Here is a 115,343-nt window from a genome sequence, read left to right as displayed (position 1 = left end):
AGCGAGTATAACGTTTGTTCCGCAAAAAACCATGACTTTTGTAATAAAATCATGACAATGCAATATTTTTATAATTACTTACTGCATTTTACAAATACAGTTATACCTGTAAATTAATACGTAAAATTCTATTATTAGGTTTAATACAGGAGTTAATATTCGTCAGATTTATCGATTATTCATATAAATCTTTTATAGACTCATTTTATATCCCTGCAGAATCCTTAACTCCGGGCCGGAGTTCCTTTGAATCAGAAAAAGACATACTTGTATCAGAGGATCTGATGATAAAATTAAAATGTTTTAGTAGATGGCGAACAAGGGAAATGTTCATGCTGGATGCAGCATAAGATCCTATGGATTAGATTGCGCTAAACCAGGATGTTTGTCTTACAGATGGGCTGTAAGACAGAAAAAATCATGCAGGACAAATACATTTATATTTGTCCTGCATGAGCAAAGCTAACCTATTCGATTAAACAAGTTTTACGTTTACTGCATTCAGGCCTTTTTTGCCTTCTTGTTCTTCGTATTCTACTTCATCATTTTCGCGAATCTCGTCGATAAGACCAGAAACGTGAACAAAGATTTCTTTTCCGTTTTCGTCTTTAATAAAGCCAAAGCCTTTTTCAGTGTTAAAAAATTTTACTGTACCGTTTTTCATTGTAATAAATTGTTTGAAATAATGGCTCAATATAGTTATTATACTTGTGGAACCAAACTATGTTTGCAAGAACTCAGTAAAAATCTGAAATAATAATTGCACAATGAACTTTAAAGCATTTAATCTTTTTATTTAAATAATTTCTTAGTTTTCACGAACAATAAAAAAATGAGTATTATTGCTTTCTTCATGAAGCTGTACCACACGTTGGAACATCATTGAAGCTCATACATGAAAAACTGAGATAGATTACAGATTCTTAAACTATTACATGATAAAGTGTTTTCTTGCTGTTATAATCTTTAATTATATTCTTAGTTTTGAAGTACAAATTAGATTCAACAGCACAAATATTAAAGTTTATTAGTAATCAATAATGGTTAAATTATTTATAGGGGGCTTTCCGCTCGATTATACAGAACTTGAACTGGTACAATTAGTTGCCTTACATGGAACCGTTAATACTGTTAAAATAGTCAGGGACAAAAAAACGGGTATTTGTAAAGGTTATGCATTCCTGGAGATGAAAAGCCTTGCCGATGCAAACAATGCAGTAGAAGTATTGAATGGCAGAAGTTTAGCAGGACAAACATTAACATTAAAAGTTAATGATGAAGCTGCTCCTGCCCCGCCTGCAAAGAAGCCATATCGTCCGGCACCTGCAAAACCTGCAACCTATATTAAGGTAGACAAACCAACTGGAACAGTAAGACCAAAACGTCCCAGAAAGGCATAACACCATAGGCGATTGTGTAATTCATTTCCCAATTCGCGAAACCAGTACATTGGAGAGCTGGCGCTTCTGACCCTGATCATGAAGAGCCGGCCCTTTATTACAAGGTATTGATACGTAAAATGTATGATTTTCCATACATTTTCTCACATCAGCCTACATTTCCATGTAAATAATACAAGATCCTGAATTGGCAAAGAAATTGCAATATGACCTGTAAAATGGTGATTATGTATAATTCAGAAAGAGAAGTTGAACAGCTTTGTTTTTCAATCAGACAAAATTTGAAAGCTAGTATAGACAGGATGGTACCTTTTACCCACCTGGCCGGATCTTACCATATCTCACTCGAATTTATCAGTAACAATGATCTTATTCTTCAGGCTACCAGTACTGGTAACGGAGATTATTACCGCAAGGCATTGAGCAAAGCAATCAGTGATTACTATGACATCGAAAAAAGCGTAGCCTCATTAATACTTCAGTATAACACTGAAGTAGCTTGCTAATTTATTTTAGCATCAATTTCTCTTAATATCGTTAAACGAAGATATGAATCGGTATATTGTACGGATTCCTGCTTCGTATGAAAAAAACCATTCCAAAGTCTGCGTATTTCATTCTCCTCTTTTTAACCTTCCTTTTTTCTAAAGGCGCTGCTCAAAGTGCCAAAGGTATACTGATTAAGGGCCTGATCAGGAATTCCAATAACGAAGGAATAGATGCTTCAACCATTTTCCTGAAGGACGGTTCTACCGGACAAGTTTTAAAACAGACGCTCAGCGATCCGACCGGATCTTTTTCCTTTGCTGCAAGCTCCGGAAGTTATGTGATTAGCGTAAGTTATACAGGTACATTAGTCTATCAGTCTGAAGTGCTCCATGTAACAGACAATATGGATCTGGGGATAATTAAAGTTGACAATAATCCCCGCAGCTTAAAGGAGGTGGTTATTCAAAGCTCAGCCAATAAGCCACTCATCAGGATTGAGGGACGGAAAATGATATATGATATTCAAAAAAGTATCACTACCCAGGGCAATACAGCACTGGAAGCATTGAGGAAAACTCCGGGTGTAATTGTCAATCAGGATAATACGGTGACGCTGAATGGATCCAGTGGCGCACTGGTACTCATTAATGGCCGCCAGACTTATCTGCAGGCCGAAGAACTGGCATCCTTACTCAAATCTCTTCCGGCATCCGATTTAAAGACCATTGAAGTGATCAGAAACCCCTCTGCCGAATATGACGCCGCCGGCACCGGAGGAATCATCAATCTCGTCCTGCAGAAGTCAATAGCCGAAGGCTTTAACGGGAGCATCAACAACGGGCTTGCATATGGTAAAACCATCAAGCAGAATACCAATATGAACCTCAACTACAGGAAGGGGAACTTAAACTTGTTCGGTAATTACAACCACCGGTTTGGTCATTATGCGATGGATTATGATAACGACCGTACCACAAATGGAATGATCTACCTTAACAATAGCCATGATGTGGACAAACAGTACAATATCGGCTCTACCATAGGTGCGGATTATGCCATAGATACGACCAGGACAATTGGAATTGTGGTGAACGGCAACCTGTCAAGCGGTGGAGGTGTAATAACACCGGTTACGCAAATCTACGACCAGGCAAGCGGGCAACTGCTACGTACGCTTAGAAGTGAAAGCACTTACCCGGAACAGATCGCCAAAAGGTACAATGCCAATATCAGCTATCGTTATAAGGGCAGCAATAAAACAACTTTCGATCTGGATGCAGATTATGGAGTATTTGATGCTGCTACAGATAACCTGAGCACCAACAGTTATTACTCGCCAGGCGGCGACTTTCAGTCTTCCAACAATTTCCTGGTGTCTAATAGCAGGGATATTAAACTCTATGCGCTGAAAGGTGACTATGGCTTTCCCCTCGGTAAAGGCAAAATGACGACCGGGGCCAAATACTCTGATGTGAGTGCTGACAATGTTTTTAATCAGTTTGATGCCAATGGCAGCGTCAATATCATTGATGTGAACCTGTCCAACACCTTCAACTTTCATGAACAGATCAGTGCCGGATATGTGAAGTATGAAACCATATTGACCGGTCATCTTAATCTTGATGCCGGACTGCGACTGGAAAACACGCATTCTACCGGAGAGCTGCAACCACGCTCAGGCAGTAATCAGGATCCCACTTCAGTTGTCAGAAATTACCTCAATTTCTTTCCTACAGTTGGCATCACTTACAAAACCGAGCACTCAGAAACCTACAACCTTAGCTTTGCGCGTCGTATCGACCGGCCGGCATACAATAATCTTAACCCCTTCTCCTATCCCGTTGATGAGCTCTCTTCCTGGAGGGGCAACCCATTTTTGCAGCCTCAGTATGCCAATACGCTTGCGCTGCAATACAGCCATAAAAACACCACCCTCCTGGCCAGCTACACACATACCAGCAACCTGAATGGTACCATCACGGAGATCACCGGAGAAAATAACACCTATACTATTCCGAGGAATATAGGTCTGCGCAACAATATCAGCCTCACACTCACACAACAACTGACCCTGGCCAACTGGTGGAATATGAGCCTGACAGGAATCGGATACCGTATTCAGAACAAAGTTGGCACTCCTGACTTCGGAAATTTTAACAGGAGTCGCTTTGCCGGCACGTTAAATGTTCAGCAGGGCTTTAAACTACCCGCCCGTATCACTGCCGAAGTTGCAGCGGTAGTCAACTCCAAAAATATCAGTGGGCTGAATACTTATGTCAAAAGCAACTCGCAAATTGATCTGGGCTTACAAAAGAACGTCATGAAAGATAAGGGTACGCTGAAGCTGGCGGTGACGGATCTGTTGTGGACGAACAGAATCAACACGGATGCACAGCTAAACAATCTGCTGCTTCACACTACCTTCAGAGGGGAAAGCCGTCAGCTGCGTCTGAACTTTACCTACCGTTTTGGAAATAACAAGATCAAGGATAAAGCCAGTCGTGAAACAGGTTTACAAAATGAGTCAGAAAGGTTTTAAATTGCGCCATGAACCATATCCCCATTCACGTTCTGCAGGATAGAACGACCAAAGGTTTACAGATCAAATACCTCAGCAGCGACAGCCTGAAAGAAGACCCCTCTGTGCTTGGGGCACACCGCGATGACCATTATATTTTCTTTCTGCTGGAGGATGGTCTGGGCTCGATGATGGTTGATTTCAGCGAGGTGGAGCTCTGTGCAAAATCCATGTATTATCTTTTGCCCGGACAGGTGCACTACCGCATCCGTGGGGACATAGCTTCGGGATGGTTTATTGCCGTGGATACCGGTCTGGTTCCACAGGAATGCAGAAACGTGTTTGAAGGGCAGCTCCTGATTCAGCAACCTTATGTGCTCGATGATTCAGGACTGGAACAATGTAAAGTGCTTCTGAAGTTGCTCCATGACAAGTTCGATCAGGAAGATGCCAATTCATTCCAGATGAACGTCGTCCATGCGCTATTGCAGTCATTTATATGCATTACCGCAGGATACTACAATCAGTCTGCAGGTCAAAGCCTCAAAATGTCGAGACCTGCCCAACTCAGCAGTCAGTTCAAACAGTTGCTCAACAAGGAACTGAAGAACAGTAAAAGTCCGGCTGATTACGCTGCTAAGCTGAACATCACAGAATCTTACCTGAGCGAAGCGCTGAAGAAACAAACCGGCTTTCCAGCCAGCTACTGGATCCTGCAGGAAGTAGTAACAGAGGCAAAACGCTTGTTGTATTATAGCCAGCTCAGTGTAAAAGAGATCGCCCATGCACTTGGGTATGAGGATCATTCCTATTTCTCACGTTTATTCCGCAAGGCGACGGGCACTTCTGCAATCAGCTTCAGACAGCAATACCGTAAATAGTCCTATCATTGCTGCGAATATGCTATTTCCATGGTCCTGAAAACGCGGTTCCTTTGTAGTATCAAATTAGAACTACATGGAAATATCATTTATCAAACAACTCAAAAATAAAGCCGGAAGGCTGATCGAAAACCAGTTGCTCAAAACTGGCCGGGTCAATGATGTTCGCAACCTGGAGTCATCGGGGCTCATTGAACTGGAGGTCCATTTACCCCATATCAATATGCACAACTGGAATCAGGTGCCCTACATCAAATTCCGTGTCGACGATCTGAGCTTCCGCGATTATACCCCTTTTGGATGGGATGCAGAAACCTCTACCTGTTCTGTAATCATTGATTCTGATCACCAGGGACCGGGGAGCCAATGGGCGAAAAATCTGCAGACGGGTGACACCATTTACTACATCGGAACAGATAGCACCCGCCAGTCGCCCCACCCTACCGACTTCGTCGTTGGCCTCGGAGATGCCAGTGGAATCGGGCACTTGCTGGCACTTCAACAGCTGACAGTACCTGTTAGCCGTTTTGAAAGTGCCGTAGTGATCGACAGCAGCGAAACCGGGCAGCTGCTCCAGGAGAACTACTCTCCGGCCTTAAATATCATGTCGTCGATTGAAGAACTCGCGGGATGGCTGGTTAAGCAAGGCTACTGTACCGCCCACACTTGGTTTTACCTGATCGGAAATAACCAGATGGTAGTAGCGCTGCGCAAACAATTGAAGAGCATGGGACACAGCCACATCCAGGTTAAGGGTTTCTGGAATTAGGGCTGCGCCAGGAGCATCTGCCTATTCAACCTTACATTCAGATAGCAAAGATTGCGTTTGTATTGCCGTCCTTTGCAGCAGAAATGGAAAAAAATGTAGTTAAAGGCGCCCTGCTGGTAGGTTTGGGTGCTGCAAGTTATGGCGCTCTGGCCACGGTAGTAAAATTGGCCTATCAGCATGGTTTCAATACAGCAGAGGTGAGTACCTCACAGTTTTCTGTGGGATTGGCAGGGATGATCCTTCTCAATTTACTTTTCAAAAGCAAGGAAGCCGGCACTGTTAAACAGCGGACACCTCTTAAGAGTAAACTCAATCTGATGCTCGGTGGTACCTCCCTCGGGCTTACCAGCGTATTTTACTATTTTTCCGTTAAATACATTCCCGTTTCTGTTGCTATTGTATTACTCATGCAATCGGTATGGATGGGATTGCTGCTGGAAGCAGTTCTTGAACGTAAATGGCCCTCAGCGAAAAAACTGATAGCCACCGTGATTGTACTTTTGGGTACAGCCCTGGCAACAAACATTGTTTCAGGCATTGGCAGGCTCAACTGGCAGGGAATAGCCTGGGGGATGGCGGCAGGCTTGTCCTACACACTTTCCCTTTACTCATCAAACAGCATCGCCACAAATTTACCACCCATCAAAAGAAGTTTGTGGCTGCTGGCTGGTGGTTTAGTGATGATTATTCTGATCTTCTTCAGCACATCATTCCAGAATTTCAACTTCCATATCTTCTGGCCCTGGGGAATATTTCTGGCCTTCTTTGGCACTATTCTTCCGCCACTACTCTTTACCAGTGGAATGCCACATACAGGCATAGGTCTGGGAACAATCGTGGCCTCCATTGAATTACCCATATCGGTGATCTGCGCCTATATACTGTTGCAGGAACCTGTAGCATTGATCCAGTGGTGTGGTATCCTCCTGATCATCAGCGCCATCGTACTGATGAACAGAAAAACCCAAACTTCAGTTTTATAGGGGATTGATGTAAAGAACAATTTGTCCTTTTATTTTCCCTGCTCAATCTCTTTCAGGCTGTTCATTTTCTTGTATGCCAGGAAACCCTTGATATCTTCAAAGTGCTCGCGTACGCGTTTGTTTCCAAACTCAAAAACCTTTTGTGCAAGACCATCGAGGAAATCCCTGTCGTGGGATACCAAAATCAATGTGCCATCAAACTCCTGCAGCGCTTCTTTGATAATGTCCTTCGTTTTCATATCCAAATGGTTTGTCGGCTCATCCAGGATCAATACGTTTACGGGCTCCAGTAAAAGTTTGATCATGGCCAGACGGGTTTTCTCACCACCCGACAGCACCTTCACCTTCTTGGTCGTATCGTCGCCGCTGAACATAAATGCCCCCAGCAGGTCTTTGATTTTGATGCTGCCATCAGTCAGCGGAATTTGATCGATAGTTTCAAAAACAGTTAAATTCTCATCCAGCAATGCAGCCTGGTTCTGTGCAAAATAGCCGATTTTCGCATTGTGACCCACTTTCAAACTTCCCTGGAAATCAATCTCATCCATAATTGCTTTGATCATGGTCGACTTACCTTCACCGTTTTTACCCACAAAAGCAACTTTCTCTCCCCTCTCGATCACCATGGAAGCTTTTTCGAATACCACATGATCTCCATAAGCTTTGGTCAGCTCTTCTACAATTACCGGATACTGCCCTGAGCGCGGTGATGGCGGAAACTTCAAACGCAATGCCGAAGTATCTACTTCATCGATCTCTATGACTTCGAGTTTCTCCAGCATTTTTACCCTCGACTGCACTTGCAGTGTTTTGGAATACGTACCCCTGAAACGGTCGATAAACTCCTGGTTATCCGCAATAAAGCGCTGTTGCTCTTCATAAGCTTTGAGCTGATGCACACGGCGATCGGCACGCAACTGCAGGTAATGTGTATATTTTGCTTTATAATCATAAATCCTTCCCATTGTGACTTCAATGGTACGGTTGGTAATGTTATCTACAAAAGTACGGTCGTGTGAGATCACCATCACCGCTTTTGCAGAATTCATCAGGAAGTCCTCCAGCCATTGGATACTTTCGATATCCATGTGGTTTGTAGGCTCATCCAGGAGGATCAGATCCGGCTTTTTTAATAAAATCTTCGCCAGCTCGATACGCATGCGCCATCCTCCCGAAAACTCAGAAGTCTGACGTGTAAAATCTTTACGCTCAAAGCCCAGGCCTTTCAATACCTTCTCCACCTCAGCATCATAATTCACCTCTTCCACAGAGTAAAACTGCTCACTCAACTCAGATACGCGCTCAATCAGCTTCATGTAATCATCACTTTCGTAATCAGTTCTGATCGTGAGCTGCTCATTCAGCTCGTCCAGCTCCTTTTGCATATGCTGCATATCCTGGAAAGCCTTGGAGGTTTCTTCAAATACTGTCACATTGTCCTGCGTCAGCAAATGTTGTGGCAAATAAGCAATGACCGCCTCTTTAGGACCTGTTACACTGCCCGAAGTAGGTTTGGTAGCGCCGGCAATAATCTTCAGAATAGTTGATTTTCCTGCACCGTTTTTGCCCATAAGGGCTATTTTGTCGTTCTCATTGATTGAAAAAGTTACATCACTAAACAATGTAGTTCCACCAAATGAAACGGAGATATTATTTACATTAATCACAAAGAGGGATATTAAAATTCAGCCGCAAAGATAATGGAATTGAACAGAATATTCACTAGAAATGCGGCGAGGATATAATTTGCAGCATTAGGGTCAAACATGTAAAATCGTTGATACATCTCTCAAAATATTGTGATTTCTTACAGAGTTCTTCATATTACAAATCCAAAACAAAAACCAGACTAACCAGCAATGAGTATTACCTTATACCAAAACTATTATCAGCTTTTTGAAGAAACTACCGTGGCCGCAGGGATCCTGGATGCAACAAATTTTAAATTAGAAATGGCCAACAAATCAATGCTTAACCTATGGCACAGACCGGCATCCATCATGGGTTCAAACCTTCTGGATTTTATGCCCGAGCTGGAAGATCAGGAATATCCGGAGCTATTAAAAAGAGTGATTATCAGTGGCAAGGGGCATCAGGAGAAAGGCGCCATGGTCTTACTGGACAGACATTCAAAAAAGGAAACAGTCTATATGGATTACAGTTACACGCCAATTTCTACCGATGGCCGCCGTACAACCGCAGTCCTCGTGGTGGCTACCGACGTATGTGAGCGTGAAATGACACGGCTGAACAGGCAGCAGTCTAAACTGGACCTGCGCGCGATGGTAATGTCTGCACCGGTACCAATGTGTATCTACAGAGGCCCTGGATTTAAGCTTGAGACTGCTAATGATCTGATGTATGATTTGTGGCAGGATACACGACAGATCAATCTTGCCCCACTGCAACATGTGTTTCATAATGGCGTACCCTACACCTGTACTATGGAAGGTATCACCTACAGTTATACACCCTTAAAAACCGGGACAATCGCTGAAAATGCGATTTGCGTCATCGCAGTCCGTAATTAACTTTCCTCCATATGAGGTAATACTTCGATTATCGCCTTTGGCATGTATTTAGGGTCCAGAATTGCATTGACAAAACCGGCTTCTATAACGCTTTCCGGCATACTTTGATGACCAGCCGTGTGGGGGGTCTGTGCTATAATATAGGCCCCCGATTTGGCCATTGCCCTAACTCCGGTTGTGCCGTCATCCCCCATTCCGGAGAAGATGATGGCAATTTTTTTGAACGCAGTATCTTTTGCCAGAGAGACAAAAAAAATGTCAATGGCTTTATTGGTTTTAACAGATAAGTCTCTGTCTCTCAAAATCAGCCTTTCCCCAAATAAGGTCATGGTTTTATTCTCGGGCATCACATAAACCATATTCGTCCTGATCTGCATTCGATCTTCAACAGTACAAACCTTTATAGGACTGTGTCTCTGAATAATTTCAGTGAGCAGGCTAGTCTGGTGGGGATATAAATGTGTAGTAATGATATAAGAGACACCATCGGGCATCGTATTCTCAAAAAATTCAGCAAGGGCAGACAATCCTCCGGCGGATGCGCCTAATGCCACGATATATCTATTCTTCATCATACCCACAAATGTTTAATCAGTATAGCATTGTACTGGCCTTGTAAGATAGTCTTTGATTTTCACTAAACCTATTTAAAACAGAACGCCCTGCGATTTACAGATGCGTAAACCACAGGGCGTTTATTGAAAATTTTTACAAATAGAAATTAAGGATTTCCGCTTCCGCCGGCAGCGCCATAAACCTGACCGGTGGTATAACTGGACTCGCTATCCGCCAGCTGCACAAAGATGGAAGCAAGCTCCGCAGGTTGTCCGGGACGACCAAGCGGGGTTTTCTGTCCAAACTCTACTATGGCATCCTGAGGCTGTCCTCCGCTGGTCTGCAATGGCGTCCATACTGGTCCGGGAGCAACCCCATTTACGCGTATGCCTTTTGGTCCCAGCTGCTTTGCCAAAGATTTGACAAAGGCAACATTGGCAGCTTTGGTCTGGGCGTAATCAAAAAGATTTTCTGAAGGATCATAGGCCTGGACTGAAGTCGTGGCTATAATTACGGAGCCTTCCGGCAGGTGTGGTAATGCCGCTTTCGTGATCCAGAATGGTGCATAGATGTTTGTTTTTATCGTTGCATCAAAACCTTCTGATGACAGATCTGATAGCGAATCTACGGCTTGCTGGCGACCGGCATTATTGATCAGGATATCTATTCCCCCAAGTTTTTCGGCTGCTTCCGCAACCAGCGACTCACAGAATTTTTCATTGGTAATATCCCCCGGGATAGCATATCCCTTACGTCCTGCAGCGGTAATCAGCTCCACCACCTCATCCGCATCCGACTGTTCTTCCGGCAGATAGTTGATCACTACATCCGCACCTTCTCTTGCATATGCAATCGCAGCGGCGCGCCCGATCCCGGAATCTCCTCCGGTAATCAGTGCCTTACGGCCGTTAAGTTTGCCTGAGCCCTTATAACTTTCTTCGCCGTGATCTGGCACCGGCTGCATTTTAGAAGCCAGGCCAGGTGCTTCCTGTGGTTGTTTCTCAAATGGAGGCTGAGCGTATCTTGTTGCTGGATTTACGAGAGGTTTTTGATTTTGTTCATTCATAATTATAGATTTTGATAGGTAATGTTGTAACTCTAAACATGCCTAACCTATCATTGTTTACAAAAATGTCAATGAACATTTGCGAGATCAAAGGGCAACTTCCTGATACGTTTTCCTGTTAAATCGAAAATAGCATTCGTTAAGGCTGGTGCAAAAGCCGGCAAACCAGGCTCACCCATGCCCCCGGCATTTTCATCATTTTCCATTATATGTACCTCTATCGGTGGTATATCCGTTATCCTCGGCATTTTGTAATCATAAAAATTGCGTTGCTCAACCATGCCATTTTTAAAGGTGATCTCATGAATTGTCGCAGCACCCAGGGCCATCACCACGCTTCCTTCAACCTGTGCAGTAATGATATCCGGATTCACATACCAGCCGCAATCCACCACTACCCAAACCTTGTCTATACGGATTCCTTTATCTCCATTTTTGGATACTTTTACGATGTGCCCTACCGTACTGGCAAAACATTCCGTAATGGCTACGCCATAACCCTCGTTCTTTTTCCTGTTCTTCCAGCCGGAAACCTCCTCCATTTTATCAATCAGCAGCTGACTTCTCTCATCCTTCAGGTATTGTCTCCGGAGATCCATTGGATCTTTCTGTGCCTGATGCGCCAATTCATCGAGAAAGCTTTCGTAGGCAAAACCATTAGTAGAAGCATATACCGAACGCCAGAAACTGGTGGGTATCGGTGTCTTGAAAGGTACATCGGCAAAGCTGATATGTTTGATGCTCTCGTAATAAGGCTTTAAAAATCCTTCTGAAGTACTCCGGTTGGCCTTGCCACTGTCGCCACGCATCCAGTGATCGTTATTCTGACCAGCCATCCTGAACTTCAGCGCTGCAATGCCGCCATTCTCTACTGCACCTTCACAGCGATAGGAAATACCCGGACGATATGGTCCCTGGGTGGCGTCATCTTCTCTTGTCCATACTACCTGTACAGGAGCGCCGATCTCTTTGGAAACCATTACCGCCTCATAGGGATAATCCGGCATTGCTTTGCGGCCAAAACCACCACCCAGGAAAGTCATATTCACGATGACCTTCTCCCTGTCCATACCCAATTTCTTGCTGACATAATCCTGTATCCAGTTTGGCGCCTGTACCGGGCCCCAGATTTCAACCTTATCGGCCTGATAATGTGCGATACAGTTCACCGGTTCCATACAGCTGTGCGACTGGTAGGGAGTTTCGTAAACTACATCCAGCTTATCTTTTGCCCTGGCGATAATACCCGTAGGATCGCCCTGCGTTGATAAAGATAAACCTTCACTATTTTGTAGCAGTTCCTGCTGACGACGGAAGATCTCCGGACTGCTCACATGTTCGAATCCGGAATCATCCCATTCTACTTTCAGCACTTTCCTGCCCTGCATCGCTGCCCAGGTAGAAGTAGCTACAACGGCCACACCTTCGCGATCGGTATCCCAAACCCCCATAACCACCTTAAATACACGGGTAACCCCAGGAACTTTCAGTGCTGCCGAAGCATCAAAACTCCTGACCTTGCCGCGCAGTCGCGGGTTACGCTCCACCGTTGCAAACTGCAATCCCGGAATCCTCTTATCGATACCAAAAACAGCTTGTCCATTGGTTTTCAATGGCGAATCACGACGGAGAGAGCCCTTGCCAATCACCTTGTAATCAGCGCGTGTTTTCAGCTTAACCTCTTTGGGAGGAGTTAGCTTTGCTGCATCTGCAACCAGCTCTCCATAGTGCAGTTTTTTCCCGGAAGACTTTTGGATCACATGTCCTGAAGCAGCATAACAGCCGGATGGATCTACTCCCCATCGTGCAGCAGCAGCCATGATCAGCACTTCGCGTGCAGTGGCACTCAGCTTCAGCAGGTTTTTATAACTCCCCCTGATGGTGGAACTGCCTCCGGTAAGCTGGCTTCCGTATTTTTTCTCGTCACCCTGCGTAAGCTGGATGTCTACTCCATAGAGATCTACCTCAAGTTCTTCAGCAATAATCTGTGCAATGGAATGGTACACCCCCTGCCCCATTTCGGCACGGTGACAAATCAGGGTCACCTTACCACTGGTATGAATAATGATCCAGGCCGCAAGGGCAATACCTGCGTCTGCGAGACTGGCTTCTGATTCATTTACTACTTTTGCCCCGGCTTTTTCCGAAACATACAATCCCAGGCAAAGGGCTGCACTACCTATCCCTGCAATCCTCAGGAAACTCCTCCTGGAAAGATGCTCAATTTCTTCTGATACTGACATATGTTATTCTTTGAGAATAAATGAATGTTATTTTTTGGGCGCATATGCACCGGTACTCAACCAGGTGATCCAGGCTTTTTTAAATTCAGCATGGCTCATTGGAGGCAAAGAACGTCCCTCGCCCGGGTTCCATCCTGCTTTTACCAGTCCGTCATCGGCATGTTCAACCAGTTTCTGCATGTCTTTGTGTCCGTTCAGCTGAGGATCTACCAATTGCTTTGCGAGCTGACGCGGAGTTTTGCCCTGGAAAACCATTTTCATGTCTGCGGGTGGCAAATGCCAGTTGGGGTTTCCGGGAGGCGTATTCAAACCCGGTGTATTGGTTGGCTGGTGGCAATTGGCACACTTCATCGCCAGTACACCCTTCCCTTCGAGCCCTCTTTTCGGAAACATGGTATGTAAATGGCTATCATCTCCCTGCAAGGGGATATCTCCCTGAGGATGACAATTCATACAACGCGGACTCATCAATACCTTATATACTGCGGTAAAGGCTTTTACAGAGGCGACGCTATCTTTCCTGATGACCACATGTGGGGGCAACTCCTTTTTAAGCTCGGTTTTGTGGTTCATGGCAAATGCCATCAGACCGACAAAATAGAGTAACAGCCCCATGATGAGAACTGTTCTGGAAGGCATAAATCTTTGCCATGGTTTTACGAGATTGTTCATGTGGTGCCTCCTTCTTTCTTTTGCAGTTCTGCGGCAAGGTGGATGGCTTTCCGTATACGGAGATACGTACCACAGCGGCAGATATTTCCTGCCATGGCATCATCTATATCCTGATCTGTAGGGTTTGGCTTTTCTCTGAGCAGTACCGCGGCAGACATGATCTGACCGGAATGGCAATATCCGCACTGCGGCACACTCTCTTCGTTCCAGGCGACCTGGGCAGGGTGGTTATTATTTGCAGACAAACCTTCGATGGTGATGATCTCCTGCCCGGCACCACGACTAAGCTTGGTAACACAGGAACGCACCGCTTCACCATTCAGATGGATCACACAGGCGCCGCATTGTGCCACGCCGCAGCCATACTTGGTACCAGTAAGCCCGATAATATCTCTGATCACCCAGAGTAATGGCATATCAGGGTCGGCATCAATCCGATATTTTTTGTGATTTACATTAAGATTGATCATACAAGAGCATGTTTTGTAAAATATTCAATGATAGGTTAAGGCCGGTTCTCCGGCCCTGGATCTAATATACCTAATCCTCGTCCCGATTCTTCTATATCAGTGAAAATGGTAGCAAATACCGTTGCAGTTTGTATCGCCATCACGTTTTTTAGTTCCCTACTCTTTTTTGCAGGTGTTCAGGATAGCGTGCCCCTTCAATCACAATTTTTGATGCAGCCTCCTCAATTTCAGAAAGTTCAGCAGCGCTCAGTGTGATATCTGCCGCAGCCAGGTTTTCTTCCAGGCGATGTATTTTGGTTGTTCCCGGAATAGGCACAATCCAGGGCTTCTGTGCGAGTAACCAGGCCAGCGCTATTTGTGCCGGACTTGCTGCCTTCTCCTGCGCAATGTTTGACAGCAACTCAACCATAGCCTGGTTGGCTTCGCGCGCCGCTGCAGAAAATCGAGGTACAATATTTCGGAAGTCGCTGCTCTCAAATTGGGTATCTTTATTTATCGCTCCGGTAAGGAAACCTTTTCCAAGCGGACTAAAGGGAACAAATCCAATCCCAAGTTCTTCCAGTGTGGGAATAATCTCAGTTTCAGGCTCCCGCCACCATAATGAATATTCACTCTGCAGTGCTGCAACAGGCTGCTCCGCATGTGCTTTACGTATGGATGTTACGCCTGCTTCGGAGAGACCGAAATGTTTCACCTTTCCTTCCCAGATCAGTTCCTTTACGGCTCCGGCGACATCTTCCATGGGCACCTTCGGATCTACCCTGTGCTGATAAAACAAATCGATACGGTCTGTCCTTAATCTTTTCAATGCTGCCTCGGCAACTTCCCTGATGCGTTTAGGACTACTGTCCAATCCTGCTTTGGAGTCGCCCCCTGCAAAACCAAATTTGGTGGCAATTACCACCTGGTCGCGTACGGGTTCAAGCGCTTCACCCAATAGTTCTTCATTATCAAAGGGGCCATAAGCCTCTGCCGTGTCAAAAAAAGTCACGCCGAGATCAACTGCCTTTCTTAACAAATGCAGGGCATCTTTATGAGCAGTTGCCGGTCCGTAGCCAAAACTCAAACCCATACAACCCAATCCAAGGCTGGATACTTCCAATCCGCTGTTACCTAATTTTCTATATTTCATTGTCTTTGAATTATATGACAAAGTTCCGGCCTCTGCCTCAGAAAACTAGTATACTATTTACTGTAATGTCTACCATTTTCACTGTTTGGCCTCCAATAATTCTAATATATTTGCACAAAAGGTTAGCATCATATCATCATGGAATATAGTTTCAGAAAAGCAACGGAGAAGGATCAGGATCAGATCTGGCAGATTTTACAACAAGGCATACTACGCAGAAAAAACGACGGCAGTAACCAGTGGCAGGACGGCTATCCCAATCCTGATGTGGTAAAAAAAGATATTGAACAGGGGCATGGTTTTGTGTTAGCTGACGCTGATACCATTGTGGGATACGCAGCGATACTGATCAATGATGAACCTGCCTATCTGGATATCCAGGGCCAGTGGCAGACCGATGGCGACTTTGTCGTTTACCACCGTGTAGCTATCTCTGAAGATTACGTAGGAAAAGGTTTGTCAAAAAAAATCCTCTCATCGATTGATGAATTTGCACTGGCCAACAACATATACAGCGTAAGGGCAGATACCAATCATGATAACGCCGCAATGCTTGGTGTTTTCGAAAAAATGGGATATATCTATTGCGGAGAGGTGTTTTTCAGGGGTAGCCCAAGAAAAGCCTTTGAGAAAGTATTAAAATAAATACTTTCTCAAAGACCTGTTATTACTTCATAAAAGCATCCAGCGCCTTTGTTGGCTTTCCATTTTCTCCCCAGGCACTCAAGTCGTAATGGCTCCAGCTTCTGGCACCTTCCGGTTCCCAGTATAGTACCCCAAGCCCCTTATTTTCCGGCACTTCTTTTACTTTTTGTATAACAGCAAGCAGCATGTCATAAGTATTATCTGATTTGGTATCCTCGTTGCCAACCTCTACAATCATCACCTCCTTATTGTACCTTTTGGCGATGTCATTCAGGTTATTACCTAAATCATTGATGGAAAGTTTATAGTCCGGTTTGCCATCCAGCCAGTAAGGATAGTATGATAAGCCAATGACATCATATTTTGCTCCATGTGTAGTGGCATTATCAAACCAGGTGCGGAAGCGCTGATTGTTGTTTCCCTGATCAACGTGCAGGATCACTTTGGTTTCAGGGCTTACTGTTTTGATTGCATCGTAGCCTTTATTAATGAGCTGTGCCAGTGTTCCCCAGTTTTTGGTATGGCCTTCAGGGTATATCATCCCTTCAGCGGTTTCATTACCCACTTGCACCCATTCCGGGTATACGCCCGCAGTTTTCAGCGCAGTCATCACACCCAAAGTATAGTCGTAAACGTCTGTCATCAGGGTAGGAAAATCATGCTCCTCCCAGGCCTGTGGTTTCTTCTGTTTGCTTGGATCTGCCCAGCTATCACTGTAATGCAGATCAATCATCACCCGCATGCCCCATTTTTTTGCCCGCAGCGCCATCGCAACAGTTTCCTCAGTACTGCAGTGCCCGTTGATTTTATCGTCAGAAGGATTTACCCAGGCGCGCAGTCTGATGGTGTTGATACCGTGGTCTTTCAGGATCTTGAAGCAATCTTCTTCTTTGCCCCCGTCATTGTAAAATTTATATCCTGTAGCTTCCATCTGTGGCAGCCATCCGATATCGGCGCCTTTGACAAAAGCAGAGGATTTATTGGTGATCACAGATTTTTTAGCCGTGCAGCCCGATAGGCCTAGTATTGCCAGCAGAAGTAGGGAGATTCTCATTTTGGTTGATTTGCCACAATGATAGTCATTTTTCTTTTTTCATCAGCCTATTCCTTTATTATCGGTTTAACTTGCTCATTTCCGCTGCACAAAGAATAAAAGCACCCATTCCTTTTGCATCATCCGTAATCACAGGTTCACTCAGATAATAAGGAACAGTACCATCGCGGTAAGGCGTTCCACCAAGGCCAGACACCTGTACAGTACCGTTTAAATGTATATGTGATTCGCTGTCATAGGTCAGGAATTGCTTTTGAATACCCAGGAAACCATTATTAACAACTGAGAGATACGCGCTATCCACATAATTCTGATTTAAAGCTTTCGCCATTGTATATACAAACATAGATGACGCAGATGCTTCGGGATAGTTCCCTTTCACTTCTGCCTGGTCAAGCACCTGATACCATAAGCCATTCGCCGGATGCTGCACCTTTGCTACTGCCGCAACATAACGCTGCAAAATCGCAATAAGCACCGGGCGCTGAGGATGATTCTTCGGGATAAAATCCAGCACATCTACGAGCGCCATGCCATACCAGCCCATGGCCCTTCCCCAGAAATTTGGCGAGTGGCCAGTGGTTTTATCTGCCCATCGCTGTTCTCCGGACTCATCCCAGCCATGATAAAGCAGACCCGTTCTGTCGTCACGTGCGTGTTTCTCCAGAATGACAAACTGTTTGGCAATATCATCATAGTTGTTCTCTTTGAATCTGGACGACCATTCTGCATAAAACGGCTGACCCATATATATTCCATCCAGCCACATCTGATGGGGGTATACCTTTTTATGCCAGAAGCCCCCTTCCCGGGTTCTGGGATGCGTCAGCAGTTGTTTCCTCAGCAATAAGGCCGCTTTCCTGTATTTCTGCTCCCCCGTCATTTTGTACAGGAACAGTAGCGTGCGCCCATTTTTGATGTAATCAATATTATAATCTGTAGCCCTGTACCGCCTGATGGTTCCATCGTCAGCCACAAAGAGATCCATGATATGTCTCATATAGCTGATGTAGGTGCTGTCCTTTTCCTGCTCATATATTCTTGCCATGCCATCAAAGAAAACCCCCAGATCGTATGACCATACCGCCGGAACACCCGGCTTGTGGATCAGTGAATCGGGCCATTTGTGCATAATCGTTGCCGCCATTGCCTTGCCGAGAGACAAAGCTGCAGAACTTTTCTTTTTTTGGATATTCAGCTCTACATGGTCAAAGCTGATTCCTTCAGCATCTGTGATGCTCAGACCTTCCATAGCTGTAAATCTGGAATTGGAAATCGCGATATTCTGCACCTTCATTTCCGGAAGGCCCCTGATGAAAACGGCTATTTTAGCACCCTCACAGCTGATATTCTCAAATTTCATGTTGCGGAAAACCGGAGTTCCTTCATTCACTACGGGCCTTTCGTCACGTTTGCCATCAGTGGCAAATTTCACGAAATAGTACATATCAAAAAAGATGGCTTCAGCACCGATATCCTTCATCACAATATTTCTCGCATAAATATGCTCCACTACACCTCCTCTTCCTCGTGTAGACTTAAACCGCAGACCTTTATCGGTACCTATAAAGCTGCAGTTCTCTACGAAAATATAGTTTGCCCCGCCACTCATTTCACTACCGATCACTACACCACCATGACCACTGTAAACGGTATTACCCCGGATGATACCCTCAGCCGTAGGTTTACCGCGTTTACGTCCTTCTTCATCCTTACCTGATTTGATACAGATCGCATCATCGCCCACATCAAGCACACTGTTTTCCACGAGGAATCTTTTGCAGGACTCGATATCAATACCATCGCCATTCTGTGCATACTCCGGGTTTTTCACCCTGATATTTGAAATTGTCAGATCTTCACATAAGATTGGATGCAGGCACCATGCCGCAGAATTTTGAAAGGTTACCCCTTCAAGTAATACCTTCTTACAATTTTTGAGCACCAGCAGGTTAGGCCGGAGAAAATCTTTCATCCCTGCAAAACTTTTCAAATCCTGTCCCGGGGCAATCAACATGCTTTTGTTATTCTGATGGCTTTCCTTAAACTGAATACTGGGGTACCAGGTTTTACCATTGTCGCTCAGCACACCGCCGGAAGCGATTTTTTTCTTCCATTGCTCTGCTGTCAGCTGCGACTCGTTAACGGCACGCCATACATCACCGTTCCCGTCAATAATACCTTCGCCCGTGATCGCAATATTTTCCAGATTGCTGCCATTGATCGGCGATTCGTTTCTGGCTGCACTTTTTCCCTCATATTCTCCCTTAACAAGCTTATACTGGTCTTTATCAGTTGTAAAAACCAGTATCGCACCTCTGTTCAGATGCAGGTTGACATTACTTTTGAGATAGAGAGGACCCGAAGTCCAGATGCCTTCCGGGATAAGTACTGTTCCACCACCCTTCCTGTTACAGGCGTCGATTGCCTTCTGAATAGATTTGCTGTTCATATCTACCTTGAATGTATCTTTTTTGAAGACGGGTCTGCTGATTACAGGTAAGTTATCCCAGGAATAGGCTTGATTTGTTTGCTGGGCTTGCACAGTTAAGCTGGCTGTAAATGCAAACAGGACTGCTAGTATTTTCATCATTTTTTAAGTTCTTGTGGTATAATTGACATTTCTATCATCCAGTTTTCTGCCAGTGCCGTCCAGAGGTTTGCAGAACCGGGATTGTTGCGCAGGGCGATAGCGTGACCACCCTGGGGGAAGACATGCAGGCTGCTCTGCACCTTATTCTCCAGCAGGGCCTGATAGAACAGCAGACTATTATGAGGATCCACCGTCTTGTCATCAAATGCATCGGCGATAAAACAAACGGGAGTTTTTGGCGTAACCCTGAGCTGAGTTGAATACTCTTTTTGCAAATCAGTGTTTACCTGCTCCCCAAGCAGGTTTTTACGGCTCCCTTTGTGTGCATACATGCCCATATCAATGACCGGAGAAACCAATATCATGAAATCTGGTCGTGGAGACACAGTATCCAGCGAATCTCCGATCTTGACGATATCACTGGGAGTTGTTCCGGTAAGACTTACCAGGTGTCCCCCGGCCGAAGAACCCTGCATCCCAATTTTATCGGGTTTAATTCCCCAGCGGGCAGCATTTGCACGAACCACCTTTATCGCACGCTGTGCATCCTGCAGCGGAGCTTTCGCTCGCTCTGTGAGATCCGTATCATTGGGCAACCTGTAATTGAGCACGAAGGCAGATATTCCCAGTGTATTAAACCATTTCGCCAGCTGCGTACCACTGATCACATAGGCCAGGCGTTCATATCCTCCCCCCGGACAGATAATTACTGCCGCAGCTTTATTTTCCTGCGCAGAGGGCAAATAAGCATACATTCCAGGTGTGGCAACGCGGTACACTCTTTCATTTGCAATACTGTCCCGATGTACAGTGCCTTTGGAGTTGGGGATTTTCCCCTGCGGATAGAGCGGAATAAATTCCTGGGCCCTGGCCACCGATCCCAGCAGTGATAAGATGATGATGATTTTCTTCATAGGGCTGAGCTAGATGGCGGACGGAAATGAAGGCTGCCATGAGCCGAAGATATTTTTCAAAGTATATTTTTTTGCCTCCTTTTTGGAAAGCTGTCTGGCCCATGACACCCGTTTTGCAGTGGACGCTCCTTCACCGGAGTTCTGGAATTCTGCGTAATAGGCAGTTTTGTCCTTATCGGCAAACAGAGGATCTCCGGGCCATGCATTCCAACCTTCCGGAACAATATGCGCAGCCATAGACGTACGGATGAAGACCGTTTTTGCGAAAGGACGCCATGGCCTTCCAAGATAAACTTTTGTCGCAGCCGGGCCGGCACTGAGCACGCAGTCGAAGAAAACATAGCCATACTCCTGCTCCTTTGTAGTGGATGCTGCAGTGATATAGGAATTGCTGATACTCTGGATGGTACAGCCCTGAAAGATTACGGTGGCTTCGCCAAAGATAAAGTCTGTAGTGCCGGTGATCAAGCAGGATTCAAAGTAATTGCGCCCGTCTTTCGAGGTATACAGCGTATCCTGGTTTCCGAGAAAAGCACAGTTCCGCGCCGCAAACCGGTCGGCCTCCACATGCAATGCCACCGCCTGCCCTACCTGCCCGGCGGTATTTTCAATCGTCAGGTTTTCCAGTATGGTATCGTTGCCCCTGACCAGTACGGTAAAAGATGTATATGTACTATATTTCGTACTTCCCGCCCAGTCTTTCCCGGGATAAGCCTTTCCCGAATAATCATCATTAGTGATAATTGTATTTTCCTTTCCGGCACCGATGATGGCAATATTTTTCTTTGCCGAAGGGATAACCAGTTTCTCATGGTAGGTACCCGCTTTTACATTGATGGTAACGCGGTACTGCATATGGTCGCGCACCGCATTCACCGCTTCCTGAATGGTTTTGTAATCTCCGGAACCATCCTGGGCTACCGTAAACCGTATGACACGGGGCTTATCCTGCGCAGCAGCACGGACAAAAAACACCAAACTGAAAACGGCTATTACCGACAGTATCTTTCTGATTAACATAGGCTTTATTTTATAATGGAATATATCATTTTTAACTGATGATTTTAAGATTTGCTGGTGGTAAACACCTTGCCCAGGAAAGTGATGATATGATTGAGCATGGGATCAAACCAGGGATCATACAAACAAAATGAATGGGGCGAATCCTTAAAGCTGACCAACTCCGTATACACCTCCAGCGAGTCCATTTTCTTTCTGAAATCATCTCTGCCGGCATGCATACGTTCTACAGAGCTATTCAAGAATAGAAATGGTGTCCTGTTCTGTGCAGCATATTCGTATGGCGAAGCTTCAGCCCAGAGATCCAGTCTTTCAGTTCGGGGATAACCGATCCACCAGGCAGATGGCCCCACCGTACCGGTATTCTGAGCTTCCCAGGATTCCGGATGTATGAATGACAAAGTGCCATCGATGTCTATTACCGCATTTACCCGGCTTGAATATCCTGCTTGACCGATGCTGCCTTCCAGTTTGGGAATGCCGCCGGTTACTCCTGCAAGCGATGCGAGCTGCCCTCCGGCTGAGAAACCCAGCAGGGCAATCTTTGCAGTGTCCACATTTAGTTTTTTCGCATTGGCTTTCAGCCATCTCACTGCCGCCTTCAGGTCATGAAGGGCTGCAGGATAAAAGGCTTCACTGGAGAGCCTGTATTCGACAGTGAAGGCAGCAATACCTTTTGCAGCAAGATGTTGCGCTAATGGTATATGCTGACGTCTGTCTCCTGAGCGCCAGCCGCCTCCATGAACAATCAGTATGGCGGCTGTTTTTTTCTTTTTCTCCTGTGGCAAAAAAGCATCCAGATGCAAGGGACGTTTCCCTGCATCTGCATATATCAACCCAATTTTTTCCTGAACATTCGGCAACTTCTGAGGCGGCACCAGCCTGATGTCAGGATAATGTTTCACGTTGTTCCGGTAATCAGACAGGTTATTATAACCCGTGTCACGGACACCCGTTCGCCACTCGGTATGCTGTCCCATTGCTAAAACTGAACAAAGCAGGCCGCAAAGGGTAAGAATGTGTTTCTTCATCATGATTAGTATCCAGGATTTTGTCTGAGGTTGGGGTTAGTTGCCAATTGTGTCACCGGAATCGGATAAATCCCTTTTGTTAACGGATCTATTGAAGTTTTAAAGGTCCAGGTGGTGTTGAAATACGTACCAAACCTGATCATATCCCTCCTGCGATGCCCTTCCCATATAAATTCACGGGCTCTTTCTTCTTCAAGGTTCTTCAGGGTTACACTAGTCAGGTTAGTCGCATTGCTGCGTGACCTCACCTGGTTAATCAGCATCAAAGCATCACCTGTATTACCCGATCTGAAGGCAGCTTCTGCTTTGGTCAGCAAGATATCCGCATAACGTGTCTGGATCAGGTCGTTATTGCCATAGGGGCCAGTCCAGGTTACACCCTCAGGAACATATTTCAGCACCCTGTATCCTTCATTATCCGCAGCAGCAGTAAAACTTATGCAGTTCACCAGATTCAACTGTACCCCTTTGGTATCCAGCAGCGGTGTACCGTTCAGATTAAACTGAGGGCCGTATTGCAGCAGATTAATCCTTTTGTCCTGCGTTTCGTATCGATCGAGTGCCTCCTTTTGTGTTGAGAAACCGTTCGCGGGTGCAAAAGGAAGGCTGTAGCGCTGCTGATCCAGTGCTGGCTGACTGTACAGGATATAGGCATTGCTGCCAGAGTTTCTGGCAGGGTCTATTGAGAATGCAAAAATCACCTCTCTGGTTTTCCCTTTATTGAGTGCTTTGAAACTATCAACCACATTGGCTTCGAGCGCAAATGCACCGCTATTGATCACATTGTTGCACATCGCTATGGCCTCAGCCCATTTTGCTGTTCCGGTGTATACCTCCGCATTCAGATAGGTCATTGCCAAAAGCGAATACACAGCCTCTTTAGTCAGGCGTGGATAGTATGTTGCCTTGTCTACCGTGTTTGCTGCCGGCAGGTCTGCCACTGCTTCCAGAAGTTCAGTTTCCACGAACCTGAAGATATCCGCCCTGGCTGTAGTTACCGGAAGATTATTCTGCTCAATTTTTCCCACCGTCACCAGCGGAACATTGCCCCAGAAATCCATCGCATAGAAGTATCCATAGGCGCGCAGTGCCCTTGCCTCGGCAATCTGCACCTTGAATTTGTCTGCCGAAGAAGAAGACCTCAGGCTTTCCAGAACTGCATTGGCAATACCGATCTCCGAAAAGACGTTTGTCCAGGCACCCGCTATCGTCTGGTTATCTGCCCTCACATTATGCTGCATGATGTCGATGTTATTGGGGTCGAACCAGCCACCACTTGCCCTTCCCGGCACAATAAATTCGTCTGTTCCCTCTACAGAGATCGTCCATGGGCTTGATACGCCCTGCATCTGCTGTAAGGACTGGTAAATCCCTGCAACAGAAGAATTCGCCTCATTTTCATTCTGATAATAGGTGGAAGGTGACAGCCGTCCGAATGACTCCTCATCCAGCTTGGTACAGCCCGTGGCGATGAAAGCCAATAGTAGAACTGAAAGTATTTTGTATGATATGTTCATGATCTTTTTCATTAGGAATGATAATTATTGAAAAGTAATACTGGCGCCAAGGCTGTAGGTACGTGATCTTGGATAGCCCAGGTAGTCTATCCCCAGCGGTGGCGTACCCGAGGCCGTAACTTCCGAGTTCACTTCCGGGTCCAGCCCTTTATATCCTGTAATCACAAAAAGATTCTGACCGGTAACGAATACGCGCAGATTGGAGATATTTGAACTTTTCAATGGCACCGTGTAGCCTATCGTGGCATTATCCATTCTCAGGAATGAGCCACTTTCCAGCCAGCGTGAGGAGAATGCTTTTGGCTGATTGATCGATACTCCATCATTGATAACCGACTGCAGGGCATTCCTCCCCGGCAGGTTGTTCTTGTAGCCAAGGTTATTTGCTGTTCCATTGTAAACCAGGTTTCCATGCACCCCTCTCAGGTTCAGGCCAAGAGCCCATGCTCCCCAGGTAAAATTGTGACTGGTACCGTAGATAAATTTCGGTTGCGCACTTCCCAGCACCTGGTTGCCTGCCGGATCGTAGGTTTCCATCCCGTTATTGTCCAGTCCGGTGAATTTGCGTCCATAGAACGTTCCCAGCGGATAATCAGGCATAATCAGCTGCGCAAACGCCCCGGAAACAGTACCCTGCAGTGGTGCCTGCTGGATGTTGCTGCCTTTATACAGGTCGTTCGACAAGCTCAGTACCTTGTTCAGATTTCTGCTGAAGTTTACACTGGCATCCCATGAAAACTTACCTTTGGTCACTGCCGTTCCGCCGAGTTCCAGTTCTATACCTTTGTTTTCTACACTGCCTACGTTCGCAATCTGCGTACTCACCACAGCCGGTTGCGGCACGGCGATTCTGAGCAGAAGATCAGAAGTTTTCTTTTTGTAGTAGTCGAAGCTACCATGCAACCTGTCGCCAAATAAACCAAAGTTGAGCCCCAGGTTGAGCTGCGAAGTAGTTTCCCATTTCAAATCCGGGTTGGCAAATTGCTGCGGCAGAACAACAGTAATCCGCTGACCGCCGATGATATATCCGTTATTGCTGGGACCGAGGGTGGTGATGGAATTTAAGTTCCCGATCTCCTGGTTACCTGTAACCCCATAACTTACCCTGACTTTCAGGTCAGAAATGGCTTTCACTTTAAAAAACTCCTCCTGCGAGATCCTCCAGGCCACAGATCCCGAAGGGAAATATCCCCATTTGTTAAGCGCTCCAAAACGGCTGGAGCCGTCACGTCTGATGGTCCCGGTAATAAGGAAGCGGCTGTCATAATTATAGTTTATCCTCCCATACATGGAGATCAGCGTATTACTTTCTGCGGAACTGGCGATCTGATTTACTGTACTTGCGCCAGCCAGGGAGAACCATTTGAATTCATCGGACAGGAAGCCTGAGGCCACTGTACGGTTACTTTCACCATAGAAATACTGGTAAGAATAACCAGCGATGGCATCCAGCGCATGCTTGCCATAAGATTTGTTGAAACGGAGTACAGTTTCCATCAGCTTACTGTAATCGAAGAACTTCTGCACACTGGTATAACCATTAAAGCCATTGCCAATAGGATTATCCTTATCGATGTATGAATTACGGTCAGTACTCTGACGGGTATAACCGAGGCTCACATTCACACTCAGCGGGTCTATGATTTTATAGGAAGTCTGCAGGTTTCCCAGCAAACGCTGATTTGTTTTCTGATCGATCACATCTGTAGAAAATGATACAGGATTGATCCTGAAGGGAGGCACATGGTTATAGTTTCCGGCAGCATTATACACCTCATACGTAGGGTTAAACACATAGGCCTCATAATTCATACTTGTGCCGGCCTCTCCTCCTACTGTATTGGAAATAGGAGCCACATTCGATTTATTTTGTCCGTAGTTAAGCTTCAGGTCAAATTTCAAACGGTTATTTAAGGCATTGTGTGTAATATTCGTCTGTATATTGGCTTGCTGCAGGCTCGAATTGAGCACAATACCCTGCTGGTTTCCATAACCAATTGAGGTACGGTACAGCGTTTGATCAGAGCCACCGGATAGTGAAATGCTGTGGTCATTGCTAAAGGCCGAACGGAAGATTTCATCCTGCCAGTTGGTGCTGGTACCGCCATCAGCCAGAGGAAGATTTAATGAACTGACAATACCACGGTACTGATCTGCGTCCAGCACGGGCAGTTTTTTGGCCACCTGTGAAATACTAAGCTGACCGTTATAAGATACCATGGGTTTGCCGGCCTTACCATTTTTTGTAGTAATCACAATGACCCCATTGGCACCACGTGATCCGTATATCGCTGTAGCTGAAGCATCTTTCAAGACCGTCATGGACTCAATATCATTTGGATTCAATGTTTGCAGCGGGTTGATCGGTTCCTGATCAAACACATCCGTTCCCGTACCTCTGATATTGGCCTGTCCCAGACCCGCCGTGGTAGAGATCGGCACGCCATCAATCACATACAGAGGATCGTTAGAGCCTGTCAGTGAGGTACCACCCCTGATCCTTACTGTATTGGAGGTACCAGGCTTGCCACTGTTCTGCGAAACATTGACTCCTGAAACCTTGCCCTGCAACAGAGCCTGCGGAGATAACTGGGCACCTTTATTGAAATTCTCCGAGGTCAGTGCACTTACTGCCCCGGTGACGTCCTTTTGTTTCTGGGTACCATAACCCACTACGACCACATCATTCAATCCGTTATCCTGCATAGCAAGGCTCACCGAAATGGAAGTTCTGCCTTTAACAGGGATCTCCTGCGATTTAAAGCCTACAAAAGAAACGATCAGTACTGCCTCTTCCGGGGTCGTGATCTTAAAGTTCCCGGAACCATCTGAAATGGCAGTAGAAGTGCCGTTCTTTACTTTAATCGTAGCTCCGGGGATGGGCTCACCTTTCTCGTCGGTCACCTTTCCGCTGATCAGAATATCTTTCAGGCGTTCAGTCAATTCCGCAGGTTTTGCCATTGGGGAATCCTCTTTTTTCAGAGTGATCACAATGTTATCATTTAATATCTGCCAGGATAATGGCTGATCTTTAAGGCATTGGTCGAGTACCTTCCTCAGGTCTTCATTCTTCACTTTCAGCGTGATGGGCTTAAGCTTAGTGGAGAGACTGCTGTTATATAATATATTGACTTTCGTTTGTTTTCTGATTTCGGAAATGACTTCCGTTAAGGAGGCATCCCTGACGGAAACAGATATTTTTTGCGCAAATATTGCCGCTTTCAGCTGTAATACAGTAAGGGCAAGCAAGACAAAAGTGAACTTCATCCTTAGTAAAATTTGTGACAAAAGGTTGCTCTTATGCCTGATTCTAGTTTCAGCATTTTTTTTATACATTTGGTTACTTAGGTTAATTTGAGTAAAAGTAGAATTACACTGGATTTCCTAATTTGTCTCTCGGAGACAATCATCGGGGGGTCCTGCAAGACTCCCTGATTTTTCAGGCTGATATATATGATATACCTCTTTCAAGCGAGGACAATCGATTGCCCTTACCGCAAAAAAAATTAATCTCTGAGGGTCACCCTCCTTCCTTTGATATCGAATTTGAGATCGCTGATCAGTTCAAAACTTTTGAGAAGGGATGTCAGCTCCGAGGATTTCGAAAAAGTACCACCAAGACGCACATGACCTTTATTATGATATACGACATCTACATCATACCATCTGCTGATCAGCTTCATGATGGTTTGAATGTCCTGATCTTCAAAAATAAAATATCCATTCTTCCAGGCCATTACCTGATCCAGGGATACCTTCTGGATTTCAATTTCTCCCTTGGTTTTGCTGATCGTAGCTTGTTTACCAGGAACAAGCAGGTTGGTTTTTCCTGACAACTGGTTTCTCACACTTACACTACCCTGCAGCAGTGTAGTAGAAATAGCATTGTCATCATCATAACCTTTGACATTGAAATGCGTACCGAGAACGGTAATTTCCTGATTACCCGTCCGTACTTTAAATGGCATTTTTTTGTTGTGGGCCACTTCAAAATAAGCCTCCCCAGACAGCTCTACTTTGCGCTCCGTACCGGTAAAGACAGTTGGGTACCGCAGCCTCGAGTCTGCATTGAGCCAGACTCTGGTACCATCCGGAAGCTCAACTTCATACTGACCAGCTCTTGGCGTACTCAAAGTATTGAAAGCCATCTTCTTTCCTGCAGGGCTGCTGGTTTTGCCATAGCTCAGTTTACCAGCGGAGGTTTTGTAGATCTGTACACCGGCCTGCTGATTGATATAACCCAGAGCTTGCTCGTTCAGGTTCAGCTCTTCGCCATTGTCCATCGTCAGTGTTGCGCGGTTTCCACCCGGAGCAGTATGCGCCTTTACGATTTGTGGTTGCAGTGCCGGAGCTGCAGGCTTCCGAAAGAAAAGATAGCCCAGCGATAACATGGCGATCAGTGATGCGGCAATTCCGTAATAAAAATATTTTTTGTTTTTTCGCTCTCTGGCAATTTGATGATTGAAACGGTGCAGCAGTTTTTCTGCCAGCAGCTCTTCTCCCCCTTCTTCCGTTAGCCATCCCTGAAATTCTGAAGGATCAGCTTTTAATGAATGAAACCATTCATCAAGTTCCTGCTGCTCCTGAACGGTGATCTTTCGTTTCTGAAAACCGTTCAACAGCGCAGTTATACGCTCCATCTTTGTTGGCTTTTTCACAATATTTATACTTGGTTATATTAGTAATACGCTTTAGCCTGACGCAACCGTTACTCAATATTAATTTTTTTTTTCAAAGGAGGTTAACTACATTAGCCTCAACCAAATATTAAATTGATCAAACCACAGGAAAGCTTAACAGATGTGCAGCTCATCCAGCTTTGGCAGGATGGCAGTGCTGATGCCTTCGAATCTCTATACCGAAGGTACAGTCTCAAATTGCTGGCTATAGCCCTGGACAAAACCAGGGACAGGGAGCTGGCAGAAGAGCTGGTGCAGGATACGTTTATTTCTTTCTACCACAGCAAGGTCTCAGTGGCGAAGATGACCACGCCGATGGCCTTCTTATATATCATTTTAAAAAACAAGATCCTTAACCTGCATCGCCGCAACCTGGTGCATCAGCGCTATCAGAATTTGCTGAAACACAGTTTCAACGAGGCCGAAGAACATACGCAATCGCTGATAGAAACGCGCGAACTGGAGAAGTTGCTGCGGACAGAAATCGAAAAACTGCCTGAACAGTGCCGCAGGGTATTTCAGCTCCGCCGGGCACAGTTGCTGAGTAATAAGGAAGTGGCAGAACAGCTGTCGATATCAGAAAACACGGTTGAACAGCACATGCGCAAAGCATTAAGGCTTCTCAGAATTGCCTTTGTAAAACACGATGTGCTGATTATTGGTTTTTTGTTTGGAATTACAGGAACGCTATAAAACCGATCTTTAAACATTTTTCTTATTTAGGCTACAAAAGTCCTGATTTAGACTACAAAAACCCAGTGCTCTCAGTCCATCTTTGTGTTATCAAAAATCAAAGACAATAGATTATGGCACAAGAAAATGGAAAAAATAAAATCTGGTTTATTACAGGTGCTTCACGGGGTTTCGGCAGGGTCTGGACAGAAGCTGCATTGGAACGCGGAGACAAAGTTGCGGCGACTGCACGCCAGTTGTCGAGCATTGCCGGACTCAAAGAAAAGTATGGTGACAATGTGCTTACCCTGGAACTTGATGTAACCAATCACGATCAGGTGAAAGAGGCAGTCACAAAGGCTCATGAATACTTCGGCAGTCTGGATATCGTTTTAAATAATGCCGGATATTCACTGGTAGGCACCATCGAGGAAGCCAGCGCAGATGAGGTGAGGGCGATGTATGAAACGAATATTTATGGCCCTCTGGCAGTGATCAAAGCCGCCCTTCCTATTTTACGTAAACAGGGATATGGCCATATCCTGGGTACATCAAGCAATGTCGGGCATGTCACCTTGCCTGTAATCGGTTACTACTGCTCATCAAAATGGGCTTTTGAAGCCATTCACGAAAGTCTCGCAGCAGAGATTAAAGCATTTGGGATAAAAGTGACGATCATCGAACCCGGAGCCTACGCCACAGAGTTTGGCAGTCAGGAATCGCTGAAATTTGCCGAAGGCATGGACATCTATGGCGACTTCAAAGCTGAGTTTTTCCAGAGCCTGCAGCAAATGGACAGAGGAAACCCCGCAGCTACACCGGATGCGATTTTCAAAGTCGTAGATGCTGAAAACCCACCTTTACGTCTTCATATAGGTAAATATAACCTGACGGGCGTTCGTGAAGCTTACGCTGAGCGTATTGCTACCTGGGAAGCCTGGGAAGAGGTGGCAGTTGCCGCTCATGGTTAGAATTTAGTCATTAATTGATAACCGTTTGAACAGCGGTTATCAATTTAATATCTTTATATATGAAGAAAGACGAAAACAGTCCGCAGAAATTTACGTCACTATCAGATGCCCACCGGTCATTTGGTTTACCCATGCCCCTTCATCCGCTGATCAGTCTGATCAATGGTGCTATTGTAAGGGTAGCCCCTCCCCAGAATCATCTGCTGAGTTTTTACAAAATCTCCTACAAACCTAAGGTAAGCGGGAAATTGAAGTATGGCCAGAGTTATTATGATTTTGATGAAGGGGGATTGCTCTTTGCCTCCCCTGGCCAGGTGATTGGCAGCAATGACAATGATGCCAGTGTCTGCTCTGAGTATACGCTGCTGATTCATCCAGACTTCCTGCTGGGCTATGATCTCGCCAAAAAGATCAGGCAATACGGATTCTTCTCCTATTCCGCCAATGAAACGCTCCACCTTTCAGAATCTGAAAAAGATACGATCATGTCAATTTTCAGGTTTATGGATCAGGAACTCAAAGCGCGGACAGATGATTTCAGCCAGGATGTGATCATCTCACAGCTGGAGCTGCTGCTCAACTATGCCAACCGCTTTTATAAACGTCAGTTTATCACACGAAAAGCGGCGAGCAACGACTTGCTGCTGCGCATGGAGGAGATTCTCGATAATTATTTCGACAATGAGCAGTCGCTCAGCCAGGGTATCCCCTCTGTACAATACATTGCGGAGCAACTGAACCTCAGTCCCAGTTATCTCAGCGACATGCTGCGTTCTCATACCGGACAGAATGCACAGCAGCATATCCATGATAAACTGATTCAAAAAGCAAAAGAAAAACTGGCGAGTACACGTCTGTCGGTTAGCGAAGTTGCTTATGCCCTGGGTTTTGAGCACTCTCAGTCCTTCAGCAAGTTATTCAAAACAAAAACTGAGCTTTCGCCACTGGAATACCGGAAAACTTTCATCCAGAATTAGGAACGGAATTCATTAATTGACATTTGTCACAATGGTATTTTGATATATGTCCTCCTGTCCGCGTCCCAGACATCTCACCTTTGAGGGATACAAAATAACTAAAAACGTGAGATTAAAAAACAAAGTAGCCGTAGTTACCGGGGGTAATAGCGGCATAGGATTCGGGGTTGCAGAGGCTTTAAAAAATGAAGGTGCAGTAGGGACGATCACCGGCAGAAATCAGTCGACACTCGATGAGTCGCTGAAAGCACTGGGCAAAGGATTTATTGGCATCACAGGTGACGTCACCAATATGGATGACCTGGAAAACATCTTCAGCAAGACTGCAGATCAGTTTGGCAAAATTGATACACTGGTAGTGAATGCCGGAGGGATTGTGAATGGCATAGCAATGTCGGCCATTGGCGAAACGACTGAAGAAAATTACGATCAGTATATGGCGTTGAACTTAAAAAGCGCCTATTTTACCGTTCAGAAGGCCCTTCCCTTTCTGAATGACGGAGCATCAGTGATCCTCATCGGCTCCAGCGCCGCACATCGTGCCGCACCTGGCATGACAGTTTACGCGGCGGCAAAAGCTGCAGTGATATCCCTCGCCAAAGGATTGTCCCTGGATCTTTTACCGAGAAGAATCAGGGTGAATACCCTCTCTCCGGGTTCCATAGACACACCTGTATTTGGTAAAATTGTACCTGAGGAACACATCGATGCAGTAAAGAAACTCTGGATAGATACCATACCTGTCGGCAAAATGGGAAGACCTGCTGATATTGGCAAAGCAGCAGCTTTTCTGGCATCTGATGATGCTGCATTTATCGTAGGCACAGAAATTCTTTCCGATGGAGGTATGACCAACATCAGTTTGATGAATTGATAATGGCGTCTTTTTAAGAGGCATTTTTCTATAGAAATTTTGCGATGGACTACAGAATTTAAATAGCTTTGAAAAAAAGCTTCACGATGTTCGAATCCTTCGCAAAATATCTTGTAGATAAGGGTAGTCTCAGCCCTACTGAACTGGAACTGGTCAGGTCAGTATCAGTGCCAAAAAGAGTCCGTAAAAGCCAATACTGGCTGGAAGAAGGTACGCTGAGCAATGCGATCGGTTTTGTTGTGAAAGGCTGTTTCCGGCAGTTCCGCGTCGGACAGGATCAGCAGGAACATATCATGAGGTTTGCGATAGAAAACTGGTGGATTGCAGATTTTACCAGCTTTGACACCGGCAAGCCTGCCAGCAGTTATATCGAGGCGCTGGAAGACAGTGAATTGCTGGTAATTACTAAAGAAAACTTCAACCACCTGATAGATACTATTCCAAGTTTCAAGGTCATGATCGACAACCTGGAAACCAGAAACTTTGAAGCCCATCAGAATAGGATCTTCAGCAATATCAGTGAAACGGCCGATATGCGCTATGACAATTTCGTAAAGAAATACCCCACTTTATATAACCGAATCCCCCTTTATATGATCGCTTCTTTCCTGGGCTTAACACGCGAAACACTTAGCCGCGTGAGAAAACAAAATGTTAAAAAACTACTTATACTTACCATTCTATCCCTGATCTTCTGGTCTGCAAGTGTGCATGCACAGCAAATACGCAGCGCTAAGGGCAAGCCTAATGTTATAGTTATTTATTCCGATGATCAGGGCTCGCTGGATATGAATATTTATGGGGCAAAAGATCTCAGTACCCCAAACCTCGATCGTCTGGCACGAAATGGCACGAGGTTCAGCAATTTTCATTCAGCCTCTCCGGTATGTTCACCATCCCGGGCTTCTTTACTTACAGGCAGGTATCCGCAGAGGGCTGGTCTCGACAATAATGCCCCCAGTAGTCTGGGCGGCGAAGGGGGAATGCCAGGAAGCCAGTTTACCATGGCGGAGCTTTTTAAGAGTGGCGGCTATAAAACTGCACATATCGGAAAATGGCATATGGGATACTCCCCTGAAACCATGCCCAACCAGCAGGGCTTTGATTATTCATTCGGATTTATGGGCGGCTGTATCGACAGCTATAGCCACTTCTTTTACTGGGCCGGCCCAAACAGGCACGACCTATGGCGTAACGGTACAGAAATATGGGAAGATGGTAAATACTTTCCAAACCTGATGGTAGATGAAGCGGGTAAGTTTCTTGAGGACAATCAGTCCAGTCCCTTCTTTATGTACTTCGCGATCAACATGCCGCATTACCCGCTTCAGGGAGAGCAAAAGTGGCGTGATTACTATAAGGACCTGCCTGCACCACGCAGAATGTATGCCGCCGCGGTATCCACGATGGATGAAAAGATCGGATTATTGCTAAAAAAGGTGGATGAGCTGGGCCTCACTGACAATACAATTATTGTTTTCCAGGCCGACCAGGGCCACTCCACAGAGGAGCGTACTTTTGGCGGTGGCGGTTATGCCGGATCAAACCGTGGTTCCAAATTCAGTGTTTTTGAAGGGGGCATTCTCGCACCTGCAATCATCAGCTGGCCGGGACATATCCCAGTAAATACAGTAAGGGATCAATTCTCGACCAATATCGATTGGTTCCCTACACTTGCAGCATACTGCCAGCTCACCTTGCCTCAGCGAAAAATTGACGGCAAAAGCCTCGTTCAAGTGATTGCCTCCCCAAAGGCAAAATCACCGCACGAGGATTTCTTCTGGCAGTTTGAAGGGGCCAAGGGTAATCCGCAATGGGCGGTTCGTGAGGGCGACTGGAAACTGCTGCATAGTCCGAGAGAATCGAAACCCGCTGATCTGGATAAGGATAACTTCATGCTCGTCAACATCAAAAACGGGAGTACCGAGACCAGGAACGAGGCCGCGGAACATCCCGATGTGGTTAAACGTCTGCAGGAGAAATACCAGAACTGGATCAGGGAGGTATTTACCCAGTAAGTGTTTTATGCGAAAACCGGCGATCCCATGTACCTGGAGTTCGAACATTTCTTTCCATCAGCAGCTACGAGAAACATCCATACATGCGTAGTTTCTCCTTCGAGTATGATGTCGGTGATGTCTGCTGAACCATCACCCCTGACTCCGGCCAGCTTCAGATACCTGAATGCCCTGAGACGCAGGCCGTCGCGGAACGCCACTACATGCAGCCGGTCATTCATCTCTACCCCGAGCCTGAGCCGGCTGGGCACCTGCCAGTGTATCAACACCTTTTGGTCCTGCACTTCCAGCACGGGCCGGTAAAGGTCGTCCAGCGTACCTTTGCTGATCTGAATCTTTGCAGGATCAATCTCCAGGTTTGGATATTCACCTTTAAATGCCGTATGCCAGTTATATTTTATCGCGGCATTCATGCTGGTCATGTTTTTCCTTTTGACAGGAAATCCATCTCTGACCACCTCTGTAAACCTCCCCATATAGCGCGAGAGTATACCCATCCGCGAGCGTTGTGTTTTCGAAACAAGTTTCGGCGGTTTACTGGTTTTGCTGGGACGCGACCGCCCTATTTTCAGATGGCGCCACCTGTACATCACCGTCTGGCCCATCCTGCCGCGGAATTCGCCGGCGGCTCCTGGTTGATAATGTGCCATCTGTTATTTAATTTGAGACTGAGTAAGCTGGTAAAATGAACTGACCCAGGTAGCTGCTCGGAGAAACCCGCTTTCTATTGGCAGAAATAAAGGAGATATAGGTTTCCATTTTGGTAGCACTGTCATTTTTGGGCACATCAAGCTGATAGCTGCCGTCGGATCTGCTGATTCCTGTGGTTTGGAAGTCAGCTTTTTCCAGTTCCGGGAAATAAATGAGCAGCAAAACCTGATCATCGTTCCTGAATTCGTCCGGAATAAGTGCTGTATCCCAGCTGAAGCGCAGTCCGGCATCATTCTGAGTAACTTCCAGCGCTGGCGTTGGCTTCATATTACCGGCACTGAACTGTGCTTTGGTAAAATCAATTTCCTGGTTTGGATATTCCCCTGTGATGGCGGTACCAAGGGTGTACTTGAGCATCAGGTCATTGGGCGTACGCTGAAGGACTCTGCCTTCCGGTGCCAGTGAGATCTCGATAAACTCCTTCACAGGAGCGATAAACTTGTTTGTAATTTTAACGCGCTGACGGTGTTTTAACTGCGCCGGGCTGGCAGGTTTGTTTGATTTTCCAATCGTGCGTTTCACCCACTTGCCCATTCTTTTGTAATAAACTGTATTTCCTACTCTACCTGAGTAGCCATCACCTGAATTGTTGTCTGCTTTGGCCATAAAATAAAGAATTATGTAAATAATCAATTAATTAACACCAAGTTAAACAATTACAGCATAAAACACAAGAGCTTCAGCGTCATTTTTTTATGTCAATCGACTGATTCACAAACGTTAAACAGATACTTCACTAAGTATCTTAGGGAAAGTATAGGGTAAGTATCCGGTATATAACGGCTCTTTGAAAGGGGTTTGGAACGACTATGCTTCGACTTTCCGACGAGTTTGATACGTGATTTAGTCTACGGAAACCTGCTCCAAACTTCTTTCATACCCGGTATAAATTCCGGTTATATATCTGTTATACACCAGAAATAAAACACTGATTTATGTAGCAAACCCAAATCAAACCCAGCTTATACACTGCTCATTACCCTAATAATACTATTTCGATCTTAGCTTGTACCTGCGGTAAGAAACTACTGCCAGTAAAGCGACTACACTTATCGTCACATATACCCAGCCCGGAATCGGTACAGGATCTCCCTGTGCATAGGAATGCAGCCCTGTCAGGTAATAGTTTACCCCAAAGTACGTCATGATGATGACCGAAAAGGCCAGCAGCGAAAGCAGGTTAAATAAATATTTACTGCGCATCGCAGGAATCAGCCTCACATGCAGTACAAAAGCATAGACAATTACTGAGATAAAGGCCCAGGTCTCTTTGGGATCCCAGCTCCAGTAACGCCCCCAGCTTTCGTTGGCCCATATTCCTCCCAGAAAGGTTCCTACTGTCAGTAAAAATATACCTACAGTGAGCGACATCTCATTGACAATCGTCAACTCTACTACGGAAGCTTTTACCCTGGCACTGATCTTTTTATGGTCGATGATGTATAACAGCAATACTACTGTGCCCAGCAATGCACTCAGGCCGAAGAAGCCATAACTTGAGGTGATGATCGCCACATGGACCATCAGCCAGTAAGATTTGAGTACCGGAACCAGCGGGGTGATCTGTGGATTCATCTGTGAACCTCCGTGGGCAAATCCCATCAGGATCACCGCAATCAGACAGCCGGCAGCAGGGATAAAGGCATTACTGTTACGGTATAACAACAAGCCCGACATGACACCTATCCAGCTGATAAACATCACGGCCTCATAGCCGTTACTCCAAGGCTCATGACCTGAAATATACCAGCGCACGGCCAGTCCGTATAACTGTAAGAGCGCTGCGATACATATCAGTACCAGCACCACATTGATGGTTTTACGTAAACCTTTAGAGTTTTTAAACAAACTGCTGAAAGCCAGGGCAAGAATTACTGTTCCTAATAAAGCATAGGCAATCATCAGGTTTAAAAAGATGTTCCAGGAGTTATAGTTAACTTCCATATCAATCTTTGTCTGAGAAGGTACTACCGCTTTTCCGACTTGAAACTGCAGTTGTTTCAGCGCTTCCAGCTTCTGCTCAGGCAATGTCCAGTTACCTGACTTGGAAGCTTCATAAGTGCTCATGATATACTGCGTCGCCGGATTTGCCGTAGCTGTGCTGTCTGCCGCAGGAGTGGGCGGAGTGACCCATGTATTGTTGGCATCACCCGCAACCGGGAACACCCGCAGGTACTGCCCGTTCAGCACTTGCTGCATTACTTGCAACTTATCATTCAGTTCAATAATATCTTTATCGTAACCGTTTTGTTCAGAAGCCTTTTTTGCAAAAGCTTTCATATAATCATCTTTCAGGCGGAAATCTATGCTGCCATCCTTAGACAGCGTCAGGAGATTCACCATGGTCGTGTATCCTTCAGCATTGGCCTTCACCGCAGCGAGCAGACCTGGTCCGCCCTTGCTGCCCACCTTAATCAGCGGAACATTTACCCAGTCGAAAGGAAATGTAGATACAGCAAGGAAAAACTGATTGGCATTCAGGGTGTAGAACTTGTCTTTTTGATAGAGTTTACGTAAAATCTCGAGTGCCATCGTGTTTACCGGCTCGATACGGCCATCGATGTTCTGCACGAGCAATCGCCCAAAGCTGTCGGCATGCTGGCGGTCTGTGCGTACTGTAGTTGCAAATGATGCTGCATCCACGGCCTGTCCTGCGAGAATGCGCTGCATATCAGCCACGTGGTTGTGGTCAGTTGGCGCAGCAGCAGAAGGAGCCGTGCTGTCAGCGGCATGGTTATGCACATGTGGTTTGCCATCAGTGCCGTGCATGTCTATCTCCTGACTGAAAGCTGCGCCTCCCGGAAGGAGGATCATCAACAGCAATAAAGCCTTGGAACGCGATATTGTTTTCAGCTGTTCGTTCAGTTTGGAGAAGTGTGTGCCCTTCCAGAAAAGTGTTACGAAAAGTCCTGCGAAAAGCAATGTATAACCGATGTAGGTAATATTTGTTCCCCAGTAATCATGGTTTACAGAAAGTACGGTACCCAGTTCATCCTGGTCGAAGCTCGACTGGAAAAAACGGTAGCCATCTTCATCCAGCACATGGTTCATATATATTTTGTAGGGACGTTCAGTATGTCCATCGCGGATCATGATATCAGATGAATATGCCGCAGGACTGTTACTTCCGGGATATTTTTCCATTTTGAAATCTACCAGCTTCAGCCAGAACGGGGCTTTATAGATCTTGGAACCGTAGGCCATGGCAATTGGCAGTCCGGCGACCTCTCCCTGAAACTGAAAGTTGGTCATGCCTTTACCACCGTAAAAAGATACGGTATCCACTGCATTGGGGGTAGTTACTTCAACCTTCACCAGGTCCAGGTCATGCTCATGGCTGCGTTTATCACCTTCATAATAAATAATATTTCCGGGACTGGCAGGCTCAGGTACTACAAAGGCAAGTCCCCCGTAAGTATATAAACTTCTCAGGTGAAACTCCTGAGGCTGATTATCTGCCGGCACCACTTTTCTCTCCTGGGTAGCCATGATCATATAGTTACCTTCATAGGGCGAAGAGATCTTGTAACCCTCAAAGCCATCAGAGATATTGATAGCCCCCTGGGTTTGTTTATTATAGCTGATGATCATGTTATCAATCAGCTTTACCTCACCACTTTCAATATATTTATTGACACGTTTGCCATTCTCCAGCACCACCAGATGCAATACCGGTTTCCCTGCAGGGTTCAGCACCAGGGAGTCCTGCGCACGGGCATAAAAGTCTACTACCTTCATTTTTACCCTTGTGCCTTTGTAGTCATACTGCTGTACAAAAGTCTTTCTGAAGGATTTCAAATACCAGGGTACCTGGTTGGATATCAGTATCGCCGGTTTGTCGTCATAGGCCAGTGCCTGTTCGTTCTGACCGATCTGCACCTTAAAGAAAGTGGCGTCAGATACCACATCGTTGCTGCTCTCCCCTTCCCTGATATGCATTGAACCTTCAAAGCTGATATAACGTGTGACATATCCGCCGATGAAGATGATAATGAAAGCCAGGTGAAACACGAGCAACGGCAATTTTTTCAATGAGATCAGCTGGTATCTTTTGATGTTCCCGATAAAGTTGAGAATCAGGAAAAACATCACCAGTTCAAACCACCAGCAATTGTAAATCAATGCTTTGGCAACCGCTGTACCATAATCGTTCTCTACAAATGTAGCCAACGCCATAGAGAAGGCATAAAAAAGTAACAGGGCACCCATTGTGCGGGTAGAAAAGAGGATCTTGCTTAATTGTGATATCATTTGATGTGCCCGTTTTGCCGGACGGGCACAAATTGAATATTTTTTCCCCTACGGGATGAAATTTTTTGAGAAAAAGATACTTAGATGATATAACCTACTGCCCGGAATTGTTTTTTACCCATTCAGGATACGCCGTATTCAGCAATTTTGCCGGCCAGGTACCATACCAGGCATAACCTGCACTGCGCTCTGCCCCGATCTCCGCCACCGTCTTTTTTGGCTGGCTGTCCCTCCCTGTAAAAAATGGCTGATTGGTCTGTATATCATAAAAGCGTGCCCATATGGTGGAAGCAGGATTCTTACGAAATACACGGTCTTTGCCATTTGGTTTTGATGGATCATCAATAAACACAAATTCATATCCTTCAATCTTCACCTGATCAAACCATTGTACTGCCGCATTTACAGCGGTTTTCATCTCTTCAGAGGGATTCTTAAAGCGCATCAGGAAGAGGACAATGTTGACAGATTCACCACCACTGATTGAAGCCAGTTCAAAAGACCTGGCCTTGGCGGGTGCTAAAGTTTTCTCATCATACTGTGCACACCAGGCGCTGAGCCGGCCATTCGTCCTGATCTGGGTTTTCAGGATACAGTCTATTCCTTTTTGCACTGCATCGCCGGCGGGCTTAATATAGGCGGAGTTGACAACATCGAAGTCATTTGAAGCTTCCACAATATCCTGCATGATATCAAGCACATTGATCATGGCATTATCATTATAGGTGATCTGATGCCGGTAAAAATCTTTTTTCGGAAAATATTGCGGCCAGCCCCCATTGGCATATTGTGCCTTGAGCAGGTAATCTATTCCTTTTTCAGCTGCCCGGAGGTATTGCTGATTGCGTGTTCCCTTATAGGCTTTTACAAGATGCCTGATCTCCCTCGTCGTAGCAGAATTATCTATCGTTGCGTCATCATGCAGAGAGTCTGCCCTGATGGCCAGCTTGTCGGCGGGCGAAAGTGTCGTTTTATAATCTACCGGAATATTGATGACTGCTTTAGGCCATCCACCCACACTCCTCTGGTAGGTGATTATGTTTTCAGCGACAGGATCCAGGGCCTGTACGGTAGAAATTGTACCTGGCTTCCATCCCCTGAAAACAGTATTTAGAGAATATTCGCGGGCTGCAGCATCATCCAGCTGATGCGACCAGCTTACGCGTTGTTCCGGCTGGGCTCCGGGCCCTTTGCTTTTATATTCTGCATAATAGGCAGTTTTCTCGTTGCTTTGTTTTCCCCAGTTGCTCCAGCCCTCAGGACGGATCATCTCCCCCAGTTCGCATTTGATGAAAACCACTTTTGCATCCGGTCGCCATGGTCTGCCCAGATGAAAAGTATTTGCCGCAGCAGTACCCGTTATTTTGCAGTTCCTGAAAATATAGCCATATTTTGATGTGGAAGGTGTTGATGCTGCTGTGATATATCCGCCTTTTTTACAAAATATTTCACAGCCCTCAAAAACTACCGTTGCCGAACCAAATATAAAATCTACCGTTCCTTCGATATAACAATCCTTGTAGTACTGCCTTGAACCAGGGCCATAGGTATACAGCGTATCCTGAAAACCGAGCATCCGGCAGTTGACAAAACTGCACTGATCTCCTGCAACCCATAGTGCCACTGCCTGACCTACGGGGCCAGATGAATTTTCAAAAGTAATGTTCTCAGCACTGAAGCCGTTGCCATAGATAAAAAAACTTGACGATCCGGTTGTTCCGGGTGCCTTACCTTCACTATTTTTCTTTGAGGCATAATCATCATAGGTAAGAATGGTATTTTCAGCACGCTCACCCACAAATCTGACATTTTGTTTTGAAGCGGGGAGGATCAGCTTTTCTTTATAAATGCCCTTGCGGATGATAATCTTTGTGACACTGCGTTTAAAATCTTCCACCGCATTGATTGCTTCCTGTACGGTGCTGTAATCTCCGCTGCCATCTTTTGCTACGGTGATCTGAATGTCTTTCGCATATGCGCTGCTCAGGCTGAGCAACAAGAATACAATTGATAATAATCTTCTCATCATTAAAGTGTGTTGATCTCATAAATTTTACCAGTTTCGGTCTTCAGATCGTAGAGCATTGTCTCCTTCAGGGGAGCCGCTGCCTGCTGCACCACTTTTGGAGAAAGCAACGCTTTCTTTGGCTGATCAACCCTGAAAAAGCCGTTGGGATTTTCCTGATTTGCCGCAACTGGCTTTAAACCTGCTGTTTTACCGAGGGCATGCGGACTGCGCAGCCGGCAGTTGCCGCCCAGGGTAGACACAATCTTCACATGTTTTACCCTGTGATTTTCCCAGTCGATATCAATGACAAAACCGCCACGGGCTCTGAGACCTTTGATACTTCCCTTGTCCCAGGCAGCGGGCAGGGCAGGCAAAAGCTCAATCGCTCCATCCTGGCTTTGCAACAGCATCTCTGTGATGCCTGCCGTACAGCCGAAGTTACCATCGATCTGAAATGGCGGGTGGGCGTCAAAAAGATTGGGATATGTTCCCCCTCCCTGCCCTGATTGTACTTCCGGCGAAACCAGGTTGAGCTGGTCGGAGATGATCTTAAAAGCGTGGTCCCCATCCTTCATCCTGGCCCAGAAGTTGACCTTCCAGCCCATGCTCCAGCCTGTGGATACATCACCCCTGCTGATCAGCGTATTTTTTGCCGCGGCGAAGATATCGGGATTCCGGTATGGAGAAATCTGGTTGGCAGGATACAGGCCAAACAGATGGGAGATATGGCGGTGCTGATCATTCTTCCTGTCCCAGTCTTCGATCCATTCCTGCAGCTGCCCGAACTGGCCGATCTGCATCGGCGGCAGCAGCGCACGTTTTTGCTGCAGCACTTCCACAAAGGCCTGGTCCGTTTTCAACACTTCTGCAGCACGGATGGTATGCGAGAACAACTCAAAAACGATTTGGTTATCCATTGTGCTGCCATAAGTCAAACCTACGCCCCCGCTTTTTGCATCGGACATATACTTATTTTCAGGACTCATCGAAGGTGACACCACCAGCCAGCCATGGTCAGGCTCCTTCTGCAGGGCATCTACATAAAACTCAGCAGCTCCTTTCAGGATCGGATAGGCTTCCTTCAGAAATTTCTGATCGCCTGTATACAGGTAATGCTCCCAGAGATGCCTTGTCAGCCAGGCTCCTCCGTTAGGGAACATGCCGTAAAAGCCGCCATCTACAATTCCTGTGATGCGCCAGAGATCTGTATTGTGATGTGCCATCCATCCTTTGGCATGATAGATTTTGTCAGCACTCTCCCTGCCCGTCACCGCGAGCTCTTTCAGCATGTTAAACAGGGGTGTTCCCAGTTCTGAAAGATTTGCAGGCTCAGATGGCCAGTAGTTCATTTCTGTATTGATATTGATGGTATATTTGGAATCCCAGGCCGGTTTAATCCGGTCATTCCATTTCCCCTGCAGGTTCCCCGGCTGGTCACCTGGTTGTGATGATGAGATCAGCAGGTACCTGCCAAACTGGAAATACAGGGAGAGCAACTGCGGATCATATGTTGTTTTAAAGTTTCTGATACGCTGATCTGTCGGCAGTGCAGCCGATGCATTGCTTCCCAGATCCAGGCTTACCCTGTTATAATATTGCTGGTAAAACTTTACCTGTGCTGCGAGCTGACTGTCATAATCCTTCTTTACTGCCCTGCTGATGATACCTGCGGCTTTAATCTGCGGATCTACAGAGAGATCACGGTAGTTTTTGAAGTTGGTGGCAATAGAAACGTAGATGGTTGCCGAACTGGCACCGCTGACCTTAATACTGGTATCAGCAGCAGCAATCCTGCCGCCGCTGTTGACCACATTGATGAGCGTTACAAAGTTGATCTTCGCTGCCAGTCCCTCAGCCTCTGCGGGAGTACCCTGCATCCTGATTTGGTTGCCCTGAACACTGACAGCACTATTTTTTTGCACTTTTCCTGCTGCAATTTCAAAATTCAGCGCTCCGGCTTTACTCGCCTCCAGGTGTATCACAATTACGCTGTCCACAAAAGAAGCAAAGTAGGTACGTTTGTAATGCACGCCCCCGAGATCATATGAAATACTGGATACTGCTTTGCTGATATCCAGCTCGCGCCGGTAGTTGGTTACCTTGTCATGTCCCTTAAAGTTCAGCAGCAGGTTGCCTGCGGGCTGATAGCTCATGCCGTTTTGGGGCGACTTCATTTTTTCTTTTGATAAGGCCTGCGCTTCCGCATACTTCTTTTCAAATAATAACCTCCTGAGTTCAGGGATGACCAGACCCTGGCTGTCGGTCAGGTTATTGTGCGGTTGTCCCGTCCAGATGCTCTCTTCATTCAGTTGCAGCTTATCGCTGGCAGGCGCACCAAAGACCATTGCGGCAAGCCGGCCGTTGCCGATAGGTAGTGCCTCGTTGAAGTTGGTGGCAGGCTGGTCATACCAGAGTTTTAAGTTGCTCTGGGCAAAACTGCTGAGGGAGATTGCACAAATTGATAAAGTAATAAAGTATCGTCTCATAATTAATTTTTAATAACCAAAATCCTGTTTTAAGTTAGGATTTAAATCTGTAATAGTTTTGTGTATAGGCAGGACCTCGGAATGATTGGGCTGAAATGAACGTCCCAGTTTCTCAATAAAGCCTCCGCTGCTGGTATTCAGGCTTTGACGCCATTCTACCCGGATATATCCGTTGGGATTGGTAATCGCATTGTACAGGGGCGCAGGTGGTACGGCAGGCTCGGGAAGGTAGTATCCGGTTCCAGGATAAAATTCGAACTCCTCGCCTACATTGCGGTAATACAAATATTTCGGATACTGCGCTGCATTGATGAGACTGGTCATCACTGTTTTGGCTTCCTGCAACTTGGCACCCAGCAAATTCCACCTTACCAAATCATACTTCCTGATTCCTTCACCGCCAAGTTCCAGCGAGCGTTCTTTAACAATCGCAGTGAAAAAGCCCGCCTTATCCAATGGCGTACGACCCACTTTACTCAAGTCGGCACTGAAAGCCCTTCTTCTGACATCTTCAAATGCTCTAACCGCTGCAGCATCAGGGCCTGAGTTAATTTCGTTCACTGCTTCCGCATACATCAGTAAAATATCAGCGTAGCGAAGCATCACCCAGTTCATTCCCAGTGTCTGCGTTGCCCCGGCAATGATGGGTCTCCAGTCCCGCCTGTACTTTCCGTCGTTCATCTCCGTAACTCTTGCCGGGCTTTTCAGATTCCTGACGTCAATATTGTAATTGGAGATGGTCACTTCCCTCCTCGGGTCTGCCGGATCAAAAGCATAAAAATAGCTCGTCGTAGGGTTCTGTGCCCCACCGCCCGGGCCATAGCGCGAACCATCGGCAATGCGCGTTCCGCTGGCTCTGCCCAGCTTGCTGTCGAAGTTGGCGTTCCCCCCGCCCATGGCTACTTCCAGCATCCTTTCGCCATATACATTGTCCAGGACAAGTTCGTTCACCTTTTTCCATACGTCGTAAAAACTAGGGTTCAGGCTATGCTGGCCGGATTTCATAACGGTATCACATTCATCTCTTGCCATCGTATAATATTTCAGGTAATCCGGGAGACGTTCCATTACTTTAGATGTTCTCCTGAGCATATAGCCTCCGCGGAACAAGGCGATACGTGCACGCAGGCCCCTTGCAGCACCCTGAGTGATGCGTTCATCACTTACGGTTTCCTTTCTCCATGGCAGTAGTCTTTCGGCTATCAGCAGATCCCCCAATATGCGGTCGTAAATCACCTCACTATTGACTTTCGAGACATTGAAGTCCATACCGGAAACCGAAGGTTCAGTTTGCAGGGGCACATCTCCCCAGTTTTTTACCAGATCAAAATAGTAAATCGCACGCAGTGTCAGCGCTTCGGCATACATCCTTCTCAATTCTTTTTTATCTGCCTCAGTGCCGTTGTTATAGGCATTCATGGCCGGAATGTATTTGATACAAAGATTGGCACGCTCAATACCATTATAGCCCCTGATAAAGGTAGCGGGCAGTTCAGAATTTCCTGCATCAGCTACATAGCGGGCAAGTCCGCGTGCGCCGGCGTCCACATCGCCACTACGGGTAAATTCGTCGGTGTCATTGGGGAAAACAAGCGACTGCCGCTGGCCGTAGCCATCATCACCCGCCAGCAGCTGGTAAACGCCCATAATCGCAGAATTTACGCTGGATACATTGCTGAACACATCTTCAGGGGCGAAGGCCGACTGAGGTTTTACCTCCAGATATTTCTTGCATGAGAATATCAGTGTGGAGCAGACTGTTAAAACTACAGCCATATATTTGTTAAAAGATCTGAATTTCATAACCTGTATGTATATTATAGAGAAAGGTTTAAGCCAAAAATTATCGTTCTGCTTCGTGGGTAGGCAGAATAGTCTACACCGGGAGTCAGGCCCCCGTTTGTACGGGTGTTCACCTCAGGGTCAAAACCTGAATATCCACTGATCGTAGCCAGGTTATTTACTGTAGCATACAGCCTCAGGCTCCTGATTTTTGCACGCTGCAATAAACTTTGCGGCAGGGTATAACCCAGGCTGATATTGTTGATTCTGAGGAAAGAACCATCCTCGACAGCCCAGTCTGTAAATAAAGGACTGTTTTCATAGGGTCTCCAGAAAGTGGCATTCTGGTTAAAAGCTTCGAGTCTTGCAGGATCATTATACAGAGATTTTCCGTTATCATCAATCGTCCTGAATCTGCCATTGGTGATTGCCAGCAGGTTTGGCCCATTGAGGCGCCCGTTGGTAAGTTCTATTTTGTTGGCATTATAGATATCATTGCCGACGCTGAAGTTAACGAAGACACTCATATCCCAGTTCTTATACCTGAACTGCTGATTGAGTCCACCGGTAAAGTCAGGCGCTGCGTTACCGATGACTGTTCTGTCTTCATCAGTATGTATGGCCGGGCTCCCATCAGGGTTTCTGATCTGCCCACCGAGATCTTTAAGTTTCATCGTTCCCGGCTGCACAGAACTACGTGTTACGCCAAAGAATGAAGCTACATCGGGTTTCAGGGCATAAGTTGAAGTTAGTGGGTTATAAGTGAAGTCGCTCACTTTGTAAAAGCCGTCCGATTGATAACCATACATTTGTCCTAGGGATTTTCCTACTTCTACCAGATAGTCATTACCGGTATTGGTGTCCCATCCGGATGCATATCCTTTACTGGTAATCCCATTATTCAGCTTTTCCACCCTGTTACGGTTAAAGGACATATTATAGTTAGCCGAGTAGGTAAAGTTTTTGCTTTCAGCAATTACGCCACTCAGCTGTAGCTCCAGCCCTCTGTTGGAGGTGGAAGCGATGTTTTGTGTCTGCTGGGTATAACCTGATGTTTGCGGGATGGGATTTTGCAGCAGCAAATCTTTGGTCGTATTGTAATAGATATCTGCAGTCAGCTGTATTCTATTTTTAAAGAAGGCCAGATCCGCACCCAGGTTGCGCGACAAGGTTGTTTCCCATTTTACGGAAGGGTTGGCCAGCTGGCTCGGGATTAAACCCGGAATCAACTGATCATTGAGGGCATAGTTGGTGCTCGAGGAATACAAGGGGAGGTAGCTGAAATCATTGATACGGTTATTTCCTGTTGATCCCAGTGTCAGGCGGATTTTTGCATCGGAAAGCACTGATTTGAACGACTGCGCAAAGCTTTCCTCAGATAACCTCCAGGCAAGGGCAGCTGAAGGGAAATATCCCCAGCGGCTGCCATCCATAAACTTGGAACTTCCATCGGCCCTGCCTGTGATGGTAATCAGGTATTTTTTGTCGTAGGCATAGTTGATTCTGGAAAAGAAAGAGAAACTTTTGGCAGTCACATCATTCGTTGTTGGTCTGGGCTGAGCTTGCCCTGAAGGCGGATTGCCGAGATTCATATTTGCCAGGGCTTTCTCTGCACTGATGCCGATGGGGAAATACCGTGTTTCGGCATTGAAGTGCTGCGTACTTGTCTGATAGATCTCCTGCCCGATCAGGAAATCCAGATCATGATGTTTATTGATACCACGTTTAGTATAAGTGATCGTATTGGAATTATTGAGGGTATTGGTTGCACCTGTCAGAATTGAAGCGATGGGCATACCCGAAAAGAGGGCAGCCTGACCAGTGATTTCAGAATAGAAATTATTGGTTCTGGCATTGTTATTATCATAACCTACTGTTACCCTGGCTGTAATATCTTTTGTGAAAGCATAACTCAGGTAACCACTAAGGTTGTACCTTTTTGTAAGCGTCTTTCTGTACACTGCAGTAGCATTGATCACAGGATTCCTGAGATCTGCCGCCGCGAGGTACTGCTGGTCGTAAAAATTAATATCATCCCCGTTTTTACTTTCTATAGGCCGGTAGGCAAGCGTATTTTTCAGAAAATTATCCCTTGCCAGACCCGGACTGGACACCCCTGCTCCGTTGATTCGCTCGTCGTTATACCTGACGGTAAAACCGCTCCTGAATTTATCATCAGGTTTAATCTCCATCTTAAAGCTCAGCAGTTTCCTGTTGTAATCAGAGTTGATCATCACGCCGTCCTGGCCGTTGCTGGTCAGACTCAGGTTGTAATTGATCTTCTGGTCGCCACCATTGATGCTCAGGTTATGCGTCTGCTGTAGTGCTACCCGTCCGAATACCTCTTCCTGCCAGTCCCTCCCCTTATCGCGGTAAACAGACAAAGTATCATAGGGACCAAACCTGGAAACAAATCCAGCGCTGTCTATCGCCGAAGCACGGTTTCTTTCATACTGATATTTCAGATAATCCACCGCATTAAGCACCTCCAGTTTACCGAGGATCTTTCCTGCCCCGACGAAGGCATTATAGTTCACAGAGGTTTTGCCACTTTTTCCACTTTTAGTGGTGATCAGTACCACACCATTGGCTCCGCGGGCACCATAAATAGCCGTAGAAGCGGCATCTTTGAGTACATCAATAGTTTCGATATCCTGGGGGGAGAGAGAACGCAGTGCATTTTCTACCTGCACCCCATCAACAATATAGAGCGGGGCATTATCCTGCGTAATCGATGTGCCGCCGCGTACCCGGATTTGTACGTTCGTACCCGGAGCTCCATCCGTGGCAGTAACCTGCACCCCTGCCAGGCGACCGGCAAGCAACTGTTCTGCAGAATTGATCGGCACATCCCTGATCTGATCAGCCCTGAGAGAAGATACAGCTCCAGTTAGCGCCTCGCGTGATACCGTTCCATAACCTACGTTAATCTGTACCTCATTCAGGGAACTTACGTCCTCACGCAAAATGAAATTCAGGTCAGCCCCGGGGCCAGCCGTGGCCTCATTGGTTTTGTAACCTACATACCTTGCGATAAGTACAACTGTTCCTGTAGCGGGAACATTGATCCGGTAGATACCTTTAGCGTCTGAAGTAGTGGTTGTTTTGGTGCCTTTTAATACCACACTGACGCCGGAAACAGGTTCGTTGGTCAGGTTATCCGTGATGCGGCCTGTGATTTGCCTCGTTTGTGCCCTGGCATTACTGCAGAAGAGCACCAGCATAAAAAATGCGAGTAAGATTTTATTCATAGTATATATTTGGTTTAGTCAAATGTATACCGGAGCCAAAATTTCAGCGTTTAAAATCTGACCAAATGCCTTTAAAAATTGTTATATAAACATATATAAGTGGCTTTAAAGCAGTTTAGACTGTTTTAGCTAGACCTGTTTTAGCAAAAACTGATGGTGAGACGCCATAGGCTTCTTTGAAACAAGTACTGAAGTAGCTCGCGCTGTTGAAACCCACGGCATAAGCTACTTCAGAGACATTATTTTCTCCTGCCTCAAAGAGCTGGCGCGCGCGCTTCAACCGCATATCCCGTACAAATTCTACTGGTGCCAGGTTGGTCAGGCTTTTGAATTTTTTATAAAAAGTAGTGCGACCCATCGCTACAGATTCTGCAACTTCATCAATACTGAAATCCGGGTCAGTCATTCCTTGTTCTACGATCCTGATAATTTCCTTAAGAAAAATCTCATCTTTTGAAGTGATCATAATTTCGGAAGGACTCAGCTCAATTGTTCTTTTATGCGCTAAAAACGATTCAAAGATTTGTTTTCGCTGTTTGAGCAGGTTATCAATGGCAACAACAATAAATTCGATGTGGAAGGGCTTCGTGATATAGTAGTCGGCCCCATATCGTAAACCCTCAATCTGGTGCTCTACTGAAGACTTTGCGGTGAGCAAAATCACAGGAATATGGCTGCTGAGGATATCATTTTTCAGCTGATCCAACAGCTGTATGCCGTCCATCCGGGGCATCATCACATCACTGAGCACCAGGTCAGGATTAAATTTCATGGCCATATCCAGTCCTTCCCTGCCATCCTTAGCCTCCATCACCCGGTAATAATCCTCAAGCTGACCTGCAAGGAATCTTCTGAGTTCAGGGTTATCCTCCACCAGCAGCACAAGAGGCAAGCCTTCCTGCTGATCTGGTGCAGGTTTGCTGTATCCGGGATCATGATGAACCGGAGTCCTCAACAGAATTGGTTCAGTGTTCCCTGCTAAAAGCGCTGCAGCGTCGAAGTGATCCTTTCCGGTTTTAAGCTTAAGGACTATGCGCAAGCCGCCGCCCGCAGCGTTTTGCGCTTCAATACTTCCGTCGTGCAAACCAACAATTTCTTTGCACAGAGCAAGGCCGATGCCAGTACCCTCCAGCGTATTGCCGGGCAACTTGTCCAGTTCATAATACAGTTCAAATATATCTTTCAGCTGATCTGCAGGAACCCCTGGTCCCTCATCTGTTATACTTATGGTAAAAAAATCATCTTCATGAAGCAGGTCAAGCCGGATACTGCTGTCAGCAGGAGAGAATTTGAAAGCATTTGACAGGATATTATAGACCACAATATCTATTTTCCCGGGATCAATCCAGGCAAATAGTGTGTCTACATTAGAGACAATGCTCAGGGTGATATTTTTTTCTTTCGATACCTCTGCATAACAAGCTGCAATATCACGGAGAAAAGCCAGCATTTCCGTATGTTGCACCTTGAGGCTCATCTTTCCGCTTTGTGCCTTCCTGAAATCGAGCAGCTGATTAATAAAGCGCACCATGCGGTTGGTATTTCTGCGCAGTACATCAATATATTCAAGTCCTCTCGGTGTAAGATTTTCACGTTGGTAAAGCTCTTCAATAGGGTTGACTATCAAGGTTAAAGGCGTACGGAGTTCATGGGAGATATTGGTAAAGAAACTGAGTTTTAATTCTGTCAGCTGCTGTTCTACTGCCACCCTGTGCCGCAGACGTATCATCGTATAAACAATCCTGCGCACGGTTTCCAGCAGGATCAGCAGCAAAATCACATACAAAGCATAGGCCCAGCCGCTGCGCCACGGGGGCGATGCGATCGTAAAGGCTACCGATTTTGCAGGAATAGACATGTAAAGGTTACTGTGCATGCTTTTTACCTGAAAAATGTAATCGCCGGGGGGGAGATTGGTGTAAGTGGCATTACGCTGATTCTTCACCTGATGCCATTCTTTTTCGAGGCCTTGCAGGCGGTAGGCATAGGACTGATTATTTCCCGCGCGGTAATCCAGCACTGCAAAAGCGATACTGATCATATTTTGATCATGACTGAGCAGGACCTTCCTGCTTTCGTTAATATCGGTCTTCATGGATGCTCCGTTCAGCGATTTATTGTTGACCTGAAGATTAGTGAATGCCATATTTGCTTCACGTTTCTGATCGGTGATCGCTGCCGGATTAAATATCAGGTAGCCATTCATACAGCCATACATCAGGTTTCCGTTTGGCAGCTTGATACCGGAGCCCTCAGAAAATCCTGTCTTGGGCAACCCGTCATAGGAATCGTAATTACGAAAGAGAGATTTTTCTGGGTCAAACCTGGAGAGTCCATTCTCTGTAGCCAGCCAGAGGTAGCCGCCATTGTCTTCAACAATACTCACAATATAGTCGCTCGGCAAACCATCTTCTTTGGTAAAGACCTTGAACTTAATCCCCTTTTCCGTTATTGCGGAGACCTTGTTGAGTCCGCCCCCGGAAGTAGCTACCCACATCCTGTTTTTACTGTCTTTGCAGATATACTGGACATCATTATTCCCGAGGCTGGTCTTATCGCCGGGGCGCTTTCCAAACTGCCGGAAGTTAAACTCAGCGTTTCCCGGACCCGGAGGGCTGACAATCACCAGTCCATGTGTGGTGGCAATCCAGATCTTTCCTCCGGCATCTTCTGCGAGATGTCTGATCTTATCCCATGAGCCCTTCGGGTAGTTGATGAAAGTATTGGCAGCGTTGGCAAAACTGATTTTCTCGCCGTCCTGCAGCACAAGATTCATTCCATGTTCGTAGGTACCGATCCAGATCCTGCCCTTTCTGTCTTCCAGAATCGAATAAATCAGGTTGCTGCTGATACTACTTTTGTCTGCCGGCTCATTCCGGTAACTGCTCAGCCTGAACTTATTTCTCTGCCCGTGTATTTCCACAGCCCGGTATAGGCCATTTCCTTTTGTTCCCAGCCACATCTGACCTTTCCTATCCTGAAGAATAGTGTAAACAATACCCAGTCCCCCGGGGGGAAGGTTCTGGAAAATATCCTGTATTTCCCTGTTCTGATCGTACAGGGAAATTTTGCCTGATTTGGAAGCGATCCATTTCCTGCCTTGATAATCACTGTAGATGCCTCTGATCTCATTGTCAGATTTATTCAGGCTGTTGCGGACCATATGTCCCTGTTTAAAATCATCGTTCTGAAAGATGATCTTTTCGATACCCCTGTCGCGCGTACCCAGCCACATAATTCCGGCATGATCAAAATAACTGCAGGTAATACTGTTGGAGAACAGCCGGTCCGCTGCCCCGGGTTGATTGTAAAAGTAGGCGACGGTATTTTTCTCCCTGTCAAAGTATCCAAAGCCACCACCTTTCATACTCAGCCAAACTTTGCCGGTATGGTCTTCCATCACCCTGTATTCCTTTGAGGTATTCCGGAAGTTTGAATCATTCTGCTGCTGGTAGGTACTGAACTTTCCATCTCTGGGGTTATACCTGATGACACCGCGTTGCTGAGGCTCTATCCAGAGATCTCCTGAACGGTCTTCATAAATGGACAACATCTCTCCTGCTCCGGGCAGGGGGGAACGTGAAAGCTGCAGACCGGGAACACTGAGGGTAAGCAATTCCGAGCTGCCCGAAAAGTACAGATGGCGTTGATCTTTCGAAAGCAGCATAGCATTCAGACGCTGGTCTGAGATTTTTTTTTCCGAGAACGTTTGTCCTTCTTTATCAAAAGATATCAGCCTGCCATCTGCTGTTCCAAACCAAACCATTTGCCTGTTTTCTGCAACGCAGCTGAAATCCGTCTGGGAAGCGAGCCTGATAGGAAGATTGATCTTCTTGTAACGGCCTTTCCTGAAATACCACAGGGCCAACCCCCGGTCAGTACCTATCCATATATTCTGTCTTTGATCAGTATGGAGGAAATTGATCTTGTTGGAGGGAATTTCGTATTCATCTTTTGAACCCGCAGCATATCTTTTGATATCCGGCATCCCGGATCTGCTATTCCCGACCCTGAAGATGCCCTGTCGTAAGGTGGGCAGCCACACAAATCTTTTGTCGCTGATCATGGTATTGCTGAAAGAGATATCGTGGATATTGCGGTGCTCCAGGAGGCTTGAGAGCGCCAGGAAAGTATGATTACTTTTGTTAAACCGATACACCTGATTATCGTAGGCAGCGAGCCAGAGAAATCCGTCATGATCCTCGATCATGTGATCTATCCTGTTACTGTTCAACGTTGAGCTATCCCCCGGACGGGTTTTATAGGAAACAAAGTTATAGCCATCAAACCTGTTAATACCATCCCAGGTACCAAACCACATAAAGCCATCCCGGTCCTTCAGGACGGTTGTCACTCCATCATGAGATAAGCCATCTTCAGTTGAAAGATGCTGAATTTTACTTTTGATCTGGGCAAAGCTTGTCCCATCTGTCATTAGCATAAGAAGGCACAAATAAAAGCAGCATATGCTTTTAAACAATGATAGCAGGGCATCATAGCTGTGCTGAAAGAATCTGATCAAAACCGTAAAAATAAATTAGCCTATACTTGGTGAAGTACTTCTTTTGGAAGTATTTGTATTGGCAATAATGGCTATTTTTTATGACAAGATTGAGATTCCGGAAGCACAAATCTGTGCAAACGTTCCCGCTAAACGTTTTGTCCTTCCCTGAAAGTTGCTATGATCTCTTCTACATGTGCATATAAAACGGAAGAAGAAATCTTCATTTTATCCAGTGTCTGAAATACCTTCTCAAATGATACATTGTATTCTGTCCAGGTACCGCCATTGTTGGAAATATTCTGCAGCACCGGTTCCAGCCTGTCTATCACTTTAGCAAATTTTGCATCAGCGCTTTCGCCCTCTTCAAATTCCATCCAGAGCTCAGTAAAATCTTTGCACTGTTCTTCCGGTAGTAAACCAAAGATGCGCTGTGCAGCAACAAGTTCCGCGTCAGTATTTGTATGATTTTGGACTGTATCATATAAAAAGATATCACCCGCATCAATTTCCACAATATCATGAATCAGCACCATCTTGAGTACCCTTAACACATTCACAGGCTCATTGGCATATTCTGCGAGCACCATTACCATCATGGCCAGGTGCCAGCTGTGTTCTGCATCATTTTCATGCCTGTCGCTGTTAAAAAGTTTGGTTTTTCGCTGGATGTACTTGAGTTTATCTATCTCCCTGATAAATTCCATTTGCATTAGTAAGCGGTTGATCTGTTCCATTTTCGATTTATTGTATATACTTGCAAAGAACACCATCTGCGCTGACAGAAAAAAGGACATTTGTCCATAGACAACAAATGATAAGACATAACAAGGAACTGTTTGATTATATCGCGGAAATATCCCGCCCGGGAGCCCTGCAGCATTTCACTGCCTGCTCTTTTGCTCCGGGGGCACATATTCTTACCGAAGGCAAAAAAGTTTTTTCTGTATATATCATTAAATCCGGTTTCGTTAAATGTTATTTCCACACCGAGAACGGCGGAACTTTTATCCAGGAGTTTTTTGGTGAGGGTGAACTCTTTGGCGAAATCGAACTCCTGGATGATACAGCCAGTTATTGCACTGTTGAAGCAATCGCGCAGGTAGATCTGTATAAAATCAGTAAACAGGATTTTCTTCTGTTACTGGAGAAGGATGAAAAACTGAACAGGCTTTTTATCAAAACTTTGATCACCAAGTTGAAGTATAAGGCCAGCCGGCATTCCTATAACCAGCTGCACACCATTCCTGAAAAGCTGGACAGACTGAAATCCAGAATGCCCGATTTAACAGAGGTGATACCAAAACAAGACATCGCAGATTATCTTGGAATTACTCTAAGGGCGCTGAACAGAGCAATCAAGGGTATGACAGGTGCTGTATGATTTGTATAAACATAAGGCCATTTAAAGTGTTATTAAGATAAACAGTCCTCAATGAGAAAACTATCACTCCTGCTATTCATCACTATCATCAGCCTGGCATTTACACCTGCAGATGATCAAGACACCATACTATTCACGCACGCCACTGTGATAGACGGCAACGGCGGCAAAGCACGTGAAAACACGGATATACTGATCAAAGGAAACTCTATTGTAGCAGTCGGTAAAAACCTGAAGGCCCCGGGCGCAAAGGTGGTAGACCTGAAAGGCAAGACCATAATGCCCAGCCTGATCAGCGACCATGTGCATGTAGGACTGATCCATGGACCAAACGACAAATCCAATCCTTACACCAGAGACAAAATAGTAAGTCAGCTCAAAAAATATGTAAGCTACGGCGTAAGCAACATCATGATTATGGGTACCGACAGACCGCTGATGTTTGATCAGGGACTCAGGGATTCTTCTATGGCTGAGCTGCTTCCCGGTGCGCGCCTGCACTCCGCAGGATATGGCTTTGGGATGCCAACAGGAGCTCCCCCTGTTGAAATGGGCATGACCAATGTTTTCCGTGATGCCTCTGCAGAATTGATCCCCGCTGCGTTTGATACCCTTGTAAAAGTTAAACCTGACCTGGTAAAAATATGGGTTGATGATTTCGGAGATAAGTATAAAACCAAGATGCCACCCGCAGTTTCTGCTGCGATTATCAATGAGGCACACAAACGCGGATTACGTGCGGCAGCTCATGTATTTTATCTTTCTGATGCGAAACAGCTGGTTAACGACGGCGTGGACATCATCGCCCATAGTATCCGGGACAAAGTCATTGATGATGCCCTGCTGCAAAAGATGAAAGCAAAACATGTAGTCTACATTCCTACGCTTTCCCTGGATGAATTTTCCTATATCTATGCCCGCAAACCGGACTGGATCAATGATCCCTTTTTTAAAGCATCACTGGAACCGGGAGTTTATGAATTGATCACCTCGGAGAAATATCAGAATGATCTCAAAAATTCGCCTGCCTATGCAAAGAATATGGCCGCTTTCAATATCGCCATGAAAAACCTGAAAAAGATCTACGACGCAGGGATATTGGTTTGCCTGGGTACCGATTCTGGGGCGATGATGCTGAGGGCACAGGGTTTCTCGGAACACCTGGAACTTGAATTAATGGTGCAGGCAGGCTTAACACCGATGCAGGCATTGAAAGTTGCCACCAAAAATTCAGCAGAGATGCTGCTTGTAGATCAGCAGTTTGGAACGCTGGAACAGGGAAAAGTGGCTGATTTTATCATACTGGATGCCAACCCTGCGACAGCCATCAAAAATACACGCAAGATCTTTGCAGTTTATAAATCTGGTAAAGAGGTGAGCAAAGGACCCCTGAATGATCTATAGTTTCCTTTTACTGAAGAGCAATTGCGAGTTAAAGACCAGGATTGCAAAGAATATCACACCATATGCTGCCACCTGGACGTTGTCCAGATGCTCATGATAGACCAATGCAGCCAGGCAGAATGCAATCAGCGGATTGATATTCATCAACATCCCGACTGTAGAAGAATTGATGCGTTTTAAAGCGAATAAATTCAGCAGCAGAGGTATGATTGTAAATGCTACAGCGATGAGTTCGATGTAAAAATAAAACTCAAACGATGTCGGTACAGGGCCACTGTAGAGCGGATAAAACGGCAGGAGGATCAATGCGGAAAGCATAATCTGAAAGGTCAGGCTGATAAATTTATCAAAACCTTTGTTTTCCTTCTGACTCACCAGGTACATCGCATAAGATAAGCCGACGATCAGACTGAAAGACATATCCAGCATATTACTGTACGAGAGCAGGATACAGCCTATAATACTGAGCATGACCGCGGCCCATTGCGGTCTGCTGAGCTTTTCGCTCAAGATCAGATAGGCAAGTAATGTAGTGAGGATCGGACAAACCAGATAGGCCAGTGAGGTAGCCTTTACGCTGATATGGTTCATCACATAGATGAAGGAAAACCAGTTGGCCGTTAAGAGCAATCCCCCTCCGATATTTAGTGCCATCGCTTTGACTTTCCCTTTTGCCGGCAATGTTTTGTATAACGCTATATTTTCCAGCAGCACCCTCCGCTTGAAAAGCAGCACGATCAGCAACATCAGAATTGCACAGGAAAACACACGGTAAAAAAGAATATCAATTGATGGATAGCTGTGTATAGGTTTTAAAACAAGGCTGAAGAAGCCCCAAACCATAAAAGCGCTTACTGCTGCGATGTAATATTTGGTGTCTTTCAATGTTGAATCGGTTTTGTTGGTATAATGATAAAAAAGCTGGAGCCCATTCCCGGATTGCTTTCAAAACTGATCCGTCCCCCCTGCCGTTCTGTATACTCTTTACACAATACCAGCCCCAATCCCACTCCTCTTTCGTTGTTGGTACCATATGCTGGCTCTGTCCTGATGGAGAATATCTTCTCCTGCTTATCCAGAGCAATACCCTCTCCGTTATCGCTTACCATGATTTGGCATTCTTCAGACTCCTGTGTGGCTGTTATCCTGATATGCCCTCCGCCAGGTGTAAATTTTATCGCATTACTGATCAGGTTGCGTACCACCAGCTGAAGCATATCCACATCAGCCATAACGCTTATATCTTCCGGGATTTCAGCCAGCAGATTGATATTCTTTTTTGCAGCATGCATCTTTTCCATATCCAGCGTGCCTTGCAGAATGCTGAGCAGATTTACCTCCTTCAGATTCACAGAGGGGCCTTCCATCTGCGATTTCGTCCAGTATAATAAGTTGGAGAGCGTCTCCATCGCATTGTTGGTCGACTTTAACAGATAACCTTCGAGTTCCTGCCGCTCAGCCATACTGAGCTCAGTGTGATTGAGCAGCTCCAGATAATTCTGAACATTCGTCAGCGGCGTCCGCAGGTCATGCGAAATGATAGACATCAGTTTGTTTTTCTCGATATTACTTTGTTCAAGCTGATCTTTATGGATTAAAATCTGTGCCTTACTTGCTTCGACAGCCAATGCTCTTTCTTCTGAAGCCGCCCTTTCCCTGTCGTAACTTCGTCTGATAAACTTGATAACGATATAAATCCCGATTACTGGCAAAGGGAAAGCTGTAACCCTGTCTACAAACTGTCCTTTTCCAACAGTAAAAGGATATTTTACTAACGATGGCTGATAAAATTCAAGCAGATGTACAGCCAGAAAGCACAGCAGATAAGCAATTACCCATTTGACATGCTGATCGTACGGCGCAATTGCCAGTACCAGCAAGAGGTAAATCGGCCAGATCAGATCGGTGGAACCATGAATGCCTGAATTTGCAAAGTAATTCACAGAAAAAATCACTATCCCGGTAATACCAAAAAGCATATTACTATGCTGCCTGCCATGGAACCTGGAATAATAATATTGTTGTGAGTAAACCAGTGCAAACAGACATGCAGAGAAAGAACCCACATACAGCCCTTCCAAAAAATTATAGGGAACATATATGGTACACAAAATAATCAATCCCAGACTGATCGAATGAAATATCCGGGTTTCAAGCGGGAACATGGACCTGCTTCCGATCAGCTCAGACCATAATGTGTCTTTCCTTTTTACCGAAGACTGAGTGATGCTGCTGAAATTGAACTTTAACATGAAGCGATTTATGGCGTGTTAGACCCCCACAGCAAACATAATACTTTAGTCTCCAAAAACATCTATGCCGGACAAACTAAATCGGATAATCATAATCGGAATGCGAACAATATTTATCTTTGTACGATGAACGCCAGATTTAAAATCCCTCCCTTTCCCGCCGTTATCCTGGCCATCATTAGTGTACAAGGCGGCGCAGCTTTTGCCAAAAGTTTATTCCCTGTTCTGGGTGCTGCAGGAACAAGCACCATCCGTATCGGAATCTCTGCATTGATACTTTTTGCTTTTAACAGACCTAACCTGAAAGAACTTAGCCCTTCGCAATGGAAGGCGATTATCCCCTATGGTCTTTGCCTGGGGGCGATGAATGGTATTTTCTACCTCTCCCTGTCGCGCATCCCACTGGGCCTTGCAGTTGCACTTGAATTTATCGGCCCGCTGATGCTTTCGGTGCTGACCTCAAAAAGCAGGATGGACTATCTGTGGGCCTTACTGGCTGTGGCGGGTATCGCATTGATAACTCCCTGGAATGGAAAAGGAATCGACCTTTATGGCGCAGGAATGGCCTTACTCGCCGGAGGTTTCTGGGCCGGCTATATCGTACTGGGACAGCGCACATCTGCCGTGATAGATGGTGCCAAGGCGGTTACCGTGGGGATGATCTTTGCCATCTTAATAATTCTTCCTTTTGGCATCGCCGATGGGAAGCTGGGCAATTTTACTGTGGCCATGATCCCATCCGCAATTGCACTCGGTTTACTGTGCAGCGCCATCCCCTTCTCGCTGGAAATTGATGCCTTAAAACACATTCCTGCAAAAACATTCAGTATTCTCATGAGCCTCGACCCCGCCTTTGGCGCATTGTGCGGACTCATATTCCTGAAGGAGTTTTTATCACTGTCTGAATGGATGGCGATAGGTTTGGTGATCATTGCAAGTCTTGGTGCTACACTTACCGGAAGACCGGAAAAACAGATGATACAATAACCATGTCTTAAGCAAATTTCTTGTTCTCGTAAACAAGCTCATTGATGGCTTTCCAGTATTTTTCATAACTGGAACATTTGAATAAGGGCTTCTTGTGCAGATAATCGTATATGCAAATGATACTGTTTGCAGAGGAGGCAATATCAAATGCAGCTCTCTCCATCCGCAGCGGACTGTCGGCGTCGACAATTTGAAAGTCTCCTGCCACATCTTGAAATAGGATTCGGTACATCATAGTTTAGGTTGTCTTTTAGATACGATAGTTTATGGCCGCAAGTTCATACACACCTGTTTTTTGCCTATAAATGCCACTGATAACTGTAGCTATATCGTTATCACACGATATAAATCCTATCTTAGTAGATATCTAACTTAATCTCGATGCTGGAAGATTTTCCATTTTACCTGGGGCTGATTGTAGCCATTGTATTTCTGATTATGCTGGGCAACAAGATCAAGGTAGCCTATCCTGTGCTTCTTGTACTGTTTGGATTAGGGATCAGTTTTATCCCCGGAATCCCATCTGTTCGTATCAATCCCGAACTGATCTTTATTATCTTTCTGCCTCCCTTACTCTACGAAGCCTCCTGGGCCATATCCGGTAAAGAGCTCTGGCGATGGCGGCGTATCATTGGCAGTTTTGCCTTTGTGGTAGTGTTTCTTACCGCCGTTACTATCGCATTTGCCGCAAATTATTTTATACCAGGCTTCTCGCTTGCACTGGGCTTTCTGCTCGGCGGCATTGTGTCGCCGCCTGATGCGGTAAGTGCAGGTGCGATTTTGAAATTCGTCAAGGTCCCAAAACGTATGTCCTCCATACTTGAAGGGGAAAGCCTGCTGAACGATGCATCCTCCCTGATTATTTTCCGGTTTGCACTGATCGCTGTTGCTACGGGGCAGTTTATCTGGTCTGACGCAACCCTCAGCTTCTTCTGGATGCTGGTTGGAGGTGTGGGGATCGGACTTGCTGTAGGCTGGATATTTATCTTTATCCACAAACACTTCCCTACGGACGCCAATATTGACATGGCACTGGATATTATCACGCCCTATATGATATACATCGCTGCCGAAGAAGCACATACATCAGGAGTGCTGGCCGTGGTCTGTGGCGGACTCCTCTTATCCAGCAAGCGGCATTTTTTCCTGAGCAGCAGCTCCCGTCTGCGGGGGATTAACGTTTGGGAAAGTCTTAGTTTCGTGCTCAATGGACTGGTATTCACACTTATTGGACTGGATCTGCCTGAAATTACTTCCGGACTAGGTGAAGTGAGTATTTTATCAGCCATCGGTTATGGCTTGCTGATCTCTGCAGTGCTGATCATAGTGCGGTTGTTATCAGCCTACGGCGCGGTGGTGGTTACGCTGATTGCACGCAACTTTATTACCGTTGCAGACCGCAGCAATCCCGGAATGAAGGTACCTTTTGTGCTGGGCTGGACAGGAATGCGGGGCGTAGTTTCGCTGGCGGCTGCCTTATCCATACCGGTGCAGCTCGCTGACGGCAGGCCTTTCCCGCACCGCGACCTTGTACTGTTTATCACCTTTATTGTCATACTGGTTACGCTTTTAGTGCAGGGGCTTACCTTGCCTTTTGTCATCCGGAAAATCGGACTCCCGGATTTTGATCACCCCATTACTGACGAGGAAGCAGAAAACCAAATCAGAAGACAACTGGCGGAACAAGCACTGCAGTATTTAAAGAACAACTATGGCGATGAATTCAATCAGCAACCCTTTCTTAAACAGATGGTTATTAAATGGGAAGAAAAGACTCAGCTAACCGATAATGCCTTGCTCCCTGAGGAAGTAAAGAAAGTTTATCTTGACATTCTTGATGAGCAGAGAAAATGGCTGCTGAGTAAAAATCTTCAGGAGGAAACGCTGAATGAGGAGATCATCCGTAAACACCTCAAGTATCTCGACCTGGAAGAGGAAAAACTATTATTCATTTGATTTTGTATATCTTTGCGACACCGGAGTAAATCAATTTAATGAGCAGTTCACCTGTACATCCCCACGAGAGCGAAAGATTAAGTGCCTTAGAATCTTATCATATTTTTAATACTGAAAGTGAGAAGGAATTTGATGACCTGGCATCGCTGGCTTCCACCATCTGTAATGTCCCTATTGCGCTGATAACTTTTATCGATGCCGACAGGCAGACATTTAAGGCTCATCACGGAACGGATATGAGGGAAAACAAAAGGGACTTGTCGTTCTGTACACATGCGATTGCCTCAAATGAGGAGATCATGGTGGTGGATGATGCCCGCTTAGATCAAAGATTTGCCGATAATCCTGTGGTGGCTGGTCCGGCGCACATTACATTTTATGCTGGTGTGCCCCTGATCAATGAAGATGGTTACGCCCTTGGAACGATCTGTGTATTTGATCAAAAAGCGAATACAATTAGTCCTGATCAGGCTAATGCACTTAAAACCCTTGCAAAACAGGTCATTGATAAACTCGAACTGCGCCGGAAAGTTCGTCAGCTGGAAAAAACAAATCAGGAGCTGCTCAATTCCAACGTGCTGATTCAAAAGTTCGCTTCCATGGCAGCGCACGATATCAAAAACCCACTGAGTAATATCCTGCTGAGCTCACAGGCTTTAAAAATCAGACACGAAAAACAACAGTATGAGGGTTGCCTGAGGTTAATCGATCTCAGCATCTCCTCCACAAACGGGCTGCTCGACCTGGTAAACGAGATGCTGGAATATTCCAGGTCTCCTTCTTCGCTGCTTGCGAACAAGCAGCACTTCAGCCTCCATAGCCTGCTTAAAAAGATCATAGGAATGCTGATGATCCCAAAGGGGATCAGGATCAATTTTCCGGATGAAAAACATGAGCTGCACATGTCTTTAATTGCATTGGATCAGATCATCCTGAACCTGCTAAACAACGCCATCAGGTATAATGACAAGGAAAATGGTGTGATCAATATCCGTTTTGAGCAGGATAACACACATTATAGATTTGAAATCGAAGACAACGGCATTGGGATCGCAGAAGAGCACTTTGAGCAGATATTTGTCAGCAACTTCACCCTCGGACAAACCGACAGGAGCAATACCAAAGGAACCGGTATAGGTTTATCCATAGTTAAGGACTTGCTAAACGCGCTCAATGGCACCATTGCAGTTAAATCTACCCTTGGACTGGGAACTACTTTTTCTATCGCCATAAGGAAGTAGCCCTCCTAACGGAAGGCCTTAATTCCTTTGGTACTTACTTTTTTGATATTCCCATTTTTATCAAAATTCAGGCTGTCCAGACATAGCTGACGCAGTACGTAAGCCTTATCCTGCGGCAATATCCTATGGTATAAAATATAATCCTGGTTCTTCTCCCGGAAGGTTGTATGATGACCGGGACCATAAACTACACTGTCGGCAGAAGTGTTCAGGATCACGCGGTGTTCATCTTCTTTAAAAGGTCCCATCGGACTGGTGCCGGTAGCATAGCCCACCTGGTAAGTTGGGTCAATGGCCTTTCCTTCTGAGAACATCAGGTAATATTTGTTGTTTCTCTTTAACATATGTGCACCTTCAAAAAAATGAGGTGTGGTTACCTCAACAGGTTTACCTTCAAAGGTGTGCATATCCTTTTTGAGTTTTACTACCATACAGTGTCCGTTGATCCAGTTAAATCCGGATCCCCAGTATAAATAGGCCTGCCCGTCGTCGTCGATAAAGCAATCCGGATCGATATTATGTACTCCAGGATATTCATTTGCTTTGATCAGCGGACTCTGGTCTGCCTTGATATTTTTCCATGGCCCCAGAGGGCTTTCAGCCACTCCTGCCCAGACTTCGCTGCCCACAGCAACGTACATGTAAAATTTGTTGTCCTTCCCTTTGACCACTGAAGGCGCCCAGACCATAGAATTCTTTGATGTTGGGCTTGTACAGGCCTTTTTTGTGGGCCAGTTGAGCTGTTTTCTTTCAAAGTTGACGAAATCTTTTGTCTGGAATACGGCAAGCTCTTCCTTGCCCCAGGGATCAATGGTCGCATAAATATAGTAGCTATCTTTGTCTTTCACAATGGCGGGATCGGCATAATAATCCGGCAGGATGGGATTGCTGATCATCTTTTTTATCTGCTGTGCCTGAGACACAGCAGATAAAAAGCAGATAATCACTAATACAAAAGCAGTTTTTAGTTCAGATCGCGTTAACAGATTTTTCATACGTGCTGAATTTAGCTTATTTTCCGTCAAAAATCAGGGGATTTATTTTATTTTCCGTAGCTGAAGCCAGGGCCATTCTCTCAATCTGATCTAAACACAATTCATCCGCGAATTTCAGGAAGGCAGCAACACGGTGGTATAGTTTCTCCGCATCGGCCTGACAGACTACAAAATTATCCTGGTAACGCGCAGCACTATAGCTGATCGCCAACAAATCAAAAAGACGCTTTTGTTCCTGGTCGTTGGAAAGCAATAGTCCCGATATTGCAGGAGAAAAACTTTCACACAAATATAGCAGCCGATAGAGGTGATGGATATCCGACTTGTAGCCTAAATGAATTCTGATCATGCCGATACAGCATTGTTCAACAACCTGATGCAGCATGAACATGCTCAAATGAGATTTTTCATTCCTCAGGCATTCCTGTGCGCTTTCCAGGAAACCTGTAGCTAAAGTAATGCTGCGATGATAATGCTTTTGAGCTTTATCTGCTGCCCTGGTGGGGATGTAATCCGGGACCTGAAAAGATTTGATCATGGGATCATGGCTATAGAGTAGCTTTCCCTTGTTGATTACAGTGATAAAAAAACGGTTGTTTGACCTGACTGCTTCAGCCAATGTATCTTTTCCATGTACCAGAATGGTGATGGCACCCTGCTGGAAGTGACTGCTGGCATAGTCCTGAACGATATGTTCTATTCTTCCGGCACCTTCGATCACCATCAATAAATAATAACGGTGATGATGATGAGCAACGCCATCAATAAAACATCCGACTTTACGGCTTGATTCGGCATAATCTCCAAAACAATAAATGTACAGGGGCCTGAATTTTTCAGCCAGTAATTTGACTATGACCTGTAATTCTTCATCAATGGGCTGTTCCTGTATCGGGCAGTAGGGCAATAAGGGTTGGTAAGTGCTACAAATCTCCCGCTGATCTCTGGAGAGAGCGTTTGTAGTGCTGGTGTTCTGTTTCTTCATATGTTTCCCCGGCACGGTTCTTACATCCAACATCTCTAAATTTTGGAGATATTGAAAAATTAATATTCTGTTTAATAGATTTCATATAGAGTTGGTTATTACACTATAAATGTAAGCTAAAAGATTTAATTATACAATTAAGAAACAAATTTATATCTGATTATTCGATAATGATAGTCATGATTGACTTCTCCGGCAGTGTAATGATATCGGATACACGCTGTTCAGACTGTTTTTTCAGATCCATGTCCTCGGCCTCAGTAGTCAGATAACTTAGCATGCTCCTGTACTTTTTCTTTGAATTGAGTATATCAAGACTGAGCTGTTTTGCCGCTTTCCCATAATTTGTAAGTACCAGGACGGTTTTATCATTGCCATCTTTATATGCGGACAGCAGCAGATCTTTGTGCTGAGCGCTTTGACCCGCCTGGATCTCTGCAGAAACCCTGGTCATTCCCGGTCTGATAAACCTGCTGTAGTGGCCCAGGGCCCATAAATTCTTAGTTACTGCAAATTTCCCGTCCTTAAAATCAGCATCAGGCTGTAAAGCGATCAGGTAATACCTGGTATTGATGCTGGCACTTCCAGGTTCATAGGCATTCCAAAACTGCCAGGCAGTAGCATTACCAACGGTTAAATCGGTATTGATTATTTTTGATAAAAACAATGCACAATCCATGCTGCTCCTGTCGCCGGTTGTACCTTCTTTGAACCCATCCCCAAGCATAGAATATTCCGATTGCCAAAAGTTAACATCATATCTGTCCAGCGTATCACTGAGCCGTTTTCTCGTGTTGACCAGCGTGCTGTCATCAGACTCAGAAAAATAACTGTGACCGGCGATAATTTTTGGTACATGACTCATACCTCCTGCATAGAGCGGACTGTCTTTGTCGAAGAAACTTTGAATTTGTCTGTTCGCCTTTCCCGATCCGCGATACAGATAATCCAGATGCCCGGCTTCGGTAATCAGGATTTTGCTGGCAGACTTTTCCTTTGTCAATGCCGTATTTAAGGCTTTGGTTATTTTGTAGATCTCCGCATTTGTCCATGGCGAACCTTCCTGATCTGCCTGCATATAGGCACGGGACCAATCCCACTGGGGCTCATTTACAGGACTTACATATTTAAAATGCAATCCACGTTTGTCGAAATGTTTGAGAACAGTCGCGAGGAACTGAGCGTAAGCATCATAGGCATCTTCACGAAGATTGGACACGAAGTCCTTTTCAGTTTTGTACCCCAGGCCATTCCTCGTGAACTGCACCGGTGGGGAGTTGGAAAAGGCTATCAGTGTTTCCACACCATAGTCATGTGCTTTCTGTAAAAAGAACTGATAACCTGCCTGTTTTGTCCAGTCGTATTTTCCATCTTTTCCCAGAAAGGAGTCCGATCTTTTTCTAAAGTCTTTGATACCACTGCTATCCCCCTGTTCTATGGTGCCGGCACCGATATTATAGCGCCATGCAGACAATCCGATCCCTTCAGGATTTCCCTGAGCATCAACTTTTTTGGAAAAAAGCAATTGTGCAATCTTTTCCTTCTTCTCCTTTGGCCAATACCGTCCTATTCCTTCAGAAAACCAACATCCGGATGCACCGATATTATCGATTACCTGGGCTTTTTTTTTTAAATCTATTTTTACCCTGATCGTATCCTGAGAGGGTTCAGCACCGGCAGATATTGGAGCAATTCCCTTGTGAGTAGGGATCACCTCCCTGATACTGCCATCTTTGTTAAATTCCAGTTTATCGATACACAGTTCCCTGTTATAGCCTGCAGCGTCACCCATTGCTATTCCTCCCGGATAATTAAACCGGTGATATACGATATACCATTCATCTTTGCCCGGTAGCTGTATCACAGCATGATGACCCGGCCCGTAAATACCGGCCTTCGGATTTTTTGCAATCACCACATTGTTTTTAGGTACAGTAATCTCCCCAAGCGGCGAGTCTGATGTTCCGTAATGTACGGTGTAGTTCGGATTACGGGTATCATTTTCTGACCACATAAAATAATACAATCCTTTTCTAAACACCACATAAGTCCCTTCCCTGTAATGATCTTTTGGTGTCAGGATTTTTGTAGTACCGGGTTTTAAAGAAATCATGTCCTCATTCAGCTCTGCTCCCGCCATATAATTGTTTCCCCAGTAGAAGTATGATTTTCCTGTCTTTGGATCGGTAAATACGTCCGGATCTATCTGTTGCCCGCTTTTTATACCCTCAGGAAACTGGTCGATCAGCGCTTTGCCAGAATCTGTAAAAGGCCCTGCAGGGTCTGAAGAAGTGGCTACCCCTATTTTCTGACCTGCAGTGAAGTAATAAAAATAGGTATAGCTGCCATTGATTTTCTTTTCAATGATGCAGGGTGCCCAGGCATTTTTCTTTGCCCAGCTCACATCTTTTGGAAGATCCAGGATCACACCTTCATCTTTCCAGTTAACCAGATCGCTGGATGAAAACGTTTTAAAATACTTGCCCGACCAGTTATTGTATCCGTCACTGGTAGGATAAATATAAAATTTACCGGTTTTCTCAGCGTATAAGATATCCGGATCAGCATAATAGCCCTGGATCACCGGATTATGATTTTCTTCAGCAATCACCTCATAGTTTTCAGGTTTACCATTGATGGCTACTGTATATTTAAGGGGGCCGCGACTAAAATCCTGTGCTCCCGCCGGATTGATGGTGATGCCCGGAAACGCGGTGAAACCAGGATTGAATGCAGTTAAGTTTGTTCCGGGAACAACGGGCAGGTACGCTTTTTTACCGGCGGTATCAAAGGCAATATTGATTTTTTTTACTTCCTTCGATTCTGCAGCCAGGATCATATCATCGGCATGCATCCAGCGGCTCGTCAATGCCTGGGCTTCGGCTGTGGTAATTGGCAGAATTGTGCCATGTCTGGGTCTGAAGTTCATGGTAATTTCATCGTCTATCGCTTTAAAATTTACCAGGTCGCTGCTTCTCGTAAACTGGTATTTTCCTTCCGTATACCTGTCATACATTAAAATATAGTCCTCACTATTGTTCAGCTTAAAAGTGCCTGAGCCCTCTACCGGCGAGGTCGTTTGCTGCACATATTTATCGATCAGCACATAACCCTTCGTGAGCTGATCCGAAACCGCAATCTTGATGCCTGCTCCCGAGCCTTCTGTCTTAAAGAACAAGTGATATTTTCCATTTTTGTAGACTATATCACCGTCGATACAGGCCCCGCCATCGGCTTTGAAGAAGAGTTGCTTTGGCGTACTCTCCAGTCCGGTAAAATCTTTATTGGCATAGGCATAGTAAATTTTATCTGCTGCTGTTCCTTCACGCATAGACCAGTAGATCATGTACTTTTTCTGCTGCGGGTCATAGATCGTCTGCGGTGCCCATACCCTGTTTACCTTGGCAAATTCTTTAAAAAGAGCAGGCACATTCACCACATGGGATTCCCAGTTGACCAGATCTTTTGATTTGAGTAAGACCATTCCGGAATCAGGCGTATTCCAGCCAAATCTCTCCGTATTCATATCTGTGGCCACCATATAAAACGTTTTGCCATCAGCCCCACGCAGAATATGAGGATCACGTACCCCACCAGTAGCACTGATCTTCGCAGCATCAAGTACTGGCTTGTTCTGGTTCAATGCCCTGTAATGATAACCGTCATTGCTTAAAGCAAAACGGATAGCCTCACCACCTTTGTTCCCGGTAAAGTAAGTAAAGAGATACGCCGAGGTTTTATCCCTGCCGGTATTTGTCAGTGCCTGCGCATCCGCGTCTATGACCATGACGAAACCTCCCTGTGGAGGGATCACTATCCTTTCGCTGCCGCTGGTTTTTCGTTGTTCTGTACGGAAGTTGAGCTGTCCGTCGCCATTTGCAATCAAGGTAGCCTCTTTTCCAAAAGGCAAGGTGCTGAAGCTAACCGTTTTTTCTTTGCTCTCGCTGTTGATACCCGCGATATACCATTTATTACCGGCCTTGCGCGCCAGCACCAGGTATTTTCCCGGATAGCCGGCGATGAACTTCAGGTCGTCCCATTTTGAAGGAACATCGCGAAGAAATTGCTGCACATTTTCCGGTACATGGGCCATTCCCTCGGGCGACTCAGCGTAATGCTGGATGCCGCTGACAAAGAGTACCGAAAGCGCCAGCTCAAAAGCACTGCTGGTTTTACGTTTGATCTTGTCATTCACCTGATAGAGATTTACAGGGGTGTAATCCATGGGATCGAACAGGTTACGTGCAAAGGGAACGGTAGCGCATATTTCAGCCTCCTGGTCGGCTTCCTTCTGCTGAAAGCTCACATTTTCAAAGCCACGGACGGCTTCGGCAGTCATCAGATGCGGATAGGTCCGCGCCCATCCCCGTGGCAGTGTTGCCCCGTGAAAGTTGACCATCAGTTCGTATTTGGCCGCATCCTTCAGAATATCAATGTAATACTGCATCACTGATTGCCCGTCGCCCCCAAAGAAATCAATCTTCACACCTTTGATACCCATTTCATGAATCCTTGCAAACTCTTTCCTGCGGCTCTCCTGCGTAAGCAAGAGGTTTTTAGGCGTGTACTTGACCGTGTTCCAGTCGCCCGCAGAATTATACCACAACAAAAGGCCTACCTTCTTCGACTTTGCATAATCTGCAAGTTCTTTGATTTTCTCATATCCGATCTTTTGGTCCCAGTTGACATCAATCATGCAATATTCCCAATGCATCGCTGCTGCATAATCGATATATTTCTTCTGTTCTTCATAAACGATAAAGTTATCTTTCGACATGATCCAGCTCCAGGAGGCTTTGCCGGGCTTGATAAATCCTGTATTTGTTATCGCTGATTTAGGAGAGAAATCTGTGCCGGCTGTAGATTCCATCACTGTTTTCAAACTGCCCAGGGCAATAACACGCCAGGGTGAAGAAAAAGGCATTTTGCCGGTCGGCAGATAACCTCTTCCGGTATAGATCTCTCGCGGATCCGGAAAACCGATGCTCAACTTGTTCGCCTGCGGATGGGCAAGTAAACGCGTTGCACAATAGGTTCCATCTAAACCAGCTTCCGTAATTGCCAGCCACTGTGATCCTGTTTTGAGTAATGCAGGATACACCCATCCCCTTTTAACCGAGTCAGGAATCTGACCAATGGAAACCGACTGACGATAATGTTCTTCATATGCCGGATTACTTTGTTCCCAACCGGATTTTGCTTCCTGCATCGGCTGCAGCCAGCTCAGGGTATTTGCCGGCAATTGATATTCTGTTTTCTCCTCCCTGATGGTGATCATTTCCGTCTCTTTGCCGGGAAGATCATACTTAAAGGCCACAGCATCATTGCTGAGCCGGAAAGTGATGATCAGCGGTTGTTGCTGAGCATTCTGCAGCCTGATCGTTCCTACATTCTGAATACTGCTGATTCTTGATTTTTTTCCTGAGGACAAGGCATATTGGATCCGCTCGCCTTTAATTTCAGCATGGGATACAATTTTCAGGTTTTCAAAGAAATTACCCTTGCTCGTACTTAATCCCATCAGGGATGGCAGGATAACGGGTTTTTTGTCCTTGAAAATCTGATAGAACACTTTTCCTTTGCTGGAGCTGACCTGCACAGCAATACTTCCATCAGGACTTTTGAACCCAACCTGTGCAGCAACCTGCTTTACAACAGGCCCCAGCAGCATCAAAATCAACAGTATCTTTTTTATCATAACCAAATATATAATTTATTACACGTCATAAAGACGTTTATGCAACTAAATAACGATATTTGACTGATGAAAAGAAGAACATTTGTAGAAACACTGACGGCTGCCGGATTGTTATCCATTGTATCACCTTTCAAAGTCATGAGTGGAATCATAGCATCAGATCAGACATATCATATAGAACAGTTTAAGGATAAGGGACTGGCCCATTTCTCCTATGCGATTTCGGTAAACGATCAAATCATCCTTATCGATCCGGAAAGGGATCCTCAGAAGTATTATGACTTCGCCAAAGCAAGGAAGGGAAAGATAACCGCAGTTATTGAGACACACCCTCATGCCGACTTCGTAAGTTCACACCGGGAGATTCAGCAAAAACTCAAAGTTAAGGTCTATGCAAGCAGCCTTACAAAAACAGGATACAAGTCTAGTCCGCTCAAAAACGGGGAAACGATCAGGCTTTCTGAACAGTTTAGCCTGCGGGCATTGGAGACACCCGGACATGCTCCGGATCACATTGCCATCGTGCTCAGTAAGGGTCCTAAAGATATCGCTGTCTTTTCAGGTGATGCATTACTGATCGGGGATGTCGGCAGACCTGATCTGCGTGAAAGTGCCGGGAGTAACGAGGCGCAGCGAAAAACACTTGCTGGCCAGATGTACCATACCATTCATGATCAGTTTGCAAAGCTGGCTGACGATGTGGTTGTATATCCGGCTCATGGAGCAGGCTCCCTTTGCGGGAAGGCCATCCGGGATGCTGCGAGTTCTACCATTGGGGAAGAAAAGACGGGCAACTACGCTTTCAGGATAAAGGACAAGAATGAGTTTGTAGCTGTGCTTTTAGGTGATCTGCCATTTGTACCGAAGTATTTCCCTTACGATGTCAAACTCAATATCAAAGGTGCTCCGGATCTGCAGCCCAGCCTTGCCGCCGTTAAAATATTAGCAAAAAACTATGCGCCACCGCAAAATGCATTGATCATTGATGGCAGACCGGCTGCAGCATTCAAAAAGTCTTACCTGAAAGGCGCCCTTAATGTTCAGGATGGGGGCAAGTTTGAGAGCTGGCTGGGAAGTGTAGTGAGTCCCGATGATGCTTTTTACCTGCTGGCCCAGAATGAAGAATCACTGCAAGGCTTGATTGCAAAAACCGGTAAAATTGGCTATGAAGCAAATATTGCTGGTGCTTTTGTGTACGATGCCGCGGATGGCAAACAGTTTGCAGCATTCAATGATGAGAATTTCAAACCTGAAGAAGGCAAATACACCATCATCGATGTAAGAACGGAGGCTGAAGTGAAAAGCGAAGCCATATTCAAAGGGGCAATCAATATCCCCCTGCAGGACCTGTCAGGCAGGATTTCAGAAATCCCTACTGACAAACCCATCCTCATCAATTGTGCATCCGGTTACAGGTCGGCCACAGGAAGCAGCATCCTGAAAAAATACCTCCCCGAAGCAGAGGTACTGGACCTGGGTGCGGCGGTGACAAAATATGGAAAAACGAAGCACTAAGATTGATTATTCCACCGGCCTGCTTTGATCTGTGATCCATTCACTCCATGAGCCTGCATATAATTTGGGGAATGTCCTGCGCGCATGTACAAACAACAGGATGTTAAACGCTGCAGTTACTCCGGAGCCGCAATAAAACACGGCATGATCCGGTACAGATTCAAAATAAGTCCCAATCTGTGCGCTGTCCTCTACCATTCCCTCAGGGTTGAGCAGCGTATTGAAGGGCATTGACACTGCCTTTGGAATATGCCCGGCAATGGGATCAATCGTTTCATTCTGTCCCTGGTACCTGTCATTGGTACGGGAATCAATAATGCAGCTGCCTGTAGTTGAAATTTCTTCCATTACATCCCCGGCCTGAACCAAAAGCTCATCCTTAAAATCGGCTTTAAAAGCGCTTTCGTTGTGTTGCGTCTGTTGCTGACTAAGCGGAAAACCAGCTTTTTCCCAGTTCGTCTTTCCACCGGAGAGCACGGCAACATTTGCATGGCCTGCCCATTGCAACAGCCACCACAACCGGGCTGCAGCCATGGCTCCCGACTGCATATCATAAACCACTACCTGCGTCTGTTCCGTAATGCCAAAACGGGAAAACGTAGCAATCAGCTCTGCCTTTGTTGGAAGAGGGTGACGACTGGTTTTGCCGGCAACGATAGCGCCGGATAAATCATCATGTAAATCTGCATACAGTGCATTTGGAATATGTCCTTTTTCATATTCTCCCCTGCCCCATCTGCCGTCTGCCAGCGCATACGAGCAATCAATAAAGAGAAAGTCAGGATTATCCAGATTTTTATACGCTTCCGCTGCAGTTATAAATGTGGTGTATTTCATATCAATAATTTAAAGCCGTGGTGATGTCCAATATAACAATAACGTTATCCAAACAAATTTAATATTTAATGGAGATTATTATTTCTACTCATAGTAAAAGTTACAACATACATTCTCTTGTAAGTCCAGCTATTTTTAATTAGTATTGCGTCGCAATTTAGACTTATTAAAAATAGAGAGATGAGAACAACTTTACTTAAGCTCCTCACCATTGCAGGGATATCCCTTGGAATGCTGAGTGATAACGCACAGGCACAAACGACAACAGACCTTGTCATTGAAGGCAGGGTTGAAGATGAAAAAGGGAAACCGGTCCCGAATGTATCAGTCAGAGTGGAAGAACTGAAAACCAGCACCTCTACGGATGCGCAGGGACATTACCAATTGCAATTGAAGCCTGGGAAATATACCCTGAGGTTTAGCTTCATTGGCTATAAAATACAGCTCAAGAAAGCAGATCTGACAACAGAAAGCCTGCATCACTTTAATGCAGCGCTGGCAGAAGACAGTGGGCAGCTTCAAAATGTGGAGATCACCGGCCGGAAAGAAAGGTCCTACAAGGCCAGCGGTTCTTTCTCGGGATCAAAAACGGAAACCGCTTTGCGCGATATCCCACAGGCTATCAGTTATGTCACCAAAGAAGTGATAGAAGACCAGCAGGCCTTCCGTACGATCGACCTGATAAAAAACATGAGTGGGGTAAATGCATTTTCTACTTATGACAATGATATTGTGATCAGGGGCTTCCGTGCATCCAACTCACTGATCAATGGCCTGAGAACTATTTCTAATGGCTGGAGCTCATCCCTCCTTCCCTACGTAGAAAAAATGGAGGTCATCAAAGGTCCGGCATCTGCCATGTTTGCCAATACGGATCCGGGTGGTACTGTAAATATCATCACAAAAAAGCCGCTGAACGAAGACCGGAAGTCGGTCATGCTCTCTACCGGTAGTTATAACACCACCAGAATCGCGACTGACTTTACTGGTCCGATCGACAGCGCAAAGACCTTCCTGTACCGCTTAAACCTGGCCTATCAGAATGCAGGCTCCTTCCGTGTTTTGCAGGGCAGCGAGGATATTGTGATTGCCCCTTCTTTTTCATTTATACCAGATGATAAAACCAAAGTGAATTTTGAGATGGTCTATTCCAGAACTAATGGTCGCCTGGACCGTGGACAGCCAATTTTTGGTGCCACTGCCGGTGCCGGTGCGGAGTTACTTTACAGTACACCGATTTCTTTTGCCATTGGTAAAGACAATGATTTCCTGAAACAGACAAACTTGTTTTCAACGATCTCCATTCAGCGGAAGATATCTGATAAGTTGAGTATCAATGCCTCGTACATGAAATTTTTCTGGAAAGAAGATCTGATGGAACACAGGACATCCAATAATTATGCTGTAGATGCAGCCGGATTGCCGATCCCCACACTGATGGAAATGCGTGCCTCCAGGAGGTTCACCACCAATAATACGGATAACCTGACGCTTTATGGAACTTACGATCTGAAAACTGGTCCGCTGACACACAAAGTTTTATTTGGTTACGATTATATACAAAGTGCTTTTCCAAAGGACAACAATTCTTCGATCAGTGCCAGGGGATATCGTAATGCTGCCAATACGGGCACCATCAACAGTTACAATCCGGCAAACAGCAGCAGATACCTGATCGTTAACAACAGACCAGTGCCAAACGTGCCTCATTTTGACCTCACCAACCCCGATTACTCCTTTGCGCTGATGAGTGATTACTTTACCTCTGCAACCATCAATGAAAATACGCCCAGCAAATATTATGTAAATGGCGTTTATATCCAGGATCAGGTTAAATGGAACAAATTCCAGCTGTTGCTGGCTCTCCGCAAAGAGTATTATGTGGATCTGATCAAAGCCGGAGAAGCAGACGAGCAGAAGGTAGATCAGTCGGCCCTCTTGCCGCGGGTTGGTTTAGTGTTTACACCAATAGCGCCCTTAAGCATCTACGGAACATATACGGAGAGTTATCAGCCACAGGGAGCTGCTACTGTAGGTAATGCTGCAGTTTTTGGAGGTCCTTTTGATCCGCTGATGGGAAAAATGATCGAAGGTGGTGTGAAGATGGAATTGTTTGAAAAGCGGTTGGCAATTAATATTGCTGCTTACCGTATTGAAGAGAAAAACATCCTGATCAACGCGAATGATGATGCTAATCCTGATTTGTTACGTCAGGTGGGTGAACAACGTTCTACGGGTATAGAAACGGATATTTATGGTTCTGTAAATGCGAATCTGAGCATTCTGGCAAACTTCTCGTACAATAAAGCTATCATTACAGAAAGTGATGTAGCTGAAGAGGTGGGTACGCTGATGCCGAATGCTCCCCGTTCGCAGGGTAACGTATGGGCTAAATATGTATTTGGCAGCAGAGAGCTGAAAGGTCTTGGCATCGCCATCGGTTCCAACTATGTAACCAAAAGAAATACCCTGAACAGTGCCTTACAGCTTCCGGGATATACTTTGGTGAATGCGGCCTTGTCTTATTCTGTAAAGAAATTCAAAATGGCGGTTAACTTCAATAATATCTTTGATAAAACACATTGGATCGGAGGTTATGATTTCAACAGATTGTTTCCGGGTACACCAAGAAACTACATGACCAGTATCGGATATGTGTTCTAATCCTTAAATAATCCTTATTTTTGCGGTATGAGTACCATGACGACTGCCAATTCCATCTTTGACAAAATACTTTCTTTTATTGATTACACCAATCAGAATATTTTTCTTACAGGAAAGGCAGGAACAGGAAAAACTACGCTTTTAAAAAAGATTAAGGAAACGAGTTCCAAAAAGATGGTAATCGTTGCCCCAACAGGTGTAGCGGCCATGAACGCAAAAGGTACGACCATCAATTCATTTTTCCAGTTACCCAGCGGTTCATTTTTCCCCGGAGATATCAGTCTGCAAAATCTGCAGGCAGGATTTATGTCCATCCAGTCGCTCGTCTCAGATTCCAGCTATAACCGGGAAAAGATGAACCTGTTTCTGGAGCTGGAGCTGCTGGTGATCGACGAGGTATCGATGGTACGATGCGACCTGATGGATGTCATCGATTCCATATTGCGTTTTGTCAGAAAAAACAATGCCCCCTTCGGTGGTGTGCAGCTGCTGCTGATCGGCGATCTGTACCAGCTGCCACCAGTGATCAAAAGGGAAGACTGGGCCTTTTTAAGGACTGCATACCTCTCCCCTTACTTTTTCGACAGCCATGTCATCAGCAGAAATCCCTTGCTGCAGATTGAACTCACTACCGTGTTCCGGCAGACGGAACCGGAGTTTATCAATATCCTCAACTCCATCAGAAATAACCAGATCGATGATACTACCCTGTCCTTACTGAACAACAGGTATAATCCCACATTTGCGGCTTCGGAAGAATTAAACCCCATCATTATTACTTCGCACAATGCGGAAGCGACGGCCATCAACAAGGAGAAACTGGATGCACTGCCGGGAACAGAATATACCTTTGACGGCGAGCTCAGCGGTGAGTTTCGTGAAGCCGGTCTGCAGGCGGAACAGAGCCTGAAGCTGAAGGAAGGTGCACAGATCATGTTTATCAAAAACGATACGGGCGATGAGCGGAAGTTTTATAACGGCAAGATCGGAAAGGTGAAATCTATCCGGGATACTGAAATCTATGTATCCTTTCCGGATGAGGACGATCTGCTGCTGGAAAGAACCTCATGGCAGTCGTTCGACTATAAAACTGATGATGAACAGACCATTGTACAGCAACAGGTGGGCGAGTTTTCACAGTATCCGGTAAAGCTGGCCTGGGCAGTAACGATTCACAAAAGTCAGGGACTCACATTTGACAGTGCGATCATTGATGCCGGCAAATCATTTGTTGCCGGGCAGGTATATGTGGCATTGAGCCGCGTGAGAACACTCAACGGACTGATCCTGAGATCTAAGATCAATACGGAAAGCCTAAGGTCTAACCCCGAAGTGATCGGCTATATGAAGCCGGCAAGGGAAGAAGATATGGATGGGATTATGGTTACTGAACAGGAGAAGTTTATCCTGCAGCTGGTACTAAACCGGTTCTCCTTTAACCAGATGCTGGTTGGCCTCGAAGCGCTGCTTTCCAATGCGGAAATCGTAAAGACGAATCTTCCTGAATTCAGGGCATTGCTGGCGCAGCTCAAAAAATCTGTAACAGAGCTGATGTCAGTATCTGAACGGTTTCAGACCCAGCTGAAAAACCTGCACAAGGAAAATGGCTTTGCTGATCAGGCAGCCCTGCAGGCAAGGATTGAATCTGCAGTAAGTTATTTTATCAAGGAAATCAACCTGTCCGTGCTGAACCATGTCAATAAAAACATCAGGATCAAACCAAAAACAAAGTCGGAACAACAAATACAACATTCATTTCAGAAGTACAGAACAATTGTAGAAAACAGGATCAGCCTGTTGCAACTCTCCGTGGAGCTTTTGAAAACACCGATCCAGCAGGAGAATTACACCAGCTGGATCAATATACATAAAGCAAAGCTGATGGTTAAGACCGCAGCTACAGGGGGCGGCCAGCAGGCAGCAAATAACCTGCAGCTATTCTGATAGAACACTTCATTTAGCTGCAACGTAGGGAATACATTTTAGTAGACATTACAAAAATGTTTGAGAAAAACTTACAGCAGCCCGGTGGTTTTGAGGATAGTTCTGGCGCTGGAGATAATGACAAGGACACCTACAGCAATCAGGATAGTTTTCGTATTCAGTTTCCCGGCCATTTTTGCGGCAATAGGTGCAGCGAGTACACCACCAATGATGAGGCCTGCAATGGTTTGAATATGGCTTGTTCCGAGGATGATAAAAAAGGTAAGCGCGCTGCCAAGGGTAACGAAAAATTCTGTCAGACTCACAGTACCTATAATATAACGTGGTGTTTTGCCTTTGGCAATGAGGGTACTTGTTACCAATGGACCCCAGCCTCCCCCACCAAATGAGTCCAGAAATCCGCCTGCACCGGCCAGCCATCCGGCATGTTTCACCTTACGGGATTCATTTTTCTTTTTAAAAGCATTGAGTAAAATCCTCGCTCCCAGCAATAACGTATAAACCGACAATGTTGGCCTGAGCCAGTCGCCATATTCCTCTCCCAGATAACAAAGTAATACTGCACCCAATACAGAGCCCAGCACTCCCGGCAACAGCAGGGTTTTAAAAAGTTTTTTATTGATATTGCCAAAGCGGTAATGGCTGAATCCCGAAGCACCGCTGGAAAACATTTCGGCAGTGTGGATACTTCCGCTGATGGCAGCGGGGTTTAAACCGGTGGATAGCAGTACTGTCGTAGAAATCACACCGTAACCCATGCCCAGAGCGCCATCAACCAGTTGCGCGATGAAACCGGCGAGCAACATCCAGCCAAATGCAGATTCAAGACCGAGGGTATTTCCAAAGGCTTTGAAGGCATTGATCAGGTTGGTCATGGGATAAAAGGAAGCGATCAGATGACCGATAATCATAAAAGCCAGTGCGAATAAACATCTGCCAGCTATGATGCGCCAATATTTTTCTCCCCTTACGGGATGTTTGCCTTCAGTGTGTTGTTTTGATTCGTGTCTGGCTTCGTGTGGTGTGGTGCTTCCCTGTTCCTGCATTTAATATGAATGTATCTCGTCAGCAAATATAAAATAATTAATCAAAGACTACTGATTTAGTAGTACATTTAACATCTACGGACAGGTACGCTATAAAAGCAACCGACCCTACAAATGTAGGGTCCGGCTGCATGATAGATCTCGTAAGAATTGAAATTTACCAGATTTCTGTTACGAGCCACATCAAAGCTTAATCATTCAATCTGAAGAAGCTATATTTTGATTCTATTCTTCTCTGATCACAAAATATTTGATCAATCACCCCAAATACTGTAGAGTAATTCAGTGCAATAGAGAGTAAAGCTCTACATAACGTCAACAAATATCTACATAAATGTAGATAAATTAAAATAAAATGTAGAAAATTTTCAAATATTAAACTTTTACCTTGTTTATAGTGAAAAACGAGGATTTTAAGAAACATAGAGGCGAATATCTGAACGAGCTGGTCCGTAAAAAAGGGATCAAGATTAATGTATTGACGGAAGCGGCCGGCTTCGACAGGTCTACATTTTATAACCATATCAAAAAATCCGATCTTTCATTTGGTATCCTCATTAAATATGGGAAGATACTCAATTATGATTTTGCAGAGGCCTTCCCTGAGATGGATCCACACCGGAAACAACGCACAGAGCCTTCCATGAGCTATGACGAGCTGGAGCTTGACAGAGACAACTGGAAAGAAAAATATTTCCAGGTTGCCGAACTGTATCACCAGTGCATGCGACAACAAAAGAAATAAGTGGCTACACAGATTCTCTCTTCGCTGCCGGATTAATCACCAAAATGGCGAGCTGGGTCAGTTGTGTATCTGCATGTTTTTCATCCGACAGACATCTTTCCAGCAATACCTGGGCATTGTCCTCTTCGATCTCTTCCAGCAGGGAGATCAAACTTCCGTAACAGGCAATTTTGTAATGGCCAATAAGTTGCACAGCGTAGATGATGGCGGTATCGCGCAGCGCAGTACCAGTTTCTACGGTCTTAACGATATCGGCTGATTTGTCGCTCAGCAGCTCAATGATCTTGCATTTCCCCTCTCCGGGGACAAGTGTAAGGTGTTTAAACACCTGCTCCAGTCGCTCAATGTGTTTTTCAGACTCCTGCGACTGCGATAGCAGGGCGGTTTGAAGTTCAACCGTATAAGCCGCAATTGATAACGCTGCCGCACATTTTACAAATTTTTTCTCCGCATTATACAGATCCTGTAAACATGCTGTAAAAAATTCAAACAATCCCCCCTCTTTCAATTGACCTGCCATAAATTTTGAATTTGATGAACAATGCAATGCGTAACATCGTACAAACAAATGGACAGGATAAAAGTTTAGCTTAACAAATAAGCGTACCTTTATCACATTAAAAAACCATCATGGCAGTATTACATAAAAAAGAAGAGAAGATAGCAGTTGTACTCAGTAAGCTTCCGACAGATTATACCGATAAACAGTTTGTAGAGAAATTTATAGAATTATATTCTAAAGACTGGGGAAAGATCAAGGCGAATTATATCAAGCAATCACAGGACAAAGAGCCTGGTACAGTGATCAATATGCCAAAACCAGAATTGTATTTGAAAAGCATTCTGACCGTTTATCTGGAAAACGCAAAAAAATAATTTGTCAGACGTATAATAAACTGATGATATCAGCGTCTTTATATGGAGAGCGTTAATTTAGATGACGGGGATAGGTCTTAGGCTTATCCCCGTTTCTTTTTATCTATCATTGTAATACTCAGCTGTTAAATCAGCTCATTCTCCACCAAAAACTCTCTCACCACCTGAAAATCGAGGAATATATGATCCGCATCGGCGAGTTTATTATGATCATCGGTATTAGCTTGTACGGCGAAACAAGTGAGGCCGGCTGCTTTAGCGGCACGGAGTCCATTTAAGGTATCTTCGAAAACCAGGCATTCTGATTTCTGCAATCCAAGTTTTTCTACTGCCAGGTTATATGATTCGGGATCAGGCTTGCTATTGGTTACATCGCTCCTGGTGACCAGGAAATCAAAGTATTGATCAAGACCGTTCTTTTTGAACATTTCATCTACATCAGGTCTTTTACTTGCAGTCACCAGCACCATCTGAAGTCCCCTGCTCTTAAAGAAATCAAGGGTTTCCTGTACAAAGGGCATCAGATTAATGACACTGGTTCTCAAGCGCTCTACCGTTAAGTTTTCCTTACGTGAGATGAGCAATTCCAGTGGGGATTCAATGTGGTAAAGTTCCTTCAGCCTTGCCGCATTTCCAGGCAATGGAATACCGGCATAGTTTTTCAGGAAGTCGGTATATTCCAGCTGAATATTAGATTCTGCAAGGAGTTCGTTCCAGGTATTAAAATGAAAATGTTCTGAGTCTACGAGAGTACCGTCAAGATCGAAAAGTAGTGCTTTAAATTTTGTCATCGCTACAAAGTAAAAAAAAATGAGGGTTCCCCCTCATTCATCGTGTATATTTTACACCAGGCTGATTCAGCAATACAGTTCTGCTGTATCCTGCAGCTTTGGCTGGTTGCTATTTCTGTTTAATCCAGGCAACAATATCATTGATCAGGGTTTCTGATACACTTGCGGCCTGTTGATACTGTAGGACGGAGCCCTTTTCAAGTTGTGAGCTGAGCAAATGATTCAGATCGGGGTATAATTTCAGGGTCACATTACTTTTTTTACCCAGAGCAGTTTTCCATGCTTCAAAATCGGCCGTTCCCACCTGAAAATCATGTGCTCCCTGGAAAATCAGCATGCGTTTATTTAATTTTTTCGCAGTCTCTACCTGATTGTAGTTATTCAGGTCCACCCAGTAAGACACGGGAATACCCAGGATTGATGAGTCAGGTTTCATGCTGCCTATCTGAGTAATCCTGCTTTTTTCCACTTCTTTCAAGGCATCTGTAAGTTGTTTTTTGACAATTTGAGAGGTGTCTTTTGACAAATCATATAAGTATTGACTTTGCTCAGCCATCAGATCGGCAAATTTCCGGGCCGGAGCGGCTGCCAGGATCAGTCCTTTCAGCGATGGAGCCAGGGTAGCTATCTTCGGGGCAAGCATTCCGCCGAGACTGTGACCAAAGAGGTAAATCTCTTTTTTGTCTATTCCCGGCAAGGTTGAGGCAAGGGCTACTGCTGCCACTGCATCATCTACGGTCTCTTCCTTCACGGTAAATACACCCCCAAATTCTCCTGAGTAAATCATGGTGCGTTTGACGTATCTGATACTGGCTATCCCTTTGGCAGCCAAACCTGCTGCAAGATCTTTAAAAGGTTTATTAGGGCCAACCGTCTCGTCCATGTCGCTTGGACCTGAACCGTGTACCAAAACGACAATGGGATAATTTGTGGCCTTCTTTGGGGTAGTCAGCATCCCTACGAGACTATGCCCCGGAGTGGTCACATATATTTCTTTGGAACTGTATAAGGTAGTATCTGCGTATGCAGGATTAAGATAGGTAGCTGCCGTAGATTTTGGTTTGAGGAAAAAGCCTACAATCTTTTCCGTTTTATCAAAGCCCATAATAAAGGACTCCGTATCATTGGCAAATTTAGCATCTATGATCACGCTGAAGTATTCACCCTGATTTTTTCCCTGTACCGCTGCTGCAGATTCAAATTTGCCGTAACGCTTATTGAGTTCTGTCCATAGTTTTTCCAATTCGGTAGCAGGAACCTTGGCTTGCATATTGGTATCAAAAAATGCCTGGGCTTCTGTGAATTTCTGCTGACTCAACAGGTCAAAGAAATCATTTGCACGGCCAAAGAGACTGATCATCCCCTGCGAAAATGATGCTGTAGTAAGGAACATCAAAAAAAATAGTAGCGTAACTTTCTTCATATGGATCATTGCTAAATTATATAGCTTTGACCAAAGTTAATATTAATTCATTCAGATAAAATTGTTGTAAGGAGATTCTGCGAAAAATATGCAGCGGAGAAGAGAATTAGGATTGGTATAAAAAAAAGAAAGGGTTGATCCATCCAGACTCATCCCTATTCTAACCAAATATAAACCTGTATGAACGGGTTTTCTCTTAAATTCCTAGTTACTAAAATGTTTTAGCAACTTATCGGAAGTGTTTTTCTTTTGTTGTTGATACAAATATACAAACTATTTAATAGTGTACAAACTACACTATAGATTTTTTTTCAAAAAAACATTTCCATGACGAATAAAAAGTTCAGAAATGTCGAAAAACACGCTCAGAATGCTTGAAATCGCGTTTTATTTTTCTTTATCTACTAATAATTTTTTTTTGACATCTTCTGCAGTTCCATCAAAAGGACCAGAAGATTCTATTTTTAAACTTGCCATTGCCGCACCAAACTCCCCGGCTTCCTGAATACCTGCTCCTTTTACGCGTTGGTAGAGGTATCCTGCAATATAGGTATCGCCACAGCCTGTAGCATCAATTTCTGCAGCGGGCTGATAAGCGGGGATATCATAAAATTTCCCATCGGCATAAATCACTGAACCCAGACTTGCCAGCGTAACGACAACTTCCTTTACCCCCCAGCTCGCCAGTTCCCTGGCGCCCTCTTCAATGCCTTTGATGCCGGTCAGGATTTCCAGCTCTGCGTCATCAGCTTTAACAGTATGTACATATTTAAGGGCCTCTTTTTTCTCAAACCAGTCCACAGCACATACACGCTGGCCGCTCACCTCACGCAGATAACCCTGAACATCCAGCGAGACTTTGCCCCGCTCTGAAAGATCTTTGATCAGTTCTACGGGAATATCATTCGCGAGCAGTGGCCCCAAATGGAAGATTTTTGCCTGGATATCACGCAGCTGTTCTACAGAAAAGGGGTCTGATTCCTGTAATACACGTTGTGTACGGTGATCCAGGTTTGCAGAGTAGATGTTCTCAAAATAAACGGTTTTAGCACTCGGGAATACAATCACCTCAGTGCCCATGTTACGCAGATCGTCGACAAAAGGCATCTCAGTTTCTGCAATCGCCGTTACCAGTCCGTATGCTACATCCATCTGGCGCAAGGCGTTTGAAAAGTAAAACGAAGTGCCCCCGGCCATGTGTTTTTCAGCCGTGCTGGTTACTATCCTGTCTAATGTAATATGCCCTATGCAACAAATATCGTACATCTATCCTTATTTATAGTTTAACAGCTGAATATGAGAGCTGATTTGCAAAGGTAGATAATACCTGCTTTATCACAAGTTTTATCTGAACAGGTCGAAACTATGACTGGCATCAGACCAGAATTCGTCGAGCGCTATGATTCTGGGTTTGAAAAAGGAAATCAGGGCCGCCCAGTCTTCTTCTTTGAAAATACTGACACCTTCCAGTGTCTTACTGATACGGCTGACTGTCTTATAATTTTCATCTGTTAGATGCAATTGCCAATCCCAGTCTTCATTCAGGTAGGAACTCAGTAATTTTCTGAAGGCGCTAAACTGTTCGAAGATCAATTCCTGCATACCCGGATCGGGATGTGACAGCTCAATAGCAATACTGGCAGAACGGTGATCAGCCTGCATTTTGAAATGCAGGTGTCTGATGCCGGTCTTGTAATTTATCCAGTTGACTTTTAAACCCTCAGCGGAGGGATGAGGAGCGATATATTGTCCAAATGTGGTCCAGAATGCCTCTTTTAACTTAGAAGCCTGTTCCTTAGAATACATAACTGCTTACTTTTTATGGTAATGATTTTCAAGAAACTCTACTTTGGAATCTTTGAAGCTGGTTACCGGACCCAGGGTATACATCAGGCGGATATAACACCAGGCCAGGTCAAACTGATGCGGCAGAAAACCCGTTCTTGCACTTACAGGATACAAATGGTGGTTATTGTGCCACTCTCCGGCCACATAACCAGGCCACAGCTGATTGATAGACATATCCTCACGGTTGAAATCACAATTGTCCCTGCGCATGTCTTTTCCTTTTCCGTGACCCTCATAGTTAAAGGTCCTCACGCCTACTGCCCAGACACCTGCAGCCCCAAATACCGCACATACCATTGGGAAACCACCAATCAAAAAGAATACAGCTGCCCAGAAGCCCCAGTTGAGCATCCATGAAAGCACAGTTCTGTAAGGGTTGGCGATAGATCCCCATTTCTGATACTGAGTATAGGTGTTTGGCGTAATCCCCGTATTGACCATGAGTTTCACCGCACGCTGATAGTCGGCTTCAGAGAGGTCCTTTGCAATCGGCTGGTGATTTACATCTGCGAGAAAGCAGTACAAAAATCCTCCCGAAGCATTATATGGATCTCCCGGCATGTCAGATTTCTCGTGGTGTACGTGATGAGAAACCACATAAATCTCTTCAGGGATCATGGATATCGTCAGGTTCTGCGTAAAAAAGCGCCAGAACTTATTTCTGAATGTATAAGCGTTATGGGTACAATATCTGTGATGCCAGATTGTTCCATGTGTACCCATGATGATCATACTGTAAACAAATGCTACAGCAAGCAATCCCCAGCTAAAATACTGAAAGATGAAAAGCATGAGAAAAGGTACTGATATCAGTACTTTAGACCAGCTGTAAAAGGGCAGCCAGTTCTTCTTGTTATTAAAGATATTCAGTCTGCTAAAAAACTCGGTAAAGATCTGTTTAGGAGTAGGTTTAGAGAGATTACCATTGGTATCTGCCCAACCGTATGCCGGAGGATCTAATACCACATTTAGGAATGTCATATTAATGCAATTATTTAAGTCTGTAAAGTACGTTACATTTTTGGCATTTCAGCAACTATTTGGATTAAATGTGAATACATATAATGTTATTTCGGAAATTCAACCCTGAATGCTAGTATTATTTTAAACATATACCTACTTTCGTCCTTTTATTTGAATTTGTTGAAGACAGCGGTCTTCCAGCAAAAAATCACGAAGCATATACAAGATGAGTAATACAACAAACCGTAAGCGGGACGCATTAGATTATCACTCGAATGGCAGACCAGGTAAAATAGAGGTGGTGCCATCCAAACCTACCAATTCACAACGAGATTTAGCACTAGCCTATTCGCCCGGAGTTGCAGAACCATGTATGGAGATCTACAGAAATCCTGAAGATGTATATAAGTATACAGCTAAAGGAAATCTGGTTGCCGTCATCAGTAACGGTACAGCGGTTCTTGGTTTAGGAAATATCGGTCCTGCAGCGAGCAAGCCGGTAATGGAAGGTAAAGGACTGCTGTTCAAAATATTTGCAGACATTGATGTGTTCGACCTGGAAGTAAATGCTGCCAGTGTTGACGAGTTTATCACGGTAGTAAAAGCATTGGAACCTACATTCGGTGGGGTCAACCTTGAAGATATTGCGGCGCCGATGTGCTTTGAGATCGAAAGACGCCTGAAGGAGGAGATGAATATCCCTGTAATGCATGACGATCAGCATGGAACGGCGATTATCACCAGTGCAGCGCTGATGAATGCCTGTGAACTGCAGGGTAAAAAGCTGGAGAAAATTAAACTGGTTGTCAGCGGTGCCGGCGCTGCTGCCGTATCATGCATCAAATTATACCTGAAATTAGGGGTTAAAAAAGAAAACATGCTGGTCTTTGATAAAGACGGCATTGTAAATATTGACCGTACCGACCTTGACCCTATCCGTATGGATTTCGCGACCTCAAGGAAAGATATCACCACCATGGCGCAGGCCATGAAAGGTGCAGACGTATTCCTGGGACTTTCTGCAGCAAATGTAGTGTCTGCAGAGATGGTTCAGTCGATGGCCAGAAACCCAATCGTATTTGCGCTGGCAAATCCTGATCCGGAAATCGCGTACGACGTGGCGATCAACTGCCGTAAGGACATCATCATGGCTACAGGGCGTTCTGACTTCCCTAACCAGGTGAACAATGTACTGGGCTTCCCTTACATCTTCCGTGGTGCGCTCGACGTAAGGGCAACATCCATCAACGAAGAGATGAAGATTGCAGCAGTAAAAGCTATTGCTCAACTTACAAAACTCCCTGTTCCGGAAATTGTAAACCTGGCTTATAAAGCTAAAAACCTGAAATTCGGTAAAGATTATATCATTCCAAAACCGATCGACTCCAGGCTGATCAGCATCGTTTCTTCGGCTGTGGCAAAGGCTGCAATCGACTCTGGCGTAGCACGTAAAACGATTACAGACTGGGCTGCCTATGAGGAAGAGCTGCGTCTGAGACTGGGTGCTGATGATAAGATCCTGAGAAACCTGGCCAACAAAGCCAAATCTGCCCCTAAGCGTATTGTGTTTGCGGAAGCGGATAACTACAAGATCTTAAAAGCTGCCCAGATTGTGAAGGATGAAGGTATCGCTACACCAATCCTGCTGGGAAGTGTAACACGCATCCAGCAGATTATCATTGAACATGGTATTGAATTGGGAGATATAGAAATTATTGATCCATGGCAGGGAACTGAAGATTCTGAGAAATTTGCAGAACATCTGTACCAGAGACGTCAGAGACGCGGTATTACTTTATACGAAGCCAGAAAGCTGGTACGCGACCGTAACTATTATGGAGCGAGCATGATTCAGTTTGGTGCGGCAGATGCGCTGATCTCTGGATTGACCAAGAATTATAAGTCGACCCTAAAACCTGCCCTGCAGGTAATCGGTACCAAACCAGGTGTGAAAAAGATCGCTGGTATGTACCTGATGCTGACTAAAAAAGGTCCTGTATTTTTGGGAGATACTACGGTAAACCCTGATCCTACAGCGCAGGACATGGTGGATATTACTGCGATGATCCATGAAACGGTAAAAGGTTTCAACGTAACACCAAGGGTAGCGCTGTTATCTTACTCTAACTTCGGTTCCAATAACGGAACTGTTCCGGAGAAAACAAGGACTGCTACAGCATTGCTGAAAGAAAAATATCCTACGATGATTGTTGACGGCGAGATGCAGGCTAACTTTGCCATGAACAGTGAGCTGTTACAGGGCAACTATGAGTTCTCTACCCTGAAAGGTAGTCCGGCAAACACGTTGATCTTCCCTAATCTGGAATCTGGAAACATCGCCTACAAGTTACTGCAGGAACTGGGAAATGTGGAAGCTGTTGGACCAATCCTGATCGGTTTGGATAAACCTGTACACGTTTTGCAGATGGACAGTTCTGTGCGTGAGATTGTAAATATGGTGACTATTGCTGTGGTTGATGCCCAGCTTTACAGTGCTCCAAAGAAAAAATAGAAATTTTGCAGCGGCCTCTATCCGATAAAGAGGTCGCTGCTTAAATACCTGTCTCCTCTGTCGCATGCGATAAAGACGATCAGTCCCGAGGAAAGTTCTGCAGCAAGTTTCAGGGAACATGCCAATGCTCCGCCGCTGCTCATACCGGCAAATATACCTTCAGTTCTGGCCATCTCGCGGGCAAAACGTGATGCCTCCTCCTGAGATACATCCATCGTGCGATCTACCCTTCTTGCATCAAAAATCTTTGGCAGATAAGCTTCAGGCCATCTTCTGATACCAGGAATAGACGATTCTTCAGTTGGCTGGCACCCTATAATCTGGATCTCCGGGTTTTGTTCTTTCAGGAACATGGAATTTCCCATGATGCTTCCGGTAGTACCCATAGAGCTGACGAAATGTGTGATCTGCTGATCAGTATCTCTCCAGATTTCCGGACCTGTAGTTTTATAGTGAGCGAGGTAATTATCTTTATTGGCAAACTGATCCAGCAGGAAATATCCTGGCTGTGCACCTTTTTCTTCAGCATAATCACGGCATACTTCTATAGACTCCAGCAAAGTTACTTTTGCGCCATAGGCCTCCATGGTTAATGTACGTTCCCTGGTAGAATTTGAGGGCATCACCAGCTCGATGTCCAATCCATAAATACCGGCAATCATCGCTAATGCGATTCCAGTGTTGCCGCTGGTGGCTTCAATCAGTTTTGAACCTTTGGTGATTTCTCCACGTTCCATTGCACTGCGGATCATATTCAATGCCGCTCTGTCTTTGACACTTCCGCCAGGGTTATTCCCTTCCAGCTTGGCAAAGATCTTTACCGCAGGATTGGGATTTAACTTCTGTATTTCCACCAATGGGGTATTGCCGATGCAGTCTATAATGTTTCCCATGTCTAATTCTTGTTTTTTGTTTCTATTACTTTCATGGCCGACTGATGATAAACAGTTGAGTCGGGCAGCACACTTTTAGTCAGCCATACGTTACCGCCGATGATACTGTTTTCACCGATAAAGGTATCGCCCCCGAGAATCGTAGCCCCGGAATAAATGATCACATGATTACCGATCGTGGGGTGTCTTTTGGTATTGGCCATAAATTTATCCACACTGAGCGCACCCAGGGTAACTCCCTGGTAGAGTTTCACATGATCACCAATCACGGTTGTTTCACCGATCACGATCCCGGTGCCATGATCGATAAACAGATACTCGCCGATGACTGCCCCGGGATGGATGTCAATTCCGGTTACGGAATGGGCATATTCTGTAAGTATCCTTGGAATAAGGGGAATGCCCAGTTTAAGGAGATGGTGGGCAATCCTGTAAAAGGATACCGCCAGAAAACCGGGATAACTCCTGATGATCTCAAACTCACTCTGCGCCGCAGGATCGCCCTCAAGTGTGGCCCTGATGTCGGTATTCATCTTCCGGTATAACTCAGGAAGGTCCTTGTAGAACGTTGCGGCAACCTTCTCAATACTACAGTTGCTGCAGGCCTTTGTGGTATGCAGAATACCCAGCAGCTCCTGCTGTGAGACGCCGAACAGTTCTTCGATCTGCGTCAGGCTATATTCCCTTGCGGCGAGCCGCTCCGGGTAAACTAAATTCAACAGGTTCACCGCCCAGTCGGATATTACTTTATTTGAAGGAATCAGCTCCAGCTGGTTTTGTTTTGTATAGATATGGCGGTAAAATTCTTCGTTCATTGTGTTGGGGTAAATACCTTATTGTGCTGGCTGGTTAACCAGGGTAATCTGGGCCGTGGTAGCAGGCAAATTAATATGATTAGTGCTCACTGTTTCTACCAGCTTTTGGTAGTTTGCGTGATAAACCGGCCAAAAGTTAGCATTTTCGATCCATGCTCTGATGATCAGCTCTACCCCCTTTTCATTGAGGGCGCCTACCAGCACAGCCGGTTTAGGCTCTTCGAGTATCAGTTTATCATGAGCTAATATAGCAAGAATTGCTTGACGGGCATCGTCTATATTGGTATCATATGCAACATTTAACCGGTATTCTGCCTGACGTGTCTGGTTGTCTGATACATTGTTGATGACCGCATTTGCCAGAGGACCGTTTGGGGCGTAGATCGTCGTGCCGTTTCCAGCTTTCAGGGTTGTATATAAAATATCTATTTTCAGCACCGTTCCGGAAACATTGTTGTTGGATGTGATAAAATGGCCTACCCTGAACGGTTTAAACAGCAGGATGAGCACGCCACCGGCAAAATTGGAAAGGCTTCCCTGTAAGGCAAGGCCCACAGCCAGCCCCGCAGCTCCCAGCACGGCTACAAAGGAACTGGTCTGGATACCGATCATCGAAGCACAGGAAATGATCAGCAATACATAAAGTACCACATTGATGATACTGATCAGGAACTCACTTAATGAAACATCGATGCTGTTTCTATGAAAGCGCCTGTGCAAAAAGCGGATAAAGCGTTTAATAAACCAAATCCCGGCAAGGAGGATAAAAAGAGCCAGGAAAAAATTAGGCAGCTGATCAATGAGCCTGGCAATAAACTGATCTGCGTATACTTGAAACTTATTCATCTTTATGAGTCGAAATTGGCCTTTAAAAGGGGCTGTTAAGATTTTTTAAAGATACAGATCTATTTTTTTGTTCAAAATGAATGGTGTAATCCCTTTGTCAAGGAATACAGCTCAGGCATTGAATTCAACTTCAAAGGATGTCCCGGGGTTGAGTACATAAAAGAACAGTCTGTCCTTTCTGACTGCCGATTCATCAATCCTTGCCCAGTCGAACTCCAGTACCGTCAGATCAGAGGGCACCTCTGTCATGCCGCTCTTGAAAATCATCTCCCTTTCCGAAAACAAAGGAATAAACTCCCTGCCATTCCTCACAAAGGTTTGGAAATTCAGCACATTACTCATGGGATCAAAATCTTTGAACAAAGAGGTCACCTTTGCGGTTCTCACCTGGAACAACAGATGGCTCCGGTATGCTTCGGGATCAAACCACTGGTTCATGATCGCCATATTTAGTGGCAGCGATCGGTTTTTGATATAAAAGGGAAAGTTGCTGCTTTCTATAAATTCGAAAAACTCCGGTTGAACAGCCGTAGAGGTAAAAAAAATCTCCCTGTTCGGAAGAAAGGTCTGCCTCACGATATCGGTCATGGTCTGTATTTCTTCTGCCATGCCCTGGTGTTCAATAGCCAGATACAGATCGTCCTTTTCCTGTTGTTCATTATAGAGCAGACCAAAGTAAGCTTTTTCTATAGCAGGGTTTGCCGCAAGCACCCTGACCAGATTGTCGATGTAACTTTTGTTCGAAACCATTACTACTAATATACTAAACTTACTTTTAAGATTCAATATACTCCCATGCGCTGCTCCAGGACTCATGTTTTTCAGCATAGCTGATAAAATCTGAGTAGAAGGCTGATCGCGACAGGGTTGCACTGTCCCCGATTACCACGAGTTTCTTCCTGGCACGGGTCATCGCTACATTCATCCTCCTGATGTCTGCGAGGAAACCTATCGTTCCTTCGGTATTGCTTCGCGTCAGACTGATGTATACGATATCGCGCTCCTGGCCCTGAAAACTATCGATCGTATTTACACTTATTTTATCGGCATACAATTGTAATTCTGATGAGTTAAGGAGTAAATCTTTGAGTATGTACACCTGTTGTTTATAGGGTGAGATGATCGCTACCGATGGAAAATCGGAATATGAATCACTTTTTGCGATCTGCTCTACCAGCAGTGTAAGGTGCCGGATCAGAAATACGGCTTCTTCAGGATTAGTTGTGCTCGTACCCTCGCTCTTTTCGTCAAAGCCACAGCCGGCAGTATCAATAAAAGCAAGAGGTGCCTCGCCCTCAAATATAACCCGGGTCGCTACGGAAGGGTGCGCAATCAGTTTTCCTTCATAGAATACCTGTGAAGAATAGCCCATGATCTGTTCATTCATGCGGTATTGCTCCTCCAGCAGTGTTACAGCTTCCGGATGTGCAGCCACACATTTTTCGAGCAAGGTAGTGCTCAGCCCATTACGCGCTGCAACAGTTGATTTGATGGTGGGCGGAAGCTGGCAATGGTCTCCGGCAAATATGACCTTTTTTGCTTTGAGCAAGGGTATCCAGCAGGCGGGTTCAAGCGCCTGCCCCGCCTCGTCGATCACCACAGTGTGAAACTGACGCCCCCTCACTGTATGATGATTGGAGCCCACCAGCGTGGCGGTGATCACCTGCGCCTTGTCGACCAGGTCATCAATGATATATTCTTCGGTATTACCCACTTCCTTCATGATTTTGTAGGCTTCATTGAACAAAGCTTTTCGCTGTTCCTGTTCGGCTCGTCCAAAATCACGTTTGTACTTATGGGCCATCTTTTTATACTCGTTGGCCTGCTTCTTCAGGTTTTTAAGCTCCTTCATGCTGTGGTGTTCAGCCATTTTATTATCCAGTGTCAGCGCTGTTAAGCGCTCAGATACACGTGCAGGATTTCCTACCCTCAGCACATTCAGTCCCTCATCAGCCAGTTTCTCACTGAGCAGGTCCACTGCCGTATTACTTGGGGCAACCACCAGAATCTGCTGATGGTCTCTCTTGATCAGCGCCTTAATTGCCTGCACAAGGGTGGTAGTCTTACCGGTACCGGGAGGGCCATGAACGATGGCAAGCTCATTGGCAGAAAGGATCTGATCAACGGCCTGCTGTTGTCTGGTATTGAGTGCCGGTATCGCATAGGTAAAGGTATCGGGATGGAACGTGGGCGAAGCAAGTCCGGTCAGGATCCTCGGGAGCTGCCCATCTTCTTTATGCTCCACACGCGCCGCGGCAGTTTTAAGTGCCTGCTGCATTTCATCATAACTATTGTTGTCAAACAGCACATCCACTCCCAGTTTGCCGTCGCGCGCCCAGTCGGGCAGTTCATCTGTGCGAAGGGTAATCTTCAGTTTATTTCCAGCGGAGTGTGAAATCACCCCCTCCACACGGTCAGTTTTGGGATCATGATTGGAAAACAGCACCGCAGCGGCACCAAAGCGAAGCTGATGATTGATATCCTGATGCGTGGTGCGTTCCAGTTCTACCGTAAGATAATCTCCCCTGCTCATTTCGGAGCCCCGTATAGCGATCGGGTACCAGGTTAATCCATTTGCCCGGCGTTCTGCAACGGTTGCGGATTCAGTAAGTTTCAGGTAGGCGTTCTGGTCTTCTTCTTTCTCTGTTTTCAGCAGATCCAGAAGCTGTTTGAAATATTCCATTTCTGCAAAGGTAGCGCTTTAGCGCAAGATCAGAGTGAGTCTCGAAGCGTTAAATAAAACGGCACCTCCACCTGTTCCCTGGAATTTCTGAGAATCAGGTCTGCAGCGATACGTCCCATCTTCTGAAAATCAGTAGAAATTGTAGTAATCCCATTTAGGATAATCTTTTTCCAGGGGGTTTCATTATAGGAGATCAGCCCTACCTGTTTACCAATTTTAAAATTGAGCATCTTGATTCTTTCTATCAGCGTTACCAGGTCATCTTCCATCAGGTTGATAAACACCTCTCCTTCACTGATCGGTTCATGAGCCACATCATTCACAACTTTTTGTATAAAGCCATACTGATCACAGAATTTACTGAAACCTTTTTTGATTTCTTCAGGAAAATACGTTTGTTCAGGAAAAATCAACTTGAGTGTATGGTACTTATGCAGGGGATCAAGCGCTTTTTCCAGTGCCTGGAAGATATCTTTTTCAAAATTCTCATAAGCTGAGCCAAATTCCCCTTCAATTCCGGGAATCATTTTGTCCATCAGGATCAGCTTGCTTTTGGGGATGGTATTTAAGATTTCATACTCATCCACACTGGCTTCAATGAAATGAGGGATGATCACATAATGGGAATATTGCTCATTTTTGGTAGTCAGTAGCTCCTTAAACAAGGAAAAATCGTTGTTATAGATATAAAAATCGATAGCTACATGCTCGCCAATGGCATCTACAAAAGCATCGTAAATGATCTTCTTGTGGTTGCTGAGCTTGTTGAACATCAGGCAAATTTTCAGCTTCTGATGGTAGTCCTCATTCAGTACATAATAACCTTTACCTGGAATAGATCCTAGTATGCCCAGATTTTTAAGGTGTTTATAGCCCTTTTCTGCGGTGTCACGCGAGATTTCAAGTTCATAACTCACCTCATTGATGGAGGGCAGGGTGTCATTTTTCTTTAACTTGCCCAGTTCAATAGCGGTTAAAACAGACTTGGTTATTTGTAAATATTTAGGGATGGCAGAGTACCCGTCAACTTGTATATAGTTGAAAAAATCATTTAGTTTCATCTGCTGGTGTTATAATTGGTTGCCTGTTCAAAGTACAAAGTTTAGCTAAATCGGAATAGCTAAACTTTGCACAAAGTACGCAAACGATTGCGTAAACCAAATATCACCCTAATTGTAACCTGTAATCTGCACAGGACCGATCAGTCCTGATGGCATAGGCTCCCATACAGAAGCATCGAAGGGTTTGTAATTAATATTGACGAAGTTGATTTCATGATAATTTCTCCAGGGCATATGATGCTGATCCATATACCTGATCCTGTTTGCCATCAGGTTGGCTACCTCAATTTTAATAGTGTTTTTACCTGGCCTCAGCAACTTGCCTATCCTTGCCCGGAAAGGGATACTCCAGATGAATCCGGCATCCCTGCCATTTACCCATACATGCGCGCTTTCATTGACCTTGCCCAGATCAAGCACATATTCCCGCTGTAGCTTTTGCGGCAACATGAACGTATTGGAATACACTCCGCTACCCGAAAATGCAGTAGTTAAAGAGTCATTCAGTGCAGTCCAGGACACCAGTTTGTCCAGGTGTTTATCTGCCGGTAAAGCAGGTCCTCCCTGCGTAAAATGCAGGTTCCAGTCCTTATCCAGTCGTAATGCCTTTGCAGGTTGAGAAAGATAAACCCATGATTTATCTGCTTTTTTTGTCCCTGATTGGAGGAACAGCGTTTCACCCGGCTGCAGGCAAACCTTCACCCAGGTTCTGCCCTCCTTATCTTGTGTAAGGGCCTGACCATAATCCCCGCTCTGAGGATCCAGAATGGTGATAGTCTTAGCCTTTGCCTGCAATGGAATCCATTCATCAATAGTTTTCGCCGTATGGTTCACCAGGAAATAATATTTGCCCTCGTTTAATTTCCGGCGGATAAACTTCAATCCTGTGCGGCTCAGTTGTTCTCCTTCAATTTTTTTGAACTGCAGTGCCTGATGTAAATCCCTTGCCTGCAGCAGCTGACCGGCTCCGTAGGTATTCCCCATCAGCCCAGTGCTCAGGGATTTTAATCCCATACCGGCAATCAGGCTTTTAAATGCTGCCCTGTTCTGCTCCAGGTTGCTCCAGCCGGGAACATCTTCAGGCAGCTCCTGAAAGATCACCGTTGCTCCATTTTTTGCCAGTGCCAGGATATCCTCCAGTGTTTTCAGTGGCATATAGCGGGCCGCAGGCACAATGAGCGTCTGATAGGGACTGGCCTGTGCTGAGGTCAGCAGTTGGCCCCGACTTGCTTTTGCCTTCGCCAGTATGTGGTCGGATGCAAAATCAAAGGAATACCCCAGTTCCGCCAGTTTCAGGCTCTGCCTGTAAAATTCTGTCGGGTAGAGCCATTCATCCACATCGTGAACCTTCATCGGCATATCCAGCCCCTTCGGGCTGGCCCATGCATCATAAACCGGCCAGTAGATCAGCAGTTCATTGTCAGACTTGCCCGCCTGCAGGAGCGACTGGCAACGGCTGAAGTAATCGTCCATGCCCTTCAGATGTGGCCAGAGACTATTTGCGGGTACCATGTTCGCGGAGGCGTAAAAAAGCCATCCCGGAAAAGGGATATCGGGCGGTGAAAAGGTCGTACCGTGATAAAAAATGTGGTTGATGCCCGACAGGAACAACTGCTCTGCTTCGGGTTTTGCCTGTGAAAAGGAGGTTTTAAAATGCTCTGTCAGCCAGGTAAAGGTTTCTGAAGATACCAGTGTCTTTCCACCGGTATGTGCCGCAGAGCTGGCAAACTTGCTCATCATCGGATCGGGATCTACATTGCGGATATCCGCTTTGTCGCGCCTCAGTCCGGGAATATCGAAATGGCTGGAGCCAAAAGTTTCCGTTTCGGGAATATCCACCGTGGCATAGAGGTCTAAAAGGTTTCCCGGAGAACCGTGGCTCTGGTTTTTGGTTTTACTCTTGTAGCGGTGTGCCCATTCCGTCCAGTTCTGAGTGAAGTTTTCCAGCAGCAGCTGGTTCATTGTTTCCCGGTAATCAGATTTCAGCCTGCCGCTTTCGGTGCTGGTAGAATCTTTACCTGTGAGTTCTCTGATATGGCTGCTGAGATTATATCCCTTTAACCTTTTGAATTCTTTGAGGAAGGCAGGACTCCAGTTGGCTCCGTACACCTCATAACTATCATTAAAAAAAGACCGGATTCCCGGTGATTTTCCAGCAAAAGCCTGATCAAATCTTTTCAGATATACATCTACAGAGGCCTTGTCCAGATGATCCAGGGTATAACCTGCACCTGCCGGCGCGGCTCTTTTCACCTGCTGCAGGGTCCTGCCAGAAAATATGGCATAAATTTCTGCATCAGCAGCTGCCGGAGACCAGTTCAGATGTCCTGTAGCGTCTACCTGATCGAAGAGGTTGAAAACTTCTCCATCCGTGGCATAGGCAGTTACGGCCTGCAGGACAGCACCTGCTTTCTTTTGTTTTTCGTCCTGTACCAGCAGAGGTTCCGACAGGCTTTGCCCTTTAGGAATAGTATAACGCTGGACTACCAGTTTCGACGCAGCAAATTCCGGGGTGATTTGTGGTCCCCCAAAGGGCCAGCCTGTGCCAGTATTCATATCCACCCCCATATCCAGTGCCGCTGCCTTTTTCACCGTAAAATTCAGCATGCTTATCCATTTGGGCGACAGGAAATCGATATACCGGTCCTCAAAACCTTTTGCTCCATATATTGGGGTAATCTCTACTCCTCCTATTCCCGCTGCAGCATAGGCAGCAAGTGCAGCTGAAAGATTTTTTTCATCCACCGCATTTCCCATCCACCACCATCTGGTCCAGGGCCGCATTTGCTGCTCTACCTTTGGCCAGGGGCTGGTTGCTTGTTTTTTTACTTGTCCTTCCACGCTGACTGTAGCAGCGAGCAAAGACAATATCATCAGGGTTTTCCTCATTTTATATCGATCAATCCATATGAAATACTTGCAGCAGGGGCACCGAAACCGGTGAATGATCAGGATTTGTTTCCATGATATCTGCCATATACGCCCACCATCTTTTAACGATCTCCCTCTCACCTAACGACTGTGAGCCTTTTCCGCTCAGCTGCTGTACCGCAAAAAGGGTATGTGTTTCTTCATCCAGAAAAATCGTATAATCACTTAGCCCCTCTGCTTTCAGCAAAGCAGCAAGTTCGGGCCAGATTTCATCATGCCGCTTTTTGTATTCAGCCGCAGATCCCGGCTTCAGTTTCATTTTAAATGCTGCTTTCATCTTATTTTTTCAGTTTATACACTTCTGTACCTGCCAGCAGGAAACAACCGAGGCCATAATCTTCGAAATCCGGTCTGCTGGTAAAGGTTACCGGCTGACCGTCTTTAGGTTCTTTACCTGTCCCCTGTACAAAACCCAGGGAACCATCCTCGGTCACCGCATCTCTGATCATGGCATTCCATGCTTTTACCAGTACGGGTTTGTATACTTTGGCATCAATAAAGCCGTTATTGATGCCCCAGGCCATACCATATACAAAAAGCGCTGTTCCTGATGTTTCCTTGCCACCAAAGTTTCCTGCATCATGCAGACTCACATTCCAGAATCCGTCAGGACGCTGAACAGGCAATAATGCCGATAACATTTCTTTATAGGTTTTCAGATATTCATCACGGTGAGGGGCATCTTTTGGCATAATATCCAATACTCTTACCAATGCTGCGATGACCCAGCCATTGCCGCGCGACCAGTAGCAGTCTTCGCCATTTGGCTCTTTGTATGGTGGAACAAAAGATTTATCACGCCACCATAACTGGTCTTTGCTGTTGTAGAGACCTCCGCCTTCGGCAGTTTTGGTATGCATATACATTTTATACATGTACTCATAATAGGCATTATCTTTATACAAGACCCCCAGCTTAGCAAAGACCGGCATTCCCATCTGCAAGGCATCAATCCAGGTCCAGTCGTCAATCTTACCGGATTTCATCATCAGATCGATCGATTCCTTGATATCCTTAATACGCTCAGGCTGTTGATCGATATTGTACAGATCGATATAGGTCTGCCCGCAGGCCTGGTTATCCCCATTCCTTGTACTTACTCCGCCACGTAATCCCCATTTATGTTTTACCCCCCATTCAGTGGCATAGTCGTAATATTCCTTTGAAGGTTCAACAGTATGCAGCGCCATCAGTCCTTCATAATATACTGCCCTGGTCCAGATATTACTTGGCCGGGTAGTATTGGTGGTGATCGATGTTCCCGGATCAGGCCATTTTTTCATAAAATAGGCATTGGTAGATGCCATGGCTGCCAGCACTGATTTTTTTGCCGGTGTTTTCTGTGCAAAGGAATGCGTAGCAGTGACCATCAGAGCCAGAAAAAGAGTGCTATTGAGTTTCATTTTGTGCTTCATAATTATTGTTTTGGTGGTTTAGGCTTTAATTCATCAGGACTATCTTTGGTGTAGGTTTTAAAAACGATCTTAGAACCTGTCAGGAACACATCCTTAATGAGGGCAGGATCAACCTGCGTGTCGGGATTAAAGGCTCCGGATTTCATATATTTCTGCAGACTGTAAAACAACTGCCTGGCCGCGGGTCCTTTGTCTGCCGAGAGGTCTGCGCTGGACACCAGCAGTTTACCCCTGCCCACTTTGGCTTCATAAATGACTGCGAGTTTTCTGTTGAGGAACCAGGTATCTATCGATTGTACCAATGGCCTGAAGCCTGCCGGAAAGTCTTCGAGGTTCATCACCTGGGTATTGTTTACAATCTCCCACCATTGCATGTCACTGTGAAAATCTGTAGGGAAATCCCCGAAGGCGGCAGCTTTGGGATCCACCAGGATGCCCAGCGTATGCGGTGGCCTCATTTTAAACCAGGACGTATTCCAGAATACGGGCTGAAAGGTCTGCACCACTTCTTTGCCCTTAATGACTTTTCCTGCAGCGTTTAAAAATACCTTTCCACCTTTTCTGAGTACTTCTTCAGCTTTCTTATCCAGTTCTGTGCAGTAGTAAACATCGTTTTTAACCGTGGGAAGCTTCGCCGGGTATACCCAGAAATCCCATCCGTTGGCAAATTCAGTACCATCGATATGCAGCTCAAGGTGTAGTTGTTGCGCCCCTTGTATGGATGACAAATCAAAATTGATCTTCCCCAGCGGGAAGCAATTCCCGATAGGGATGTCCAGCGGATCAAATGTTCCCGAGGCCAGTGTAACTGAGCCCCTGTTGCTGATTTTCCATGAAACCTTCGCCCCTGTAAGAGCAGCTTTCCCATAATGGGCTACCTCTGCTGCAGCTTCAAAAACCTCATTGTTCTGGTAAACGAATTTCGGAATCTTTGCCAGCAACACGGTGCTGTTGGAGAAGTGACGAAACTCTTCAGGGCTGATATATCCCTTTTCATCCCAGAAGGCATTTAGTACACCCACCAGGGCCGTACCCTGCCCGGGATAGTCGTTCAGCGACAGCAGTTGGTAACCACTGTAACCGGGTGTGCGGAACGCTTTTTCTATTTCATTTTTGTAGGCCAGTGCCTGTAATTTTCCCGAGGCCATCACAAAGCGCTCGGCCTCATCAGCCATGTCGTGATCTTTCAGATCTTCCTGAAAAAGCTCAAAGTTTTTTGCACGGTACACACCGGTATATTTTTTGATCTCCTTAAAATCCGGAAAAACGCAGTACTGACCCATCTCGTGAGCCACAAAGGGAACGTCGAATTTGGCAATCAAAGCGCTGTAATCAGAGATACTTTCGGGTCTTTCATTCCAGCTTAATCCTCTTGCGCCACCCCGTACCATGTATTCGTTGTTTGGAATCACCGGCCAGCTGCCACCAACGGAGGCACCAGTGTAAAGTCGCCGGGAGTCTTTTTTTTTCCAGTAATCATTAAACTTTGTCAGGTATTCTACCTGTTTGCCCCTGGGTTCATTGCCATACGCCAGCATACAATATGATGCGTAATTGCCGAAAGCTTTTTCCATGCGGTTGGTTTCATCATAGATAAACTGGTCGACAGGTTTTTTGTCGCCGATGGAAGTACCATGATTTGCCCAGCTTGGTCCTTCCGGCTGCAGGTAAAACCCAATTTTATCGGCAGCAATGAATGCCGCTTCAGGTGGGCACCAGGAATGGAAGCGCATATGGTTTAAGCCATGGGCTTTCGATATTTTGAATATCCGTGTCCAGGCGGCTTCATCCATTGCAGGATATCCCGTAAGCGGAAACTCACAGTTATTCACTGTACCGCGCAAAAACACCGGACGTCCGTTGATCTCGAACTGACGGCCGGAAGCTTTGAACTCGCGCATGCCGAAGGTGACATCAGTCTGCACTTTCTCCGGAGATTTTTTGGCAGATTTTGGCGTTGAGGGGCTCAGCACTACAGACAATCTGTATAAAGCAGGATCAAACTCATCCCAGGTCTGCATTTTGTCGCCCATGGCCAATGTCATCTCCAGCTGGCCTGCTCCATTGACAATCCTGAAATCCGAAATTACAGGAGTTACCTGGTGACTCACAGCAGAATTAAAGCTGTGTGCATTTAAGCGGACCTGCCCGGTGCAGTCGGGTCCCCGCAGTGAAATCAGCACCTTTGCCGTTTTTGTTTTCAGATCAGGATAAACCTGAATATCCTCAAACTGTACAGGGGAGCCTGCGGTAAGCTGGATCCTGCCCACTATCCCGTTCCAGTTTCCCTGCGTATGGTCAGTCAGGCTATGTGAATCCTGGCCTATATTGATAGCTTTGATGCGGTTGTCAATTCGGATCGTGATGCGGTGCCTGCCCGGACTGAGCTGGCGACTAAGATCATACTTCTGCGCGGTGACAAAGGTATACTGAGAACCTGCTTCTGCCTGATCTACCCAGACCGTTGTTTCAGAATGTGCGTATTCCAGTTCGAGCAGAATTCTTCTGCCTTTCCATCCCGGGGGAATAATCACATCGCGCTGGTACCATGCCGGCCCTACATAATGTTTGGCGGGCGTTAACCAAAAGGGAATTTTGATATTCCCCGGCTGGCGGTATTTGGAAAGCCTTGGGTTAAAGTAATAAGAGCTGTCATAGATACTGCCCGTCCATTTGGTCTCCAGGGTAATGTCATCGCCCTTGAGGTTTTCTGCCATAGATCCCGGAAGACTGATCTCTTCGGATAAGGGTATACTGTACCATTTATGAGCAACACCTTCATCTGCGGCATCTATTTTAAAACGCCATTTTCCGGCAAGAGAAATCGTCTGTGCTTCCGCTGATCCAGCCAGGAAAAACATCATCAGTATTCCTGTCAGCAGGCTTGTATAAAATGGAGGTCTTTTTTTGTTCATATCAATTAAGGCATTACGGTTAAACCTTCCCACTTTACGTTCCATTTTCCATTTTTCGGAAATCCGGGATTCTTCTCTGTCGCCCCATCCCATCCTGCACACATCATGGCTACGGCGGTGAGTAAGCCCCCGTTTCCGGGAAGGTAAAGACGCAGACGTTCATCCTGATAGTTGTGCCCGTTGACCAGGTACGTGTTGGTTTTTACATCCATCAGCAGGGCGTCAATGGCTTTTTCCGGTAAGCCGAGGCGCGCGGCAGACATCGCCGTCATTGGAAAATCCCAGCCCCAGGTTTTATCCCAGCTCCACACTTTCCAGACTAAATCAAAAGTCCTGCGCATCACCTGTTTGTCCAGCATGCTCGTTTCCGGCAACATGCCATACGTGCCCAGCACTGAAGGGTGGTCAGTTTTAAATTCGGGGTTGGTATAAGAGTCTTTTGCACTTTCTGTCGCGAGATATACCCCATCCTGCATGGGCAGCGGAGATAATTTTGCTACTACCTCATCCCATTTCTTCTCGCGCGGCAAGCCCAGACGTTCGCGCCAGCTCTGTGCTGTATTTAACGCCCAGTTCCAGTAGGCCAATTCATAGGTGGGGTTGAAAGTTTCCTCTGCTTTAAACCTTTCCTGTGCAGGGATCAGTCCTGGCCCAAGCATATAACGGCCCTTTTTCTGGTCATAATGGGCAAAAGAAGCCATAAACTGAGCGGTACCAAACACAAGATCCTTATATTTCTCCAGCGTCTCTTTATTGGGGTGTGCGCGGTAATCCATCTCTGCAAAAGTGATGATATGCGGCTGTTGCCAGATCAGCAGTGCACCTACCGAGGAAGGGCTCTCATTGCCATTGTTATCCGTCATTTTTTGCCAGCGCAATCCTTCAAAACCTTGTCGCTCTGCCAGCTTTTTCGCCCCTGTGGCGACCTTAAAATACCAGTCGGCACCCTTTTCAAGCAAGTTCGGACGCCCCCACATCGCAAAGTGGAACATATGCCACCAGGTCATTTCCAGATGCGGCTTACCAAACCAGCTGTTATAGGTCAGGCCTGTTTCCTGCGGTGGGTAGCTACCTGCACACTGGATTTTAGTGAGGTACTGTGACAGCACGATACGCCGCTCGAGTTCATTGGCACGGGGATCTGTACTACCGGAGAGGTCTACTGCTCCCCCGCTTTGCCAGAACGACTTCCAGGCAGCAATACTATTTGTTTCCGTGGCCACAAACAAAGGCAGCGCTTTCAAGGGCTTTTGAGGTGTAAAAAGAACGCTAAGCTCAATCACGTTAGTACTTTTATCAGGCTGCAACACAAAAGCATGTTTCTCTTTAGTATTCAGGGATGCCCTGCCTGTCCAGCGTAATGCTGCAAAATACGCTGCAGAATCCAGTTGGTGGTTGATGAGCGCCTCATTGGCTTTGGATGATACCAGCGCAGAGCGATGCTGATCGGCTGAACCGAAATTATCCCCAACATCTGACCATTCTCCTGTGGGATAGGGCAAGCGCAGTTTTATCCTTAATCTGCCCTGTGTGATCAGACTTGATTCAACCCGTACCGAAACCAGATCATCTGTCTGGTGACAAACTGTAAGTACCTCTACGCGCTCATTTTCAACTGTAAATGAACTGCTGATTTCACCTTTATAGAGGTCGAGTTCCTGCCGGATATTTTTGATATCAGCCGCTGCTGCCAGTTTCCCATTCTTCAGTTCAATCTCAAAACCCAGGCAGCCCAGTTGCAGGCGGTGTACATTCTTGCGGAACCAGTCGGACGCATTCTTATTTCTTTCAGGCTTTTTAATCTGCACCACATAACTCACTTTACGGCCATACTGATCGTAATCCCTTAAAGATTCCGAGATATTGAAGTTTGCGGTATCTTTAAACGTATCCCAGCCCCATTCCGATTGTGTACCCAATGGCACCCCGGTACGGTAACTTTCCGGGAAGCTCTGCAAGCCTGTAGCATCTACGGTGAAGGCGAACTTACCATTACCCACAGAAAGAGAAGAAAGGGAGTCGATCTGGTTGATCCTGACCTTATGACGGGCCGTTAAAGCCTGTCTATCTATTTTCTGTGCCTGAATACTGACAGCAAAAAGCAGCAAAGAGAAGACAAATAATCCTGTTTTTAACTTCATGTGATTTTGAATATAAATGGTGAAGCAGTCATGTATTTCCCTCCCTGCGAGGTAGTAAATAAATAGGTTGCCTTACCTTTCTGAAAGAGCAACTGCGGACGTTCGAAACGGCCATATTTTTTAAGGTAGGAAGGTGCCGGCGGCTGCGTGATGTAGTGTGTAGCATCAAAATAAGCGATCTGTGGTGCTGCCCATCTGATGCCATCATGGGATTCCATGATCAGTCCATTTTCATGGTTAAATATCCCCATGTCTCTGGCAATGATCCTGAACTTGCCCTTCGCGCACCAGATAAAGGCATCTTCAAACTGTTTATTTCCTCCTTTGGAGGAGAAATCAATCACCGGATTACCTGCATATTTTTTATAGGGGCCTTCCAGCTGATCCGCAATAGCCAGTCCGTATTTGCGGTTGCCACGGATGAGCGGATCTGTTGAATTTTCGTATTCACTGGTATTCCAGGATTTGTAATACAGCCAGTACTGTCCGTTCGGATGTTTGATAAAGGCAGGATTGGTCGTACAATGGTCATCCCAGGCACCTGTTTCACCCGCTTCCAGCAAAGGCTGATCCGGCCTTTTCCAGGGACCATTTAATGAGGCCGCGGTAGCGAGGCCAATCCTTTTGGTATTGGTCTTTCCATTGGAATTGCCCATAAAGAAGAGACAGTATTTACCATCCACCTTTGTGATCAGGGGATTGTGGCAAGTTGTGGCATCCCAGAAACCCGGCCCCCGGGGAGCAAGAATCACCTCCTTAAAGGTGAAGGGTGATTCCGCAGAATCAGCGACGGCATGGCAGATTTCGGAACCATTGATCCATCCACCCATCTTTTTTGTGGCTACCCATCTCGAGAAAAACAGATGTATCTTCCCGTCCTCTCCTTCTATGGGGCTGTTGCACCATACATAATAACCTTCCATTTCCATGGCCCTGCCCACAGGCTGCAGGTGTTTTGAAAATTCCGATACATCGCCGCGTTCCGCAGCAGCAAAAGCCAGATCTGGAAAAAGGCTGGAAGCGGATAACATCGTTAAGCCGGAAATAAAGTCTCTTCTGTCCATACGCCTATTTTTTGATCAGGTAAGACCTCAGCGGACATTTCTTCAGCAGCTGCAATCCCTCAGCAACAGAAGCTGCATTGATCTTCGCTCCTTCAGTATTGGTATGCGTATGGTCGCCCGGAAAATAAGCTTTTACGGCAGCCTCGCCCAATTTGTCATATTTATCAGCCGTAATTTTATTGAGGTCTACAAACCAGGTGTTCTCCGTTTTTGCCACTTCCTCAGCCCAACCGGCATACCCATTTTCTGCGCGCAGCACCTTGCCATCCTTCCAGTCGCTGCGAGGAATTGGCGAACAAACAATCGTTGTAGCTCCTTTTGCTTTTGCATCGCTGATGAACTTGCGGAGATACCATCCGTATGCGTAAACAACTTCCTGTTTTTTGGTAATCGGGTTGTAGATTTCCTTACTTTCCTGACCAGTACCTTTGATGGTACCGCGGGCCCTGGCGGTATCGTCCAGCGGACTGCCATCGTTATGCCCGAATTGCATCATCACAAAATCACCAGGTTTAAGTTTCACCAGCACACTGTCCCACAGCCCCTTGCTGATAAAGGTTCTGCTGCTCGTACCTCCCAGGGCACGGTTTTCAATCCTGATCTTGTCCTGATCAAAATAGCCGCCAATAAAATCTCCCCAGCCCCACATATTGTTCAGTCCTTTCCCTGATCCATTCTTCACCGTAGAATCTCCAATGACATATAAAGTCGGTTTATTTTGGAGCACTGTAAAGGCCGTGGAGACAGAGAGAATGGCAAGCATTGCTAAACCAAAATATTTTCTATAGTACATATTCATGTTCAATAACTAAACTATATATTAATTGATGGGTATATTCATATCTGTAGCATCCTTTAGCTCAGGTTTGCCCTGGTCAGGCGTGATGATCTTTACATTGTTGAACTCCCATCCTATTGCATGATCGATGAGCCCAGCTTTTTCGGCAGTGACAGTTACATTTTTAAGATGAAAACCCCTCAGTTTGGATTGCGCAAGTCCATTGGCATTGATGGCTGTTTTTGCCCCCTGAATATTGATATTGGAGATGTAGACATCCCTGAACACCGGTATTCCTTTTTTTGCGGGTTCCACTTTTTTAAGCAGCTTTTTCCAGTGCAGCGGAATGGTAGATTCATTATACCCTTTGGGTAATTTGGAATAACTGTATGCCGGGTTCCAGTTCATGTTGACCTGTAAAAATGTGCCTATGCTGTCCATGGCGATGTTTTCAAAATAAATATCCTCTACTGTACCGCCTCTCGTAACGGCCGACTTCATATTGAGTGCATTTTTGGTGCCTTTGCCCCTAAGGTCTGTAGCCAGAATGTGCCTGATGCTGCCCGAAGTTTCACTGCCCAGCGTCACCAGTCCCCCACCCTTACGGGCAAGACATTTGCGGATTACCACATATTCTGCAGGGCGGTTTACCCGGAGACCATCCCAGTCCCTGCCGGATTTGATACAGAAGTTATCATCATTACAGTCAATATCACAGTTCTCTACCAGCACCCATGAAGAAGAGTCAATATCAACGCCATCGGTACTTGGCCCATGCCCGTCGATGTTGTTCTGTATGAGCAAGCCCTCCACGGTAATATGATCTGAGTACAATACCTGCACCGTCCAGAAACCTGCCTGCTGCAGGGTCAATCCCTTCAGGGTTACATCCGCAGAGCCGGATATCAATACCGTACGCGGTCTTTTGGCATCGTAATCAATGATCCATCGCAAACCTTTGGCTTCATACTCTTTGCGCATCTTCCAGTACATCTCCCAGAAAACCTTTCCCTGAGCATGCACCACGCCATCCCCGCTGATGGCAACATTCTTTCTGCCGATCACGTTGATCAGTGCGGAGGGCCATTTCATTTCTATTCCTGCAATACGGCTGTCGGTTTCCGGATAGTTCCTGATATCCTGGCTTCCTTTCAGCTTCACGCCTCTGTCTATTTTCAGGTGAACCCCATCTTTCAGGAAAACGGAGCCTGTGAGATATACTCCCGGTTCAAAGCTGACAATGCCTCCACCCGCAGCGGCACAGTCATCGATTGTTTTCTGAATGGCTGCAGTATGCAACACGGTACTGTCCGTTGCTACAGGAACTTTGAAGATCTCCTTCTTTGCAGGCTGCTTCCTTGCGCCCACTTTTTTAACCCATTCATTTTTTGTCTGGGCATGAAGTGTTCCGATTGTCAGCAAGATTAAGCAGCATAAAATATTGTTGGTCTTCATCATTGTCATAAGGTTAGTGTTACGCCCATCAGCCCGATTACCACATCATTGGCAAGGGTAACCAGTCGAAGGCTTTTCAATTCTTTTGTTTTATCCAGCGGTAAGTCCAGGACTGTAGCCGCCCCTCCGGGTATCAGCTGCGGCTCCGCTTTTAAGGGACCAGCGGATCCCATGTCTATCTTCCCCGTTTTGAGCTGAATCCTGACCGGCCGGGCTTGGCTGAGCTTAAAAGCAAAGCCATCTGTATAGTAATCCTCCTGGATTGGCCACCAGGTTTCAGGGTTCCGTAAGATAAGAGCTGCTGTACTTCCGTCAGTGTAGGTAACGATAATTTTGCCGTTATCAAACTGGCTCTGCATGGGGTTGGTAGAGCCTGCCATCAGCAGATAGGCATGGCCGGCCCTGCCTGTCAGCGGGATTTCCTTTTCTGCAGGGTAATTGTCCCAGCGGGAGCTGAAGATAATGTTGTTAACATCCGCTGCTCCGGGAGTGCTGAACCGAATCCCCTGTGGCAGGCTGATCTCGTTTGTCTTTCCGGCAAGTGCCCGCAAACCACTGTCGTCAATATCTGCTGCGGCAAGGGCATGAGGCCAGTCGCCTAATCCCTGCCAGGGAATCTGTAAGGTTGGCCCCTGCTGTGGTCGTGGCGACAAATACTTGTTGCGGAAGATCTGGGTCACGCTGGCGTTAAACATGGCAGAGAGATCAACAACTCTTTGTTTTACATCCTGATGTGTGATATTCCAGTTGATCAATTCGCCGGTAAATACTTGTTTGTCAGCAGAAACAAAGCGGATTTCGTTTGTTCCGGTATTGAGGTCCCGGGCGCTGAGAGCAATTGTTAAATGTTCCTTTGCAGCCAGTACAACTTGCCTTTTATAACCATTGACAGCAATTTCTCCCTTTACCGGAAGCTTTTTGTTATTCACGACCTCAAATACCATTTTATCCTTTTCCTGTTGCGCCGCTGGCACAAAAGAGACAGGCTTTGTCAGCTCGAAACAGACCGGATACCACCAGCTGAAGTCATTCATTTTTAACCGGATAAATGCCGTCCTGCTGCCTGCTGTACCCTTTAGTTTTGCAGTAAATGCGCTTCCTTTAAAGCTGGCCGCAGAGCATATTTTTTGCGGGTCATTCAACCCGGTAATTGATACATTTGGAGCTATCCGGAGGTTTAACTGCTCATCTTCAGCATACTGGTTCTCCAGACTCAGCTTTTTAAAAGGCTCCCCCTTCCAGACGATCTCAATGTTGTAACTTTCTGCAGGATTATCCGGTATATCAATTTCAATCATCGGCATACCGATAGCGTCCGGGATGTTTGTCCAGTTTGCTTTTTTGCCATTGACTTTCAGAGAGCCGACAGCCCCGCCATGAACTTTGAGCTGTAGTTTTAGTGCCAGTGGAATGGCAAATGATGGTTTTAAGCGATAAAAATCAGTTTTACCTGTTCTTTTGAACTGAAAATCCAGATCCGGAGTTGTAATCGCAGCATGGTTCCAGGCGGCTGGAAATCCGGGCCGTACCGTCAGACTTTTAGCAAGAGCATCGGGTACAATCCCAAATAAACCTTCGATCAAAGTCCTCGATGTGATACCCACAGGGTCACCGAAATCCCGATAGGCTTCGCCTCTGGCGGCATCATAATGGGATATTTGTACAAAATTACCAGGGCTTCCGCCAAGATACATGTCCGCCAGCAGTTCACTTTTAAAAAGCTTGAATCCTTCTTCATTTCTACCTGCTTCCCAGTTGGCGAGCGCAGTATGCATGGATTCTGCCATCACTACGTTATTAAGCGACCAGGTGTAGGGCATCCAGCTGGTGGTCGACAAGGTATAATAATTACCCTCCTCCAAACCGCTTGCCCTCACAGGAATGTGCGGAATAGACTGATCCACATATCTCAAACTCTGGTATGCCTGAAATGCATCAGGAACGGCAGAATCAATGCTGTGATAGATCGTCCACAGTGCCGCTGAGGGATGCAAAAGTTGTAATCCCATTGCGTCTTTGTATTCTGCGAAAGTACCCGCGCCGGGCACCCAGAGCATGTTATTCATTGCCTTCAAGATCTTTGCTGCCTCGCTTATATAGGGTCCGGCAGGCTCTCCGATTAAGGCTGCGATCTTTGCTGCCATCAGGTTTGCCCGATAATTATAAGCAGAGGAATGCGTTACGGCACCACTGCTGTAATACAGCGCATCACTGGCCCATATGGCCGCGTATGCATCGTATAACCCATCATTATCGGGATCGAAGTTGCGTTTTTCCCAGGCTAGATGCCGCTGAATTACCGGCCACATCTCCCTGGCAAACTTCAGGTCTCCCGTCCAGTTGAAATGCCACAGCAGTCCGTCCATATAAACCAGGTTCATATCATAATGATGGGGACGTATAGATTTACCCTCAGGGTCACGACTGATATAGCCCGAGCTGAACATGGAGGTGCCCATTTTCTCCTGATGCCTGGCGAGGTGGAATGCGGTATCGGGAATCACAGGTCCCTTAGGGGGCGTCAGCACCTGCGATTTTGCATAAGCAGCAAAATGGGTTCTTGCGCGGTCATGCCAGCCCAGGGGATCGGCAGTATAAGGGCCACGCCAGCCATTGAGGCGCATCCTCCAGCCTACGGCTCCGTGCAGATAGGACGGCTCCTCCCAGATGGCGTCAGAAGCAATGCTGATTGCTCCGCCAATGGTATTGATATAAGGGTCTGGTGTGTGTACTCTGATACGCCCCGCGATCTTTAAACGGGCAGCCTCTGCGTCATTAAATAATGAGGCCAGGCTACTGTAAGCTACTGAACCCGAGCCTTCACGGATCATGACATACTGACTTTCTCCGGGCCTGAGCGCAGCGGAAGAACTGATCAGAGAACTTCCGGAGCTCCTGCTTTTAAACAAAGCCGCGGGATCTGCCAGCGCTGAGGCATCGGACAGTTGAAGCTGAGCAGGGAATACCCCCGACAGCTCCGCTGCTTTACCATATTTTAGCTGAAAAGAACCCTCTTCCAGCTGATATTTATTGTCTGCACAATTTTCAGGATTGAGATAAAAACTTGATTCGGGATCCGGACCCATATCGCCGGAACGGCTAAACTTTTTGCCACTGGCGCCTCCAAAGGCATAGATCAGGCAGATATCCTGGTCGGGACTGTCCAGCCAGGTTTTTAGAATCAGTCCTTCGGCAGCGGCCATAGCCAGAATTTCCAGATGGAGGGTACCCTTTCCCAGTAAGGGATCCTGGATCTCGTAGCTCATTTTCCCTGGCGTATACCGAGCAGTGATCTCTTTCGCCCTGATCAGCCAGATACTTTTCCCGGCACGGGCAATCCCGATCTGCAGATTTCCTCCCATACCGGGCATGTACATAGAAAACTCAGGGAGGTCTCCTGCTTCCACCCTGAAAGCTGTATGTGTTCCGTATAGCGCACGGTTAAACCGCCGGCTTCCGTTATGGATCAGGAAGCTCTCCCCATCAGGCCTGTAGCGTAAGCTGCGTTGCTCAGCATGCCAGAGCTGTGGGGAGAGCCTTACAGGATAGAGCTCCTGCGCAGCCGTGGTTAAGCTGCACAGGAGCAATGCGATCAAAGACCGGCCAAAGTTTTCCTGACGGAACAGCATGAGTTAATACCCGGCGTTCTGAGTGTATAAACCTGATTTCACATCCAGCTGGCTTTGTGGAACCGGGTAGATGATGTAGTTTGGTGAAAAGGCCTGGATCTGTTTTCTTACATCGTCTGCTGCAATCCATGCCGGTATCACGGTAGTCACCAGACCACTGCGTACCAGATCATGCCAGCGTGATCCTTCAGAAGCAAACTCTTTTCTGCGTTCTTCCATCAGTTGTGGCAGTGTAATATTGGCACGGTTTCCGGCAAGCCCGGCCCTGATGCGGACATTGTTTACTACGGCATCTACGTCCGTAGTCTGTGAACCGGCAGCCCCATGTAATACACACTCTGCTTTCAGCAGCAGGATATCTGTATAGCGCAGTACAATAAAGTTAATCGGCCAGTCAGTCCTTGACGCCGGTACCCTGCTGATATCGATGAATTTTTTATAAAAAGATCTCGTTTCGGTAATTCCTCTCGGAATGGCGTAACCTGCCTGGATGGTAAAAGCTTTGCGCACATCACCGGTTTCGTACGAGTTCAGCAGGTTATTGGACACCGGCCTGATTTCAAGGCCACCCTGATTAGGCTGACCCAGCGACTGAAAATAACCATCCGGAACCAGCAACCATGGATAGGTAGCACCTAACTGCGGATTAGAACCCGTAGCAAATTCAACGTTGAAAACCACTTCCCTGTTATTTTCATTGGTATAGCCAAAAATACTGCTGTAGGCTGTTGTTGCCGTACCTGTATTGGTAGCAAAAGTATATTGACCGCTGCTGATCACCTCATTGAGCTGTGCTACTGCCAGGCTCCATTCGTTTAAACCCAGTCCGGGTCCTTCAATGCTGTAAGTGGGTCCGGAGCGCGTCATGTACACCAGTGCCAGCAAGGATTTTGCCGCATGTTTGGATGCCCTTCCCCTGTCGGCAGTGCTGTAGGCAGATGCCAGCGGCAGATTGTCCGCAGCAAACTGGAGATCTGAAAGAATCAGTGCATAAACTTCTGCCACAGAACCTCTCGGGATATTCAAGGCTTCGTCGGTCAGCACCGGATGGTCTATCACAGGAACCTTTCCAAAGGTCCTCACCAGATCGAAATAATAAAAGGCACGCAGGAATTTTGCTTCAGCTTCATACCTGCTTCTCAGCGTGGCATCTGGAATCACTGCAGCCCCGTTTTTGGCCAGCTGATCCAGCAAGGTGTTAGCCCTGGAAATACCGTTAAAGTCTTTCGACCATGCTTCTTCAACATAGGGGTTGGCGGCGATGGTTTTGAAGAAACTGTTGATCCCTTCCCAGTCGCGCACCCCTCCTTCAGAAACGGCATACAGGTTGTCAGAACGTGTCTCCGACAGATTCAGTAACCTGTCAGGATAAGTACGTAAGTCATTATACACCGCATTGATCCCTTGCAGGAAGTCGTTAGGCGCAGAAAAATAAGTGTCAGTAGTATTGTTTGATATCGGCTGCTGGTCAAGAGATTTTTTGCAGGAAGTGATCAGCGTAGTACCGGCTAGTAAGATATATATTAATTTCTTCATGATTTCTTTGGTTAAAATGTAAAGTTCAGACCCAGGATTAACGATTTAGGCAAAGGCAGTCCGCCATAGTCACCAGCTTCCGGGAAGATGTCACTACCACTGAGGTTGGTATTGCTGGCTTCCGGGTTAAGTCCCCCCTTGTAGCTGTCGCGTCCGAAGAAGTTTTCTGCAGTTACATAAATCCTTGCACCTTTCACGGCTTTACCTTTGAACTGTCTTCCGAGATCGTAGCCCATCGTGATGTTACGTACACGCAGATAATTTGAAGAATACAGCCAGTCGGTATTTTTGATACGTCCGAAGGTAGAATAAGCTTTTCCTACTTCACCTGCACCCGGGCTGTCAGGAGATCTCCAGCGGTCTCTGTAAAATCCAAGTGCATTATCAGGAACACCCTGGCCTGTTCTTCCCAAAGCACGTCCCAGCAATGAATAGATAGAACCACCTGCTTGTCCCTGAACAAGCACGGTAAGGTCAAAGCCCTTGAACCGGAAGGTATTGGTTACCCCATATGTCCAGTCAGGATTCGGGTGGCCCACGATCTCGCGGTCATTCGCATCAATCACACCATCACCGTTTGCATCTTTATATTTTGGATCACCCACAGTCTGGCTGCCGAAAAGTGCCACCCTGTTATCAATATCCTGCTGGGTAAGAATTCCCTGCTGACGCACCACATAGATACTGTACATGGGATCACCCACCCTCAGCAAGCTGTGGGAAACGTCAAAGCTTGAAGGAATCAGGATCTGCGACTGACCGGAAGCGAGTGATACCACTTCGTTTGAGTTGTGGCTCACATTTACCGAGGTATTCCACTGGAAATCGCCCGTTAAGTTTCTGGTGCTTACTTCAAACTCCAAACCTTTGTTTCTCACACTTCCGGTATTACTCAGCTGTGTTCCAAAACCTGTCACACCCGGAATCGGAACATTCAGCAGCAGGTCTGTATTGAGTTTGTTGTAATAATCTACCGAAGCCGTGATGCGGTTCTGGAACAAGCCGATGTCCAGACCAATGTCTGTAGTTTTGGATTTCTCCCAGCTCAGGTTTGGATTGGCCACACCGATGAGCGCCTGTCCGTAGGCAGGAACGCCATTGAAGGTATAGTTGTTGCTGCCGAGGAGCCCTCTGCTGCTATAATCACCAATATTGTAGTTACCTGACTCACCGTAACTTACTCTAAGTTTCAGTTCGCTGATTTTCTTGCTGTCTTTCAGGAAGTTTTCCTTCGCGATGTTCCATCCGGCAGATACCGAGGGGAAGATACCATACTGGTTGTTGGTACCGAAACGTGAAGATCCGTCTCTCCTGATACTGGCAGAGAACAAATACTTCTGATCAAAATTATATTGCAACCTGCCAAAGAATGAAACCAGTACATTCATGGCTTCATTGGTACTGCCATTTACTGCAGAGGCACTTCCAAGCGTAGTGATACCGCCTACCCCGAATCCACCTACTGAAGAAAGGTTTACATTTTCCAGTTTATCGGAGTTATAGGCCTGTCCGATCAACAGGGAAAGGTCATGTTTATCCTTAAAGGTTTTAGCGTAGGAGAGTGTATTTTCGTTTACAAATGTACGTTTGCGGTATCCTCCGTAAGAGCCTGAAGTACCCAGGTTCGGAGAAGTTGTTCTGGTTGTTAGTGAGCCTGTAATCGTATAAGGCGTATAACTTTTAGAGGTATTGTCTGTGTTATCGAGATTGACGGTAGTCTTGAAGGTAAGTCCATCCAGGATTTTATATTCTCCGAACACCGTTCCCAGCGTTCTGAACTTCTTGGTAAGCCCAATGGTATTGTTCAGCTTTGCCAGTGGATCATTTGTAGATACCCCCCAGATATATTGTGTGGAGTTAAATACGTTGACATTCCCTGCGGCATCCTGCTGAATCGGCGACATGGACAGCGCCTGGTGCAGGATATTATCTTTACCCTCTACTCCCGGATCATTGGTGATGGAATAGGTAGGTGCAATGTTCACACCAAATTTGAGGTTGTCACTGGCTTTGATCTCCACATTTGCCCTTGCAGAATAAGATTCATAATCCATTCCTTTGACCATACCTTCCTGTTTCACATAGTTACCTGAAACGTAGTAGTTCACCGTTTCTGTAGCACCACTGGCACCCACCTGATAGTTTTGCGTGAGGCCGGTCCTGAAGATCTCATCCTGCCAGTCGATCACGTTCAGACCACCATAACCCGGCTGCGCCCAGCGGTCGTCAAGCATGAAAGTAGTATTAAACGCTCCTGGTGCAAGACCCAGGATTGTACGGCGCTGATCAGTAGTCTGGCCGGCTGTCCTGCCTGCTCCTGAGGCCACCCATTGTGCATTGATCATTTCTGTGGCGCGGTCGATCCACTCGGCACCATTCAACATATCCAGCTTTTTGCTACGCTGAACTGTACCTGCATAGGTATTTAATGTAATTGTAGGTTTGCCACTTTTACCTCTTTTGGTAGTGATGAGCACCACCCCATTTGCTGCCCTTGATCCGTAGATTGCAGCTGCCGAAGCGTCTTTCAATACCTGTATGGATTCAATATCATTCGGGTTGATGTTGTCAAGCGGGTTTCCTGTGGAGAAGTTTCCTGATCCGTTCGGACTGGCGGAGGCCAGCGGAAATCCATCAAGAACATACAGAGGTTCGTTACCTGCTGAAATGGATCCTGTTCCACGCACCTGGATGCTGAAGGCTTTTCCCGGTGTACCGCTGGTCTGTTTTACGGATACCCCTGCCATCTGGCCTACGAGTGCCTGGTCTACCCTGACGATAGGGCGTTCCTCCAGCTTATCGGCTTTGAAGGTGGCAATGGCACCGGTTACGTTACCTTTCTTTTGGGTACCATAACCAACCACGACAACTTCGTCAAGTTTGGTATCTGCTTCCACAAGTTTTACGTTTAGCATACCCGCCTTGCTGACCACAATCTCCTGTGGCAGGTAACTCAGGTATTGGAATACGAGGGTTGCCCCAATGTTCGCTTTAAGGGAGTATATCCCATTTGCATCGGTAGACACCCCCTGGTTGGTACCTTTAATTTTAATAGAAACTGCCGGCATTGCGAGCCCTTTATCATCAGATACCTTTCCATTGATGGTTACACTTTCCTGCGCGAAAAGGCTGCTTATACTGAAAAGAGAAAAGAAAAAGAGAACGATTAATTTTTTGCCGGAATTACTGGCGGAAATTGGGTTTTTGGACATAGGACACTGGTTTATTATTTGGTGTGCTAAAACTAATTTTTATGTTTAGCACTCGCAACCTGTAGCGTCCTGCCCCCTATTTTATAAATCCATCCATGATCTCCATGGTGCCTATAGCCTCTTCTATCGAACATGGATTGTCTTCCAGACCATTGAAGTAGTTCACTATGCGGCTGATCATGGGCTGTTCAATATGCTGGGGATGCACAAATGTTTCTGTTTTTTCTTCATCCTCAGTT

General features: G+C 45.9%; 81 protein-coding genes (1 of these 81 only partly in view). 24 read left to right on the top strand and 57 right to left on the bottom strand.

What is annotated here, in order from left to right; all coding sequences use genetic code 11:
* Nucleotides 1-475: 475 nt before the first annotated feature.
* The gene (locus OQY15_RS12360) at nucleotides 476-664 is read right to left on the bottom strand and encodes a cold shock domain-containing protein (RefSeq protein WP_142530494.1); all 189 of its coding nucleotides are present in this window, start codon (nucleotides 662-664) and stop codon (nucleotides 476-478) included.
* 376 nt (nucleotides 665-1,040) lie between these two features.
* On the opposite strand from OQY15_RS12360, the gene OQY15_RS12355 reads away from it, so the two are divergent.
* From OQY15_RS12355 to OQY15_RS12330, 6 genes are all read left to right on the top strand, one after another.
* The gene (locus OQY15_RS12355) at nucleotides 1,041-1,400 is read left to right on the top strand and encodes an RNA-binding protein (protein WP_265792067.1); all 360 of its coding nucleotides are present in this window, start codon (nucleotides 1,041-1,043) and stop codon (nucleotides 1,398-1,400) included.
* A gap of 281 nt (nucleotides 1,401-1,681) precedes the next feature.
* Nucleotides 1,682-1,906, top strand: a complete 225-nt coding sequence (locus tag OQY15_RS12350) for a hypothetical protein (RefSeq protein WP_265792066.1) — start codon at nucleotides 1,682-1,684, stop codon at nucleotides 1,904-1,906.
* 77 nt (nucleotides 1,907-1,983) lie between these two features.
* Entirely contained in the window at nucleotides 1,984-4,428 is a 2,445-nt protein-coding gene (locus OQY15_RS12345; protein WP_265792065.1) for an outer membrane beta-barrel protein, read from the top strand.
* Between the two features lie 8 nt (nucleotides 4,429-4,436).
* The gene (locus tag OQY15_RS12340) at nucleotides 4,437-5,288 is read left to right on the top strand and encodes an AraC family transcriptional regulator (RefSeq protein ID WP_265792064.1); all 852 of its coding nucleotides are present in this window, start codon (nucleotides 4,437-4,439) and stop codon (nucleotides 5,286-5,288) included.
* Nucleotides 5,289-5,364: 76 nt separating this feature from the next.
* A complete protein-coding gene (locus OQY15_RS12335; protein WP_265792063.1) occupies nucleotides 5,365-6,057 on the top strand; it encodes a siderophore-interacting protein in 693 nt (230 codons plus the stop codon).
* 83 nt (nucleotides 6,058-6,140) lie between these two features.
* The gene (locus OQY15_RS12330) at nucleotides 6,141-7,040 is read left to right on the top strand and encodes a DMT family transporter (RefSeq protein ID WP_265792062.1); all 900 of its coding nucleotides are present in this window, start codon (nucleotides 6,141-6,143) and stop codon (nucleotides 7,038-7,040) included.
* Between the two features lie 29 nt (nucleotides 7,041-7,069).
* Here OQY15_RS12330 and OQY15_RS12325 read toward each other — a convergent pair whose 3' ends face one another.
* Nucleotides 7,070-8,707, bottom strand: a complete 1,638-nt coding sequence (locus OQY15_RS12325; RefSeq protein ID WP_265792061.1) for an ABC-F family ATP-binding cassette domain-containing protein — start codon at nucleotides 8,705-8,707, stop codon at nucleotides 7,070-7,072.
* Between the two features lie 192 nt (nucleotides 8,708-8,899).
* Between OQY15_RS12325 and OQY15_RS12320 the strand changes: the two genes are divergently transcribed.
* A complete protein-coding gene (locus tag OQY15_RS12320; RefSeq protein ID WP_265792060.1) occupies nucleotides 8,900-9,571 on the top strand; it encodes a PAS domain-containing protein in 672 nt (223 codons plus the stop codon).
* Here OQY15_RS12320 and OQY15_RS12315 read toward each other — a convergent pair.
* From OQY15_RS12315 to OQY15_RS12290, 6 genes are all read right to left on the bottom strand, one after another.
* Nucleotides 9,568-10,146, bottom strand: a complete 579-nt coding sequence (locus tag OQY15_RS12315; RefSeq protein WP_265792059.1) for a chemotaxis protein CheB — start codon at nucleotides 10,144-10,146, stop codon at nucleotides 9,568-9,570. The two genes, OQY15_RS12320 and OQY15_RS12315, sit on opposite strands and share 4 nt — an antisense overlap.
* A gap of 146 nt (nucleotides 10,147-10,292) precedes the next feature.
* Entirely contained in the window at nucleotides 10,293-11,192 is a 900-nt protein-coding gene (locus OQY15_RS12310) for an SDR family oxidoreductase (protein ID WP_265792058.1), read from the bottom strand.
* Nucleotides 11,193-11,260: 68 nt separating this feature from the next.
* Complete coding sequence (locus OQY15_RS12305; protein WP_265792057.1) at nucleotides 11,261-13,435, bottom strand: molybdopterin cofactor-binding domain-containing protein; 2,175 nt, start codon at nucleotides 13,433-13,435, stop codon at nucleotides 11,261-11,263.
* A gap of 27 nt (nucleotides 13,436-13,462) precedes the next feature.
* A complete protein-coding gene (locus OQY15_RS12300; RefSeq protein WP_265792056.1) occupies nucleotides 13,463-14,107 on the bottom strand; it encodes a hypothetical protein in 645 nt (214 codons plus the stop codon).
* The gene (locus OQY15_RS12295) at nucleotides 14,104-14,577 is read right to left on the bottom strand and encodes a (2Fe-2S)-binding protein (protein ID WP_265792055.1); all 474 of its coding nucleotides are present in this window, start codon (nucleotides 14,575-14,577) and stop codon (nucleotides 14,104-14,106) included. The genes OQY15_RS12300 and OQY15_RS12295 overlap by 4 nt, the downstream gene beginning before the upstream one ends.
* A 148-nt stretch (nucleotides 14,578-14,725) precedes the next feature.
* Entirely contained in the window at nucleotides 14,726-15,709 is a 984-nt protein-coding gene (locus OQY15_RS12290) for an aldo/keto reductase (RefSeq protein WP_265792054.1), read from the bottom strand.
* Nucleotides 15,710-15,847: 138 nt separating this feature from the next.
* Here OQY15_RS12290 and OQY15_RS12285 point away from each other — a divergent pair, with 138 nt between their 5' ends.
* On the top strand, nucleotides 15,848-16,354 hold the full coding sequence (locus OQY15_RS12285; protein WP_265792053.1) for a GNAT family N-acetyltransferase: 507 nt from the start codon (nucleotides 15,848-15,850) through the stop codon (nucleotides 16,352-16,354).
* Nucleotides 16,355-16,376: 22 nt separating this feature from the next.
* Here OQY15_RS12285 and OQY15_RS12280 read toward each other — a convergent pair whose 3' ends face one another.
* The 8 genes from OQY15_RS12280 to OQY15_RS12245 all read right to left on the bottom strand — a co-directional run bounded on the left by OQY15_RS12280 (nucleotide 16,377) and on the right by OQY15_RS12245 (nucleotide 29,123).
* Nucleotides 16,377-17,408 (bottom strand): glycosyl hydrolase 53 family protein, encoded by a 1,032-nt coding sequence (locus tag OQY15_RS12280; protein ID WP_265792052.1) that lies wholly within the window; start codon nucleotides 17,406-17,408, stop codon nucleotides 16,377-16,379.
* A 58-nt stretch (nucleotides 17,409-17,466) separates the two neighbouring features.
* Nucleotides 17,467-20,001 (bottom strand): glycoside hydrolase family 88 protein, encoded by a 2,535-nt coding sequence (locus OQY15_RS12275; RefSeq protein ID WP_265792051.1) that lies wholly within the window; start codon nucleotides 19,999-20,001, stop codon nucleotides 17,467-17,469.
* Complete coding sequence (locus OQY15_RS12270; RefSeq protein WP_265792050.1) at nucleotides 19,998-20,915, bottom strand: alpha/beta hydrolase; 918 nt, start codon at nucleotides 20,913-20,915, stop codon at nucleotides 19,998-20,000. Before OQY15_RS12270 ends, OQY15_RS12275 begins: the two co-directional genes overlap by 4 nt.
* 9 nt (nucleotides 20,916-20,924) lie before the next feature.
* Nucleotides 20,925-21,935 carry a pectinesterase family protein gene (locus tag OQY15_RS12265; RefSeq protein ID WP_265792049.1) on the bottom strand — a complete coding sequence of 337 codons (1,011 nt, stop codon included), beginning with the start codon at nucleotides 21,933-21,935 and terminating at the stop codon, nucleotides 20,925-20,927.
* Between the two features lie 44 nt (nucleotides 21,936-21,979).
* Nucleotides 21,980-22,969 (bottom strand): alpha/beta hydrolase, encoded by a 990-nt coding sequence (locus OQY15_RS12260; protein ID WP_265792048.1) that lies wholly within the window; start codon nucleotides 22,967-22,969, stop codon nucleotides 21,980-21,982.
* A 2-nt stretch (nucleotides 22,970-22,971) separates the two neighbouring features.
* Nucleotides 22,972-24,483: a RagB/SusD family nutrient uptake outer membrane protein gene (locus OQY15_RS12255; protein WP_265792047.1), complete on the bottom strand. Its 1,512-nt coding sequence runs from the start codon at nucleotides 24,481-24,483 to the stop codon at nucleotides 22,972-22,974.
* 24 nt (nucleotides 24,484-24,507) lie between these two features.
* On the bottom strand, nucleotides 24,508-27,750 hold the full coding sequence (locus OQY15_RS12250; RefSeq protein ID WP_265792046.1) for a TonB-dependent receptor: 3,243 nt from the start codon (nucleotides 27,748-27,750) through the stop codon (nucleotides 24,508-24,510).
* Between the two features lie 239 nt (nucleotides 27,751-27,989).
* Nucleotides 27,990-29,123 carry a FecR domain-containing protein gene (locus tag OQY15_RS12245; protein ID WP_265792045.1) on the bottom strand — a complete coding sequence of 378 codons (1,134 nt, stop codon included), beginning with the start codon at nucleotides 29,121-29,123 and terminating at the stop codon, nucleotides 27,990-27,992.
* 132 nt (nucleotides 29,124-29,255) lie between these two features.
* Between OQY15_RS12245 and OQY15_RS12240 the strand changes: the two genes are divergently transcribed.
* The 5 genes from OQY15_RS12240 to OQY15_RS12220 all read left to right on the top strand — a co-directional run bounded on the left by OQY15_RS12240 (nucleotide 29,256) and on the right by OQY15_RS12220 (nucleotide 34,674).
* Nucleotides 29,256-29,855, top strand: a complete 600-nt coding sequence (locus tag OQY15_RS12240) for an RNA polymerase sigma-70 factor (RefSeq protein WP_265792044.1) — start codon at nucleotides 29,256-29,258, stop codon at nucleotides 29,853-29,855.
* 113 nt (nucleotides 29,856-29,968) lie between these two features.
* A complete protein-coding gene (locus tag OQY15_RS12235) occupies nucleotides 29,969-30,805 on the top strand; it encodes an SDR family NAD(P)-dependent oxidoreductase (RefSeq protein ID WP_265792043.1) in 837 nt (278 codons plus the stop codon).
* A gap of 59 nt (nucleotides 30,806-30,864) precedes the next feature.
* Nucleotides 30,865-31,782, top strand: a complete 918-nt coding sequence (locus OQY15_RS12230; RefSeq protein ID WP_265792042.1) for a helix-turn-helix transcriptional regulator — start codon at nucleotides 30,865-30,867, stop codon at nucleotides 31,780-31,782.
* Nucleotides 31,783-31,888: 106 nt separating this feature from the next.
* Entirely contained in the window at nucleotides 31,889-32,656 is a 768-nt protein-coding gene (locus OQY15_RS12225; protein ID WP_265792041.1) for an SDR family oxidoreductase, read from the top strand.
* Between the two features lie 86 nt (nucleotides 32,657-32,742).
* Nucleotides 32,743-34,674 (top strand): sulfatase-like hydrolase/transferase, encoded by a 1,932-nt coding sequence (locus OQY15_RS12220; RefSeq protein ID WP_265792040.1) that lies wholly within the window; start codon nucleotides 32,743-32,745, stop codon nucleotides 34,672-34,674.
* Between the two features lie 5 nt (nucleotides 34,675-34,679).
* Here the strand turns inward: OQY15_RS12220 and OQY15_RS12215 are convergent, their stop codons facing one another.
* The 9 genes from OQY15_RS12215 to OQY15_RS12175 form a co-directional block, all read right to left on the bottom strand.
* Nucleotides 34,680-35,324 (bottom strand): DUF6266 family protein, encoded by a 645-nt coding sequence (locus tag OQY15_RS12215; RefSeq protein ID WP_265792039.1) that lies wholly within the window; start codon nucleotides 35,322-35,324, stop codon nucleotides 34,680-34,682.
* Between the two features lie 7 nt (nucleotides 35,325-35,331).
* Nucleotides 35,332-35,991: a DUF6266 family protein gene (locus OQY15_RS12210; protein ID WP_265792038.1), complete on the bottom strand. Its 660-nt coding sequence runs from the start codon at nucleotides 35,989-35,991 to the stop codon at nucleotides 35,332-35,334.
* A gap of 384 nt (nucleotides 35,992-36,375) precedes the next feature.
* Nucleotides 36,376-39,636, bottom strand: coding sequence for a cytochrome c biogenesis protein CcsA (gene ccsA, locus OQY15_RS12205; protein WP_265792037.1), 3,261 nt, complete (start codon nucleotides 39,634-39,636; stop codon nucleotides 36,376-36,378).
* 94 nt (nucleotides 39,637-39,730) lie between these two features.
* Nucleotides 39,731-41,665: a pectate lyase gene (pelA, locus tag OQY15_RS12200; RefSeq protein ID WP_265792036.1), complete on the bottom strand. Its 1,935-nt coding sequence runs from the start codon at nucleotides 41,663-41,665 to the stop codon at nucleotides 39,731-39,733.
* Complete coding sequence (locus OQY15_RS12195) at nucleotides 41,665-44,130, bottom strand: glycoside hydrolase family 95 protein (protein ID WP_265792035.1); 2,466 nt, start codon at nucleotides 44,128-44,130, stop codon at nucleotides 41,665-41,667. The genes pelA and OQY15_RS12195 overlap by 1 nt, the downstream gene beginning before the upstream one ends.
* A 9-nt stretch (nucleotides 44,131-44,139) precedes the next feature.
* Entirely contained in the window at nucleotides 44,140-45,933 is a 1,794-nt protein-coding gene (locus OQY15_RS12190) for a RagB/SusD family nutrient uptake outer membrane protein (protein ID WP_265792034.1), read from the bottom strand.
* A gap of 14 nt (nucleotides 45,934-45,947) precedes the next feature.
* Nucleotides 45,948-49,163: a TonB-dependent receptor gene (locus tag OQY15_RS12185; RefSeq protein ID WP_265792033.1), complete on the bottom strand. Its 3,216-nt coding sequence runs from the start codon at nucleotides 49,161-49,163 to the stop codon at nucleotides 45,948-45,950.
* 115 nt (nucleotides 49,164-49,278) lie between these two features.
* Nucleotides 49,279-53,604: a two-component regulator propeller domain-containing protein gene (locus tag OQY15_RS12180; RefSeq protein ID WP_265792032.1), complete on the bottom strand. Its 4,326-nt coding sequence runs from the start codon at nucleotides 53,602-53,604 to the stop codon at nucleotides 49,279-49,281.
* A 209-nt stretch (nucleotides 53,605-53,813) separates the two neighbouring features.
* A complete protein-coding gene (locus OQY15_RS12175) occupies nucleotides 53,814-54,401 on the bottom strand; it encodes an HD domain-containing protein (RefSeq protein ID WP_265792031.1) in 588 nt (195 codons plus the stop codon).
* Nucleotides 54,402-54,478: 77 nt separating this feature from the next.
* Between OQY15_RS12175 and OQY15_RS12170 the strand changes: the two genes are divergently transcribed.
* Together OQY15_RS12170 and OQY15_RS12165 are read left to right on the top strand one after the other, a co-directional pair.
* Nucleotides 54,479-55,048: a Crp/Fnr family transcriptional regulator gene (locus OQY15_RS12170; RefSeq protein WP_265792030.1), complete on the top strand. Its 570-nt coding sequence runs from the start codon at nucleotides 54,479-54,481 to the stop codon at nucleotides 55,046-55,048.
* Between the two features lie 51 nt (nucleotides 55,049-55,099).
* Nucleotides 55,100-56,452 carry an amidohydrolase family protein gene (locus OQY15_RS12165; protein ID WP_265792029.1) on the top strand — a complete coding sequence of 451 codons (1,353 nt, stop codon included), beginning with the start codon at nucleotides 55,100-55,102 and terminating at the stop codon, nucleotides 56,450-56,452.
* Here the strand turns inward: OQY15_RS12165 and OQY15_RS12160 are convergent.
* Nucleotides 56,447-57,337: an EamA family transporter gene (locus tag OQY15_RS12160; protein WP_265792028.1), complete on the bottom strand. Its 891-nt coding sequence runs from the start codon at nucleotides 57,335-57,337 to the stop codon at nucleotides 56,447-56,449. The two genes, OQY15_RS12165 and OQY15_RS12160, sit on opposite strands and share 6 nt — an antisense overlap.
* Nucleotides 57,334-58,704 (bottom strand): HAMP domain-containing sensor histidine kinase, encoded by a 1,371-nt coding sequence (locus OQY15_RS12155; protein WP_265792027.1) that lies wholly within the window; start codon nucleotides 58,702-58,704, stop codon nucleotides 57,334-57,336. The genes OQY15_RS12160 and OQY15_RS12155 overlap by 4 nt, the downstream gene beginning before the upstream one ends.
* 126 nt (nucleotides 58,705-58,830) lie before the next feature.
* Here OQY15_RS12155 and OQY15_RS12150 point away from each other — a divergent pair, with 126 nt between their 5' ends.
* Nucleotides 58,831-59,691 carry a DMT family transporter gene (locus tag OQY15_RS12150; RefSeq protein ID WP_265792026.1) on the top strand — a complete coding sequence of 287 codons (861 nt, stop codon included), beginning with the start codon at nucleotides 58,831-58,833 and terminating at the stop codon, nucleotides 59,689-59,691.
* A gap of 7 nt (nucleotides 59,692-59,698) precedes the next feature.
* Here the strand turns inward: OQY15_RS12150 and OQY15_RS12145 are convergent, their stop codons facing one another.
* Nucleotides 59,699-59,926, bottom strand: a complete 228-nt coding sequence (locus tag OQY15_RS12145) for a hypothetical protein (RefSeq protein ID WP_265792025.1) — start codon at nucleotides 59,924-59,926, stop codon at nucleotides 59,699-59,701.
* Nucleotides 59,927-60,072: 146 nt separating this feature from the next.
* On the opposite strand from OQY15_RS12145, the gene OQY15_RS12140 reads away from it, so the two are divergent.
* A complete protein-coding gene (locus OQY15_RS12140) occupies nucleotides 60,073-61,647 on the top strand; it encodes a Na+/H+ antiporter (RefSeq protein ID WP_265792024.1) in 1,575 nt (524 codons plus the stop codon).
* Between the two features lie 38 nt (nucleotides 61,648-61,685).
* Nucleotides 61,686-62,888: a GAF domain-containing sensor histidine kinase gene (locus tag OQY15_RS12135; RefSeq protein WP_265792023.1), complete on the top strand. Its 1,203-nt coding sequence runs from the start codon at nucleotides 61,686-61,688 to the stop codon at nucleotides 62,886-62,888.
* 5 nt (nucleotides 62,889-62,893) lie between these two features.
* Here the strand turns inward: OQY15_RS12135 and OQY15_RS12130 are convergent, their stop codons facing one another.
* The 3 genes from OQY15_RS12130 to OQY15_RS12120 form a co-directional block, all read right to left on the bottom strand.
* Nucleotides 62,894-63,883 carry a family 43 glycosylhydrolase gene (locus OQY15_RS12130; RefSeq protein WP_265792022.1) on the bottom strand — a complete coding sequence of 330 codons (990 nt, stop codon included), beginning with the start codon at nucleotides 63,881-63,883 and terminating at the stop codon, nucleotides 62,894-62,896.
* 16 nt (nucleotides 63,884-63,899) lie between these two features.
* Complete coding sequence (locus OQY15_RS12125) at nucleotides 63,900-64,868, bottom strand: HEPN domain-containing protein (protein ID WP_265792021.1); 969 nt, start codon at nucleotides 64,866-64,868, stop codon at nucleotides 63,900-63,902.
* A gap of 160 nt (nucleotides 64,869-65,028) precedes the next feature.
* A complete protein-coding gene (locus OQY15_RS12120; RefSeq protein WP_265792020.1) occupies nucleotides 65,029-70,566 on the bottom strand; it encodes a glycoside hydrolase in 5,538 nt (1,845 codons plus the stop codon).
* Between the two features lie 66 nt (nucleotides 70,567-70,632).
* Between OQY15_RS12120 and OQY15_RS12115 the strand changes: the two genes are divergently transcribed.
* On the top strand, nucleotides 70,633-72,081 hold the full coding sequence (locus OQY15_RS12115; protein WP_265792019.1) for an MBL fold metallo-hydrolase: 1,449 nt from the start codon (nucleotides 70,633-70,635) through the stop codon (nucleotides 72,079-72,081).
* 6 nt (nucleotides 72,082-72,087) lie between these two features.
* Here OQY15_RS12115 and OQY15_RS12110 read toward each other — a convergent pair whose 3' ends face one another.
* Nucleotides 72,088-72,918, bottom strand: a complete 831-nt coding sequence (locus OQY15_RS12110) for a sulfurtransferase (protein ID WP_265792018.1) — start codon at nucleotides 72,916-72,918, stop codon at nucleotides 72,088-72,090.
* Nucleotides 72,919-73,098: 180 nt separating this feature from the next.
* On the opposite strand from OQY15_RS12110, the gene OQY15_RS12105 reads away from it, so the two are divergent.
* Together OQY15_RS12105 and OQY15_RS12100 are read left to right on the top strand one after the other, a co-directional pair.
* On the top strand, nucleotides 73,099-75,582 hold the full coding sequence (locus OQY15_RS12105) for a TonB-dependent receptor (RefSeq protein ID WP_265792017.1): 2,484 nt from the start codon (nucleotides 73,099-73,101) through the stop codon (nucleotides 75,580-75,582).
* A 27-nt stretch (nucleotides 75,583-75,609) separates the two neighbouring features.
* A complete protein-coding gene (locus tag OQY15_RS12100; RefSeq protein WP_265792016.1) occupies nucleotides 75,610-77,526 on the top strand; it encodes an AAA family ATPase in 1,917 nt (638 codons plus the stop codon).
* Nucleotides 77,527-77,597: 71 nt separating this feature from the next.
* Here the strand turns inward: OQY15_RS12100 and OQY15_RS12095 are convergent, their stop codons facing one another.
* Entirely contained in the window at nucleotides 77,598-78,572 is a 975-nt protein-coding gene (locus tag OQY15_RS12095; RefSeq protein ID WP_265792015.1) for a sulfite exporter TauE/SafE family protein, read from the bottom strand.
* 397 nt (nucleotides 78,573-78,969) lie between these two features.
* Between OQY15_RS12095 and OQY15_RS12090 the strand changes: the two genes are divergently transcribed.
* Nucleotides 78,970-79,317, top strand: a complete 348-nt coding sequence (locus OQY15_RS12090) for a hypothetical protein (RefSeq protein WP_265792014.1) — start codon at nucleotides 78,970-78,972, stop codon at nucleotides 79,315-79,317.
* A gap of 4 nt (nucleotides 79,318-79,321) precedes the next feature.
* On the opposite strand, the gene OQY15_RS12085 is transcribed toward OQY15_RS12090, so the two are convergent.
* Nucleotides 79,322-79,837, bottom strand: a complete 516-nt coding sequence (locus OQY15_RS12085) for a DUF892 family protein (RefSeq protein WP_265792013.1) — start codon at nucleotides 79,835-79,837, stop codon at nucleotides 79,322-79,324.
* A gap of 110 nt (nucleotides 79,838-79,947) precedes the next feature.
* Here OQY15_RS12085 and OQY15_RS12080 point away from each other — a divergent pair, with 110 nt between their 5' ends.
* Nucleotides 79,948-80,193 (top strand): hypothetical protein, encoded by a 246-nt coding sequence (locus OQY15_RS12080; protein WP_265792012.1) that lies wholly within the window; start codon nucleotides 79,948-79,950, stop codon nucleotides 80,191-80,193.
* Between the two features lie 125 nt (nucleotides 80,194-80,318).
* On the opposite strand, the gene OQY15_RS12075 is transcribed toward OQY15_RS12080, so the two are convergent.
* The 5 genes from OQY15_RS12075 to OQY15_RS12055 all read right to left on the bottom strand — a co-directional run bounded on the left by OQY15_RS12075 (nucleotide 80,319) and on the right by OQY15_RS12055 (nucleotide 85,236).
* The gene (locus OQY15_RS12075) at nucleotides 80,319-80,984 is read right to left on the bottom strand and encodes an HAD family phosphatase (RefSeq protein ID WP_265792011.1); all 666 of its coding nucleotides are present in this window, start codon (nucleotides 80,982-80,984) and stop codon (nucleotides 80,319-80,321) included.
* 109 nt (nucleotides 80,985-81,093) lie between these two features.
* Nucleotides 81,094-82,407: an alpha/beta fold hydrolase gene (locus OQY15_RS12070; protein ID WP_265792010.1), complete on the bottom strand. Its 1,314-nt coding sequence runs from the start codon at nucleotides 82,405-82,407 to the stop codon at nucleotides 81,094-81,096.
* A 387-nt stretch (nucleotides 82,408-82,794) separates the two neighbouring features.
* Nucleotides 82,795-83,673, bottom strand: coding sequence for a PfkB family carbohydrate kinase (locus tag OQY15_RS12065; protein ID WP_265792009.1), 879 nt, complete (start codon nucleotides 83,671-83,673; stop codon nucleotides 82,795-82,797).
* 78 nt (nucleotides 83,674-83,751) lie between these two features.
* Nucleotides 83,752-84,213, bottom strand: a complete 462-nt coding sequence (locus tag OQY15_RS12060) for a DUF4268 domain-containing protein (protein WP_265792008.1) — start codon at nucleotides 84,211-84,213, stop codon at nucleotides 83,752-83,754.
* Between the two features lie 6 nt (nucleotides 84,214-84,219).
* Nucleotides 84,220-85,236, bottom strand: a complete 1,017-nt coding sequence (locus OQY15_RS12055; RefSeq protein WP_265792007.1) for a fatty acid desaturase — start codon at nucleotides 85,234-85,236, stop codon at nucleotides 84,220-84,222.
* 208 nt (nucleotides 85,237-85,444) lie between these two features.
* On the opposite strand from OQY15_RS12055, the gene OQY15_RS12050 reads away from it, so the two are divergent.
* Nucleotides 85,445-87,730 carry an NADP-dependent malic enzyme gene (locus OQY15_RS12050; protein ID WP_265792006.1) on the top strand — a complete coding sequence of 762 codons (2,286 nt, stop codon included), beginning with the start codon at nucleotides 85,445-85,447 and terminating at the stop codon, nucleotides 87,728-87,730.
* Nucleotides 87,731-87,747: 17 nt separating this feature from the next.
* On the opposite strand, the gene cysM is transcribed toward OQY15_RS12050, so the two are convergent.
* The 18 genes from cysM to OQY15_RS11960 form a co-directional block, all read right to left on the bottom strand.
* Complete coding sequence (gene cysM, locus OQY15_RS12045) at nucleotides 87,748-88,623, bottom strand: cysteine synthase CysM (protein ID WP_265792005.1); 876 nt, start codon at nucleotides 88,621-88,623, stop codon at nucleotides 87,748-87,750.
* Nucleotides 88,624-88,625: 2 nt separating this feature from the next.
* Nucleotides 88,626-89,438 (bottom strand): serine O-acetyltransferase EpsC, encoded by an 813-nt coding sequence (gene epsC / locus OQY15_RS12040; protein WP_265792004.1) that lies wholly within the window; start codon nucleotides 89,436-89,438, stop codon nucleotides 88,626-88,628.
* Nucleotides 89,439-89,456: 18 nt separating this feature from the next.
* On the bottom strand, nucleotides 89,457-90,284 hold the full coding sequence (locus OQY15_RS12035) for a mechanosensitive ion channel domain-containing protein (protein ID WP_265792000.1): 828 nt from the start codon (nucleotides 90,282-90,284) through the stop codon (nucleotides 89,457-89,459).
* Nucleotides 90,285-90,395: 111 nt separating this feature from the next.
* Nucleotides 90,396-91,034, bottom strand: coding sequence for a hypothetical protein (locus OQY15_RS12030; RefSeq protein WP_265791998.1), 639 nt, complete (start codon nucleotides 91,032-91,034; stop codon nucleotides 90,396-90,398).
* Nucleotides 91,035-91,059: 25 nt separating this feature from the next.
* Nucleotides 91,060-92,967, bottom strand: coding sequence for an AAA domain-containing protein (locus OQY15_RS12025; protein WP_265791995.1), 1,908 nt, complete (start codon nucleotides 92,965-92,967; stop codon nucleotides 91,060-91,062).
* Nucleotides 92,968-92,996: 29 nt separating this feature from the next.
* On the bottom strand, nucleotides 92,997-94,028 hold the full coding sequence (locus OQY15_RS12020; RefSeq protein ID WP_265791993.1) for a GntR family transcriptional regulator: 1,032 nt from the start codon (nucleotides 94,026-94,028) through the stop codon (nucleotides 92,997-92,999).
* A 108-nt stretch (nucleotides 94,029-94,136) separates the two neighbouring features.
* Nucleotides 94,137-96,917, bottom strand: a complete 2,781-nt coding sequence (locus tag OQY15_RS12015) for a glycosyl hydrolase (protein ID WP_265791991.1) — start codon at nucleotides 96,915-96,917, stop codon at nucleotides 94,137-94,139.
* A 10-nt stretch (nucleotides 96,918-96,927) separates the two neighbouring features.
* On the bottom strand, nucleotides 96,928-97,236 hold the full coding sequence (rhaM, locus tag OQY15_RS12010; RefSeq protein WP_265791988.1) for an L-rhamnose mutarotase: 309 nt from the start codon (nucleotides 97,234-97,236) through the stop codon (nucleotides 96,928-96,930).
* A 1-nt stretch (nucleotide 97,237) separates the two neighbouring features.
* Nucleotides 97,238-98,374: a glycoside hydrolase family 88 protein gene (locus tag OQY15_RS12005; RefSeq protein ID WP_265791986.1), complete on the bottom strand. Its 1,137-nt coding sequence runs from the start codon at nucleotides 98,372-98,374 to the stop codon at nucleotides 97,238-97,240.
* Between the two features lie 2 nt (nucleotides 98,375-98,376).
* Nucleotides 98,377-101,334, bottom strand: a complete 2,958-nt coding sequence (locus OQY15_RS12000; RefSeq protein WP_265791984.1) for a sugar-binding domain-containing protein — start codon at nucleotides 101,332-101,334, stop codon at nucleotides 98,377-98,379.
* The gene (locus tag OQY15_RS11995; RefSeq protein ID WP_265791982.1) at nucleotides 101,295-103,430 is read right to left on the bottom strand and encodes a hypothetical protein; all 2,136 of its coding nucleotides are present in this window, start codon (nucleotides 103,428-103,430) and stop codon (nucleotides 101,295-101,297) included. Before OQY15_RS11995 ends, OQY15_RS12000 begins: the two co-directional genes overlap by 40 nt.
* On the bottom strand, nucleotides 103,427-104,494 hold the full coding sequence (locus OQY15_RS11990; protein WP_265791980.1) for a glycoside hydrolase family protein: 1,068 nt from the start codon (nucleotides 104,492-104,494) through the stop codon (nucleotides 103,427-103,429). Before OQY15_RS11990 ends, OQY15_RS11995 begins: the two co-directional genes overlap by 4 nt.
* Nucleotides 104,495-104,498: 4 nt before the next feature.
* Nucleotides 104,499-105,287, bottom strand: coding sequence for a rhamnogalacturonan acetylesterase (locus tag OQY15_RS11985; RefSeq protein ID WP_265791977.1), 789 nt, complete (start codon nucleotides 105,285-105,287; stop codon nucleotides 104,499-104,501).
* Between the two features lie 27 nt (nucleotides 105,288-105,314).
* Complete coding sequence (locus OQY15_RS11980) at nucleotides 105,315-106,730, bottom strand: glycoside hydrolase family 28 protein (protein WP_265791975.1); 1,416 nt, start codon at nucleotides 106,728-106,730, stop codon at nucleotides 105,315-105,317.
* Between the two features lie 2 nt (nucleotides 106,731-106,732).
* The gene (locus OQY15_RS11975; protein WP_265791972.1) at nucleotides 106,733-110,356 is read right to left on the bottom strand and encodes a DUF4450 domain-containing protein; all 3,624 of its coding nucleotides are present in this window, start codon (nucleotides 110,354-110,356) and stop codon (nucleotides 106,733-106,735) included.
* Nucleotides 110,357-110,359: 3 nt separating this feature from the next.
* Nucleotides 110,360-111,892 (bottom strand): RagB/SusD family nutrient uptake outer membrane protein, encoded by a 1,533-nt coding sequence (locus OQY15_RS11970; protein ID WP_265791970.1) that lies wholly within the window; start codon nucleotides 111,890-111,892, stop codon nucleotides 110,360-110,362.
* A gap of 11 nt (nucleotides 111,893-111,903) precedes the next feature.
* Nucleotides 111,904-115,104, bottom strand: coding sequence for a TonB-dependent receptor (locus OQY15_RS11965; protein ID WP_265791968.1), 3,201 nt, complete (start codon nucleotides 115,102-115,104; stop codon nucleotides 111,904-111,906).
* A gap of 76 nt (nucleotides 115,105-115,180) precedes the next feature.
* Nucleotides 115,181-115,343, bottom strand: the 3' portion of a protein-coding gene (locus OQY15_RS11960; protein ID WP_265791965.1) for a Gfo/Idh/MocA family oxidoreductase. Its footprint extends 803 nt past the window's final position; the window shows 163 of its 966 coding nt (coding positions 804-966); the start codon falls outside the window, past its right edge; its stop codon occupies nucleotides 115,181-115,183.

This window comes from Pedobacter sp. MC2016-15 (assembly GCF_026239695.1).
Lineage (GTDB): Bacteria > Bacteroidota > Bacteroidia > Sphingobacteriales > Sphingobacteriaceae > Pedobacter.
The sequence above is the reverse complement of the archived record's forward strand: the minus strand, read 5'-3'. Positions and strand labels throughout refer to the sequence as shown.

Excerpts from the sequence above, each read along its gene's own strand:
- OQY15_RS12355 (WP_265792067.1), top strand. The coding sequence starts at position 1,041 with ATGGTTAAATTATTTATAGGGGGCTTTCCGCTCGATTATACAGAACTT.
- OQY15_RS12305 (WP_265792057.1), bottom strand. The coding sequence starts at position 13,435 with ATGTCAGTATCAGAAGAAATTGAGCATCTTTCCAGGAGGAGTTTCCTG.
- OQY15_RS12335 (WP_265792063.1), top strand. The coding sequence starts at position 5,365 with ATGGAAATATCATTTATCAAACAACTCAAAAATAAAGCCGGAAGGCTG.
- OQY15_RS12165 (WP_265792029.1), top strand. The coding sequence starts at position 55,100 with ATGAGAAAACTATCACTCCTGCTATTCATCACTATCATCAGCCTGGCA.
- OQY15_RS12295 (WP_265792055.1), bottom strand. The coding sequence starts at position 14,577 with ATGATCAATCTTAATGTAAATCACAAAAAATATCGGATTGATGCCGAC.
- OQY15_RS12020 (WP_265791993.1), bottom strand. The coding sequence starts at position 94,028 with ATGAAACTAAATGATTTTTTCAACTATATACAAGTTGACGGGTACTCT.
- OQY15_RS12270 (WP_265792050.1), bottom strand. The coding sequence starts at position 20,915 with ATGAAGAAAATCATCATCATCTTATCACTGCTGGGATCGGTGGCCAGG.
- OQY15_RS12015 (WP_265791991.1), bottom strand. The coding sequence starts at position 96,917 with ATGAGGAAAACCCTGATGATATTGTCTTTGCTCGCTGCTACAGTCAGC.
- OQY15_RS12135 (WP_265792023.1), top strand. The coding sequence starts at position 61,686 with ATGAGCAGTTCACCTGTACATCCCCACGAGAGCGAAAGATTAAGTGCC.
- OQY15_RS12175 (WP_265792031.1), bottom strand. The coding sequence starts at position 54,401 with ATGGAACAGATCAACCGCTTACTAATGCAAATGGAATTTATCAGGGAG.
- OQY15_RS12110 (WP_265792018.1), bottom strand. The coding sequence starts at position 72,918 with ATGAAATACACCACATTTATAACTGCAGCGGAAGCGTATAAAAATCTG.
- OQY15_RS12115 (WP_265792019.1), top strand. The coding sequence starts at position 70,633 with ATGAAAAGAAGAACATTTGTAGAAACACTGACGGCTGCCGGATTGTTA.
- OQY15_RS11965 (WP_265791968.1), bottom strand. The coding sequence starts at position 115,104 with ATGTCCAAAAACCCAATTTCCGCCAGTAATTCCGGCAAAAAATTAATC.
- OQY15_RS12210 (WP_265792038.1), bottom strand. The coding sequence starts at position 35,991 with ATGGCCAAAGCAGACAACAATTCAGGTGATGGCTACTCAGGTAGAGTA.
- OQY15_RS12120 (WP_265792020.1), bottom strand. The coding sequence starts at position 70,566 with ATGATAAAAAAGATACTGTTGATTTTGATGCTGCTGGGGCCTGTTGTA.
- OQY15_RS12105 (WP_265792017.1), top strand. The coding sequence starts at position 73,099 with ATGAGAACAACTTTACTTAAGCTCCTCACCATTGCAGGGATATCCCTT.
- OQY15_RS12050 (WP_265792006.1), top strand. The coding sequence starts at position 85,445 with ATGAGTAATACAACAAACCGTAAGCGGGACGCATTAGATTATCACTCG.
- OQY15_RS12300 (WP_265792056.1), bottom strand. The coding sequence starts at position 14,107 with ATGAACAATCTCGTAAAACCATGGCAAAGATTTATGCCTTCCAGAACA.
- OQY15_RS12085 (WP_265792013.1), bottom strand. The coding sequence starts at position 79,837 with ATGGCAGGTCAATTGAAAGAGGGGGGATTGTTTGAATTTTTTACAGCA.
- OQY15_RS12140 (WP_265792024.1), top strand. The coding sequence starts at position 60,073 with ATGCTGGAAGATTTTCCATTTTACCTGGGGCTGATTGTAGCCATTGTA.
- pelA (WP_265792036.1), bottom strand. The coding sequence starts at position 41,665 with ATGATGAGAAGATTATTATCAATTGTATTCTTGTTGCTCAGCCTGAGC.
- OQY15_RS11975 (WP_265791972.1), bottom strand. The coding sequence starts at position 110,356 with ATGCTGTTCCGTCAGGAAAACTTTGGCCGGTCTTTGATCGCATTGCTC.
- OQY15_RS12280 (WP_265792052.1), bottom strand. The coding sequence starts at position 17,408 with ATGAGAATCTCCCTACTTCTGCTGGCAATACTAGGCCTATCGGGCTGC.
- OQY15_RS12275 (WP_265792051.1), bottom strand. The coding sequence starts at position 20,001 with ATGATGAAAATACTAGCAGTCCTGTTTGCATTTACAGCCAGCTTAACT.
- OQY15_RS12125 (WP_265792021.1), bottom strand. The coding sequence starts at position 64,868 with ATGAAGAAACAGAACACCAGCACTACAAACGCTCTCTCCAGAGATCAG.
- OQY15_RS12075 (WP_265792011.1), bottom strand. The coding sequence starts at position 80,984 with ATGACAAAATTTAAAGCACTACTTTTCGATCTTGACGGTACTCTCGTA.
- OQY15_RS12255 (WP_265792047.1), bottom strand. The coding sequence starts at position 24,483 with ATGAACATATCATACAAAATACTTTCAGTTCTACTATTGGCTTTCATC.
- ccsA (WP_265792037.1), bottom strand. The coding sequence starts at position 39,636 with ATGATATCACAATTAAGCAAGATCCTCTTTTCTACCCGCACAATGGGT.
- OQY15_RS12070 (WP_265792010.1), bottom strand. The coding sequence starts at position 82,407 with ATGAAGAAAGTTACGCTACTATTTTTTTTGATGTTCCTTACTACAGCA.
- OQY15_RS12005 (WP_265791986.1), bottom strand. The coding sequence starts at position 98,374 with ATGAAGCACAAAATGAAACTCAATAGCACTCTTTTTCTGGCTCTGATG.
- OQY15_RS12260 (WP_265792048.1), bottom strand. The coding sequence starts at position 22,969 with ATGATGAAGAAACACATTCTTACCCTTTGCGGCCTGCTTTGTTCAGTT.
- OQY15_RS12145 (WP_265792025.1), bottom strand. The coding sequence starts at position 59,926 with ATGATGTACCGAATCCTATTTCAAGATGTGGCAGGAGACTTTCAAATT.
- OQY15_RS12025 (WP_265791995.1), bottom strand. The coding sequence starts at position 92,967 with ATGGAATATTTCAAACAGCTTCTGGATCTGCTGAAAACAGAGAAAGAA.
- OQY15_RS12080 (WP_265792012.1), top strand. The coding sequence starts at position 79,948 with ATGGCAGTATTACATAAAAAAGAAGAGAAGATAGCAGTTGTACTCAGT.
- OQY15_RS12245 (WP_265792045.1), bottom strand. The coding sequence starts at position 29,123 with ATGGAGCGTATAACTGCGCTGTTGAACGGTTTTCAGAAACGAAAGATC.
- OQY15_RS12235 (WP_265792043.1), top strand. The coding sequence starts at position 29,969 with ATGGCACAAGAAAATGGAAAAAATAAAATCTGGTTTATTACAGGTGCT.
- OQY15_RS12360 (WP_142530494.1), bottom strand. The coding sequence starts at position 664 with ATGAAAAACGGTACAGTAAAATTTTTTAACACTGAAAAAGGCTTTGGC.
- OQY15_RS12170 (WP_265792030.1), top strand. The coding sequence starts at position 54,479 with ATGATAAGACATAACAAGGAACTGTTTGATTATATCGCGGAAATATCC.
- OQY15_RS12345 (WP_265792065.1), top strand. The coding sequence starts at position 1,984 with ATGAAAAAAACCATTCCAAAGTCTGCGTATTTCATTCTCCTCTTTTTA.
- OQY15_RS12180 (WP_265792032.1), bottom strand. The coding sequence starts at position 53,604 with ATGCTAATGACAGATGGGACAAGCTTTGCCCAGATCAAAAGTAAAATT.
- OQY15_RS12190 (WP_265792034.1), bottom strand. The coding sequence starts at position 45,933 with ATGAAATTCAGATCTTTTAACAAATATATGGCTGTAGTTTTAACAGTC.
- OQY15_RS12130 (WP_265792022.1), bottom strand. The coding sequence starts at position 63,883 with ATGAAAAATCTGTTAACGCGATCTGAACTAAAAACTGCTTTTGTATTA.
- OQY15_RS11990 (WP_265791980.1), bottom strand. The coding sequence starts at position 104,494 with ATGGACAGAAGAGACTTTATTTCCGGCTTAACGATGTTATCCGCTTCC.
- OQY15_RS12150 (WP_265792026.1), top strand. The coding sequence starts at position 58,831 with ATGAACGCCAGATTTAAAATCCCTCCCTTTCCCGCCGTTATCCTGGCC.
- epsC (WP_265792004.1), bottom strand. The coding sequence starts at position 89,438 with ATGAACGAAGAATTTTACCGCCATATCTATACAAAACAAAACCAGCTG.
- OQY15_RS11980 (WP_265791975.1), bottom strand. The coding sequence starts at position 106,730 with ATGATGAAGACCAACAATATTTTATGCTGCTTAATCTTGCTGACAATC.
- OQY15_RS12320 (WP_265792060.1), top strand. The coding sequence starts at position 8,900 with ATGAGTATTACCTTATACCAAAACTATTATCAGCTTTTTGAAGAAACT.
- OQY15_RS12055 (WP_265792007.1), bottom strand. The coding sequence starts at position 85,236 with ATGACATTCCTAAATGTGGTATTAGATCCTCCGGCATACGGTTGGGCA.
- OQY15_RS12220 (WP_265792040.1), top strand. The coding sequence starts at position 32,743 with ATGTTCGAATCCTTCGCAAAATATCTTGTAGATAAGGGTAGTCTCAGC.
- OQY15_RS12155 (WP_265792027.1), bottom strand. The coding sequence starts at position 58,704 with ATGTTAAAGTTCAATTTCAGCAGCATCACTCAGTCTTCGGTAAAAAGG.
- OQY15_RS12315 (WP_265792059.1), bottom strand. The coding sequence starts at position 10,146 with ATGATGAAGAATAGATATATCGTGGCATTAGGCGCATCCGCCGGAGGA.
- OQY15_RS12310 (WP_265792058.1), bottom strand. The coding sequence starts at position 11,192 with ATGAATGAACAAAATCAAAAACCTCTCGTAAATCCAGCAACAAGATAC.
- OQY15_RS12035 (WP_265792000.1), bottom strand. The coding sequence starts at position 90,284 with ATGAATAAGTTTCAAGTATACGCAGATCAGTTTATTGCCAGGCTCATT.
- cysM (WP_265792005.1), bottom strand. The coding sequence starts at position 88,623 with ATGGGAAACATTATAGACTGCATCGGCAATACCCCATTGGTGGAAATA.
- OQY15_RS12230 (WP_265792042.1), top strand. The coding sequence starts at position 30,865 with ATGAAGAAAGACGAAAACAGTCCGCAGAAATTTACGTCACTATCAGAT.
- OQY15_RS12285 (WP_265792053.1), top strand. The coding sequence starts at position 15,848 with ATGGAATATAGTTTCAGAAAAGCAACGGAGAAGGATCAGGATCAGATC.
- rhaM (WP_265791988.1), bottom strand. The coding sequence starts at position 97,236 with ATGAAAGCAGCATTTAAAATGAAACTGAAGCCGGGATCTGCGGCTGAA.
- OQY15_RS12100 (WP_265792016.1), top strand. The coding sequence starts at position 75,610 with ATGAGTACCATGACGACTGCCAATTCCATCTTTGACAAAATACTTTCT.
- OQY15_RS12095 (WP_265792015.1), bottom strand. The coding sequence starts at position 78,572 with ATGCAGGAACAGGGAAGCACCACACCACACGAAGCCAGACACGAATCA.
- OQY15_RS12060 (WP_265792008.1), bottom strand. The coding sequence starts at position 84,213 with ATGTATTCTAAGGAACAGGCTTCTAAGTTAAAAGAGGCATTCTGGACC.
- OQY15_RS12195 (WP_265792035.1), bottom strand. The coding sequence starts at position 44,130 with ATGAGACGATACTTTATTACTTTATCAATTTGTGCAATCTCCCTCAGC.
- OQY15_RS11985 (WP_265791977.1), bottom strand. The coding sequence starts at position 105,287 with ATGTACTATAGAAAATATTTTGGTTTAGCAATGCTTGCCATTCTCTCT.
- OQY15_RS12065 (WP_265792009.1), bottom strand. The coding sequence starts at position 83,673 with ATGTACGATATTTGTTGCATAGGGCATATTACATTAGACAGGATAGTA.
- OQY15_RS12290 (WP_265792054.1), bottom strand. The coding sequence starts at position 15,709 with ATGAAATATAGAAAATTAGGTAACAGCGGATTGGAAGTATCCAGCCTT.
- OQY15_RS12215 (WP_265792039.1), bottom strand. The coding sequence starts at position 35,324 with ATGGCACATTATCAACCAGGAGCCGCCGGCGAATTCCGCGGCAGGATG.
- OQY15_RS12185 (WP_265792033.1), bottom strand. The coding sequence starts at position 49,163 with ATGAATAAAATCTTACTCGCATTTTTTATGCTGGTGCTCTTCTGCAGT.
- OQY15_RS11970 (WP_265791970.1), bottom strand. The coding sequence starts at position 111,892 with ATGAAGAAATTAATATATATCTTACTAGCCGGTACTACGCTGATCACT.
- OQY15_RS11995 (WP_265791982.1), bottom strand. The coding sequence starts at position 103,430 with ATGAAGTTAAAAACAGGATTATTTGTCTTCTCTTTGCTGCTTTTTGCT.
- OQY15_RS12250 (WP_265792046.1), bottom strand. The coding sequence starts at position 27,750 with ATGAAGTTCACTTTTGTCTTGCTTGCCCTTACTGTATTACAGCTGAAA.
- OQY15_RS12265 (WP_265792049.1), bottom strand. The coding sequence starts at position 21,935 with ATGTTAATCAGAAAGATACTGTCGGTAATAGCCGTTTTCAGTTTGGTG.
- OQY15_RS12330 (WP_265792062.1), top strand. The coding sequence starts at position 6,141 with ATGGAAAAAAATGTAGTTAAAGGCGCCCTGCTGGTAGGTTTGGGTGCT.
- OQY15_RS12030 (WP_265791998.1), bottom strand. The coding sequence starts at position 91,034 with ATGGTTTCGAACAAAAGTTACATCGACAATCTGGTCAGGGTGCTTGCG.
- OQY15_RS12000 (WP_265791984.1), bottom strand. The coding sequence starts at position 101,334 with ATGGAACGTAAAGTGGGAAGGTTTAACCGTAATGCCTTAATTGATATG.
- OQY15_RS12340 (WP_265792064.1), top strand. The coding sequence starts at position 4,437 with ATGAACCATATCCCCATTCACGTTCTGCAGGATAGAACGACCAAAGGT.